Raw genomic sequence first — 82,190 nt, forward strand, 5'->3', positions numbered from 1 at the left:
GGGCCGTGTGTCCCTTGCCGGGACCGTGCCGCTGGCGGCGAAGTTCGACACGGTTGGCCCGCTTTGCCGTTCGGTCGAAGATGCGGCGCTGCTGCTTGCCGCCTTGGAGGGGGGCAAGCCTGCCGATCTGCAAGAGAGCGAATTGGAGGGCTGCCGTTTCGCGGTGCTGACCAATGTTGTCATGGATGAGCTTTCCGATGAGCCCAAAGCCGCTTTTGACGCGGCGGTGGCGCGGTTGCGAGAGGCCGGTGCCACGGTTGACGAGATCACCGTGCCCGAAGTCGAAGAGGCGATGCCGCTGAGTTCCTGTCTCTACACCACCGAAGCCTATGGGCTATGGCGCGATGTGATCGAAGCCGACCCGGAAGCCATGTTCAGCGAAATTCTTGAGCGTTTCCGGCTGGGTAAGGGGTTCTCCGGCCCCGATTACGTCGCCGCTTGGGCCAAGCTCGATCTGGCGCGGGCAGGCTATGACCGGGCCGTGGCAGGCTATGACGCCGTGTTGGTGCCCACAGCGCCCATGCTGCCGCCGAACATCGAACGGCTGAACAGCGATCACGACTACTACCTCGCGCAGAATCTCCTGTCCCTGCGCAACACGCGAGTCGCGAATCTCATGGGGCTTTGCGCGCTTACCTTGCCGACCGATACGCCCTCTTGCGGCATTTCTCTGATGTGCGCTCCGAACGCCGAGGAACAGCTTTTGCGCCTTGGTGCAGCGGCTGAAGCGGCCCTGCGCGAGGCCTAAGACCGCACGACCGAAAAGCCACAAGGGCGGCAAAACTCCCCGGTTTTTCTGGACGGGAGAGGCGCCCTTGGGTACCTTGGGGCAAACGGGGCGCGAATGATCCCGATCCGAGGCAGTTTTGATGATGTATACCGAGCGGTTTTCGAACCTTCCGGCCCACGTGTGGCCGCGCCTGCGCGCATTGCTTGACGGGCATGAGGGCGGCGGCACGCCGATCCATATGACCATCGGCGAGCCGAAACATGCGTTTCCGGCATGGGTGACCGATGAGATCACGAAACACGCCGCAGGGTTCAACAAATACCCGCCGAACGACGGTTCACCCGAATTGCGCGCGGCCATCGCTTCATGGATCGCCCGCCGCTACGGGGTCGAGATGGACCCCGACAGCGAGGTGATGGCCCTGAACGGCACGCGCGAGGGGCTCTATAACGCCGTCATCGCGCTTTGCCCGCCCACCAAGAATGGGGAGAAATCGGCCATCCTGATGCCGAACCCCTTCTACCAAGTCTATATGATCGGCGCGATTTCCGGTGAGGCGGACCCGATCATGGTGCCCGCGACCGCAGAGACCGGGCATCTGCCAGATTTCGCGAGCCTGCCTGAAGAGGTGCTGCGCCGCACCACGGCGGCCTATCTTTGCTCCCCCGCCAATCCGCAGGGCGTTGTCGCCTCGCGCGATTACTGGGCCGAGCTGATCGCGCTGGCCGAGAAGTATGATTTCCTGATCTTCGCCGATGAATGCTATTCCGAGATCTACCGCGACACGCCACCCACCGGGGCGCTGGAGGTGGTCAAAGAATTGGGCACCGACCGCAACCGTGTGGTGATCTTTCATTCGTTGTCGAAACGCTCGAACCTGCCGGGGCTGCGGTCGGGCTTTGCCGCCAGCGGGACCGAGACGATGCGTCAGATCAAACAGTTGCGCAACTACGCGGGCGCGCCATTGCCGCTGCCCTTGCAGCAGGCCGCCGCCGCCGTTTGGGCGGATGAGGCGCATGTGGAAGAGAATCGCGCGCTCTATCAAGAGAAATACGCCATCGCCGACCGCATCTTTGGCAATGTGCCGGGCTATGTGAGCCCCGAGGCGGGGTTCTTCCTCTGGCTTCCGGTCGAGGATGACGAGGCCGCGGTGCTGAAGCTCTGGCGCGAGACCGGCGTGCGGGTGCTGCCCGGCAGCTATCTGGCGCAGAACGTCGCCGGGGGGAACCCCGGGCAGAATTACATTCGGGTCGCCTTGGTGGCCCCAAAAGACGAAACGACGCGCGGATTGGAAGCGATCCGCGACTGTCTGTATTCGGCATAAGCGAGGGACGACATGGCATATCAGACACGGGGACGCGATCCATTGCTAGACAGCAACATGGCCGAGGCAATCGAAAAGCGCGGTCGTGAACTGCTGGGGCTGGCGCTGATCATGCTGGGCATCATGGCCGCCATGATGATCGGCAGCTACACGCCCGACGATCCCAACTGGATGGTCTCGACCGATGCGCCGGTGCAGAACTGGATGGGCCGGATCGGTGCCTCCATCGCCGCGCCGCTGTTCATGATCGTCGGTTGGGGCGCTTGGGGCATCGCCATCGTCCTGCTGTTCTGGGGCGGACGTTTCGCGCTGCATCAGGGCGATGACCGCGCGCTTGGGCGGCTGATCTTTGCGCCTATCGCCGTCGCACTTGGCGCGATCTACGCCGCGACGCTGGCCCCCGGTCAGGAATGGCTGCTGACCCATAGCTTCGGTCTGGGCGGGCTTTTTGGCGATACCGTCATGGGCGCGCTGCTGACGATCCTGCCCATCGGTTCGACCCTGACGGTCAAGCTGATGTCGCTTTTGATGGGTGTCGCTATCCTTGCGTTGGGCGCCTTCGTCTTGGGCTTTACCAAGGCCGAGCTGTTCCGCATTGCGCGGTTCCTGCTGGTCGGTCTGATCATGGCCTATGCCGGGCTGATGACCCTTCTGGGCCGTGGCGCCAATGGGGCCGTCGTCGCCGCGCAGAACCTCTCGGCCCGTCAGGCCGAACGTCGTGAGCGCCGCCGTCAGGAAGCCGAAGATGCCGAAGCCTGGGCCGCGCAGGAAGCCGAGCAGAGCTATGCCGCTGAGCACGCTTCGGTGGCCGAGCCGGAAGCCGAACCGCGCAGCCTGTTCGGTCGGATGCCCGGGCTGATCAAACGGCCCGAACCCGAAGACGACATGCCCGAGCCGGAACTGATCGAGACCTACAGCGACGCCATCGTGGATGAGACACCGGGCGAAGAGCGCATCAAAAGCAAGATCGCCGACGTGATCAAGAACCGCGTGCGCCATGCCAATGCGATCCACACGCCGACGACCGCGCCTTTGACCAAGGGCCGGGGCCGTGGGCCGGACCCGCTGGTGCTGAACACCAGCCAGCCTGCCGCCCAGCCCGCCGGGCTGCGTGCCGAACCGCCCCTGACCGCCGAACCGGCCACCCTGCGCCCCGAGCCGCTGCTGCGCAGGCCGCAGGCCCAGCCCGCGCCCGCTCCGACGCCTGAGCCGATGGTTCAGGAACCGGCAGCGCAGGCGCCGATGGCCGCGCCCTACGAAGACACCGTGGCGTCTGAGACCCTGCCGTTGCAGCAGGCGCCCGCGCCTGAGGCGATGAAAATCCCCGTGGCGGAACCGCGCAAAGTGGTGCAGCAGCCCGCCCGCAAACCCGTCCAGCCCTCGAAACAGGCGCAGGTCGAAGCGCAGCCCACCCTGACCTTCGACGACACGCACCCCGGGTTTGAACTGCCGCCGCTGAGCCTTCTGGAAAGCCCCGAAAGCGTGCAGCGCCTGCACCTCAGCGACGAGGCGTTGGAGGAAAACGCGCGGATGCTGGAAACCGTGCTCGACGACTACGGCGTGAAAGGTGAGATCGTCGCCGTGCGCCCCGGCCCCGTCGTCACAATGTACGAACTCGAGCCCGCGCCCGGTCTCAAAGCCAGCCGCGTGATCGGTCTTGCGGATGACATCGCCCGCTCCATGGCCGCCCTTTCGGCGCGTGTCTCCACCGTGCCGGGCCGCTCGGTGATCGGCATCGAACTGCCCAACGAGAACCGCGAGAAGGTGATCCTGCGCGAGATCCTCTCAAGCCGCGACTTCGGCGACGGCAACCATCGCCTGCCGCTGGCGCTCGGCAAGGACATCGGCGGCGACCCGGTTGTGGCCAACCTCGCCAAGATGCCGCACCTGCTGATCGCGGGGACCACCGGCTCGGGTAAATCCGTGGCGATCAACACAATGATCCTGTCGCTGCTCTACAAGCTGACGCCGGAAGAATGCCGGATGATCATGATCGACCCCAAGATGCTGGAACTGTCGGTCTATGACGGCATCCCGCATCTGCTGAGCCCGGTCGTCACCGACCCCAAGAAGGCCGTCGTGGCGCTGAAATGGGTCGTGGGCGAGATGGAAGAGCGCTATCGAAAGATGTCCAAAATGGGCGTGCGCAACATCGAAGGCTACAACGGCCGCGTCCGCGAGGCGCTGGCCAAGGGCGAGATGTTCTCCCGCACCGTGCAGACCGGTTTCGACGAAGACACCGGCGAGCCGATCTTTGAGACTGAGGAAAACACACCCGAGGCGCTGCCCTATATCGTCGTCATCGTCGACGAGATGGCCGACCTGATGATGGTCGCGGGCAAAGAGATCGAAGCCTGCATCCAGCGTCTGGCGCAGATGGCGCGGGCGAGTGGAATCCACCTCATCATGGCCACGCAGCGTCCGTCCGTCGACGTCATCACCGGCACGATCAAAGCGAACTTCCCGACGCGGATTTCCTTCCAAGTGACCTCGAAGATCGACAGCCGCACGATCTTGGGCGAAATGGGTGCGGAACAGCTCTTGGGCATGGGCGACATGCTTTATATGGCGGGCGGGGCGAAGATCACCCGTTGCCACGGCCCCTTTGTCAGCGACGAAGAGGTCGAAGAGATCGTCAACCACCTCAAGCAATTCGGCGAGCCGGATTATGTCTCGGGCGTTGTCGAAGGGCCGTCCGAGGATAAGGAAAGCAATATCGACGCGGTGCTGGGCCTTGGCGGCAATACCGATAGCGAAGACGCGCTTTATGACACCGCCGTGCAGGTTGTGATCAAAGACCGCAAATGCTCCACCTCCTACATCCAGCGCAAACTGGCGATCGGCTATAACAAAGCCGCGCGTCTGGTCGAGCAGATGGAGGAAGAGGGGCTGGTCTCTCCGGCGAACCATGTCGGCAAGCGTGAGATTCTGGTGCCGGAACAGGCATAGGTCTGCCACTTCCCCCTCCTCTTGGGGGCGACAATCAGAAACACCGCCGGGCCACCCTCCCGGCGGTGTTTTTTTATGGGGCAGGGCGGGCGATAGCGAAAAACCGCGCCCTGATATCGAATATCACGCCCGCCCGCCCTATGTCAGAACGTGAGGCAACACAGGACGAACAACATGCGTAAACTTACTTCTGCGATTCTGGCGGTTGGACTGGCCGTATCGGCCCCCCTCGCGGCGGCGGCGCAGCAACTGTCGCTGAATGAGATTTCGGGCTATCTGAACCAGCTTCGCACCGCCAAGGGCGACTTTACCCAGATCAACGATGACGGGTCGATCAGCACGGGCACGATCTATATCAAACGCCCCGGCAAGGTACGTTTCGAATATAACGCGCCGGATTCCGGGCTGGTCGTCGCGGGGGCGAATACGGTCGTGATCTACGACAAGAAGTCGAACCAACCGGCTGAGACCTATCCGCTGGCGCGAACACCGCTGTCGATCATCTTGGCCGACAACGTCAATCTGGGCCGCGCCAAGATGGTGACAGGCCACAGCTATGACGGCACCGCCACCACGGTCACGGCCCAAGATCCCGCCAACCCGCAATATGGCAACATTCAGATGAAGTTCACCGGCAACCCGGTGCAGCTGCGTCAGTGGATCATCAACGATGGCAACGGCAGCGCCACGACGGTCGTGCTGGGTGACATGCAGGTGGGGGGCAATATCTCTAACAGCCTGTTCGACACCGCGGGCGCACGGGCAGGCGGCAGACGCTAAGCGGCCCTGTTGAAACAAAAAAAAACCCGGCTGATCAGGCCGGGGCGTTTTGCATTGGAGTGGGCGGGTTTACCAGCGGCCCAGACGGCAACCGGCGATCTGCCGTTGATAGAGTTTGGCGCGGGAATCGACCTTGCCCGCGACCCCGACCAGCCACGCCTTGCTGTTATAGCTCTTGCGGGCAAAACCGGTGTGGCCCTCGTGATAGGCGAGGTATTGGTTGCGGGCGTCGTGAAGGGAGACGCCGTTCCGCTCCCGCGTCAGGTTCATGTACCAGCCCATGAAATCGCTCGCGTCGCGAATCCGGTCGCGTTTGGCGCGCCAACGGCCCTCGGATTCCAGATACTCATCCCATGTCGCGTCCAAAGCCTGCGAATAGCCAAATGCGCTGGATTGGCGGCCCATTGGGATCACACCCAGCACATACTTGAACGGCGTCCGGGCATCCGCCACGAATTTGCTCTCTTGGTGGATAGTGGCCATTTGGACGTGGATGGGGACACCCCATTTCCGCTCGGTCGCGCGGAATGCGCGCAGGTAGTCGGGGTGATCTTTCAGGATCGTACAGGCGTTATCCAGATCACGCGGGGCCGTTTGAGGCCCGCCGCCGCAGGATGCCACCAGCAGTACGATCATCATTGCGCAAAAATGCTTGCTCATCTGCCTCTCGCCTCTCGTTTTTGTTAGGGGACGTTTTTTCGGAGGAGTTTAACCGATTCACCCTCACCATCACATCACTAAATTGGGAAAATGCGCGGCAGTCTGGGCGGTATTGCGCTGACTGCGCAGCCCTGCGCAGGCGGTATTTCGCGGGGGGCCGGCAAAGCAGTTGCACCCCCGGGCGGTGGGCTGCCGCAAACCCACTGTCGGCGCGGCGTTCACAGTCTGTTTCCCCGCGCAGAGCCGCTGTGATTGGACAAAAGCCCCTTGAAAGGGCTACCGTCGAGGGGTAGGGGCAGCATGTTATGATACGAACACGCGCAAAATATCACCTCGGGCAGATTGTCCGTCACAAGAAGCATCCCTTTCGGGGCGTGATTTTTGACGTCGACCCGGAATTCGCCAACACCGAAGAATGGTATGAGGCGATTCCCGAAGAGAACCGGCCGGTGAAAGACCAGCCGTTCTATCATCTCTTGGCCGAGAACGATCAGAGCTACTATGTGGCCTATGTGTCCGAGCAGAACCTCGTGGCTGATTATTCGGGGGAGCCTGTGGACCACCCCGATATCCCCGATCTGTTCGGCCCCTTCACCGACGGTGCCTATCCGCTGCATTTCCAGATGAACTAAGCCCGGCGGGCCGTTTGCCGCCCGCCCAAGCGTTTCATCAATAGCCCAAGGCGCAGCCGTCCTTACGCGGATCGCTCGCGCCTTCCAGTACGCCATCTTCTCGGATGCGGATCGCCTGTGCCCCGCCGATCGCCGTTTCGGGCACTTCGACCCTATGACCCAGATCGCTCAAGCTTTGGCGCACGTCATCGCCAAAGCCGCGCTCGACCTTCATCACCTGCCCATCGGCAAAGGCGCGGGGTGCGTCGATGGCGCTTTGAACGTCCATGCCGAAATCGGTGAGGTTCGAGGCAAAGCGCGCATGGCCGCAGGGCTGATAGGCCCCGCCCATCACGCCAAAGGGCATGGCCAGCCGGCCATTCTCGCGGATCATGCCGGGGATGATCGTATGCATCGGGCGTTTGCCGCCTTTCAGCTCATTGGGGTGGCCTTCCTCCAAAGTGAAACCCGCGCCACGGTTTTGCAGCAGGATGCCGAACTTGTCCGAGGCGATGCCAGAACCGAAGCCGTGGAAGATCGAATAGATGAGCGAGACCGACATGCCGTCGCCGTCGACCACGGTGATATAGATCGTATCTTTATGCACCGCCTCGCTGATCGGGGCGGCGGCGGCCATGGCGCGTTTGGGGTCGATCAGCGCCGCAAGGGCGCGGGCGGTCTCAGGCGCCAGCATGTGCTCAAGCCGCGTGGTGTGGTCCGGGTCGGCCAGAAAGCGGTTGCGGGCGTCATAGGCCAGTTTGGTGGCTTCGGCTTCGATATGCAGGCGCTCGGCCCCCAATGGGTCCATCCCGGCGATGTCGAAGTGATCGAGGATATTCATCAGCAACAGGGCGGTCGCCCCTTGGCCATTGGGCGGATGTTCGACCACTTCGAGGTCTTTGTACTGGCCTGACACGGGCGTCGTGACCTCGGCGTGGGCCTTGGCGAAATCCGCGGCGCTGTGGCTGCCGCCTGCGGATTGCAGGGTGGCGATCATGTCCTCGGCGATCTCTCCGGTGTAGAAGGCATCGCGGCCCTGCGCGGCCACGCGGCGCAGCACTTCGGCCTGTCCCGGCGCGCGGAAGATGTCGCCGGTGCGGGGCGTTTTACCGTTGATGAGGAAGTGATCCCGCGCGCGCCCCTGAAGGGTGCCGCCATCGGTGGCCCAGTCAAAGGCCACGCGCGGGGCGACGGGCACCCCCGCCTCGGCATAGTGGATCGCGGGGGCGAGCAGGGCGTCCAACCCCAGTTTGCCGACGCTTTCCGAGAGGTGGCAGAAGGCGTCGATGGCCGTGGGGATGGTCACGGCATCCGCCGAGCGGAGCGGCACCGTCTGCTCACCTCGGTCCCGCAGTTTCGCGGCATCCAACGCCGCTGGCGCGCAGCCGGACCCGTTGAGGGCATGGACCTCCTCGCTCCCCGCCGGGGAGTAGAGCATGAAACAGTCGCCGCCGATCCCGGTCATCTGCGGCTCGCAAATGCCGAGCAACACCGCCCCGGCGATGGCCGCGTCCATCGCGTTGCCGCCCCGCGCAAGGATATCGACCGCCGCCCGCGCCGCCAGCGGATGCGATGTGGCGCAGATGCCGTTGGTGGCCAAGACCGGTGACCGGCCGGGAAGGTGAAAATCGCGCATGTGCTGCCCCTCGCTGAATTACGTCAGCGTGACCCTAAACGGAGATCTCGGTTCTGCCAATGCGGGGGGAAGTTCCTCGGCACCGCGTACTGGGTGGGGGCTATTAAACACGGCACCGAGGGAAGCCATATGCAGCTACAGCCCCGTTTATGACCGGCAACCAAGGCGCAATTGTGATCCCAGCGGGGCCGTTTTGGGAAATATGCGGGACGCGCTGCCGCAGATGTTAACGCGGCGGTAACCCAACCGGGAGCCGCAGGTCGATCCGGTTCTCTTGGGCCAAGCGGCGATAGGCCAGGTCTTTCGCCAGATCGCGGATCAGGAACCAGCCAAAGCCGCCTTCGGGCAGGTCGCAAACGGGGCGGTCGATCTCTTGCGGCAGGCCCAAGGGCGCTTGCAGGTCGGGCATCGGCAGCCCTTCGTCCGACACGGCAATGTGCAGGCCGTCGGGCGCGTGATGGCAGGCGATATGGATGGGGCCGGGGTGGTGCGGGTCGGGGTAGGCGTGTTCGACGATATTGTTGAGCATTTCGGCGACCACCAAGCGCACCACGCAGACCTCCTCGGCCCCGAGCGAAAGGCAGGAAAGCGCGTCCAGCAAAAGCGTGAGCGCCTGCCGCGCGGCCTGCGGGCCGTTGTGAACGGTGATCTCGAACGGGCAGAGCGCGGACCGCGCGGCGGAGAGCCGCATGGCGCTATTCTCGATGCGCGGTGAGGGCGGCGTCAAGCGTGTGGAAGATGCCAAAGACCCTGTCCATCCGGGTGAGGGTAAAGACCTTTTCCACCGCCGGGGTCAGCCCGGCCAGCACCAGCGCGCGCTGTGGTGCCAGATGTTTCATCGCCGCCACGATCGCGCCCAAGCCGCTGGAATCAATGAAATTGACCCGGTGCAGATCAAGGATCACCACCGGCGGCGCATGGGCCGCGGCGCGACGTAGCGCATCCTTGAACTCCAGCGCCGCGGCGGCGTCGATCCGGTCATGCAGCACGCTGACCACGCAAAAGCGGTCTTCTGTTTTGGCGGAAACTTCCATAGACATGCCCCGAGACTTTGAAGTTCGAGACGTGATTAACCGTAAAACCTTACCAACTGGTATGCGGTGCAACTCTAGGAGAACGTGATGCGCAATGTCGTGATAACCGGTGCAGCCAGAACCCCGATGGGCGGTTTTCAGGGAGCCTTTGAGGGGCTGACCGCCGCGGAATTGGGCGGCAGCGCGATCAAGGCGGCTTTGGGCAAGACGGAACCTGCCGAGGTGCAAGAGGTGCTTATGGGCTGCGTGCTGCCCGCAGGCCAGGGCCAAGCCCCCGCGCGTCAGGCCGGGTTCAAGGCCGGTCTGAGCGAAGAGGTGCCCGCCACGACGCTGAACAAGATGTGCGGCTCGGGCATGAAGGCGGCGATGATGGCCTTTGACCAGATCGCGCTTGGCCAGACCGATGTGATGGTCGCGGGCGGCATGGAAAGCATGACCAACGCGCCCTACGTCTTGCCCAAGATGCGCGGCGGCGCGCGGCTCGGCCACGGTCAGGTGATCGACCACATGTTCCTCGACGGGTTGGAAGACGCCTATGACAAGGGCCGCCTGATGGGCACCTTTGCCGAAGATTGCGCCGAACGCTTCCAATTCACCCGCGAGACGCAGGACGACTATGCGCTGGCCTCTCTGTCGCGCGCTATCGAGGCGCAGGAGGGCGGCGCCTTTGAAGATGAGATCGCCTCGGTCGAGGTGAGGTCGCGCCGCGGCAGCACCACGGTCAGCGCCGACGAACAGCCTGCCAGCGCCCGGCCCGAGAAGATCCCCCAGCTAAAACCGGCCTTCCGCGAGGGCGGCACGGTGACGGCGGCGAATTCTTCGTCGATTTCCGATGGGGCGGCGGCGCTGGTGCTGGCGGATGAGGACAGCGCGAAGCGCAAAGGGCTCGAAATCCGCGCCCGCATCGTCGGCCACGCCAGCCACGCCCAAGCGCCGGGTCTGTTCACCACGGCACCCGTCCCCGCAGCGCAGAAACTGCTGGAGCGGATCGGCTGGAAGAAAGAGGATGTCGATCTGTGGGAGGTCAACGAAGCCTTTGCCGTGGTGCCGCTGGCTTTCATGCATGAGATGGACCTCTCCCATGACATCGTGAACGTCAACGGCGGCGCCTGCGCGCTTGGCCATCCCATCGGCGCCTCGGGCGCGCGGATCATGGTGACCCTGCTGAACGCGCTGGAAAAACGCGGGCTGAAACGCGGTGTTGCGGCGATCTGCATTGGCGGCGGCGAGGGCACGGCCATCGCGATCGAACGCCCCTGAGCCCTTGGGCCATTTAAACTATCGAAGGGGGGCGGCATGCCTCCCTTTTTCCGTCTGCAATAAGAGTATCGCCATGACCGTCGACTACCAAACCCTTGCCAAAACCATCGCCGCCCTGACCGAGGGCGAAGACGATGCCGTGGCCCTGATGGCCACCATCGCCTGCGAGGTGCATCACGCGGATGACCGTTTTGACTGGACCGGCTTCTACCGGGTGACCGCGCCCGAATTGCTGAAGATCGGCCCCTATCAAGGCGGGCATGGCTGTCTGGTGATCCCCTTTTCGCGCGGGGTCTGCGGGGCTGCCGCGCGCACGGGCGAGGTGCAATTGGTCGAGGATGTCGACGCCTTTCCGGGCCATATCGCCTGCGCCTCCTCGACACGTTCGGAATTGGTGCTGCCGGTCTGGAACGGCGCGGGGGAGTTGCTGGGGGTTTTCGACATCGACAGCGACCAGCCAAACGCTTTCACCCAAGCCGATGCCGATGCGCTGAGCGCGATCCTCAAGGATAGTTTCGCCGCCGTCGCCTGACGGCCACGCCTCCGCTTGATCCGCGGGGCTGCATCTGCGAGGGGGAGCCATGGATAGCGAATACAACCCGCCGCAGGACCCGTTGGTCATTCTGCATGAAGACGCCGAAGTTCTGCTGGTCGACAAACCTTCGGGACTGCTCAGCGTGCCGGGGAAGGGCGAACATCTGGCCGATTGCCTGATCACGCGGGTGCAGGCGGTCTTCCCTCAAGCGCTGCTGGTGCACCGGCTGGATCGTGACACTTCGGGCGTGATGATCTTTGCCCTGACGCCCCATGCGCAGCGTCACCTTGGGTTGCAGTTCGAAAAGCGCATGACCCGCAAGACCTATGTCGCGCGGGTCTGGGGGGTCCCGGCGGAGAAATCCGGCAGTGTCGATCTGCCGCTGATCGTCGATTGGCCCAACCGCCCCCGGCAGATGGTCTGCCATGAGACTGGCAAACCCGCGCAGACCGATTGGAAGATGGTCAAGAACGATGGGGAGACTGCGCGCCTCCGGCTGTTCCCCAGGACCGGGCGCAGCCATCAGCTGCGCGTGCATATGCTGGCGCTTGGGCATCCGATTTTGGGCGACCCTTTCTATGCCACAGGACCTGCACGAGATTTTCCGCGGTTGATGCTGCATAGCGAGGAATTGCGGTTCAACCATCCGCAGGGTGGCGCATCGACGAAGGTGCGGGCCAAGGCCCCTTTCTGAGCTGCGCTCCCTGCCCGTCCTTGCGCCGTGAGGTGGGGGCGGGATTGGTATTTGAGAAAGGATGAAGGGGAAGGGGCCGTGGCGCTGCGGTGAAGTTGGGCTTTGTGGCGATCGGGGGGTGAAACCGGCGGGGTTTGCGATTACCTCTGACCTATCTGTTCACAGATTGACCCGGAGGATATCATGGGCTTGCGTATCAACGACACTATTCCCGATCTTACAGTCGAAACCGATCAGGGCAGTTTTTCCCTGCATGACTTCGTCGGTGACAATTGGGCGATCCTGTTCTCCCACCCCAAGGATTTCACCCCCGTTTGCACCACCGAGTTCGGCGCCGTGGCGCGGCTTTCCGAGGAATGGGAAAAGCGCGGCACCAAAGTGATTGGCGTCAGTGTCGACGGTGTTGAAGAGCATAAGAAGTGGAAGGGTGATATCGAGAAGGTTGCAGGGGCCGAGGCCGGTTTCCCGATCATCGCGGATGCGGGGCTGGAGGTGTCAAAAGCCTTTGATATGCTGCCTGCGGAGGCCTATCTGCCCGATGGCCGTACGCCCAATGACAGCGCGACGGTGCGGTCGGTTTTCATCATCGGGCCGGATAAGCAGTTGAAGCTGAGCATGACCTATCCGATGAACGTGGGCCGGAACTTTGCCGAGGTTCTGCGGGCTTTGGACGGGTTGCAGACGGCGGCGAAGAACGCAGTGGCCACGCCTGCGGATTGGCAGGTGGGTGAGGATGTGATCATCCCCGCGACGGTGTCGGATGAGGACGCCAAGGCGAAGTTCGGGGCGTTTGAGACGGTGTTGCCTTATTTGCGCAAAGCGCAGCTGCCGGGCTGACCTGCCCTTAGCGATGGCCGAGCTTATGGGCTAAGGCCATCGCTTTTTCATGTAGTAACCTACGCTGTTTGCGCAGGCCATAGAGGGCGGAGCGCCGGTATTGCCCTCTGTTTCCTCCAGAACGAGCGGAAATGTCGCTGTCGAACCGGCCTGCTGTGACGAGGCTTTGGGCCGTGGCCAGCCCCATGTCAGAACGCGTGAGGACCTGTCTGAGCATGTTATCGGCGGGGCAGAAGATAGGTTCGGAGGCGGCAAGGAACGCCTCGGCCCCGGCACGGTTCCAGATCAGCGCGTGGGCGAGCATCGGAAAGTAATGGGCGCGGAGTACCGGAATGCCTGCGACTTCGGCCATGGGGCTGGTGATTTTCAAACGGGTCGCGCCCAGATTTACGCAGTGCCAATCGGTGCGGGGGCGCAGCCATTCTATCAGCTCTGGCACGAAGGTTCGGAATCCGGGTTCAAGGGCGATGTCATCTTCGAAGACGAAACCAAGTTCATCCCCGCTCTCTAGGAAGGCGGCGGCGGCGCGTTGGTGCGAGACGTAGCAGCCGACCTCGCCTTGGGTCATCGACCGGCCCATGAAACGTCGGGCTTTGCGATCGTCATAGGGGGCGAATTGGGCCAGATCGATCTCACGCCCGTCGAAGGCATCCACGCGGACCGCCTCGATCTGTGCGGTGTCCAGTTCGGCCTTCGTACTGTCCAGTCGCTGGGGGGAGGCGGCCAGATTGATGACGAATCCCTTTGGGCGCTGTGACATCGATGTGACCTCATTCCTGCGGCGCGCGGGGCGATGACAGGCTTATACGGGTTAAACTTTGGGGGTGGGCCGTCCGCGCAGCCAGTTCTTGAACCGTTTGAAGGCGGAGGGCGGTTTGTGGGCGACGCTGACAAACCCGATGTGCTGGCAAGCGCCGGGTTTCAGGAAAGCGGTAAATTTACCTTGTTTGCGCAATTGGCGCGAGATGTGGCTTTCGCGTTTGAAACCGCTGAAGCCGCCGACCTCTTTCCAAAGGGAAAGCGGGGCCAAATGCGGATTGAAGGTATAGCCGTACCATTTGGGGCTGAGCGCATCCATCCGCGCATAGGGGATGCCGGCGCATTCTTCGGTGACGATCTGGGCGCGAGCCGCATCTTCGATGAAGAAGTTATCGGTGTCGCGGAAACAGACCGAAGAGACATTGGGATGGGCCTCTAGCAAGCGCAGGGCGTCATCTAAAAAATCGTGGCGGGTGAATTCCCAATCGTCTTCCATGTGAAAGACATAAGGCGTGCGCACCTTGGCATACATGGCGTCGACGGCGGGGTGGTGGCCGACCTGTTTGCCCAGATCGATGCGTTGCCCATGAGGGCAGAGCTGGTCGAAGACCGCGCTGGTTTCGGCATCGCCGAAGTCGTTGATGCCAATGATCGGTAGCTTGCGCAGCTCGGGGCCGAGGCTTTCGAGCGTTTGTTGCAAGACATCGGGGCGCAGCCCCATGGTGATGCAAATCGTGACCAGATTTTCTGCGCGCATGTCTCGTACTGCCCTGAGGGGAAACTGCGGACCCCGGTGAGGGTCCGCAGCAGGTTTTGATTAACCTTCTGCCGCTTCTTTCTTCTCGGCAGTGATCTCTTCGCCGGTCTCCTGATCGACGACTTTCATCGACAGGCGCACCTTGCCGCGATCATCGAAGCCCAGAAGCTTGACTTTCACTTCCTGACCTTCCTTCAGAACGTCCGAAGGGTGGTTCAGGCGGCGGTTTTCGATCTGGGAGACATGCACCAGACCGTCGCGCTTGCCGAAGAAGTTCACGAAGGCGCCGAAATCGACGATTTTCACGACGGTGCCGGTGTAGATGGCACCCTCTTCGGGCTCGGCCACGATCGAATAGATCATGTCATAGGCTTTCTTGATCGCTTCGCCGTTGGGGCTGGCGATCTTGATGGTGCCTTCGTCGTTGATGTCGACCTTGGCGCCGGAAACCTCGACGATCTCGCGGATCACCTTGCCGCCCGAGCCGATCACTTCGCGGATCTTGTCGGTCGGGATTTGCATGGTCTCGATGCGCGGGGCGTGGACGGAGAAGTCCGCGGCGCCGGAGATCGCCTTGTTCATCTCGCCGAGGATGTGGATGCGGCCTTCTTTGGCTTGTGCCAGGGCTTTCTCCATGATCTCGGGCGTGATGCCTGCGACCTTGATGTCCATCTGCAGCGAGGTGATGCCCGCTTCGGTGCCCGCGACCTTGAAGTCCATGTCGCCGAGGTGGTCTTCGTCACCCAGGATGTCCGATAGGATCGCGTAGGAGCCGTCATCTTCGAGGATCAGACCCATGGCCACACCGGCCACGGCCGATTTCAGCGGCACGCCCGCGTCCATCATAGACAGGGAGCCACCGCAGACCGATGCCATCGACGAGGAGCCGTTGGATTCGGTGATCTCGGAGACCAGACGGATGGTGTAGGGGAAGTCTGTTGCCGCGGGCAGAACCGCCTGCAGGGCGCGCCATGCGAGCTTGCCGTGGCCGACTTCGCGGCGTCCGGGAGGGCCCACGCGACCCACTTCGCCGACCGAGTAGGGCGGGAAGTTATAGTGCAGCAGGAAGTTGGATTTGAAGTTGCCGTGCAGCGCGTCGATGAACTGCTCATCGTCGCCGGTGCCGAGCGTGGTCACCACGAGGCCTTGGGTTTCACCACGGGTGAAGAGTGCCGAGCCGTGGGTCCGCGGCAGGATGCCGGTTTCGGCCACGATGTCGCGGATCTCGTCGGTGCGACGACCGTCGATGCGCTTGCCGGTTTTCACCACGTCGCCGCGCAGGATGCTGGCCTCAAGGCCCTTCATCGCGGAGCTGAGGTTCTTGTCCTCAAGCTGCTCTTCGGTGAGCTTGCTCTTGATCGTCTCACGGGCAGCAGCAACGGCGGCGGTGCGCTCTTGCTTGTCCACGATCGCGAAAGCGGCACGCATTTCGTCTTCGCCAGCGGCTTTCACGGCAGCCGACAGATCGGAATAGTCTTCGGGCTGGAAGTCGAAAGGCTCTTTCGCGGCTTCCTCGGCCAGATCGATGATCAGGTCGATGACCGGCTGGATCTGCTCATGCGCGAATTTCACGGCGCCCAGCATTTCCTCTTCCGACAGCTCATAGGCTTCGGATTCGACCATCATCACCGCGTCCTTGGTGCCCGCGACCACGAGGTCGAGGCGCTGGTCGGGGTTGGTGCGCAGGTCTTGCATGTCGTCGATGGTGGGGTTCAGCACATAGTCGCCACCCTCATAGCCCACACGGCAGCCCGCGATCGGACCCATGAAGGGCGCGCCCGAGATGGTCAGCGCGGCGGAGGCGGCGATCATGGCGACCATGTCGGGGTCGTTGACCAGATCGTGGCTCAGCACGGTGCACATCACCAGAACTTCGTTCTTGAAGCCGGGGACGAAGAGCGGGCGGATCGGACGGTCGATCAGACGCGCGGTCAGGGTTTCCTTCTCGGTGGGGCGGGCCTCACGCTTGAAGAAGCCACCCGGTACTTTACCGGCGGCATAGTATTTCTCTTGGTAGTGCACGGTCAGGGGGAAGAAATCCTGGCCCGGCTTTTGCTGACGTGCATACGTCACGTTGGCCATGACACTGGTCTCACCCAGCGTGGCAATCACCGACCCGTCCGCCTGACGGGCAACCTTACCGGTTTCCAGTGTCAGCGTCTCTTCGCCCCACTGGATCGATTTTTTCGTTACATTAAACATCTACGTTTCCTTTTTGGCCCATTGGCCATTGCATAGGGGCCGTATTGCCCCTGACTCCGGTATCTTCTTTTTCAGGCGCTGGAGTCCGGGCGCCGGATTTCAGATTGCGCGGGCATACATGTTTTCATGGCAAATGGGAAGTGTTCTGTCGCCTCGGGGCCATAAGCGGCGGGTTCTTTCCGCCGCAGCGCGCCCCGGTCTGCGCGCAACAAAAAACCTCCCGGCGGGGCCGGGAGGTTTTGGTCGTCCTGTCACCGGAACTTCCGGCGGCTTGCGCGCGATTAGCGGCGCAGGCCGAGGCGTTTGATCAGGTCCTGATAGCGGGACTCGTCTTTGGCCTTAACGTAATCCAGCAGCTTGCGGCGCGTCGCGACCATTTTCAAAAGACCACGGCGGCCGTGGTTGTCTTTTTTGTGGGTCTTGAAGTGCTCGGTCAGCGTGGTGATGCGCGAGGTCAGAATGGCAACCTGAACTTCGGGCGAACCGGTGTCGCCTTCTTTGGTGCCGAATTCTTTCATGACTTTTGCTTTTTCTTCAGCAGTGATCGACATCGGGGTCTCCTTTCGAAAAGAGTTAAAATGGATGGCGCAGGCCGGGATGTCGTCCAGCGCAGGCCCATGGAGATATCACCCGCTGACGGAATCAGCAGGCGATGGGGGCGTATAGGAGGAATTTTCGCCTTTGGCAAAGGGTGATTTGCGCATGGGCTCCGCCCCGCCTTAGGCCGCGAGGCCGAGGTCGAAGGCCGCAGAGAGTGGGATCAGCGCGATATCGTCCAGCGTGACGCTGTCCCCCGCCACCCGCGCGACGATGATATCGTCCAGCAGGACGAGGGTTTGGCGTGCATCCTCCGGGTCGGGCAGGATGGAGAGCGGCGGCTCCGCCCCGCCCGCGCTGCTGTCGTCCCAGACAAAGAGCAGCGAATCGTCCGCTGCGTGGTAGTCCGTGATCTGCGCGGCCCCGCCTTGGCCGATCCAGTCTCCCAAGGCGATCTGATCGGTGCCGTCGCCCGAGGTCACCACATCCCCGGCGCCCGCGATGATCAGGTCGTCGCCGCCGCCGCCGTTCAGGAAGTCGGGGCTTTGTTGGTCATCCGCCCCGGTAAGCGTGTCGTCACCCCAACCGCCAAAGAGCGTATCCACGCCCGCGCCGCCGCGCAGGGCATCGTCGCCAAGCCCGCCTTGCAGGGCATCGTTTCCGGCATCGCCCTCCAGCAGGTCGTCGCCCGCCGCGCCTTGCAGCGCATCATCGCCCGCCCCGCCATAGAGAAAGTCATCGTCGTTGTGGCCAAAGAGGCTGTCGTTGCCCGCGCCGCCAAAAAGGTCGTCATCCCCGTCGTTGCCATGCAGAATGTCGCCGCCCGCGCCACCTTGGAGCGTGTCATTGCCGCCGTGGCCGTGCAGGTCATCATCCCCGCCGCCGCCACGAAGCAGGTCATCCCCGCCGTAGCCGCCAAGCTGGTCGTCGCCGGGGCCGCCCTCCACCGTCTCACCGTCATCGCTGCCCGACAGGATATCTCCGACCGTGGTGGTGCCGCCACCGCCCGGGCTGTCCCCATCCGGCAGCTCGTCCTCCGACGGCGTTTCGATTTCCACGAAAGTGACGGCGCCGACCGCCATCAGACCCATTACCCCAGCCAGCCACAACATCCGCAGTTCCACCCGTTGATTGCTTGATGCCCCACACATCGTCCCAGCTTCAAAAGGGCATGTCGTGGCTGTAAAATCAAAGGAATAGCGGGGAAATGGTTAACGAATGCCTGCCCGCGCCGGGGGCTCGGGCTGCCACAGAACCGGCTCTTGGGTGTAGGGCAGGTAAAGCGGATGGCGCGGATGCCCGGCTTTGGAGAGGCCGAGGTGGTAGAGCGGTTTCGCCCCCTCAGCCAGCCGAGCCGCGACGGCCAGACCGCGGTCGAGATGGGCGCCATGCACGCCCCAAGCGGCGATGATCTGGTTGGCCCAATCGGCCCCCTCGGCCAGCGTGGCATCGTTGTCAGGACCGATGGGATCAGCCGCAGCGCGCATGTCGCGCGGGTCGGTGGCGCGGAAGGCGAAGATATTGGTGACCCGGAAGCCGCCGAAGCCCAGCACCCGCGCCCGACGCTCGCAACGTTCGACCGTGGGGTCGTTTTGCACCTCGGTCGCGGTCGAGGGGTTCAGCATCACGAACATCACCCGCGGCGCGCCTGCGTCCCAGATCCGCGTGAGGCTGTAGCGGTATTGCTCGCAGGGCGAGTAGACCGCGGTCGAAGGCGCGTCGCCCTTGGTGTGGCTGCGGGTGATCAGGGCCATTCAGCCCTCATTCGCGTCCGGTGATAGGTTGAACACCCGGCTCGGGTGCAATTCCCCCGCCTTGAAGCGGCCCACGGCGACAGGCTGCCCATCGAGCGAGGCCCAGCATTCATCGCCATATTCCACGTCATGGGCGATGACCATGCCGGGGTTGCCGTTGCGCAGGCGGGTGGCGCCTTCGGGGGTGGCTTTGACCTCGGGCAGGTCGGCAAGCCCTTCTGCCAGCGGCAACAGATAGGTGTCGAGTTCCGGTGTCCGGGCCAGTTCGTCCACCTGCGCCAGCGTCAGGGCGTTGGCCGCTTCGAAGGGGCCGGACCATGTGCGGCGCAATTCGCGGACGTGGCCGAGACAGCCAAGCTTCTGCCCCAGATCGCGCGCGATGGAGCGGACATAGCCGCCCTTGCCGCAGACCATTTCAAGCGTGACATGATCGGCATCGGGGCGGTCGACCAGCAGCAGGCTTTCCACCCATAGGGGGCGGGCGGCGATCTCCATCTCTTCGCCGTCGCGGGCGCGTTTATAGGCGCGTTGGCCGTCGATCTTTACGGCGGAGAACTGCGGCGGCACCTGCTGAATGTCACCGATGAAGCCGTTCAGCGCATCCTTGATCGCGGCATCATCGGGGCGCAGGTCAGAGGTGCCGATGGCTTCGCCTTCGGCGTCGTCGGTATTGGTGGCGATGCCGAGCCGCACGGTGAACTCATAGGCTTTGAGCGCGTCGGTGATATAGGGCACGGTCTTGGTCGCTTCGCCCAAGGCGATGGCCAGAACGCCGGTCGCTTCGGGGTCGAGCGTGCCTGCGTGGCCCGCCTTCTTGGCCTCCAGCGCCCAGCGGACCTTGTTGACCACGGCGGTCGAGGTGGGGCCAGCGGGTTTGTCCACCACCAGCCAACCAGAAATATCGCGACCCTTGCGTTTGCGTGCCATGTCTTGCCCCTTCGCTTTGTGGTGCTGCCCTCTATCGGAGCCGCGCCGCGCTGCCCAGCCCCCAAGCGGGGAAAAGCTTACTTTGCGGGCGTCACGATGCCCACGATCGGCCCCAAGGTGGTGAACCCCGCCCCGCTGCGGCGCAGGCCGGGTGCACGCAGGCGCGAGATATTGCCGTCAAAATACAGCGCGTTAGGCAGGTCCAACTCATCCCGGTAGAGCCGGGCGAATTCGTGAAAGGTGACCACATCGTTGGAAATCGCGAAAACCGCGCGCTTGCCATCTGCCGTGGTGCCAACCCCATTTCGGATGTAGCGCGAGGTGCTGTCGGGCAGGAATCGCGGGTGCAGCGCCCCGTCGATCACCAACATCGGCCCCGATTGCGTGGCGAAACGGCAGTTCGGCTTGGCCTTGAGATAGCGCTTGGTCTCGATCACATCGGCGCGGCCCTCACGCAGGCAGAAAACACCATTGGGCAGCAGGCCGAAATTGCCGGGGCCAGCACTGTCGATCACGCCGCGCGTCTCGACCCCTTCTTCGATGTAATGCCCAACCGGAGAGCGGTCTTCGTGGTACATGCCCGCGTTCATGGCAAAACCAAGCCGCAGCCCCTGCGCTTTCAGGGCCTCGTCAAGCGAGCCGAAGAACCCATAGGGCGCGCCCGCCTCGTCGTTGAGGAAAAGCCGCAGGTCATCCCGCTCCAGATCGACTTCGCAGATCGTGTAGGAGCTGCCGTCGAACGTGATGTTGCGACATTCAGCAGCATCCGCAGGCGTGCCTTTCAGCGCGATCAGCGCGAATGCGATCAGGCCGGCGCGGATCACTGATCCGGCGCGCCATCGGCACTGTCACCGGCGCCGTCGTCATCGGGGGCATCCGCATCGCGGCGCACCACCTCTTGGTTCAGCATGCGGCGGGTGTCGTCCATCCGGTCAAAGGTCTGGTCCAACTGAAAGCGCAGATCGGGCGAGAACTTGAGCGTCAGTTTCTTGGCGACCTGACGGCGCAATTCGCTTTTGTTGCGCGCCAGCAGTTTGAGAACCTCATCCTGACCTTCCCCGCCCAAGGGCAGCACATAGGCCGTGGCGATCTTGAGGTCGGGAGAGATGCGCACCTCGCCCACGGTGATCGACATCCGATTGAGATCGGTGTCGTGCACATCCCCGCGTGCGAGAACATCGGACAAGGCGCGGCGGACGGTTTCGCCCACGCGGAGTTGTCGTTGCGACGGGCCGGGGCCCTCATGAAACTTGTTCTTTGCCATGTCCCCCATCTAAGGCTTCGGTTGCACTTTGCCAAGCGCTCCGCGACGGGCTAAACCGGCCCTGCCAGTCACGGCCAGAACCGCAGGAGACCGAGTATGACACAGACCCCCGGCATTGCCGTCACCGGCGCCTCTGGCCGCATGGGCCAAATGTTGATCCGTGAGATTAACGCCAGCGAGAAAATGCATCTGGCCGCGGCGCTGGAGCGTCCGGGCCATGACTGGATTGGCCGCGATCTGGGCGAGGCGATGGGCGGCACGGCCTCGGGCGTGACTGTGACAGACAATGCGGCAGAGGCTTTTGGCAAGGTGCAGGCCGTCATCGACTTCACCGCGCCGCAGGCCACCATCGCTTTCGCCGGTGAGGCCGCCAAGGCCGGGATCGTCCATGTCATCGGCACCACCGGCATGACCGAAGACGAGATCGCGCAGCTTGCCCCCGCTGCCGAACAGGGGGCCGTCATCGTCCGCGCTGGGAACATGAGCCTCGGCGTGAACCTGCTGACGCAGCTCACCCGGCAGGTCGCCGCCGCGCTGGACGTGGATTACGATATCGAGATCATCGAATCGCACCACAATCAGAAAGTCGATGCCCCCTCAGGCACCGCATTGATGCTGGGCGAAGCCGCCGCCGAAGGGCGCGGGGTCAAACTGGCGGATGTTTCGGACCGGGGCCGCGATGGGATCACCGGTGCACGGCAAAAGGGCGATATCGGGTTCACCGCGATCCGGGGCGGCGATATCGTGGGCGAGCATGACGTGATGTTCGCCGCCGCCGGAGAGCGGATCATCCTGCGCCACGTCGCCTCGGACCGTGCGCTTTTCGCCCGCGGGGCGCTCAAGGCCGCGCTTTGGGGGCAGGGCAAAGCGCCGGGGGAATATGACATGTTGGACGTGCTTGGCCTGAAGGGCTGAGGCGCAGGTAAATTATCTGAAACTTTACCTTCCTTGGCTACGTGAGTGCCTCAGGCAACTCACCCCAAGGGAGGTTTCGATGAAGATTACCTTTGCACTGGCCGTGACAGCGATGCTCGCGGCTGTTGGTCTGCCCGCTGCGGCGGAATACGCCCGTATTCAGAACAAGTCAGACTTCGTTGCGGCGGTGAATGGCAAAAGGCTGACCCGCCCGCTGGTCGATCTGCGAGTCACCTCAGGCGGGGCCATTTCCGGCAAGGGCGCGGTTTGGGAGGTGACCGGCAAGTGGTCGTGGCAAGACGGTTATTTCTGTCGCACGCTGGTATGGGGCGGCAAGGATCTGGGCTATAACTGCCAATTGGTCACCCGCGATGGCGCGAAGCTCCGCTTTACCTCTGACAGGGGCGCGGGGGAGTCGGCAGTGCTGACCCTGCGCTGAGGCGCTTAAAAATCGACGGCGATGCCCTTCTTTTCCCAATCGCCATAGCGCACAGGCTCTGGCCCATCGCGCCCGCCAAGTTCGGTGGGCATGTCGAGCGCGGCTGCCGCCTCACGCCGGGCGGCAGCCTCGGCCAAGGCGCGCTGGGCGGCGGCGGGCAGATCGGGGCCGGGGGCTGGCGTCGGGTCTTGCGGCGTGTCGGGGATCGGTTTCGGCCCCGGTTTGGGCTGCGGGGGCAGGTCCGGTGCGGGGCTGGGCGTGGGATCAGGGCCGGGTTTGCTGTCGGGAATGGGGCGTTGATCGGGCATCATGGTCCTCTTGAGCCAAGTTCTCCCTTGATATACGTCGCCCGCTGGCCCAGACAACCCGGCAACCCCTCAAGCCAGACCCAGATAGGATATGACCATGGCAGACACAGGCGTTCAGGCCCGCAGAAGCGCGGTTTATCTGCTGGATCAGATTTTGGGCGATGAGCCGCGGCTGATGTCCGAGCTTCTTGCCGCGGGCGCGCTGGACAAGCTGCCCCCCGATGATCGGGCGCGGGCGCAGCGTCTGGCGCAGGACACGCTGCGCGGGTTGGAACGGGCGGACCGCTTGCTGCAAAAGCACCTTCAAAAGGCACCGCCGCTGACCGTGCGCAATGTGCTGCGGGTCGGCACGGTTGAGCTTTGTCAGGGCGGGGCTGCGCATGGGGTGGTGAACGCGATGGTGAACCTCGTCTCGCAACACCGCACGCTGAGCCATCTCAAGGGGCTGACCAATGCCGTGCTGCGCAAGATCGCCGCTCAGGGGCCCGAGGCTTGGGATGCCCTGCGCGCGCCGCGTCTGCCCAAATGGCTGCGCGGACCGCTGGCCGAAGCTTGGGGCACCGATGCCATGGCCGCGATGGAACAGGCGCATTTCGCCGGCGCACCGCTTGATCTGACCGCCAAGGGCGACGCTGCCACTTTGGCAAAGGCCGTGGGTGGCACGCTGCTGCCGACAGGCTCGGTTCGGGTAACGGATGCCGGGCAGGTCTCAACCATGCCGGGCTTTGCCGAGGGCGACTGGTGGGTGCAAGATGCCGCCGCCGCGATCCCGGTGCGGGTGCTGGCGCCCAAGGAGGGCGAGACGGTGCTGGACCTCTGCGCCGCGCCGGGCGGCAAGACGATGCAACTGGCCGCCGCGGGGGCGGTCGTCACCGCTGTTGACCAGTCGCACCCCCGGATGCAGCGGGTGAAGGAAAACCTCGCCCGCGTCGGGCTGAAGGCCAAGACGCTGACCAAGGATGCGCGCGCCGTGCAGGGCACATTCGACGCCATTCTGCTGGACGCGCCATGCTCCGCCACCGGCACCATCCGCCGCCACCCGGACCTGCCCTATGCCAAGGACGGATCTGAATTCGGGGATCTGATCGAGTTGCAATCCGAGTTGATCGACCATGCCTGGAGCCTGCTCAAGCCCGGCGGGCGGTTGGTGTTCTGCACCTGTAGCCTGCTGCCCGACGAGGGCGAAGTGCAGGTCGACGAAGCCTTGGAGCGGCATGGCGACATGACCGTCGACACCGCCGCGCTGGAACTGCCGGGGGTCGAGGCCGATTGGCACACCGAAGAGGGCGGGCTGCGCCTGCGCCCCGATTTTTGGGCCGATCAAGGCGGGATGGACGGGTTCTATATCGCCTGTCTGCGCAAGGACTGACCCTCACGCCCCGTCGGGTGGGGAGGGCACGGCGAGATAGGCCGCTTTCGGGATGTCTATGAGGCCGCGGAGCCCTAGCGTGGCGGCATCTGCTGCCGTGAGTCCGCCAATGGCCGCGCGCACCGCCGCGGCTGTTGCCACCGCATCGGCACCCACTGCCGCAATATAGGGTAGGCCGGGGGTGGGGGGCGTGCGTTCCAGCACCCGCAGGTCACCCGCGAAAGTGTCATGGCTTTCGATCAGCCGCCAAGAGACTGCATCCAGCGCCGCGATATCCGCGCGCCCCTCGGCCACGGCCTTGGCCGAGGCGCGGTGACCGTGGCTTTGGCTGCGATCTGCAAACCAAAACCCCCGCGCCCGGCAATGCGCGTAGGGGGCGGCATAGCCTGATTGCGAGAACGTCTGGTTGTAGGTGAAGCGCGCTGCGTGGAAATCGGAAATTGTTTCACGGGGATCATTGGCGCGGACCACGAAAACGCTGTTGTAATACCCCGACGGGCAGTCTTCGACGCCAAAGTCCGGCGTGCCGATCAGCGTGACACGGTCGTGCAGCCACAGGCGGTAAGGCATCCCGCAGGTCTGGGAGAGGGTGAGGTCGGGCGCGGTCCAGACGGCGAATTCCTCGGCATCATTGCTCAGCCTTTCCGGGGCCGGGATGCCCTGCGCGCGCAGGGCGTCACGGATCATGGCCCAGAAGCGCCCTGTCGCCTCGGCGGTCTCGGGGCGCAGGTACATCATCAGGCTGGCGATCATCGGCGGCTCCGCTTGGGGTGTTCCTGTTTAGGCCGCGCCGCCGCGCGGTGGCAAGCGTCGGTTCCCCGCCGATCCTCCGCCGCGCGGGGAAAATCCGGTGACTCATTGTGGGGCCGCGGTTATGCTGCCGCCAAACGCCAGCAGAGCGTCAGGGGCAGCTTGATATGATTAATCTTTCCAGCGTCATGGCCCGCAGGGCGCGGTTTCTGAACCGCTGGCACGCGTGGCGTGCGACCCGGGGCCGGGGGCGGGTCGTCGCGTTCACCTCTTCGCCCGAGCCGCGCACCATCGGCTCTTTCGCGCGGGGGCGGCAGTTGATGGCGGGCAATTACCTCTTTGCCGGCAGCCTGCTGACCGCGCCGCAAACTGCCATGTGGGACCTGACCCCGCCTGACCCCGCCTTTGCCGCGGAGCTGCACGGTTTTGCGTGGCTCGATGACCTCGCTGCGGTGGGTGATGCGCGGGCGCGGGGGGCGGGGCAGGCGTGGCTTTGGGGCTGGATCGACCGTTTCGGGCGCGGGCAGGGGCCGGGCTGGACCCCGGCGCTGACCGGGCGGCGGCTGATCCGTTGGATCAACCACGCGCTTTTCCTGCTGCGCGGGACCGAGACCGAGCAGAGCGATGCCTTCTACCGATCCCTCGAACGGCAGACCCGATTCCTGTCGAAACGCTGGCGTGGCGCGGCCCCTGGCCTGCCGCGTTTCGAGGCGCTGGCCGGGCTGATCTATGCCAGCCTGTCGTTGGAGGGACTGGCCGAACTGGCCGATCCGGCGGTCAAGGCCCTCGCCCGGGAATGCGCCAGCCAGATCGATGCCGAGGGGGGGCTGCCCACGCGCAATCCCGAGGAACTGCTGGCCGTCTTCACCCTGCTGACATGGGCCGCCGCCGCGCTGAGCGATGCGGGCCGCAGCACGCCCAAGGAGCATCTGACCGCGATCGAGCGTATTGCGCCGACCCTGCGCAGTCTGCGCCATGCGGATGGGGCGTTGGCGCGGTTTCACGGCGGCGGGCGCGGCATGGAGGGCTGGCTGGACCACGCGCTGGCGGCGGCCAAGGTCAGGACGCGGCAGCCCGACGGGCTGGCCATGGGCTTTGCAAGACTGTCCGCAGGCCGCACCAGCGTGATCGTCGATGCGGCAGCCCCGCCAAGCGGTGCGGCATCGACCAATGCCCATGCCTCGACATTGGCATTCGAGCTGACCTCGGGGCGGCGGCCCTTGGTGGTGAATTGCGGCTCCGGCGCGTCCTTCGGGCTAGAGTGGCGGCGGGCGGGGCGGGCCACGCCGTCGCATTCGGCCCTGTCCCTCGTCGGCCATTCCAGCGCGCGACTGGCGGAGCCTGACCCCCATAGCGGGGCGGAGGCGCTGATCGCGGGCCCGCGCCATGTGCCCGTCGAGATTGGAGAGGCGGCGGATGGGCTGCGTTTCGAAGGCGCGCATGACGCCTATCTGCGCAGCCACGGTCTGACCCATGCGCGGCGGCTGGAGCTGACCGCAGACGGGCGCGGCCTTTCGGGGGAGGATATGCTGCTGGCGATCGAGGGGGCGGAGAAGCGGCGCTTTGACAAAGTGCTGAACGCCGCCCAGTCAAAGGGGGTCGCCTTCGACATCCGGTTTCACCTGCACCCGGATGTAGATGCCAACTTGGACCTTGGCGGGGCTGCGATCTCAATGGCGCTGAAAAGCGGGGAGATTTGGGTGTTTCGCCATGACGGCACGCATAATCTGTCTTTGGAACCGGGGGTTTACCTTGAGACAACCCGCTTGAAACCGCGCGCCGCGCAGCAGATCGTGCTCTCGGGCTATGCCATGAACTATGCCACGCGGGTGCGCTGGTCGTTGTCAAAAGCGCAGGAAACTGCGATTGGCGTGCGAGATTTGTCGATCGACGATCCCTATGCTGATGAAGACTGACCAAGGAACCAGCCCCATGCCCGACCTCTATCCCATCAAACGCGCCCTGCTTTCCGTATCCGACAAGACCGGTCTTTTGGACCTAGGCAAGGCTTTGGCGGCGCGGGGCGTCGAATTGCTCAGCACCGGCGGCACCGCGAAAGCGCTGCGCGACGCGGGGCTGGAGGTTCTGGATGTAGCCGATGTGACCGGCTTTCCCGAAATGATGGACGGGCGCGTGAAAACGCTGCATCCGGTCGTGCATGGCGGTCTGCTGGCCCTGCGCGACAATGACGAACACGTCGGCGCGATGAACGAACACAATATCGGCGCGATCGATCTGGTGGTGGTGAACCTCTACCCCTTCGAGGAAACCGTCGCCAAGGGCGCGGAATACGCCGAGGTGATCGAGAACATCGACATCGGCGGCCCGGCGATGATCCGCTCGGCGGCCAAGAACCACGGTTTTGTCAACGTGGTGGTCGATGTCGAGGATTACGCCGAGGTCATCGCCGAGATGGAGGCCAACGACGGCCAGACCTCCTATGCCCTGCGCCAACGTCTGGCCCAGACCGCCTATGCCCGCACCGCCGCCTATGACACCGCCGTCAGCACTTGGATGGCCGCGCAGGTCGATGCCACGCCGCGCCGTCGCACCTTCGGCGGCACGCTGGCCCAGACCCTGCGCTATGGCGAGAACCCGCATCAGCAGGCGGCCTTCTACACCGATGGCTCGAACGCTCCCGGATTGGCCAACGCCGTGCAGCATCAGGGCAAGGAACTGTCCTACAACAACATCAACGACACCGACGCGGCCTTTGCGCTGGTAAGCGAGTTCGACCCCAAGGACGGCCCCGCCTGCGCCATCATCAAACATGCCAACCCCTGTGGCGTGGCCCGTGGCGAGACGCTGCTCGAAGCCTACACCCGCGCCTTCGACTGTGACCGCACCTCGGCCTTCGGCGGCATCATCGCGCTGAACCAGCCGCTGGACGGGCCAACGGCAGAGGCCATCGCCGCGATCTTCACCGAAGTCGTCATCGCCCCCGGCGCGGACGAGGATGCCAAGCGCATCTTCGCCGCCAAGAAGAACCTGCGCCTGCTGACCACCGAAGGCCTCGCCGATCCGACCGCCGCCGAACTGGCGGTGCGGCAGGTCTCAGGCGGCTTTCTCGTGCAGGACAAGGACGTGGGCCGGATCACGCGCGATGACCTGAAAGTGGTGACCAAGCGCAAGCCGTCGGATCAGGAACTGGACGACATGCTCTTTGCCTGGACCGTGGCCAAACACGTCAAGTCCAACGCCATCATCTACGTCAAGGACGGCGCGACCGTGGGCGTGGGCGCGGGCCAGATGAGCCGCGTGGACAGCACCCGCATCGCCGCGCGCAAGGCCCAAGACATGGCCGAGGTGATGGAGATCGACGCCCCCCTGACGCAAGGCTCGGTCGTGGCCTCCGATGCCTTCTTCCCCTTCGCGGACGGCCTCATCACCGCCGCCGAGGCCGGTGCCACGGCGCTGATCCAGCCCGGCGGCTCCATGCGGGACGACGAGGTGATCGCGGCGGCGGATGAGGCGGGGCTTGCCATGGTCTTCACCGGCATGCGCCACTTCCGGCACTAAACGAAGGGGAGCCCCATGCGGACATTCGGCATCGCGGCCTTCGTGGCCTTTCTGATCGACCAGATCAGCAAATATGTGGTCATTCACATGATGGAACTGGCGCGTGTCCGCTCCATCGACGTGCTGCCGCCGGTGCTGAATTTCCGCTACGGGGAGAACCGGGGCATCAACTTTGGCCTTGGCGGCGACATGAGCCAATGGGTGCTGATCGTGGTGGCGCTGGCGATCTGCGCGGGCGTCACCCTGTGGCTCTGGCGCAGCCCGCATGGGCGCTGGGCGCAGCTGAGCGGCGGCTTGCTGGTCGGCGGGGCGCTGGCGAATGTGGCGGATCGGCTGATCTACGGCTATGTGCTCGATTTCCTGAACAACTCCTGCTGCGGCATCAATAACCCTTTCGTCTACAACTTGGCGGATGTCTTTATCTTTGCCGGGGCCTTGGGGCTGATCCTCTTTACCGGAGAGCCGAAAAGCGCGCCCAAGCGCCGGGGCAAAAAAGGTCAGTGACATTGCCCGCTTGCCTGCGATATTGAACAAGCAGACCCCGAAAGGAGACACCATGCGCCGCATTGCCCTCATCAGCTTGATCCCGCTGGCCCTCGCCGCCTGCAGCAATCAGGGCCTTCGCGATTTGCAGCCGACTTCAGAAGGGCCTGATGAGTTCCTGATCCAACCGGTCAAGCCGCTGGAGCGTCCCGACAACCTGAACACCCTGCCCACGCCTGCGCCGGGGCAGGCGAACCTGACCGACCGCTCGGCGGTGGCCGAAGGGGTGGCGGCATTCGGCGGGCGTTTGGATACCTCTGCTGGCATCCCGGCGGGAGATGCGGCGCTGGTCCAACATGCGGGCCGGATGGGCGTGCAGCCCGGCATCCGTGAGAGCTTGGCCGAGGCCGACGCGAAATTCCGCAAGCGCAAGGGCCGCTTTACCCAATTCCGCATTGTCCCGGTTGATCGCTACGGCCAAGCCTACAAGCGCATGATCCTCGACGCCCATAGCGAGGCGGAGCGCTGGCGCAGGGCAGGCGGGCGCACGCCGTCCTACCCGCCGCAGGACACACGTTTTCGCTAGGCTTCTTGAAAGTAGCGCCAGACCGCGTAGGTAATGCGAGAGGCGATATATTTCGAGGTAAGCAATGATCCGACTGCCGATGATGGCGGCCCTGGTGGCAACGCTTTTCACAGCCCCCGCCGCGCAGGCGGGGCAGACCGAGAACGAAGCGGTCACCCATTTCACCCTTGATAACGGCATGGAGGTCGTGGTCGTCGAAGACCACCGCGCCCCGGTCGTGCAGCAGATGGTCTGGTACCGCGCAGGCTCGGCTGATGAACCCAAAGGGTCATCCGGCGTGGCGCATTTCCTTGAACACCTGCTGTTCAAAGCCACCGACAAATTGGAAGCGGGCGAGTTTTCAGCCACCGTGGCCGCCAACGGCGGACGCGATAACGCCTTTACCAGCTACGATTACACCGCCTACTACCAGCGCGTCGCAGCGGATCGCCTTGGCTTGATGATGGAGATGGAAGCCGACCGGATGAAGAACATCCGTCTGACCCCCGAAAACATCGAGACCGAACGTGACGTGATCCTTGAAGAGCGCAACCAGCGGACCGAGAACAACCCCGCCGCGCTGTTCAGCGAACAGATTAACGCCGTGCAATATCTCAACCACCGCTACGGCGTGCCGATCATCGGCTGGAAACATGAGATGGAGGAGCTGGACCTCGAAGATGCGCTGTCGTTCTATGAGCTCTACTACTCACCCAACAACGCGATCCTCGTGGTCTCGGGCGATGTAACGCCGGAAGAGGTGCGCGAACTGGCCGAGGCCACCTATGGCCAAATCCCCGCCAACCCCGCCTTGCCGGAGCGTCTGCGCACCGAAGAGCCGCCCCAGATCGCCGAGCGCCGGTTGATCTACAAAGACGCCCGCGTGGCCCAGCCCTATGTCCGCCGCTCCTACCTTGCGCAGGAACGCGACAGCGGCGAACAGGAGGAAGCGGCGGCGCTCTTGCTGCTCAGCGAATTGCTGGGCGGCGGCACCACGTCCTACCTTGCTGAGAAACTGCAATTCGACGCGCAGATCGCCAATTACACCGGCGCCTTCTACAAGGCCGACACGCTGGACGACACAACCTTTGACCTTGTCGTGCTGCCCGTGCCCGGCGTCAGTCTGCAACAGGCCGAAGAGGCGCTGGACGAGGCGCTCGCGCAGTTTATGGAGGCCGGTGTCGACCCGGAACACCTCGAACGTCTCAAGGCGCAGTTGCGCGCCGATCAAATCTACGCCCGCGACGACGCGGACCGCGTGGCGCACCGCTACGGTTCGGCCCTCGCCATCGGCCTCACGGTCGAAGACGTGCAGGCATGGCCCGATGTGCTTCAGGCCGTCACCGCCGAAGACATCATGCAGGCCGCCCGCGACCTGTTCGACAAACGCGCATCGGTCACCGGCTGGCTGATGAAGGAGGACGCGCAATGAGACTGATCTACGCCCTGATCCTGACGGTAATTGCCGCACTCCCCGCCCGCGCCGAGGTCGATATTCAGGAGGTGACCAGCCCCGGCGGCATCACCGCTTGGCTGGTCGAGGAACATTCGATCCCCTTCGTGGCATTGGAAATCCGTTTCCGTGGCGGCGCGTCTCTCGATGCCCCCGGCAAACGCGGCGCGATCAACCTGATGACCGGCCTCTTGGAAGAAGGGGCAGGCGAAATGGACGCCCGCGCCTTTAGCCGCGCGACCGAAGCGCTGGCCTCGAACCTCAGCTTTGATGTCTCTGACGATGCGCTTTCCGTGTCCGCACGTTTCCTGACCGAGAACCGCGCGCCCTCGATCGACCTTCTGCGCGCGGCCCTTCAGGAGCCGCGTTTCGACGAAGACGCCATTGAGCGGGTGCGCGGCCAAGTGATTTCGAACATCCAATCGAACCAGAAAGACCCCAACAAAATCGCCCAACAGACCTTTGACCGGATCGCCTTTGGGGATCACCCCTATGGCAGTTCGCTCAATGGTACGCTGGAAAGCGTCGCGGGCCTGACGCGTGATGATCTGCTCGCGGCGCATCGCGCGGTGCTGGCGCGGGACCGCATCATCGTTGGCGCGGTGGGCGACATCACACCCGAGGAGTTGGGCCAGATGCTCGACAAGCTGTTGGGGGGGCTGCCCGCCGAGGGTGCGCCGATGCCGCCCCGGGCCGAGGTCGATATCCCCAGTGGCACCACCGTGGTCGATTTCGCCACCCCGCAGTCCGTCGCGCTCTTTGGTCAGCCCGGCCTCGCGCAGGACGATCCCGATTGGTTCACCGCGACGGTGCTGAACCACGTCCTCGGCGGTGGCGGTTTCGAATCCCGGCTGATGACCGAGGTGCGCGAGAAACGTGGCCTGACCTACGGCGTCTATTCCTACCTCGCCCCACGCGATCTGGCCGAGACCTATCTCGGCTCCGTCAGTTCGGCCAATGACCGCATCGCCGAAGCGATCGAGGTGATCCGCGCCGAATGGGCCAAGGCCGCCGCCGAAGGCATCACGCAAGAGGAATTGGACGCCGCCAAAACCTATATCACCGGCGCCTATCCGCTGCGCTTCGATGGGAACACGCCCATTGCCAATATCCTCGTCGGCATGCAGATGCTGGGCCTGCCGACCGACTATATCGCCACCCGCAACGACAGGGTCGAGGCGGTCACGCTCGAAGACGTCAAACGCGTCGCCGCTGAGTTGTTGGAGCCTGAAAATCTGCATTTCGTTGTCGTCGGCCAGCCCGAAGGGCTAGAGGCCGCAGACACAGCGCAGGAATGAAAAAAAGCGCCGCTCCCGACAGGGGGCGGCGCTTCTGCTTAGGCCGGGCGGTGGGCGTTATTCGCCGTAAGGCACCCAGATATTCTTGACCTCTGTCGCGGCTTGCAGGAATTCGCGCCCCGCGTCCTCGGCCCCGAACCAATCGCGCGCCATGCCGTGGTTGACCCAGCTGCGTTTGATGTTGCTCGCGGCCCCTTTCTCGACAATGCCGGAAAGCGCCGCGGCGCCGAAGGACCAGACCGCATCCACATCCATATGACGCGCCATCGCCTCGGCCAAATCCGCCTGCGGCCCGGTCAGGATATTCACCACGCCCGCGGGCACATCCGATGTCTCAAGCACCTGAACGAAGTCCGTCGCCGCCAGCGGGAAGGGTTCGGAGGCCGAAAGGATCACCCGGTTGCCCATGGCGATGGCGGGGGCCATGCAGGAAATCAGCCCCAGCAAAGGCGCCTCGGCAGGACAAAGCGCGCCGATCACACCCACAGGTTCCTTCATCGCCAGCGCCACGCCGCGGATCGGCACCCCATGCACCTGACCGTCATATTTGTCGGCCCAAGCGGCATAGGTGAAGAGCCGGTCGATGGCCGCATCGACCTCTTTGCGGCCTGCCTTCGCCCCCTGCATCGCATCCAGACGTGCTGCGAATTCATCCCCGCGCGCCGAGAGATTTTCGGCAATGTAGTAAAGGATCTGCGCCCGCAGATGGCCGGTGGTTTTCGACCAGCCCTTCGCCGCATGTGCCGCCTCGACCGCATTGCGCAGGTCCTTGCGATTGGCGAGGCTCACATGCCCCAAAAGCCCGCCGGACTTGCCCCAGACCGGCGCGGAATAGCCGCCGTCGGGCCGCGCCTGTTTGCCACCGATATAAAGCTTCGCGGTGCGGTCGATCCCCTCCTCCGGCGCGCCCTCACCTGAGAAAGCTTCGATCTCTTTCAAGGGCTTCGCGGAGGTCTTCGGCTTGGTATAGCCCGCCAGACCTTCCCAACCACCCTCGCGGCCAAAGCCGCTTTCACGCTTGCCGCCGAACCCGGCTGCGGCATCCATCATATTGGTGCCATTGACCCAAACGATCCCGGTCTCCAACTTCGGCGCGATGTCGAGGGCAAGGTTCACATTCTCGGTCCAGACCGTCGCCGCCAGACCGTAGCGCGTGTTATTGGCCAGCTGCACCGCCTCGCCGGGCGTGCGGAAGGTGGTGGAGACCAGCACAGGCCCAAAAATCTCTTCCTGCATCAGCCGATCCGCCGGGTTCAGCCCGGTAATCAGGGTGGGCGGATAGAAACAGCCATTCTCAGGCATCGCCCCCGGTGCCACGAAACGCTCACCGGCGGTATTGGCCTCGACCATCTCGCTCACGCGCTTGTATTGCACCGGGTCGACCAGCGCGCCCACGTCGATGCTCTTGTCGAGCGGATCGCCGATGCGCAGCTTCTCCATCCGCGCGCGCAGCTTGGCATAGAAGCGATCCGCCACCGGCTCATGCACCAGCAAGCGCGACCCGGCACAGCAGACCTGCCCCTGATTGAACCAGATCGCATCGACCAGCCCTTCGACGGCGCTATCCAGATCGGCATCGTCGAAAACGATGTAAGGCGATTTGCCACCCAGCTCCAAGGTCAGCGCCTTGCCAGACCCCGCCGTCGCCTCGCGAATGCGGCGGCCTACGGCGGTGGAGCCGGTAAAGGCGATCTTGTCGATATCCTCATGGCCGACCATCATCTCACCCACGGTGCCATCGCCCGTCACGATATTGACCACACCCTTGGGCAGCCCGGCCTGACGGCAGATATCGGCAAACAAAAGCGCGGTCAGCGAAGTGTATTCCGCAGGTTTCAACACCACGGTATTACCCATCGCCAGTGCGGGCGCGATCTTCCACGCCAGCATCAGCAGGGGGAAGTTCCACGGGATGATCTGCCCGCAAACCCCAAGCGCCTGCGCATCGGGCAGTTCGCTCTCCATCAACTGCGCCATGCCCGCGTGATAATAGAAATGCCGCTGCGCCAAGGGCACGTCAATATCGCGCGCCTCACGAATGGGCTTGCCGTTGTCCAAGACCTCCAAAACTGCAAACAACCGCGCGTGTTTCTGCAACAGCCGCGCTAGCGCATAGATATGCCGCGCCCGGCCATGGCCGCCCAGCTTCTCCCACTTGGGCTGCGCCTTGCGCGCCGCCTTCACGGCGGCATCCACATCGCCCTGCGACGCCTGCGTTAGACTGGCCAAGACCTCACCCGTCGCCGGGTTCGTGCTGTCAAATCCCGCCCCCGGTGCGGTGAAGGCGCCATCGATGAAATGGCCAAACCGCCCGCCCTGATCGACGATCCACGCCAGCGCATCTGCCGCCGATTCCGGGGCTGGCCCGTATTCCATGCTTTCGAATATGTCGGACACGCTCATGCCTTCATCCTTTTCCAAATACCTTCCCGCAGCCTGCAACGGGCTCAGGCGGTCGCGTGGCGGTATGCCGCCGAATAATTGCCGGTCACATGATGCTCCAACTGCCGCTCGATATCGCCCAAGAGCGAGGACGCCCCAAAGCGGAACAGGTCAGGCTGCAACCAACGGTCGCCCAGCTCTTCCTTCATCAGCGCCAGATAGGTGATCGCATCCTTGGCCTTCGAGATGCCGCCCGCGGGCTTGTAGCCCACGCGCACGCCGGTGCGCGCGTAATACTCGCGGATCGCGCGGATCATGACGAGGCTCACGGGCAGGGTGGCGTTCACGCTTTCTTTGCCGGTCGAGGTCTTGATGAAATCGGCCCCGGCCATCATGCAAACCAGCGACGCGCGGGCCACATTGCGCAGCGAGCCCAATTCGCCGGTGGCGAGGATCGCCTTCACATGGGCCTCGCCGCAGGCCTCGCGGAAGGCGCGCATTTCATCGTAAAGCGCCTGCCAGTCGCCCGAGAGCACATGACGGCGCGAGATCACGATGTCGATCTCGCTCGCACCGGCCTCGACGCTCATCTCGATCTCGCGAATGCGCAGTTCCAAGGGCGACAGCCCTGCCGGGAACCCGGTTGAGACGGCGGCGATGGGGATGTTCGTGCCCTCCAGCGCGCGCCGCGCGGCGGGGATCATCTCGTGATAGACGCAGACCGCGCCGGTGGTGATCGGCGCCATGCCAAGCGCCTCGAGCAGATCGGGCGCAATTGGTTGGCGCGCCTTAGCGCAAAGCCGCTCGACCCGGCGCGCGGTATCGTCGCCCGAGAGGGTCGTCAGGTCGATACAGGTCACGGCGCGCAGCAGCCATGCGGCCTGATGATCCTTTTTCAGCGAACGCCGCGCGGGCAGGGCGGCGGCACGGCGCTCGATCGCCGAGGTATTCGCCTGCACCGAGCGCAGCCAGTCCATGTCAAGCGGCATCGGTTCGACGCGGGGTTCGGTGACCTGGGGCAGATGGCCCGGCGCGTCGGTCTCTGTCTCATTGTGCTGCGGGGTCGTCTGGTTGGCCATCGGGGTCTCTCCGGTTTGGTCAGGCGGGCAAAATGGCATGGGGTAGGGGCCAAAGCAAGCGACGCTAACCTCGCGTCACCGGTGGAATGCCCGAAAAACGGGCAAGATGCCGCAAATGTTAATGAGAGCCATTCTCAACTGTTGACTTAATTGAGAATCGTTCTCATTAATACCCCCATGACACATGCATCTGATCCTTTTCGTCCGTCCCGCCGCACCGCTTTGATCGCTGGTATGAGTGCTTTTGCCCTTCTGGGAACAGCGCCTGCCGCTTTCGCGGCGCAAAAGCTTAACGTCGTCGCGACGACAGGTATGATCGCCGATGCCGCCCGGCGAGTGGGGGGCGATCTGGTCGAGGTCCGCTCGCTCATGGGGTCGGGGGTCGATCCGCACAGCTACCGCCAGACCCGCAGCGACATCGTGGCGCTGACGCGGGCCGATCTGGTGCTCTGGCACGGCCTTTACCTTGAGGCGCAGATGGAGCGGTTCTTTGAGGATCTGGGCCGCAAACGCGCCGTGATCGCCGTGGCCGAAGCCCTGCCCAAGGAGGGGCTGCTTAGCCACCCGGATTACGAGGGCCGCTATGACCCGCATGTCTGGATGGACCCCAACACATGGACCGCCGTAGTGGATGAGGTGACCCGCGCGCTGAGTGAAGCACATCCGGCGGGGGCCGAGACTTTTGCCGCGAATGCCAAGACCTACCGCGCGGAACTGGACCAACTCGCCGCCTATGCCGCCGAGACCGTGGCGCAGGTGCCCGAAGGCCAGCGTGTCTTGGTCACGGCGCATGATGCCTTTAGCTACTTCGGGCACGCCTTTGGCTTCGAAGTGATCGGCATTCAAGGCATCTCGACCAACAGCGAGGCGGGGCTCAACCGCATCTCTTCGCTGGTCGATGAGCTTGTCGAACGCGAGATTGGCGCGGTTTTCGTCGAAACCTCGGTGTCCGACCGCAACATGCGCGCGCTGGTCGAGGGGGCTGCGGCGCGCGGTCATGAGGTCGTGATCGGCGGGTCGCTCTATAGTGACGCCATGGGGGAACCGGGCAGCTATGAGGGCACTTATATCGGTATGATCGATCACAACGTCACCACCATCGCCCGCGCGCTTGGCGCGCCGGTGGATGCGGGCGGGATGACCGGCAAGCTGGCACAGGGAAGCTGATTCATGACACTCGAACTCGCCAGCAATCGTGAGACCGCGCCGACCGCCCGCGCCGACAGCCCGCTTGCCGTGCGTGGGATGACCGTTTCTTACGGGCAGAAGCCTGCGGTCTTTTCGGTGGATATGACCGTCGAGCCGGGCAAGATGACCGCGATCATCGGGCCGAACGGGGCGGGGAAATCGACGCTGCTCAAGGCCGCTTTGGGCATCCTTACCCCGCTGGCGGGCACCGCCACCGTCTATGGCAAGCCGGTGGCCGAGCAGCGCCACCGCATCGCCTATGTCCCGCAGCGTGCCAGTGTGGATTGGGACTTCCCAACCCGCGTGATCGACGTGGTGCTGATGGGGCTTTACCCGCAACTGGGCCTTTTGGGCCGCATCCGCCCCGTGCACCGCGCCCGCGCCGCCGATTGTCTGGCCCGCGTCGGGATGGAGGATTTCGCCACCCGCCAGATCGGCCAACTCTCGGGCGGCCAGCAGCAGCGGGTGTTCCTTGCGCGGGCCTTGGCGCAGGATGCAGACCTTTACCTGCTCGACGAACCCTTTGCCGGGGTCGATGCGGCGACGGAAAAGGCGATCATCGCGGTGCTGAAATCCCTCCGGGATGCGGGCAAGACGGTCGTCGCCGTGCATCATGATCTGTCCACGGTGCCTGAGTATTTCGACAATGTCTTCCTGATCAACACCCACCGTGTGGCAGAGGGCAGCGTCGCTGAGGTCTTCAAGTCCAACCACCTGCAAGACGCCTATGGCGGGCGTTTGGCGGGCGCGCAGATGGATGCTTTGCAACTGTCATGATCTGGGACGCGCTGACACTGCAACTGGGCTATAACGCCACGCTGGTGACGCTGGGTGCCACGCTTTTGGGCATGGCGGCAGGCGTCGGCGGCACCTTCTTGTTTTTGCGCAAACGGGCGTTGGTGAGCGATGCAATTTCGCATGCGACACTGCCCGGCGTGGCGTTGGCCTTCATGGTGATGGTCGCTTTGGGCGGCGATGGGCGCAACCTGATCGGCCTGCTGCTGGGGGCCGCGCTGTCGGCGGGGGTGGGGCTGCTCTTGGTCTCATGGCTCAGCAACCGCACGCGACTGGCCGAAGATGCGGCGATCGGTTCGGTCCTTTCGGTTTTCTTTGGCCTTGGCATCGTGCTGCTCACGGTGATCCAGACCATGAGCGCGGGGCGTCAGGCGGGGCTGGAGGATTTCCTTTTGGGTTCCACCGCCGGGATGCTGCGCAGCGATGCGCTGATCATCGCCGTGGCGGCGGCGCTGACGCTGGCGCTGGTGTTGCTCTTGCGCCGCCCGCTAACGCTGGCCTCTTTCGATCCTGAATATGGCACCGCCATCGGGCAGAACGTGCCGCGCACGGATCTGGCGATGATGGGGCTGGTGCTGGCCGTGACGGTGGTCGGGCTCAAGATCGTGGGGCTGATCCTGATCGTGGCGCTGCTGATCATCCCGCCCGTGACAGCCCGGTTCTGGAGCGAGCGGACCGACCATGTGGTGCTGATCTCGGGCGCGCTCGGCGGCATCGCGGCCTATATCGGCGCGGCGCTGTCAGCGGCGCAGCCGAACCTGCCGACGGGGCCGATCATCGTTCTGGTGGGCTTCGCGCTCTTTGCGCTGTCGCTGCTGCTGGCACCGGGGCGGGGTGCGCTGTCGGCGCTACTGCGGCACCGGCGCTATCAGCGTCGGGTCCATTTGCGGCAGGGGCTCTTGGCCTTGGCCCATGGGCAGCCGATCTACGAACAACTTACCCTCCGCCTGCTGCGGGCCGAGGGCTACGCCCTGCCCGATGGGGTCGCCACCAAGGCGGGCCGGGGCCGCGCGGCCAAGGCGCTGCGCGATGAAACCCGCTGGCAACTGATCCGCCGCGATCCGGCTTACGAGGCGGCGGCACAGCAATATGACGGTCTGACCCCCATCGAGACGGTGCTAACCGCCGACCAAATCCGCGAAATCGACAGCCGCATCGACATGCGCGGCGGGGTGATGGCATGAACGGTTCCGAATTCGTCCCCCTGTCCTTGGTGCCGATGCTGACGGGCATCTTCGTGGCGGTGGCCTGCGCCTTGCCGGGGAACTTCCTTGTCCTGCGCCGCCAAGCGTTGATCGGCGATGCGATCAGCCATGTGGTGCTGCCGGGGATCGTCGTGGCGTTCCTGCTGACCGGTGTGGTCAGCACTTGGCCGATGCTGCTGGGCGCGGCGGGCGCGGCGCTGGTCGCCGTGCTGGCCATCGAAGGCGTGCGGCGTTTGGGCAAGATCGAATCCGGCGCGGCCATGGGCGTGGTCTTTACCGCGATGTTCGCGGGCGGCGTGCTGCTGCTGGAACAATCCGACACCAGCAATGTGCATCTCGACGTGGAACATGCGCTTTATGGCAACCTCGAAAGCCTGATCTGGCTGGATGCCACCGGCTGGGGGTCGCTGCTCGACCCCGAGGCGCTGGCGACCATCCCGGTGGAGCTGCCGCGCATGGCGATCACGTTTCTTTTCGTTGCGCTTTTCACCGCGGTGTTCTGGCGTCCGCTCAAGATCAGCACATTCGACGAAGGCTTTGCCCGCACCATCGGGATGAAGACCGGCCCCTTGGGCCTCGGGCTGGTGATCGTTGCCGCCATTGCCGCCGTGGCCGCCTTTGACGCGGTGGGCAGCATCATCGTGATCGCCATGTTCATCTGCCCGCCCGCTGCGGCGCGGATGATGACCAACCGGCTGGAGCTTCAGATCGCATGGTCGGTGGGTTTTGCCACCGTGGCCGCGATTTTGGGCTATGTCTTGGCAGGTTACGGGCCGCTGTGGATCGGGCTGCGGGATTCGGTCTCGGCGGCGGGGATGATCGCGACCGTCTCAGGGCTGATCCTTGGCGCCGCGGCAGTGATGGGGCCGCATCGGCATAGAGGCGCCGCCGCGCCCACTGCTTAACCGAATCGCAACGATTCGTTTTATCGGCGACCGATTCGCTTTTGCTTTGACCTGTGATTCGTCCTGCGTCTATACAGGTGACAAGCTCCGCCGGAGACGACTTGTACCCGGGTCGCCCGCCGCTCTGATAAGACCGGAATAACAAAAGCACCAGTGCGCCGAGTAGCCGACCCAGCAGCGGATCGCCCCACCTTTGGCGGCGGTCCGCTGACTTTGCCCAGAACCTCTGATACCCGGCTCTCATAGACGCATTCACATCTGGCAGAATCAAAAGCCGCCATGCTAGGTCTTGCGGTATGCCCAGCCCGACCCCCAATATAAGCGAAGTTCGCCCCGTCATCCGTCAATTGGACGATTCCGCGATCAACCGCATCGCCGCGGGCGAGGTGGTCGAACGGCCCGCCTCGGCGGTCAAGGAATTGGTCGAGAACGCCATCGACGCGGGCGCGCGGCGCATCACCGTGGAATATGCCGATGGCGGCAAGACGATGATCCGCGTGACCGACGATGGCTGCGGCATCGCGCCCGAGGATTTGCCGCTGGCCCTGTCACGCCATGCGACCTCCAAGATCGACGGCTCCGACCTGCTGGATATTCACACTTTCGGCTTTCGCGGCGAGGCGCTGCCGTCGCTCGGAGCTGTCGGGCGTTTGACCATCACCAGCCGTGCGGCCGGGTTTGAGGGGGCCGAGATCACCGTCGACGGGGGCCGCATGGGCGAGGTGCGCCCGGCGGCGTTGAACGGCGGCACCATCGTCACCCTGCGCGATCTGTTCTTCGCCACGCCTGCGCGGCTCAAATTCCTGCGCACCGACCGGGCCGAGGCGCAGGCGATTGGCGACGTCATCAAACGGCTGGCCATGGCCGAGCCTTTCGTGCGTTTCGTGCTGCGCGATGTCTCGGGTGACGGTAAGGGCCGCGATGTGTTCCGCGCCGAGGCCGAACAGGGCGATCTTTTCGATGCGCTGCATGGCCGTCTGGCGCAGGTGCTGGGCCGGGAGTTTGCCGAGAATGCCCTGCCCATCGACGCCATGCGCGAGGGGCTGCATCTGACCGGTTTCGCAGCGCTGCCGACCTATTCGCGCGGCTCTGCTGTGGCGCAATATCTCTTCGTGAATGGCCGCCCGGTGCGGGACAAGCTGCTGACGGGCGCTCTGCGCGGCGCCTATTTCGATTTCCTCAGCCGCGACCGTCACCCGGCGGCGGCGCTTTTCGTGGAATGCCCGCCGACGCTGGTCGATGTGAACGTACATCCCGCGAAATCCGAAGTGCGCTTTCGCGATCCGGGGTTGGCGCGCGGGCTGATCGTTTCGGCCCTGCGCCACGCGCTGGCTGAAGCGGGCCACCGCGCCTCGACCACCGTGGCGCAGGCGACCTTGGGCGCGATGCAGCCCGAGTCGCGGGGCGCGCGGGTCTACCAGATGGACCGCGCCGGCATGGACCGCCCTAGCCCCGCCGCACGGGAGGCCGCCTATCAGGCGCAGGCCCCCGGCTTTGCCGAGACCGCAGGCGTTTGGGGCCGGGTGGAGGGCACGCCGCTGCCCGAGACCCCCGCGCCGAGCCACGCCGCCGCCCCCGAAGCCGAAGAGGCCGCGCCCACCCCTGATTACCCGCTTGGCACCGCGCGGGGGCAGGTGCACGAAAATTACATCATCGCCCAGACCGCCAATGGCATGGTCATCGTCGATCAGCACGCGGCGCATGAGCGGCTGGTCTATGAGAAACTCAAGCGGCAGATGAACGAGAACGGCGTCGCGGCCCAAGCGCTGCTGATCCCCGAGATCGTCGAACTGTCCGCCAATGACTGCGCGCGCCTGCTGGAGCTGGCGGAGGAACTGGCGAAACTCGGCCTTGGCATCGAAGCCTTCGGCGGCAGCGCCATCGCGGTGCGCGAGACGCCTGCGATCCTCGGCACCGTCAACGCGCGTGCGCTCATCCTCGATGTGCTCGATGAATTGGCCGAGGGCGAGAGCAGCAACATCGTTCAGGCCAAGATCGAAGCAATCCTGAGCCGGGTGGCTTGTCATGGCTCGATCCGCTCGGGCCGCTGGATGCGCGCCGAAGAGATGAACGCGCTTTTGCGCGAGATGGAGGCGACGCCGCATTCGGGCCAGTGCAACCACGGGCGGCCCACCTATGTTGAACTCAAACTCGCCGATATCGAACGGCTCTTCGGGCGCACTTGATGGAGCTTGGCAGCACGACCCTGACCCTCTCCGACCCTGTAACGCTCTTGGCCCTTGCGGGCGCGGGGCTGCTCTTGCTCATCGTCATCCTGCTGATCATGGCGGTCCGCGCCGCGGGCCGTTCGGCCCGTGTGGCCGCCCCCTTGGCGCAGCAGATGCGGGTGCTTGGCGGCCATGTGCAGCAATTGGGGCAGGGGCAGGAGCAGTTGCGCGGTGGCTTGCAAATGGTCTCAGACACGCAAAGCAATACCCAAGCGCAGATGATGCAGACGATGGAAGCGCGGCTGGCCTATGTGCAGCAGCAGATGCAGGATCGTCTGGCCGACAACGCCGCCCGCTCGGCGCGCTCGCTGGCCGAGATGCAGCAGCGCATGACCGAAACGCTGCACGGCTCGTCCAAACGCACCACCTCCAGCCTTGCGCAGTTGCAGGAACGGCTCGCCTCCATCGACAAGGCGCAGGACAATATCACCAAGCTGTCGGGCGACGTGCTGTCGCTGCAAGACATCCTGAGCAACAAGCAGACGCGCGGTTCCTTCGGTGAGATTCAGTTGCGGGATATCGTTTCGAAAGCCCTGCCCTCGGACAGCTATTCGCTGCAAGCCACGCTCAGCAACGGCAAGCGGCCCGATTGCCTGATCCATCTGCCCAACCCGCCGGGCCCGATCGTGATCGACAGTAAATTCCCGCTGGAGGCCTATGAGGCCCTGCGCCGCGCCAAGACCGAAGCCGAGACCCGCGCCGCCGCGCAGCAGATGAAGACTGCCGTGCGGGTGCACCTCAATGCCATCGCCGACAAATACATTCTGGAGGGGGAGACGGCGGAAGGCGCCTTGATGTTCCTGCCCTCCGAGGCGGTTTATGCCGAGTTGCACGCGAATTTTTCCGAACTCGTGCGCGAAGGCTTTGAGAAACGCGTCTGGATCGTCAGCCCGACCACCTGCATGGCCACGCTCAACACCATGCGCGCCATCCTGAAGGACGCGCGGATGCGCGAACAGGCAGGGGCGATCCGCAAGGAGCTGGGCAATCTGAACAAGGATGTAGAACGTCTGGCGACCCGGGTGGGCAACCTCGACCGGCATTTCAGCCAAGCGCGGCGCGATGTGGAAGAGATCAAAGTCAGCAGCGAAAAAGCCGCCAAACGCGCGGGGCGCTTGCATAATTTCGACTTCGAAGAACTGGCAGAAGCCAAAACCGAGGCTATTGTTCCCCTAAGGACACCCGAAGGGAACGGCTGAATGAACGACGTGGACATTACCGGGATGACGCTGGAGGCGATGCAGACGCGGGCCGCCGCGTTGCGCAGCGATATCTTGCAAACACCGGTGGTGACGCTGTCTTCTCCCATGATCGACGAGGTGCTGGGCGGCGCGCGGGTCGCGCTCAAGCTGGAGTGTTTTCAGCATACCGGCACCTTCAAGGCCCGCGGCGCGCTGTCGGTGGCGCGACAGCTTGACGATGACACCCGCGGGCGCGGGATCACCGCGGCCAGCGCGGGCAACCACGCAATTGCCGCAGGCTGGGCCGCGGCCAAGCTTGGCATCAGCGCCAAGGTGGTGATGCAGGACAATGCCAACCCCTTTCGCGTCGCCCTCGCCCGTGCCACCGGGGCCGAGGTCATCCTGAAACCCGCCGGGCAAGAGACCTTTGCCGAGGCCGAGCGGCTGGTGCGCGAAGAGGGGCGGTTTTTCATCCACCCTTTTGAAGGGTTGCACACCTCGCTTGGCACCGCCGGGGTGGGGCTGGAACTGATGGCGCAGGTGGCGGATTTGGACGCGGTCGTCGTCTCGGTCGGCGGTGGCGGGTTGATCAGCGGTGTCGCCGCCGCGGTCAAGGCGATCAACCCCGCTTGTCGGGTCTATGGCGTGGAGCCCGAGGGCGCCGACAGCATGTCGCAAAGCCTCGCCTCCGGCGCGCCGGTGACCATCCCTCAGGTCAACACAATCGCCGACAGCCTTGGGCCGCCGATGGCGCTGCCTTTCGGCCATGCGCTCTGCGCAGTCTATGTCGATGACGTGGTGACGGTCAGCGACGATGCGATCTGCGCCGGGATGGTGGTGCTGCAACAGGCGGCGAAACTGGCGGTGGAACCTGCCGCCGGGGCCGCGATGGCGGGGGCGCTCGGCCCCCTGCGCGGGCAACTGTCAGGGCGGCGGGTCGGCGTGATCGTCTGCGGGGCCAATATCGACACCGACAGCTATTTGGGCCAACTCAGCCGCGGGCAAGCGGCGCTCGACAGCCTGCTGTCCTAGTGCCCTCCAAGGGGCTTTGCACGTGGTCGCGGTGCTGCGTGCATTCTTCCAAGAAAATCTATCGGGCGCTGCAACTTTAACTCCCCTTTACCCGTGGGTGCCCCATATCCAAAGTTCCGGACCAAAGCAGGACGCTTATGCCTTTCGAAGCTCTGAACGACAGTACCCTCCCTCCACAGCCGCTTGGGCGGCGTGTCGCCGTGATTGGCGGCGGGATTTCCGGCATGGGGGCGGCGCATATGCTGGCACCTGCGGACCGCGTCACCCTCTATGAGGCGGGGGCCAAGATCGGCGGCCATGCGCGGACGGTGATCGCGGGCAAGAATGGGGATCAGCCGGTCGATACCGGGTTCATCGTGTTCAACTATGCCAACTACCCGCATCTTGCGGCGCTCTTTGCGGAATTGGACGTGCCGGTCGTGCCCTCGAACATGAGCTTTGGCGCGTCGATTGATGGCGGGCGGCTGGAATATGCGCTGACCAATTTCAACGCGGTCTTCGCCCAGAAACGCAATATGTTCAGCCCGCCTTTCCTGCGGATGCTGCGGGACATCCTGCATTTCAACAAGAACGCGCTGGCCGTGTCGCGCGACCCGTCGATGACCATCGCAGAGTTTCTCGACCAGTTGGGCACCGGGCCATATTTCCGCGACTTCTACCTGTCGCCCCTGTCGGGCGCGATCTGGTCTACGCCGACGGAAAAGATCATGGATTTCCCCGCCCATGCCATGGTCAATTTCTTCGAAAACCACGCGCTGCTGAACTATTCCGGCCAGCACCAGTGGTACACGGTCAAGGGCGGTTCGCGCCAATATGTCGACCGGTTGGAGAGCGCGCTGCGCGCCAAAGGTGTCGACCTGCGCACCGACAGCCCTGTGCAGGCGGTGCGCCGCACGGCGCAGGGGGCCGAGGTCCGCGCCTATGGCGGGGAGTGGGAGACTTTCGACGAGGTGATCTTTGCCACCCATTCCGACGACACGCTGGCGATGCTTTCCGATCCGACGGAGGCTGAACAACGCGCCCTCGGCGCCATCCGCTACCAGCCCAATGACATCGTGCTGCATGCCGATACCAATATCATGCCCAAGCGGCGCTCCACTTGGGCGTCATGGGTCTATACCGAGGATCGCGAGCAGAAGTCCGACCGGATCGACCTGACCTATTGGATGAACTCGCTGCAACCGATCCCGCAGGACGATCCGCATTTTGTCACGCTCAACACCAAACGCACCATCCGCGAGGAGTTGATCTATGACCAAGTGACCCTGCGCCATCCGGTCTATGACCTTGCCGCCTTGGGCGCGCAGGACGAGGTACGCGCCTTCAACGGCAGCCATAACACATGGTTCTGCGGGGCATGGCTGCGCAATGGTTTCCACGAAGACGGGCTGGCCAGCGCGGTGGATGTGGTCGAACGGATGCAAGCCGCGCGGGCGGCGCCCTTGGCGGCGGAGTGACGGCTCAGGTCGATCATATCCGCGGCCAGACCTTCCATGGCCGCAAGGGCGCGGTCGAGAACCGTTTCCGCTATTCGGTCGACTATGTGATCTGCGACGCCGAGGCGGAGGCGCTGGCGACGCCTGCGCTTTTCGCCCGCAATGGTGGAAATGTGACCAGCCTGCACGACAGCGACCACGGCGGCGCGCCGGGGCAGGGGCGCGGTGCCCTTTGGGCGCGCGCGGTTTTGGCGGCGCATGACATCACCGGGGTCGCGCGGATCGAGCTTTTGGCGCAGCCGCGGGTGTTGGGCCATGTCTTCAACCCGGTCAGCTTTTGGCTCTGCCGTCGGGCCGATGAGGCGCTGATCGCCGTGATTGCCGAGGTCACGAATACCTATGGCGACCGGCATTCCTATCTCTGCCATCACCCCGACCTGCGCCCCATCGTGCCCGAGGATCGCTTGCGGGCCGCAAAGCTCATGCATGTCTCGCCCTTTCAGGACATCTCGGGCGGCTATGTCTTTCGCTTTGACATCAGTGCTGAGCGGATCGGCATCTGGATCGATTTCTCGGATGGGGAGAACGGGTTGATCGCCACCTTGACCGGGCCGCGTGCGCCGCTGACGAATGGCCGTATCCTCTGGTCGCTGTTGCGCCGCCCCTTTGGGGCGCGGCGGGTGCTGGCGTTGATCCATTGGCAGGCGCTGAAACTCTGGCTCAAGGGGGCGGGGTTCCGCAACCGCCCCGAGGCACCTGAGGTCGAGGTTTCCCGCGATGCGGCCCATGGCGCGGGCGGGCGATGAGGGCGCGCGCGGCCCGGCTGCCCGCCTATGCGCTTTTCGCCGCATTGCTCGCCGCGGCGGGGCTGCCAATCTACATTCACGCGCCGAAGTTCTATGTCGATGAATATGGGGTTTCGCTGACGGCGCTTGGCTCTGTGCTTTTTGGATTGCGGCTGTTGGACGTGGTGCAAGACCCCGCGCTCGGATGGCTGGCCCAAGCGCTGCGCCACAAACGCGGGCTGGCGGTGACGGTGGCGGGGGCGGTGATGGCGCTGGCGATGCTGGGGCTTTTCGCGGTGCCCGCGCCAATGGCGCCCGTGCTGTGGTTCGCCCTGATGCTGACGCTGGTCTTCTCGGCCTTCAGCTTTCTGACCATCTGTTTCTATGCCCAAGGGGTGGCCAAGGCCGACAGCCTGCCGGGGGCCGGGCATCTGACCCTCGCCCGCTGGCGCGAGACCGGGGCGCTTTTGGGCGTCTGTCTGGCCTCGGTTGCGCCCCTGCTGCTGGGCTTGGCGCTGGACCGGCCTTTTGCCGGATTTGCGGTGGGCTTCGCGGTTCTGGCGCTCTGGGCCTTGGTGGCGATGCGCAGGGAGTGGCGGGCGACAGGGCTGCCGGGCGCGAGCGGTTTCGGCACCGTCTTGCGCGACGGGCAGGCGCGACGGCTGTTGCTAATCGCGCTGGTCAATGCCGCCCCGGTGGCCGTGACCTCGACCCTGTTTCTCTTCTACGTCGAACTGGCGCTTGAGGCTCCGGGATGGGAGGGGCCGCTCTTGCTGCTATTTTTCATCGCAGCGGCGGCGGCAGCCCCGCTTTGGGGGGTGCTGGCCGAACGCCACGGCCCGCGCCGGGTGCTCTTGGCGGCGATGGCCTTGGGCATCGCCGCTTTCGGCGGAGCGCTGTTTCTGGGTCCGGGGGATGTGGTGCTGTTCGCCTTGGTCTGTCTGGCTTCCGGCGCGGTCTTGGGGGCCGACCTCACCCTACTGCCTGCCATGTTCGCCAGCCGCATGGCGCAGATCTCTCCCTCGGCGGCCGAAGGCTTTGGCCTTTGGTCTTTCGTGTCCAAACTGACCTTGGCTTTCGCGGCGGCGGCCCTACTTCCCGCCCTAGAAGGTGCAGGGTTGCAGACCGCAACGGGAACCAGTTCCGACACATCCATCTCCCTGTTGATCTGGTTCTATGCCGGTGTACCTTGCGCCCTGAAATTGCTGGCGATCGCTCTTCTCGCCGGTGCAAAAGACGTGGAGACATCGTGACAGAGCCGCTGATTTTTATCGCTGTCGGGCTGGGCCTTGGTCTATTGCTCACCTTCCTGCGCCGCCGGTTGGGGGAGTTTCACGGGCAATCGCCCAGCGACTATGTGGATTCCTTCCCCGTCTTCGACCTGCGTTTGCATCTGCGCGATGAGATGATCTGCGAAGGCGTGATTTTCGGCCCCCTTGGCCGGGTCACCAGCAGTTTTACGGCTAAGTTCGACGTGTCTTGGGAGGGCGATGTCGCCACGGTGGCCGAGAGTTTTCGCTATAACGATGGTTCGCGTCAGCAGCGCGAATGGACTGTGACACTGGGCGAGAATGGACGTTTCACCAGCACTGCGCCGGATGTGATCGGGGTGGGGCAGGGCGTTCAGGCTGGTCCGACATTGCAGTTGCGCTATCGTATCCAACTGCCCGAGGAACTGGGCAGCCATGTGCTGAAAACCGTCGATTGGATGTATCTCACTCCCGATGGCACCATCGTCAATCGCAGCCAGTTTCGGAAGTTCGGGATCAAAGTAGCAGAATTGGTCGCCACCCTGCGACCGACGGAGGAAAGATGAAAGACTGGCAAGGCAAGACCTATTGGCTGGTGGGCGCGAGCGACGGGCTTGGCGCGGCACTGGCGCATCAACTCAGCCGCACCGGGGCCGAGGTGATCCTTTCTGCCCGGTCCGAAGATAAGCTGACCGAACTCGCGCAGGCGCTGCCGGGCCGGGCGCGGGTGCGGGTCTTGGATGTGACCGATGACGAAGACGTGGCGCAGGCGGCCAAGGATGTGGGGCCGATCGACGGGCTGGTCTATCTGGCGGGGGCCTATTGGCCCTTTGGCGCGCGGGATTGGGACGCGAAACATGGGGTGACCATGGCCGATGTGAACTTCACCGGCTTGATGCGCGTCTTGGGGCAGGTGGTGCCGCAGATGGTCGCCCGCGATCACGGGCATATCGTCATCACCTCCAGCCTGACCGCCTATCGCGGGCTGCCCGGCTCCATCGGCTATACGGCCTCCAAGGCGGCGACGCTGTCTTTGGCGGAGTGTATGCATGCCGATCTGCGCAAGACCGGCGTGCAGGTGCAGGCGATCAACCCGGGCTTTATCAAGACCCAGTTGACCGACAAGAACGATTTCAAAATGCCCTTTTTGATGGAGCCCGATGACGCCGCGCGCCGCGTCTTCGAGCATATGAACAGGGACAGTTTTAAACTGGACTTCCCTTACGGCTTCTCACTGCTGTTCCGTCTGGGGCGCTTCCTGCCGGATTGGCTGTACTACCGGTTCTTTTCCTGAGGGTCAGACCTCGGCGACATGCTGAGTGAACAGATCTCGCGCGCGTTGCCAGACGGCATGATCCGTCTTTGGCAGCGACCGCAGGGTCGGCAGCAACTGGCCCGCGAAATCCTCTGAGCTTTCGCGCGGGAGCATGGATGGCAGGTTGTCTATGGCCATGACATCCAGCGGCGGGGCGTCATGTACGCGCAGCGCCGGCTCCGCCCAAGTGGTCGCGCGGTCATAGACCTGCACCGGGTTGAAGGCACTGTCGGGGTCGCAGGCGATGTCGCCGATCACGCGCAGGGCGCGCTCGGCCTGAGGGGCATCGGGGCGGACGAAGGCGGGGGTGTCTGGCCCCGCGAGGATGCAGTTGAAGAAATAGGCGTGGTCGAGGATTTCGGGGAAGGGCCCGCCGTGAGCCGTCTCGGCCATGTCCCAGCCGGTGACGGGGATGCCAAGTGCCGCGCAAAGATCGCTCGCCCCGCGTCCCACCCGGCCCAAGGCCCCGATGACCAGCGCGCGGTCGCCGCTCGCATCGACTTGGGCGAGTTCTTTGGTCAATGCGGCTTTCAGCGCTTCGGCGTTAGCGTAGGGCGCAACCGGCCCGCAAGTCTCCCCGCGCAGCTGCGCGATGCGGCATTTGACCGAGACGGCCGCTCCCGCGAAACCGGCCCAATAGCCAAAGGCGGCAACGCGGCGGCCAGTGTCATCGGTCAGGTACTCCAAATCCAGCAGCGTGCCGCCGCCCGCCTTGAACCGCTGCAACAGTTTGCGGCCCGAAGATTGGCCCTTGTAGGCATGGCCGAACATGATGTGGACATGAGGCAGGGGCGTGCCGTCTTCGGGCAGTTCCTTCAGGCCAAAGATCACCGCGTCGCGCGGGGCCTCGGGCCAGCTATGGGCCGGAACGATCTCACAGCCCGCCTGTGCATAGGCGGCGGAGGGGATCACGCGGCTGTCACTGTCTTCGATGCTCACCTTCATGCCGGACGCGATCAGCGCGGCGGCCCCTTCGGGCGTCAGCCCGGTGCGGGTCTCATTGTCACGCTGCTCGGCGCGGAGCCATAGATGGGTCATGCCAAGAATCCTTTCGCGCGCATGGCCTTGACGCTGTCGCGGTCTTCCATCCGGGCGGCGAAGGCGTCGAGCCGTGGGTAGGCCGCACGGTCGACCCCGTCACCGGCCAGCCACCCCGAGACGACAAAGAGATAGGGATCGGCCAGCGAAAGCGTATCGCCCGCTACGAAGTCTCCCCGGAATGCGTGGTTTTCGACATAGGCGGCGCAGTCGGCCATGGTTTGCGGCACCTTGGCTTTCATATCATCAAAACTCGATTGCTGATCGGCCCAACGATGGCCGCGCATTTTATGCGCGTGGGCCACATGCATGGTCGAGGCGAGGTAGTACATCACCCCGCGCATATGCGCCGCGCGTTCAGGGTCGGCAGGGACCAGCCCCGCCTCGGGCGCGCGGGCGGCGACATAGTCCAACAGCGCGCCGGTCTCGGTCAGGGCGCTGCCCGCTTCGGTCACGAGGGTCGGCACCCGGCCCTTGGGGTTCAGCGCCAGATAGGGTGCGGCGGTCTGTTCGGCGCTGGCGAAATCGACCTTCACCGGCTCATAGTCAAGCCCCGCTTCTTCGAGGGCGATGGCAACGGCGACCGAGATCGTGCCGGGGGCGTAGTGAAGTTTCAGCATGGGTCAGCCTTTCGCGGGCGAGGGGTTACATATGCGTTTGTGCAAGGCGGCGGTCGGGCCGGTCAAGATGCGGCACCGCGTTGAATAGCACCGGCGACCAATGCCCGCCAATCGGGAAAAGCCGGTGCATCGAGGTATGCATGATCGCCAGCGCCAGCCGTGCCATCGCCGGGATCCCCACACCCATCGCCTGCGCCATCGCCAGTGAGATCAACCCGCCCGAGGTCACCACCAGCGCCGGGCCTTCGCCCTCGGCGATCTCGGCGAGGACGGATTGCACCCGCGTCTCGAAACTCTCATAGGTTTCAGGCGTATCGGCAAGTTTGCCCGCTTTCCAATAGTCAAAGACCTGCGGCAGGTGGTGCACGAACTCGCCCTCGCGGGGGAAGGGCACCTTGTGCTGCTGCTCCATCAGATTGGCGAGGGTGAAATACTCCAACTCGTTCAACCGCGCGTCGCGGATCGGCTCAAGCCCGGTGTTCATCCCCTCGGCAGTCTCGATATGGCGGGTCAACGTGCCGGTATAGAGCCTTGTGTGGTAGGTCTCGCTCTGGCGCAGATGGTCGCCCAGCCACCCGGCTTGCTCATGGCCAAGCGGGCTGAGTTGGTCATAGCTCAGCTCGTCCTTGGCGGTGGAATTGGCTTGGCCGTGGCGGATCAGGGTAATGTGGGACATCAAATGGCTTTCACTGTTCGCCCAAGTGATAGGGCAGCTTGTCGGGCCATACAATGCAATGCGCCGCAATGCACTGGCGCGGCGTTTATCCGTGACGGGGTGTCGGGATTGGCCCCTGACAAGCGTCGGATTTTGCCTATAGTTTGGGCAATATCCAAGGGGAGGGGGCAGCCATGGCCGAGAGGATCACATTCACGCTTGATGGGCAGACCGTCGAGGCCGAGGCCGGCATGACCATTTGGGAAGTGGCCAACGGTCGGGGTTTGAAAATCCCGCATCTGTGCCACAAACCCGCCCCCGACTACCGCCCCGACGGCAACTGCCGCGCCTGTATGGTTGAGATCGAGGGCGAGCGTGTGCTGGCGGCGTCGTGCATCCGCGAACCTGCCGAGGGGATGGTCGTCACCACCAACAACGCCCGGGCCGAGAATGCGCGCAAGATGGTGATGGAATTGCTGCTGGCGGACCAGCCTGCGCAGGACGTGGCGCATGACAAGTCGAGCCACATGCGCGAGATGGCGGCGCTGAATGGCGTAGAGGAAAGCCGTTTTCCCAAGTTGGAGCGCGACCGCGTGCCGCTTTTGGACGACAGCCATGTCGCCATGCGCGTGAACCTCGACGCCTGTATCCAGTGCAACCTTTGCGTTCGCGCTTGCCGTGAGGTGCAGGTCAACGACGTGATCGGCATGGCGGGACGCGGCCATGACGCCTATCCGGTCTTCGACATCGGCGATCCCATGGGTGCCTCGACCTGCGTGGCCTGCGGCGAATGCGTGCAGGCCTGTCCCACCGGCGCGCTGATGCCCGCCAGCGTGGTCGACGAGGCGCAGGTCGGTGACTCTGCCGACTTTGACAAGGAGGTCGCCAGCGTCTGCCCCTTCTGCGGCGTCGGCTGCCAGATCTCGCTGAAGGTGAAGGACAACAAGGTCAAATATGTCGAGGGGATCAATGGCCCGGCCAACGAGGGGCGGCTCTGCGTCAAGGGGCGCTTTGGCTTCGACTACATCCACCACGAGCACCGCCTGACCAAGCCGCTGATCCGCCGCGACGACGCGCCCGCCAAGGGGCTGAACGTCGACCCTGGCAACTGGGACGAGGTGTTCCGCGAGGCGACTTGGGACGAGGCGCTCGATTTTGCCGCCAAGGGCCTGAAAGGGCGCGGGCGCGAGGTGGCGGGTTTCGGCAGTGCCAAATGCACCAATGAGGAAGCCTATCTGTTCCAAAAGATGATCCGGCAGGGGTTCGGGCACAACAACGTCGATCACTGCACGCGGCTGTGTCATGCGTCCTCGGTCGCGGCGCTGATGGAGAATGTCGGGAGCGGTGCCGTCACCGCCACCTTCAACGAGATTGAGAACGCCGATGTGGCCATCGTGATCGGTGCCAACCCGGTGGAGAACCACCCCGTCGCTGCGACCTATTTCAAGCAGTTCACCAAGCGCGGCGGCAAGCTCATCGTCATGGACCCGCGCGGGCAGGGGCTGCGGCGCTTCGCCTCGCACATGCTGCAGTTCCGCCCCGGCACCGACGTGGCAATGCTCAACGCGATCATGCATGTGATCGTGGAGGAAGGTCTCTACGACGAGCAATATATTAAGGCCTATACCGAGAATTGGGAGGCCGAGAAGGCGCACCTGAAGGATTTCCCGCCCGAAGCCATGGCCGCCGTCTGCGGCATCGAGGCCGAGGTGCTGCGCGACGTGGCGCGGACCTTCGCCGGGGCCAAGGCGGGGATGATCTTCTGGGGCATGGGGGTGAGCCAGCACATCCACGGCACCGACAATTCGCGCTGCCTGATCAGCCTCGCGCTGATGACCGGCCATGTCGGCCGCCCCGGCACCGGGCTGCACCCCCTGCGCGGGCAGAACAACGTGCAGGGCGCCTCGGACGCGGGCCTCATCCCGATGTTCCTGCCCGACTACCAGCCCGTCGGCGACGACGGCGTGCGCTCGGCTTTCACCGAGGTTTGGGGCTCGGATGATTTCAGCGCCGAGAAGGGGCTGACCGTGACCGAGATCATGGACGCGGTGCACGAGGGCGAGATCAAGGCGATGTATGTGCTGGGCGAGAACCCGGCCATGTCGGACCCGGACGTGGAGCATGCCCGCGCAGCACTTGCCAAGCTCGACCACCTCGTGGTGCAGGACATCTTCCTGACCGAAACGGCGAATTACGCCGACGTGATCCTCCCCGCCTCGGCCTTCGCCGAGAAGTCCGGCACGGTGACCAACACCAACCGGCAGGTGCAGATGGGCCGCCCGGCGGTGACGCCGCCCGGAGACGCGCGCGAGGATTGGTGGATCGAGGTGGAACTGGCCAAGCGGTTGGGGCTGGGTTGGGACTACGAAAGCCCGGCGGAGGTCTTTGCCGAGATGAAGCGCAACATGGCCTCGCTCGACAACATCACATGGGACCGGCTGGCTCAGGAGAATGCAGTGACCTACCCGTCGCTCAGCGAAAACGATCCCGGGCAGGCCATTGTCTTTAGCGAGGGGTTCCCCCGGCCCGAAGACCGCGCCAAATTCACCCCCGCCGCGATCGTGGCCCCTGATGATGCGCCAGACGACGACTATCCGATGATCCTGACCACAGGGCGGCAGTTGGAGCATTGGCATACCGGCTCGATGACCCGCCGGTCCAAGGTGCTGGACGGGCTGGAGCCGGAGGCGAATTGCTCGCTCCACCCGTCAACCCTGCGCCGTCTTGGCGTGGCCCCGGGGGAACATGTGCGCCTGTCGACCAAGCGCGGCAGTATCGAGATTATGGCCCGCGAGGATCGGGCGGTATCACCCGACATGGTCTTCCTGCCCTTCGCCTATGTCGAAGCGGCGGCGAATATCCTGACAAATCCAGCGGTTGACCCATATGGCAAGATCCCGGAGTTTAAGTTCTCTGCCGTCAGGGTGGAGCCGGCGAAAGGGGCCGTCGCCGCCGAGTAAGGAAAGTTTGGAAGAATGAAGATTGATGCCGCCCGATTTTTGAAAGACCTGCACGATCTGCGCGCCATCGGCGCTGCGGGTGTGGGCAAGGGCGTGGTGCGCCCGGCCTATTCCGCCGCCGATGTGGAGGCGCGGGAGTGGCTTGCCGGGCGGATGCGCGATGCGGGGCTGAAGGTCGAGGTTGATGCCATGGGCAACCTTTTTGGGCTTGCTGAGGGGCCGTCGATCCTGTTGGGGTCGCATTCCGACAGCCAGCCCGAAGGCGGCTGGCTTGATGGGGCCTTGGGCGTGATCGCCGCGCTTGAAGTCGCCCGCGCAGCGGGTGAGGCCGGAGGGCCTGCGGTCTCGGTTGTGTCCTTTCAGGATGAAGAGGGGCGCTTTGGCGTGACCACCGGTTCGACCGTCTGGTCCGGCGCTTTGGATCAGGCCAAAGCCGATGGCTTTACCGACGACGCTGGGGTCAGCTTGGCCGAGGCGCGCCGCGCGATGGCGGATATGGTCACCGGCCCCGTCGATCCCGCGCAGTTCACCGGCTATATCGAGTTGCACATCGAACAAGGGCCGACGCTGGATGACAGCGGTGAGCAGATCGGCGTGGTCAGCGACATCGTCGGCATCCGCGATATGAAGGTGACCTTCGAGGGCCAGCAGAACCACGCGGGCACCACCCCGATGGCGGTGCGGCGCGATGCTTTTCAGGCGGTGTCGGAGTTTAACAGTCTGTTGAACGACCGGCTGCGCAATGTGGTGACGCCGAGCACCGTCTGGACCATCGGCCATGTCAGCCTGCACCCCAATGCTTCGTCCATCGTGCCGGGCAAGGCCGTGTTCTCCATGCAGTGGCGCGACGGGGATAGCGACCGTCTGGGGCGGATGGAGAGGATCATTCGCGAAACCGCCGAAGAGGTGGCCAAGGGCCGAGGGATGGATCTGTCCTTTGGCCCGATGCTGGGACTGGAGCCGGTTGCCATGGACGCGCGGCTGCGCGATGCGCTGGCGGAGGCGGCTGAAGCTGTGGCCCCCGGCAAATGGCGCAAGATGCCCTCGGGTGCCTTGCACGACGCGACCAATGTGGCGCGGCTGATGCCGGTGGCGATGTTGTTCGCGCCGTCGATCAACGGGATCAGCCATGCCTTCGAAGAAGACACGGACGAAGCCGATTTGGTCGCGGCAGTCGAGGTGTTGGGGCGGGCGGTGGCGGCGCTCTAAACGCGCTCAGTCCCAGTCCACATCGCCGAGGAAGATATAGCCCGCGCCGTAGATCGTCTTGATTAACTGCGGGTTCTTCGGGTCTTCGCCAAGCTTCGTGCGCAGGCGCGAGATGCGCACGTCCATCGCCCGGTCGAAGCTTTCAGAGGCGACGCCGCCGAGGCTTTCTTGCATTTGCGCGCGGCTGATCAGGCGTTTCGGGGCGTCGAGGAAGAGCCGTAGCACCTCGCCCTCGGCATGGGAAAAAGTCACTTCGGCGCCCGAGGCGTCCTGCAAGACATAGCGGTCGAAATGCGCGGTCCAGCCGTTGAACCGCGCCGTAGTCCCGGCCTGCGGCGTCGGCTTGGCGCTGCGCAGGCGGGCGCGGATGCGGGCCACGACCTCAGCCGGGTCGAAGGGTTTGATGATGTAGTCGTCGGCGCCAAGCTCCAGCCCTGTGACCCGGTCCTGCACCTGCGCGCGGCCCGAGATGATGATCACGATGGCACCTTGCTCCAGCGCCAAACGGTGCACCAGCGTCAGCCCGTCGGTGTCGGGCAGCGACAGATCGACAAGGCAGACATCGGGCGTATGGCTGGCCAATGCGGCCTCAAAGGCCCGCGCGCGGCCAAAGCTGAGCGTGTCGAAGCCCGCTTCCTGCAACGTGTCCGACAGCATCTGCCGGATCTCGGGTTCGTCGTCGAGGATGGTGACCAGCGGGCGGGGGGCGGTATCACGGCTCATGGGGCGGTGGCTTTCAATGGGGCGATCAAGGCTTGCAGATCGTCTTTTTCAAAGGGTTTGCGCAGCACCGGCGCGAGGGTCTGGGCCTCAACGAAAAGCGGGTGATCGGGGGGCAGGGAGGTCATCAACAAAAGCGGCAGGCTGCTGCCGACGCGGCGGGCAAGGTCAATCCCGGTGCCCTCGCCCGAAAGCTGGATGTCCGACAGCACCAGCGCGATGTCGGGCAGGTCGGCGATGAGGGCGGTGGCCTCATCCGCGCTGGTCGCCTCGATCACCGAATGGCCCTGATCCATCAGCATGTCGCGCACGACGGCGCGGATATCGGTGGTATCTTCGACCAGCAGCACCAGCCCGGTGGTGGCGGGCACGGCGGCGCGGTAGGGCAGGCGCAGGCTGATCTGCGCGCCGCCCTCGGGCGCATTGCTCAGCCGCAGATCGCCACCTGAGGATTTGGTCATGTCATAGACCATCGACAGGCCCAGCCCAGAGCCCTCGCTGCCCTTGGTGGTAAAGAACGGCTCGACCCCACGCTCCAGCGCCGAGGGCGCAAAGCCCGGCCCGGTGTCGTGGATCACCCATTCGATCCATGTGTCATGCACCAGCCGTTGGGTCAGCGTGATGGTGCCCCGCGCGCCGCAGGCGTCGCGGGCGTTGAGGATGAGGTTCAACAGCGCATCCTGCACCCGGCCTTTGTCGAGTAGCACCGCGCCCTCGGGCCCGTCATTGCGCACCACCAGCGCGCATTTTGGCGGCAGGGTGGGGGCGGCGAGGGTCGAAAGCTCACTCAGCAACGCGGCGGGGTCGGTGGCCACGGGGCGCAGGGCGCGGGGTTCGGTCACATCGGCGATGGAGCTCAGCAGCGTGCCGCCCCGCCGCGCGGCGGCCAAGGTGCCTTCGACCAATTCACCCGCTTGTGGCGGCATGTCGGGCAGCCGGGCCAGTTTCGATTGCATCCCGAGGATGATCGTCAAAAGGTTCGAGAAGTCATGCGCCAGCCCAGAGATCATCCGCGAGGCCAACTCGCGTTTCAGCGTCTGTTGCAGGGCGACGCGGGTCTGGGTCTCTTCGGTGATATCCATCGACAGGATATAGACCCCGCCGCGCCCGTCGGGGGTAAACGCACCGCGAATGCGGCGGGCGGATTCGTCATGGGTGAATTCGATCACCGCCGGGCTGCCCGCATAGGCTTGGGTCAGCGCGGGCTTGATCCGCGCATAGGCCGCCGCCCCAAGCGCGTCACTGATATGCAGCCCGTAGATGTTGCTGGGCCGCCCCGGCATCACGCTGGAGAGGCGGCGGTTGGAGTAGATGTAATGCCCGCTCGCGTCGACATGGGCGATATGGGCGGGCATCATCTCGGTCGTCAGCCGGGTGCGGGCCTCGCTTTCGGTGACCTGTCGCTTGGCTTCCTCCAGCGCGGTGATCGTCGCCTCCAACTGGCGGTTCGTGGCGGCGAGTTGTTCGGCATGGGACAGCAGTTGATCGCTCAGCGCGTCCGACCGTGCGCGCAACAGCGCCTCTTGCCGCTTGGTGTTGGTGATATCGGTATAGACGGTGACCCAGCCGCCTTGGGGCAGGGGCGAGCCTTCGACGCTGATGGTGCGCCCGTTCGAGCGGGTCCGCTCCATGTAATGCGGCACGAAGGCGCGGGCCTGTTCCACCCGTTCGGCGACGAAGGCGTCGACATCCCCCACCTCGCCATATTCGCCGGTGCCAGCCAGATGACGGATCGTATCCTCAAAGGGCGCGCCGGGGGTCACCAGCCGGTCGGGCAGGTCGAACATGGATTGAAACGGGGCGTTGCAGACCGCGAGCCGAAGGTCGCTGTCATAGATGGTCAGCGCCTGAGCGATCAGGTTCAGACCGGCATTGGTCAGCGCTTTGGTTTGGTCGTCGGTGATCTGCATCGGCATCCTTTCGCATAGGGCTAGCACCGCGCGGGCGAAAGGCAAAGAGCCGCGCGTAAATCGCGCTTGACCTTCTTGCGCTGGAGGCCCCGAGAAGCGCGCCGAATGGAAATCTGAAAGGCAGAGCATGAACAAGAAAATCGGAGCAGGCGCAGTGGCGGCACTGGTCTTGGCAGGCGGATATATCTGGTGGCAGAGCGAAGAGGCCCCGACCCCCGCTGCCAGCGGCGCGGCCATGGTGAAGGTCACCGTTCCGGAGAGCCTGAGCGGACCCGCGCAGATCGGCGCGCGGGCGTTCGAGGCAAAATGCGCCGCCTGCCATGGGGGCAACGCCGCCGGGCGCGAGGGTGTTGGTCCGCCGCTGATCCATAAGATCTATGAGCCCAGCCACCACGGCGATGCATCCTTCATGGTCGCGGCCACCAATGGCGTGCGCCAGCATCATTGGTCTTTCGGTAATATGCCCCCGGTCGAAGGGATTACCCCGGCAGAGGTGAAATCCATCGTGACCTATGTGCGCGAAGTGCAGCGCGCCAACGGGATCGACTAGCGGAAAATGCGGCGCGGGGGTGCTGTAACAATTCGTTAGAATTCGGAAAAGATCAGGAAAAAGTTGACCTCCACAAAAAAGAGAACGTCACTTGTGGGATCATAGAATCGCACAAGCGATCGAACCCGCCGGGGAGGGCGGGCATGGGAGGAAGACAATTTGGCCAAGCCGCTGACGCGTGCCGACGGACCCCAGTCCGTGCCGGCGCTGTTGCACCGCAACGCAAGTGAATTCGCAAACGCCCCCGCTTACCGGGAGAAGGAATACGGGATCTGGCAAAGCTGGACCTGGTCGCAGACCCGCGACGAGGTCGAGGCGCTGGCCCTCGGGTTTCTGGAACTGGGGCTGAACGAGGGCGATTTCGTCGCCATCATCGGGCGCAACCGTCCCTATCTCTACTGGGCGATGATGGCAGCCCAAATGGCCGGGGCCGTGCCGGTGCCGCTCTATCAGGACGCCAATGCCGAAGAGATGGCCTATGTCATGGGCCACTGCGGCGCGCGCCTTGCCGTGGTGGGCGATCAGGAACAGGTCGACAAGATCATCGAGGTGCAGGATCAACTTCCCGACTTCGAGCGGATGATCTACCTCGACCCGCGCGGCCTGCGCAAATACGACCATTCCAAGCTCGACCAATATACCGCCGTGCAGGAGATGGGCCGCGCCAACCGCGAAAAGCATATCGCCGAGTTGGAGGCGCGCCAGGCCAAGCTGGATTACGATTCAACCGGCGTGATGCTCTATACTTCGGGCACCACCGGCAAGCCCAAGGGCGTCGTGCTGAGCAACCGCAACGTGATCGAGACGGCGAAGTCGTCGTCGGAGTTCGACGACCTCAAGCGCAATGACGAGATTCTTGCCTATCTGCCAATGGCATGGGTGGGGGACTTCATATTCTCTGTGGGTCAGGCGCTTTGGACCGGCTTCTGCACCAACTGCCCCGAAAGCGCCGACACGATGCATGTCGACCTGCGCGAGATCGGGCCGACCTATTATTTCGCCCCGCCGCGCGTGTTCGAGACGCAGCTGACCTCCGTCATGATCCGCATGGAGGACGCGAGCCGGTTCAAGAAATGGCTCTTTGACACCTTCATGGCCCATGCCCGCAAGGTCGGCCCCGCCATTCTAGACGGCAAGAAGGTGTCCTTCATGGACCGTGCGAAATACGCACTGGGCGAGCTGATGATCTATGGCCCGCTGAAGAACACCCTCGGCTTTAGCCGCGTGCGCGTGGGCTATACCGCCGGTGAGGCGATCGGCCCGGAAATCTTTGACTTCTACCGCTCGCTCGGCATCAACCTGAAGCAGCTCTACGGCCAGACCGAGGCGACGGTCTTCATCACCGCGCAGCCCGATGGCGAAGTGCGCAGCGATACCGTGGGCGTGACCTGCCCCGGGGTGGAGTTGAAGATCGCCGACAATGGCGAAGTCTTCTACCGTTCGCCGGGGGTTTTCGTGGAATACTACAAGAATCCCGAAAGCACCGCCGACACCAAGGACCCGGAAGGCTGGGTCGCCACCGGCGACGCGGGCTTCATCGAGGAAAGCTCGGGCCATCTGCGCATCATCGACCGCGCCAAGGACGTGGGCCAGATGGCCGACGGCAGCCTGTTCGCGCCGAAATACGTGGAAAACAAGCTCAAGTTCTTCCCCAACATCCTTGAGGCCGTGGTCTTTGGCAACCAGCGCACCGAATGCACCGCCTTCATCAACATCGACCTGACGGCGGTGGGCAACTGGGCCGAGCGCAACAACATCGGCTACGCCTCCTATCAGGAACTGGCACGGCATCCGCAGGTGATGGACACGATCCAGTCCCATGTGGAGGAGGTGAACCGTTCGGTCGCCGAGGACGAGATGCTTTCGGGCTGTCAGGTGCACCGTTTTGTCGTGCTGCACAAGGAACTCGACGCCGACGATGGCGAGCTGACCCGTACCCGCAAGGTGCGCCGCAAGATCATCGAAGAGAAATACGCCGACATCATCGCCGCACTCTACGACGGCTCCGACAAGGTCAGCACCGAGACGGAAGTGACCTACGAGGACGGCCGCAAGGGCTCGATCAAGGCGACGCTCGAAATTCGCGACGCCGCGGTGCAGCCGGTCAGCCGCCGGATGGCAGCGGAATGAGCGCGGCCAGCGCCGGACAGGCGGGAACTATGGAAAGGGACAGCGTGAAAGATCAGGCTGACAGCTATGTCACCGACGACGGCCGCACCATCGGCCCGACGGTGATGGAGATGAAGAACATCACCCTGCGCTTCGGCGGTGTGGAGGCGATCAAGGATATTTCCTTCGACATCCGCGAGGGCGAGATCCGCGCGATCATCGGGCCGAACGGGGCGGGCAAGTCCTCGATGCTCAACGTGATCAGCGGCTTCTATGTCCCGCAGGAGGGCGAGGTCTGGTACAAGGGCGCCAAGCGGCCCCCGATGAAACCCTATCAGGTGGCCCAGCAGGGCATCGCCCGGACCTTCCAGAACATCGCGCTTTTCGAGGGCATGTCGGTGCTCGACAACGTGATGACGGGGCGTCTGACGCAGATGAAGACCGGGATGCTGGCGCAATCCTTCTGGAAAGGCGCAGCCGAGCGTGAAGAGATCGAGAACCGCGAGATCGCCGAGAAGGTCATCGACTTTCTGGAAATTCAGGCGATCCGCAAGACACCCGTGGCGCGTCTGCCTTACGGCCTGAAGAAACGGGTCGAACTTGCCCGGGCGCTGGCCGCCGAGCCTACGATCCTGCTGCTGGACGAGCCGATGGCGGGCATGAACGTCGAAGAGAAGGAGGACATGAGCCGCTTCATCCTCGACGTGAACGACGAGTTCGGCACCACCATCGCGCTGATCGAGCATGACATGGGCGTGGTCATGGACCTGTCCGACCGCGTGGTCGTGATGGATTACGGTCGCAAGATCGGCGACGGCTCGCCCGACGAGGTGCGCAACAACCAAGAGGTGATCGACGCCTATCTGGGGGTGGCCCATGACTGAGGCCCGTTTGATCACCCGCAACGACACAGCCGTTCTGACTTTGGGGAGGGCCACTGATGCCTGAGCAACTGGCGTTTACAATTGAGGTCTTTCTCAACGGGCTGATGGCCGGGGTGCTTTATGCGCTCGTCGCGCTTGGCTTCGTGCTGATCTACAAGGCTTCGGGCATCTTCAACTATGCCCAAGGTGTCATGGCGCTTTTCGCCGCGCTGACGCTGGTGGGGATCATGGAAGGGCAGGTGCCTTTCGGCCATCTGATCAACGCGATCCTTGGCACCGAGGTGCATCACTTCGGCTGGCATATTCCGGCGTTCCTTGCCATCGTGCTGACGATGGTCGTGATGATCGTGCTGGCCTATTGCGTGCAGCGCTTCGTCTTCCGCTACCTCGTGGGGCAAGAGCCGATCATCCTCTTCATGGCAACCATCGGTCTGGCCTATTTCCTCGAAGGGGTGGGCGACCTGATGTGGGGGTCTGAAATCAAGACGCTCGATGTCGGTCTGCCGCAGGGCATCAACGTTTGGATCGACGAATTCACCTATAACGCCACCGGCTATGGCTTTTTCATCGACAACCTCGATATCGTGGCCTCCATCGTCGCAGCGGTGCTCGTGATCGGGCTGGTGATGTTCGCGCAATACACCAAACAAGGCCGCGCCATGCGCGCCGTGGCGGATGACCATCAGGCCGCGCTTTCGGTCGGTGTCTCGCTGAACTTCATCTGGATCCTCGTCTGGTCGCTCGCGGGTTTCGTGGCGCTGGTTGCAGGCATCATGTGGGGTGCCAAGTCGGGCGTGCAGTTCTCGCTCTCGCTCATCGCGCTGAAGGCGCTGCCGGTGTTGATGCTGGGCGGCTTCACCTCGATCCCCGGCGCCATCGTCGGCGGTCTGATCATCGGCGTGGGCGAGAAGTTGTTTGAGTTCCTGATCGGCGCCCCCTTCCTTGGCGGCGCGACCGAGAACTGGTTCGCTTACATGCTGGCGCTGGTCTTTCTTGTCTTCCGCCCGCAGGGCCTGTTCGGGGAGAAGATCATTGAACGGGTTTGATACAGGCTACCCGGAAACTGTCCGGGGGACAGTTTCGCCTGTTCAAAGGGCGAAGCCCCGGATTGATCACGGCTTGGTGCGCGGCGCGCGCGCACCCTATGGCACGGCATTGCAGGCAAGTGCAGTGCAAATGACTACCGCAGAAGGGAAAGCAGTCTAATGTTCTATCGTGAAGCGGGCGATTTCAACACATCCTACGCCCAGGACCAGCAGACCTTCCCGATCCGGTTCGACCGGTACCGCTACTATCTGGTGCTGTTCATCGCGGTCTTCGTCGTGCCCTTTGTGGTCAACGACTACTGGGTGAACTCGCTGTTCCTGCCCTTCCTGATCTACGCCATCGCGGCGATCGGGCTGAACATCCTCGTGGGTTATTGCGGGCAGGTGAGCCTTGGCACCGGGGGTTTCATGGCGGTGGGGGCTTATGCCTGCTACAAGCTGATGACGGCCATGCCCGAGGTCAGCATGTTCATCCACATCCTGCTGGCGGGCGGCATCACCGCCGCGGTGGGCGCGCTCTTCGGTCTGCCGTCCTTGCGGATCAAGGGGTTCTACCTTGCCGTGGCCACGCTGGCGGCGCAGTTCTTCCTTGTGTGGCTGTTCAACCGGGTGCCGTGGTTCTACAACTACTCCGCCTCCGGCCAGATCAGCGCGCCCGAGCGGGACACCTTCGGTATCCTGATCACCGGCCCCAATACCGAGGCTTGGGCGACCTATATGTTCTGCCTGATCTTCACCGTGGGCTCGGCACTGGTGGCGCGCAACCTGACGCGCGGCTCGGTGGGCCGCAAGTGGATGGCCATCCGCGACATGGACATCGCCGCCGAGATCATCGGGGTGAACCCGCTGCGCGCCAAGCTCACGGCCTTCGCGGTCAGCTCCTTCTTCATCGGCATCTCCGGCGCGCTCTTCTTCTCGATCTATCTGGGCGCGGTCGAAGTGGGCGAAGCCTTTGGTATCAACAAATCGTTCCTCGTGCTCTTCATGATCATCATCGGGGGCTTGGGCAGCATCTTCGGCAGCTTCGCCGGGGCGGCGTTCCTTGTACTGTTGCCTGTCTTGCTCAAGATCGTCGGCGTCGACTGGCTGGGCTGGCCCACGGATATCGTGGCGCATTTGCAGCTGGTGATCGTGGGCGGGCTGATCGTGGTCTTCCTGATCGCAGAGCCGCACGGGCTGGCGCAACTGTGGCGCGTGGCCAAGGAAAAACTGAGATTGTGGCCCTTCCCGCACTAAGCGGGAGCCATGAAAAGCGAGGCCGGAGGGAGGAAACCCGGCCCAAACACCCAAGTCGGACAATCCAAGGGAGGAAACACCGATGAAATACAAACTGGGAACACTGGCCGTAGTTGGCCTGATGGCCGCAAGCCCCGTGATGGCGGACCTTGTCTTTCCGTCGCTGAGCTATCGCACCGGGCCCTATGCCGCGGGCGGCATCCCCTTCGCCGACGGCTATGCCGATTACTTCACCCTGCTCAACGAGCGTGACGGCGGCATCGGTGGCGAGCCCATCCGCGTCCCGGAATGCGAGACCGCCTATAACACCGAGAAGGGCGTGGAATGCTACGAATCCACCAAGGGTGAAGGCGCGTTGGTGTACCAGCCGCTTTCGACCGGCATCACCTACCAGTTGATCCCCAAGGTCACCGCTGATGACATCTCGATGCTGACCTCCGGCCTGGGCCGTACCTCGGCCAAGAACGGTGATGTCTTCAGCCATGTGTTCAACTTTCCAGCGAACTATTGGGATGGCGCCTCGGTCGCGGTGAAACACATCATGGAGCAGGAGGGCGGCAGCCTTGAGGGCAAGAAGATCGCGCTGGTCTATCACAACTCCGCCTATGGCAAGGAGCCGATCCGGACCCTGCAGGAACTGAGCAAGAAACATGGTTTCGAGCTGAAGGAAGTGCCCGTTGACCACCCCGGTCAGGAGCAGAAGTCCCAGTGGCTGCAAATCCGCCGTGACAAGCCCGACTATGTGATCATGTACGGCTGGGGCGTGATGAACCAGGTTGCCGTTCAGGAAGCCGCCAACATCCGCTTTCCGATGGACAAGTTCATCGGCATCTGGTGGTCCGGCTCCGAGAACGACGTGCTGGCCGCGGGCGCCAAGGCCGATGGCTACAAGGCGCTGACCTTCCACAACGTCGGTTCCGATTACCCGCTCTATGACGACCTTCAGGAATACGTTGTCGACGCGGGCAAAGCCGCGGGCGCAGGCGATCAGGTCGGCTCCGTTCTGTACAACCGTGGCATCTACGCCGCGATGCTGGTGGCCGAGGCCGCGCGCACCGCGCAGGAAATCCACGGCGTGACCGACATCACCAGCGGCCAGATGCGCGACGGGATGGAGCAGCTTGAGATCACCGAAGAGAAGATGGCGGCGCTTGGCCTGCCGGACTTCGGGCCTGAGTTCAGCGTCTCTTGTGAGAACCACGGCGGCGAAGGCTTCGTGGCCGTGACGCAATGGGATGCCGAGGCCAAGGAGTGGAACCTCGTGTCGGACTTCATGCAGTCGGATCAGGACGTGATCCAGCCGCTGATCGATGCCGATAGCGCGGCCTATGCCGAGGAAAACGCCATCGAGGGCAACTGCTAAGAACCCTGCTCCCGGCCACCTTGCGGGTGGCCGGGGACACCTTCGAACCCCAAGAAAGGTCATGCCCATGCTGGATGCCGCCAACACCAATGACGTCGCAGTCGACAACCTGCTCGAGGTCAACAATATCGAGGTGATCTACAACCACGTCATCCTCGTGCTGAAGGGCGTCAGCCTGAACGTGCCCAAGGGCGGCATCACCGCGCTTCTGGGCGGCAATGGCGCGGGCAAGACGACGACGCTCAAGGCGATCTCGGGTCTGCTGGCCTCGGAACGTGGCGAGGTCACCAAGGGCTCGATCAAGTACCGCGGCGGCGCGATCCAGCATCAAGACCCCGCCGAGATCGTGAAACAGGGGGTCGTGCAGGTCATGGAAGGCCGGCACTGTTTTGAGCACCTCACCATCGAGGAAAACCTGCTCACCGGCGCCTATACGCGCAGCGACGGCAATGCCGCGATCCAGCAGGACCTTGAGATGGTCTATAATTATTTCCCCCGCCTGAAGGAGCGCCGCCGTTCGCAGGCTGGCTATACCTCGGGCGGCGAGCAGCAGATGTGCGCCATCGGCCGCGCGCTGATGTCGCGGCCGGAGACGATCCTTTTGGACGAGCCGTCGATGGGTCTGGCACCGCAGTTGGTGGAGCAGATCTTTGAGATCGTGAAATCGGTGAACGAACAGGAGGGCGTGACCTTCCTGCTGGCCGAGCAGAACACCAACGTGGCTCTGCGTTTCGCCCACTACGGCTACATCCTCGAATCCGGGCGCGTGGTGATGGACGGCCCCGCCAAGGACCTGCGCGAGAACCAGGACGTGAAGGAATTCTACCTCGGCATGTCCGACGAAGGCCGCAAGAGCTTCCGCGACGTGCGCAGCTACCGCCGCCGCAAGCGCTGGCTGAGTTAACCGGCCCGCCCGGACCCGAAGGAAAGACATAAGACGAGACCTGAGCGGGCCTATGCCCTCTCCAGTGATGCCATAGCAGGAAAGTGACAGGGATGCTGACCAAGCCCCATTTCGACGATCTGGAAACCCGCAGCGCCGACCAACGGGCGGCCGATCTGGCGCAGGCCTTGCCGCAGCAGATCGCCCGCGCGCAGGGCTTGCCGGGCTATGGCGACACGCTCAAGGGGGTGGATGCGGCGCAGATCACCTCCGCCGAGGCGCTGGCCGATCTGCCGGTGTTGCGCAAATCCGAACTTGGCAAGGCGCAGGCCGGCCATCCGCCCTTCGGTGGCTTCACCACCAAGCCGGTGCATGACTTCTCCCATGTCTTCCAGTCGCCCGGCCCGATTTATGAACCGTCGAGCAACGATCCAGACTGGTGGCGCATGGGGCGCTTCCTGCATGCCGCCGGGATCGGCGCAGGCGACGTGGTGCACAATTGCTTTGGCTACCACCTGACCCCCGCGGGCATGATTTTTGAGAGCGGCGCACGCGCCGTTGGCGCCACGGTGTTGCCCGCCGGGACCGGCCAGACCGAGCTACAGGTCACCGCCGCACGCGACGTGGGCTCCACCGCCTATGCCGGCACACCGGATTACTTGAAGGTGATCTTGGAGAAAGCCGATGCCATGGGGGTAAAGCTGAACATCACCAAGGCGGCGGTCGGCGGCGGGGCGCTCTTCCCCAGCCTGCGCGCCTTCTATCAGGAGCGCGGCATCACCTGCCTGCAATCCTACGCCACCGCTGACTTGGGCAATATCGCCTATGAAAGCCCGGCGATGGAGGGGCTTATCGTCGATGAACAGGTCATCGTCGAGATCGTCACCCCCGGCACCGGCATTCCCGTGGCTCCCGGCGAGGTCGGCGAGGTCGTGGTCACCACGCTGAACCCCGACTACCCACTAATCCGCTTCGCCACTGGCGACCTCAGCGCCGTGCTGGAGGGTGAAAGCCCCTGCGGGCGCACGAATATGCGCATCAAGGGCTGGATGGGCCGCGCCGACCAGACCACCAAGATCAAGGGCATGTTCGTCCGGCCCGAACAGGTCGCGGCGCTGGTCGCCCAGCACGACGAGATCGAGAAGGCCCGCGTCATCGCCAGCCGGGAAGGCGAGGCCGATGTCATGACGGTGCAGATCGAGACCGCCGGAGAGGATAAGGACGCCTATGCCCAATCCGTGGCCGATCTGCTCAAGCTCAAGGGCCGGGTCGAACTGGTCGCCCCCGGCAGCCTGCCGCGCGACGGGCTGGTGATCGAGGATACCCGCAGCTACGACTGAGGCGCGGCGTCGCGCCCTCTGGCATTTCTGAGTGAAATCGTCGAAATAGGGCGCATGACGCTGAACCCCGCCTCCACCGAGACGCCCCACCTGCGCCGCGCCCGCGACGGGCTGCGCGCGCTATCGGGCGTTGCCCTGACCGTGGCCCTCTTCTGCACGCTGCCGATGCTGGCAGTGCTGATCGCCGCGCTGAGCGGCGGGACGGAGACAGTGCAGCACCTGATCGACACGGTGCTGGGCCGCTACACGGTGACGACGCTGCTTTTGGTGCTGCTGGTCTCTCTAGGCACCTTCGCCATCGGTGTGGGGGCCGCGTGGCTGGTCACGATGACGCGTTTTCCGGGGGCGAAGTTTCTGGAGATTGCGCTGGTGCTGCCGCTGGCCTTTCCGGCCTATGTGCTGGCCTACGCCTATACCCATGTGCTGGACCACCCCGGCATCGTGCAGACTGTGCTGCGCGACGTCACCGGCTGGGGGCCGCGCGATTACTGGTTCCCCGAAATCCGCTCGCTCGGCGGGGCGGCGGCGATGCTGGTGCTGGTGCTCTATCCCTATGTTTATCTGCTGGCGCGCGCCGCCTTTCTGCAGCAGAGCGGCACGACCTTTCTGGCCGCCCGCGCGCTCGGCTCCAGCGCATGGGCCGCGTTCTTCAAGGTCAGCCTGCCGCTGGCCCGACCCGCGATTGCCGGGGGCGTGCTGCTGGCGGTGATGGAGACCATCGCCGATTTCGGCACCGTCGCCTATTTCGGCGTGCAGACCTTCGCCACCGGCATCTACACCAGCTGGTTTTCGATGTTCGACCGCGCGGCGGCGGCGCAATTGGCGCTCTGCCTGCTGAGTTTCGCCCTGCTGCTGGCGATGCTGGAGCGCGCACAGCGGGGCAAGGCCAAGTATCACGACCCCGCCCGCCGGACCCAGTCCGCGCCGCCGGCCGAGCTGAAGGGCTGGCAGGCCGCGGCGGCGATCGTGCTTTGCGGGGTGCCGGTGCTGTTTGGGGCGGTGTTGCCGGTGGTGATCCTCGTGACCATGGGGCTCGACAGCGAGCAGAGCCTGTTTAGCCCGCGCTACCTCGGTTTCATGCGCAATTCGGTGACGCTTGCGGGGGTCGCGGCGGTGCTGACGGTGCTGGCGGCGATCAGCGTGGGGTTCTACCGGCGGCTGCGCCCGGGACGGGTCTCGCAGGGTGCGGCCTATGTGGCGCGGCTTGGCTACGCGGTGCCGGGCGGGGTGATCGCGGTGGGTCTGCTGGTGCCTTTCGCGGCCTTCGACAACGCGCTCGACGCCTGGATGCGCGAGACCTTCGACATCTCTACCGGGCTTCTGATCACCGGGTCGATCTGGCTGTTGGTGCTGGCCTATCTGGTGCGTTTTCTGGCCGCGGCGCTTGGCGCCTACGAGGGCGGGCAGTCCATGGTGCATGCCAACATGGATGCCGCCGCGCGCTCGCTGGGGCAGACGCCTTTGGGCACGCTGCGCCGGGTGCATCTGCCGATCCTCGCGCCGAGCCTGTTGACCGCGCTGTTGATCGTCTTCGTCGACGTGATGAAGGAACTGCCCGCGACGCTGATCATGCGGCCGTTCAACTATGACACGCTTGCGGTGCAGGCGTATCGGCTGGCGAGTGACGAGCGGTTGAACGGGGCCGCGGTGCCGAGCTTGGTGATCGTGGCGATGGGGTTGCTGCCGGTGATCCTGATCTGCCGACAGGTGGGGCGTCAGCGGTAGATACCGAGGGCCAGCGCCTGCCCGTGGGGGGGCGATCCTAACGTGCCTTCGTGCCACTTTATGGTGCCGCCTTTGCGTGACTTCGATGACTTCCACCCAGCCTCACCAAATCGCCTCCCCGTCGCACCAGAGGTGCGCCGTTATTGATCGGCACGCCTTTGGCGTGACGGGACGGGCAGGCGATGGCCCGGCGCCTGCGGCTTGATTCCGGGCCGGGAACGAAGAGGGCAGCGCCCTCCCTGGGGGGCGATGATCGGCCTGCTTTCTGCAATGTCACTGCCAAGGGCGCAGGCGCTGCGTCAGGACCCAGCGTTGCAAAATCGCCCTCCGGGGGGAGGGAGGGCGATGCCCGTGGTTCCCACGGGCGGGGCGCTAGATGCGGGCAGCACAGCACATAAAAAAGGCGGGCCCGAAAGCCCGCCTCCTGCGCGATTGTCGTGCTTATTATTCCCAGCCGACCGAGTTGAAGATCTTCTGCGCGGTGCCGATGTTCTCGGCCACGTCCGACAGGTTCACGTCGTCGGCTTTGAATTCACCCAACTGTTTCACGCTGTCGGCCAGTTCCACGCCTTCCACGGTGGGGAATTCGTCGTTGCCCGCCGAGAAGTAGACCTGCGCCTGATCCGAGGCGAGATACTCAAGGAACTTCACCGCGTTCTCACGGTTCGGCGCGTTCTTGGCCACACCGCCGCCCGAGAGGTTCATATGCGCGCCGTTGCCTTCCTGATCCGGCCAGATCACGCCGATCTTGCCGATATCGGCGCTGACGCCATCGACATCGGTGCGGATCGCACGGGCGAAGTAGTAGCTGTTGGAGACTGCAATGTCGCACTCACCGGAAACGATGCCGCGCAGCTGGTCGGTGTCGCCGCCCTGCGGTGCACGCGCCATGTTGTCGACCACGCCCTGCGCCCATTCGGTCGCGGCTTCCTCGCCCTCATGGGTCACGATGGAGGCCAGCAGGGTCTGGTTATAGGTATTGGTCGAGGAGCGGATGCAGACCTGACCTTTGTACGCGGGATCGGCGAGGTCCATGTAGGTCTCGGGCGGGTTGTCCATCGTCTCTTTGTTGTAGAAGATGATCCGCGCGCGCTGCGACAGGCCGAACCACTGGTTGTCGTCGTCTTGCAGGTTGGAGGGGATGCGCTCTTCCAGCGTCTCGCTCTCAACAGCTTGCAGCAGGCCCAAGTCCTTGGCGCGCTTGAGGCGGCTTGTGTCCACGGTCAGCAGGACGTCGGCGGGGGAGTTCGCGCCTTCGGCTTCCATACGCGCCAGCAGTTCGTCGGCCTTGCCTTCGATGCGGTTGATGGTGATGCCGGTCGCTTCGGTAAAGTCGGAGTAGAGCCGCTCATCGGTGTCGTAGTGACGCGAAGAGTAGAGGTTCAGCTCGCCATCGGCCAGCGCAGGAAGGGCCAGCGCCATCAGCGCGGCGGCGGCAGTCGATGTTTTGCAGAAGGTCATATCAGGGTCCTGTTCCATTGGGATAACTTGACTGAAATAGTAAGAAACAGATTTCACCCTTTCCTGCAACCAATTCCGCCAGAATTGGTTGGAAAGCCCCCGGCCAAGCCGGGCCGGGGGCTGCGCGGTCAGTCTTTGCTGCCGATCTTGTCTTGGGTCTTGGTGTCGAAATCGCTGGCGTCGTGACGCTCGTGCAATTGCATCGACAGGTCATCGCCGAAGGCACGGTTGACCATCCGGCCCCGCGTCACGGCAGGGCGCGCGTCAATCGCCTCGGCCCAACGCATGACGTTCTTGTAAGAGGTCACATCGAGGAATTCCGCCGCGGAATAGAGCCGTCCGAGGACCAGTTGGCCATACCAGCTCCAGATCGCCATATCGGCGATGGAGTATTCATCGGCGAAATATTCACGCTCGGCCAGATGCTTGTCCATCACGTCAAGCTGGCGCTTGGTCTCCATCGCGAAACGGTTGATGGGGTATTCGAACTTCTCGGGCGCATAGGCATAGAAATGGCCAAAGCCGCCGCCGAGGTAGGGCGCGCTGCCCATCTGCCAGAAGAGCCACGAGAGCGCCTCGGTCCGACGGGCGGGGTCTTGAGGCAGGAAGGCGCCGAATTTCTCGGCGAGATAGAGCAGGATCGCCCCCGATTCGAAGACCCGCTGCGGCGTGTCGCCGGAACGGTCCATCAGCGCGGGGATTTTCGAATTGGGATTCACTTCAACAAAGCCGGAGCCGAACTGATCACCCTCGGAAATATCGATCAACCACGCGTCATATTCCGCCGCTTTGTGGCCCGCCGCCAGCAGCTCTTCGAACATCACCGTGACTTTGACCCCGTTGGGCGTGGCGAGGGAGTAAAGCTGGAAGGGGTGTTCGCCGACCGGCAGCTCCTTGTCATGGGTCGCACCGGCGATGGGCCGGTTGGTGCTGGCGAATTTGCCGCCGCTTTCTGATTCCCATTTCCAAACCTTTGGGGGCGTATATTCGGGCGTGTCCGACATGATGGTCTTCCTTGTTATTCAAGCCTGCCTTGAAGGTGGGGTTTTGAGCCGGGGTTGCAAGCAGTTATCCGCAACGAAAAAGGCCGCCCCCGGAAGGAGCGGCCTTTAATTCTACAAAGCTGCGAAGCTCAGCCCTGACGGGCTTTGAACCGGCGCTGCGTCTTGTTGATGACGTAAACGCGGCCTTTGCGACGCACAACACGGCAATCGCGATGCCGATTCTTGAGCGAGCGGAGCGAATTGCGAACCTTCATGGTCGTCTCCTCATGTCGTGGCGCGGGCCAGCGCCTGGGTTGCGGGCAACCCGCCAAGGGCGGGTCGATGAATAAATGGTGGGCGATACTGGGATCGAACCAGTGACCCCTTCGATGTCAACGAAGTGCTCTACCGCTGAGCTAATCACCCACTTTTCAGCGTTTCCGTATCGGCCCCAAAACTAAATGGGGCGCGAAATTTCGCGCCGTTGGGGTCCTATAAAAGGAGTCGGCGGCGGGATCAAGGGCTTTTGGCGCGGAATAAACACGCTATGTTCGACTTAGAGGAATTTATTATGCCGATGACCGCTTACGAAGTACTGCATCCGGACCGAAACCGCTCTTGCGTGGTCTTCGCATCGCCCCATTCGGGGCGGGATTATGCGGCGTCATTCCTGCGGCGGTCGGTTCTGGACGAACATGCGATCCGTTCGTCCGAAGATGCGTTTGTTGATCTCTTGTTCGATTGCGCACCGCTGCATGGCGCTTCTTTTATCAAAGCCGGGGCCCCGCGGGCCTATATCGACCTCAATCGCGCGCCGGAGGAGTTGGATCCGTCGGTCATCGAAGGCATTCCGCGGCAGGGGCATAACCCGCGCGTGGCCTCGGGGCTGGGGGTGATTCCCCGCGTGGTGGCCAATGGCCGGGCGATTTATCGCGGCAAACTGACCCAAGAAGAGGCGCAGTTGCGAATCGACAGCTACTGGCGGCCCTATCACGCGAAATTGCAGGAGTTGCTGAGCGGGGCGCATCGCCGCCATGGCCAAGCGGTGCTGGTCGATTGCCATTCCATGCCGCATGAGGCGATGGACGGCGTGGCCCGCGGCGGGATGCGGCGGCCCGATGTCGTGCTGGGGGACCGTTTCGGCGCAGCGGCGGGGGGCGAGGTGGTCGACCGGATCGAAGCGGCTTTCGTCGATGCGGGCTTCGTCGTGACGCGCAATTCGCCCTTCGCGGGGGCCTATATCACCCAAGCCTATGGCCGCCCGTCCCGGGGACAGCATGCGGTGCAGGTGGAAATCGACCGCGCGCTTTACATGAACGAGCGGTTGATTCGCCCCAATGGCGCTTTCGAGGCGGTACAGGCGGCGTTGCAACGCGTCGTGGCCGAGGTGGCGCAGATCGGGCAGGAGCGGCTTCCGCTCGCCGCGGAGTAGGCTCAGCGCAGCGCGCGGCCTTTGACGATGGCCTTTTCACCAAAACGGCTGCGGATGCTATCGGCGGCGCGTTCCGCGCGGCTGCGTTGTGCCGCACCGGGGTCGAGCAGATCGCCCGCCATATCCGCTCCCTCGGCGCCCGACAACTCGGAGAGGCCCACGCCGATCAGCCGATAGGCGCTTTGGTGATCGACTTGGTCGAAGAGGGCGCGGGCGGTGCGGTAAATCCGGTCGGCCAATTGGGTCGGGTCATGCAGCGACAGGCGGCGCGACAGTACGGTATGATCGGCGCGTTTGAGCTTGAGCGTCACCACCCGGCCCGCCATCTCTTTCGCCTTGGCGCGGTCCGCCACCTTTTCCGCCAAGCGCCAGATATGGCCGTCCAGTATCTCCGCGTCGCCCGTATCGTCGGAGAATGTCGTCTCGTTGCTGATCGACTTCACCGGGCGATGGCGCGAGACGCGGCGGGTGTCTTGGCCCCGTGCCAGATGCCACAGCCGGTCCCCCATGCTGCCAAAGCGCACGATGAGGTCGGTCTGTTCCCACCGCAGAAGATCGGAAAAGCTGCGAATGCCCGCCTTTTCCAGCGCGGTTTGCGTGGCGGCACCGACGCCCCAGATCATGCCCACCGGTTTGTCGCGCAAAAAGTCCGCCGTTTCCCCCGCGCCGATCACAGAAAACCCATGCGGCTTGTCGAGGTCCGAGGCGACTTTGGCCAGAAACTTGTTGTGGCTCAGCCCGATCGAGCCGGTTAGCCCCAGTTCTACCTTCATCCGACGCACCAGCCGTGCCAGCATCATCGCCGGGGGCTGGCCATGCAGCCGCGAGGTGCCGGTCATATCGAGAAAGGCTTCGTCCAGCGACAGCGGCTCGATTGCCGGGGTCATCTCTTCCATCATCTGGCGGATCGCGCGGGAGGCTTCGACATAGACCTCCATCCGCGGCTTGATGATCACCGCTTCGGGGCAGAGCTTGAGCGCCTGAAACATCGGCATGGCCGAGCGCACGCCGCGAATGCGCGCGACATAGCAAGCGGTCGACACGACCCCGCGCCGCCCGCCGCCGATGATGACGGGTTTGCCCGAGAGTTCGGGATTGTCGCGTTTTTCGACCGAGGCATAGAAGGCGTCGCAATCCATATGGGCGATGGAGAGGTCAAAGAGTTCCGGGTGGGACAGCACGCGCGGGCTGCCGCAGCGCGGACAGCGCCGCGACGGCGGGATTTCAGTCAGACAATCGCGACAGAGGGTAGCCATGGGTACACCGGGAGGGCAGGGTTCGGGCGACGATTCTAACCAGATCGCGAGGGATTGAACATGGTCTTTGATGGCGCCAAGCTTGCGCTCTACCTTGGGGACAAGCTGGCCGTGATCCTGCGCGACGATCTGCCGGGGCTGCTCTTTGCCGATCACTGGGATTTGCCCGGCGGGGGCCGCGAGGGGGATGAGACCCCGCTGGCCTGCGCGTTGCGTGAATGCCGCGAAGGTTTGGGGATCGTGGTGCCTGAAGGTGCCGTGATCTGGGAAGGCAGCTTTGACGAGGGCGGGCGGATCAAATGGTTCTTCGTCGCGCGCTTGCCTGCCGAGGCAGAGGCCCAGATCGTTTTTGGCGACGAGGGGCAGCGCTGGCGCTTGATGACCGAGGCGGAGTTTCTCAACCACCCCCGCGCCGTGCCCGCCTTTCAGGACCGCTTGCGGGTCTATCTTGCAGAGCACGCGAATGGGAGGATGTAGGGCAAATAAAGGCCCCCCGCCTGCGTGAGCGGGGGGAGGTGACGAACATCAGGAAGAACCAGTTCGTCGGGGAGTATCACCTGAGTTCAACATAACATGTAGGGCGGTTTTCGCCTAACGTTGATGGAACCCCCCGCGGTGCATGTCGGCGCGCTGTGGTCGATTTGCTACAGGCGGGGGCGAGCCCGTTGTTAACCTTCGGAAATTTCCTGAAGCACGGCGCGGGCGGCGGCGGCGGGGTCTTCGACTTGCCAGATCGGGCGGCCCACCACGATATGATCGGCTCCGTCCGCGATGGCCTGACCGGGGGTGGCGACCCGCTTCTGATCACCCAATGCGGCACCTTGGGGGCGTACGCCGGGGGTGACGATCAGCTTGCCGCGCGCTTCGGGCAGGGCGCGGATCGCGGCGGCTTCTTGGGGGGAGGCGATGACCCCATCCGCGCCCGCGTCCAGCGCCCGGCCTGCGCGGGTCAGCACCAGATCGCCCAGATCGCCCGGCTGGATCAGCGCAGCGTCAAGATCGGCGCGGTCCAGCGAGGTGAGGATGGTGACGGCGAGGATTTTCATATCGGTGCCCGCGGCCCCCTGTTTCGCCGCAGCCACCACATGCGGGTCGCCGTGGACGGTCAGGAAATCCAGATCGAACTGCGCAAGGCCCCGCACCGCCGCCTCGACGGTGGCGCCGATGTCGAAGAGTTTCATATCAAGGAAGATGCGCTTGCCATGCTCTTGCTTCAGCTCATTGGCCAAGGCCAAGCCGCCGCCGGTCAGCATGCCCAGACCGATTTTGTAAAAGCCCACGGCATCGCCGAGCTTTTCGGCCAGTTCCAGCCCCGCGACCGCATGGGGAACATCAAGGGCGACAATCAGACGGTCATCAGACATGCGAGGGCTCCTGCCAAATTTCAAACGGCTTTGACCTACGCCGCGGCGCGGGCCAAGTCCATCATTCATGCGGGGAGGGCGCAAAAAAGAGGCCCGAACGCCGCTGAGCGGGTCCGGGCCAAGTGATCAGAGACTTAGCAGGCAGGCACTGGTCTCTGGTTTGCGGAACGCCACATCGGGACAGATGAGGTGGCGGCAGGTCCGCGGGCAGCCGCGCGGCAGGCAGGCGCCGCGCGGAAGGGGGTTAAGCCGCGTCGCGACCGGGGAGGTGCATGACCTCTTCCAGCCAACGCAGCGGGTCGAAGCTGCGGCGTCCGGCCCGCTGTGCGGGGACGTGGCGCAGAACTTCGGAACTCAGGCCACGCTTTTGTGCGTGGCGGCGAAGCGCCTGACGGGACAGCCCGTCGGCGGCATCGTGGTATGACATGGTGATCGGGGCATCGATGGCGCAGGCGTAACGGCGCAGCTGCTCCCCGTCTTGGACGGTCACCAGCGCTTCGAAACACTGAGTGGCCGCATTATAGGTGACATCTGTCAACTGGATCGGGCGCGTCTGCATCGTTTCACCTCTTGCGTTCTTCTGAACCTTGGCAGGCTGCTTCGTCCTGCTCTCCTCTGCTGGGTAAACGCGAGAGGTGGCAAAATGGTTTCATTATGGTTACAGCTTCTGTGGATAAAGGTTAACAATGTATTTATATCAGTAACATAGAGATGTATTTTATGTCTCAAAATTGCCGTATTTTTGCCTTATTGGCTGATTTTTTCCTATTGGCGGCGCCGCTCTCGGCGGTATTTTGCATCTGGATGGTCTTGAACCGGCAACACCGCTTCCCAAATTGATACCGAGGCTCAGACCGCCGCGTGCCACATATCGGGCGCGGCATTTTAGAGCGCTTGTAGAAAAGGAGAGACCCATGGACTTGAGCAAGTTCACGGAAAGATCGCGCGGCTTCATTCAGGCGGCGCAAACCATTGCAACACGGGAAAGCCACCAGCGGCTGGCCCCGGAACATGTCCTCAAAGCATTGTTGGACGACGACCAAGGACTTGCGCGAAATCTGATTGCCGCGTCGGGCGGCGACGGTGCGCGCGTGGTGCAGGCGCTTGATTTGGCGCTTGGCAAGATCCCGAAAGTCACCGGCGATGCGGGGCAGGTCTATCTGGACGGCACCACCGCCAAGGTGCTGGCCGAGGCCGAAGCGATTGCCAAGAAAGCAGGCGATAGTTTCGTCACTGTCGAGCGCATTCTGACCGCGCTATGCATGGTAAAATCGGGCGCAAAGACGGCGCTGGAAGCGGGGCAGGTGACCGCCCAAAGGCTGAACGCCGCCATCAATGATGTGCGCAAGGGCCGCAAGGCCGACAGCGCCACCGCCGAAGACAACTATGAGGCGTTGGAGAAATACAGCCTCGACCTGACCGCGCGGGCCGAAGAGGGCAAGATCGACCCGATCATTGGCCGGGACGAAGAGATCCGCCGTGCCATGCAGGTATTGAGCCGCCGCACCAAGAACAACCCTGTGCTGATCGGTGAGCCGGGCGTCGGTAAGACCGCCATCGCCGAAGGCTTGGCGCTGCGCATCGTGCATGGTGACGTGCCTGAGAGCTTGCGCAACAAGCGTCTGCTCGCGCTCGACATGGGGGCGCTGATCGCTGGCGCGAAATACCGTGGTGAGTTCGAAGAGCGTTTGAAGGCCGTGCTAACCGAGGTGACCGAAGCCGCGGGCGAGGTGATCCTCTTCATCGACGAGATGCACACGCTGGTCGGTGCCGGTAAGGCCGATGGCGCGATGGATGCGTCGAACCTGCTGAAGCCTGCGCTGGCGCGGGGGGAATTGCACTGTGTCGGTGCCACCACCCTCGAAGAGTACCGCAAATATGTTGAGAAAGACGCGGCACTTGCGCGGCGGTTCCAGCCGGTGATCGTGCAGGAGCCGACGGTGGAAGACACTGTCTCGATCCTGCGCGGTATTAAAGAGAAGTACGAGCTGCACCACGGCGTGCGCATCAGCGACACCGCGCTGGTCGCGGCGGCGACGCTGAGCCATCGCTATATCACCGACCGTTTCCTGCCCGACAAGGCGATTGACCTGATGGACGAGGCGGCAAGCCGCCTGCGGATGGAGGTCGACAGCAAGCCTGAAGAACTGGATGCGCTGGACCGTCAGATCCTTCAGCTTCAGATCGAGGCGGAGGCGCTGAAGAAGGAAGACGATGCCGCGTCCAAGGATCGGCTGGAGGCTTTGCAAAAAGACCTCAGTGATCTGCAAGACCGCAGCGCCGAGATGACGGCGCAGTGGCAGGCCGAGCGTGACAAGCTCGCCGGGGCGCGTGACATCAAGGAGAAGCTCGACCAAGCGCGGGCCGAACTCGACATCGCGAAACGCGAAGGCAACCTCGCGCGCGCGGGCGAGCTATCTTATGGCGTGATCCCGCAGTTGGAACGCGACCTCGAAGCCGCCGAGGGGCGTGAGGATGACATGATGGTCGAAGAGGCCGTGCGCCCGGACCAGATCGCCTCCGTCGTCGAGCGTTGGACAGGCATCCCGGCGGGCAAAATGCTTGAGGGTGAGCGCGACAAGCTGCTGCGGATGGAAGAGCAGTTGCATGATCGGGTGATCGGGCAGAACGCCGCCGTGAAGGCCGTGGCCAATGCCGTGCGCCGCGCGCGTGCGGGGCTCAACGACGAGAATCGCCCCTTGGGCAGCTTCCTCTTCCTCGGGCCGACCGGTGTGGGCAAGACCGAGCTGACCAAGGCCGTGGCCGAGTTCCTCTTTGACGATGACAATGCGATGGTGCGCATCGACATGTCGGAGTTCATGGAGAAACACGCCGTGGCCCGTCTGATCGGTGCCCCTCCGGGCTATGTCGGCTATGACGAGGGCGGTGTGCTGACCGAAGCGGTGCGGCGTCGGCCCTATCAGGTCGTGCTCTTCGATGAGGTCGAAAAGGCGCATCCCGATGTCTTCAACGTGCTCTTGCAGGTGCTCGACGATGGTGTGCTGACCGATGGTCAGGGCCGCACCGTAGACTTTAAACAGACGCTGATCGTGCTGACTTCCAACCTTGGGGCGCAGGCGCTGAGCCAACTGCCCGAGGGCGGCGATATGGCGGCGGCCAAGCGTGACGTGATGGATGCGGTCCGGGCGCATTTCCGGCCGGAGTTCCTGAACCGTCTGGACGAGACGATCATCTTTGACCGTCTGGGCCGTGCGGATATGGACGGGATCGTCGATATTCAGATGTCACGGCTGCTCAAACGGCTGGCCGGGCGGAAGATCACGCTCGATCTCGACGACGCCGCGCGAAAATGGCTGGCGGATGAGGGCTATGACCCGGTCTTCGGGGCGCGTCCTTTGAAGCGGGTGATCCAGCGTACCGTGCAGGACCCGCTGGCCGAGATGCTCTTGGCCGGGGATGTGAAGGATGGGGATACTGTCACCGTTCGTGCCGGGGCCGATGGCTTGATCATCGGCGATCAGGTGGCCGCGTCGAACCGGCCCAAGCCGGATGACGCTACGGTGCACTAAACCTTAATAGATGAAGAGAAGGGCCGGGTTTTCCGGCCCTTCTTGCGATCGGAGACAGAAACTTTTCGCCCGGAGGCGCGCCGGGCATCGCTCTCTCTTCCCCCGGAGGGCGATTTTGTGAGATTGCTTCATGTCGGGCAGCCTGCGGGCCATGCGGAGCCTGCGCTCAAATTCAAGGACCAGACGCCCCTAGGGAGGGCGATGCCCTTTTCACTCTTCCCCAATCGCCTCTTTCACGATCTGGTCGAGCAGGCTCTGCACCTCTTGCATCGCGCCATCGGGAAAGGCGCGGTAGCCGATGGTCACTTCTTCACTCTCGGGCAGTTGCATGACGAATATGTCGTAGGGGCAAAAGCCGATGTTCATCACATCCGCCTCCATCACCTTGCGCGACAGCGCGGCCGAGCAAAAGCTGAACACCTCCGCCGCCTCGAACAGCACCACGTCAGAGCCGACATCGGCGCGGGTGCGGTCGAGCATCTCACCGACATGGCTGACGTTCTCGGGGATGAGCCCTTGGTTCAGGATCGCGTTCTCCACCCCAAAGGTCACATCGCCAAAGCTCTGCTCGGTGGTATAGGTGACCATCTCATCCGCTTGGGCGGCGCTGGCCCAAATCAGACCGGCGGCGAAAAGAAAACGGATCATGGCGGCACTCCTTTGAATAACGGCGCCTGACATTCCGGTGTGCTGGCTGAAATCCGGGCGAAAGGATTTGGTATGGCTTCCGGCGGGCGCTAACTTTGCATGAGTATAGTAGGGAGCGCTGAAATGGCCAATCGCTGGATCAATCGACTGACGGACCGTGACGTGACCGATGAGGCGCAATACCTCAACCGGCGGCAGATCATGGGCGGCGCGATGGCGGGGCTGGGTCTTGCCGGGCTGGGGCAGGGGGCCGCGGCCCAAGAGGGGCTGACCCCGAATGACTACGAAGACATCACCCAATACAACAATTACTACGAGTTCGGCACCGGCAAGGACGATCCCGCGAAATACGCAGGCGCGCTGACGACCGCCCCCTGGACCGTGACCATCGCGGGCATGGTCGACAAGCCCGGCGACTACGCTTTCGAGGATATCATGAAGGCGATGACCATCGAAGAGCGCATTTACCGGTTGCGCTGTGTCGAGGCGTGGTCGATGGTGGTGCCGTGGAACGGATTCGAACTGGCCGATCTGCTCAATATGGCCGGGGTGCAATCCGGCGCGAAATATGTGGCTTTTGAAACCGCCTACCGCCCCGAAGAGATGCCGGGCCTGCGTTTCCCCGTGCTTGACTGGCCCTATGTTGAAGGGCTGCGGCTGGATGAGGCGATGCACCCGCTGACGATCATGGCCACCGGCATCTATGGCAAAGTCATCCCGAACCAGAACGGCGCGCCGCTGCGGTTGGTCGTGCCGTGGAAATACGGGTATAAATCCATCAAATCCGTGGTGCGCATCACGCTTACTGACACGCAGCCGCCCACCAGTTGGAACAAGGCCGCGCCGCGGGAATATGGTTTTTACAGCAATGTGAACCCCAAGGTCAGCCATCCGCGCTGGTCGCAGGCCGATGAGCGCCCCATCGGCGGCGGGCTCTTCGCACGGCGCCAGCCGACGCTGATGTTCAACGGCTACGAAGAAGAGGTGGCGTCGCTTTACGAGGGCATGGACCTGACGGCGAACTTCTGATGCCTGCCGCGATATATATGCCCCGTCCTTTCGTCCAAGCGCCTCAGTCTGGCGTGGCCGCAACATGGCGCGCCTGACCGATGCCCTGAACAGGGCCGCCCGCCGCACCCCGGTCTGGGCAGTTTATCTCCTGCTGGCCCTGCCCATCCCGTGGTTCTTTTACCAAGGACTCACCGGCGGGCTGGGGCGCGATCCGGTAAAGGGGCTCGAACACCTCTATGGTCTCTGGGCGCTGCGCCTGCTGATCGCCGGTCTGGCGATCACCCCGCTGCGCCGGGTATTTGGGGTGAACCTGCTGCGCTTTCGCCGGGCGATCGGTGTGATGACCTTCGTCTATGCGCTGGCGCATCTGACTGTCTGGGCGCTGCTCGACGTGCAAGGGCTGTCGCGTATCTGGGCGGATATTCTCAAACGGCCCTATATCACCATCGGTATGGCCGGGTTCCTCTGCCTTGTGCCGCTGGCGGCCACATCCAACAATTGGTCGCTGCGGAAGCTGGGGGCGCGTTGGCGCAAGCTCCACCGGCTGACCTATGTAGCAGCGCTCTTGGCAGCACTACATTTCCTATGGCTGGCGAAAGGGTTTCAGCTGGAGCCGTTGGTCTATGCCGGCCTTGTCGCGGGGCTTTTGATCTATCGGCTGCCGTTTGGGGGCCTTTGGCAGAAAGGCCCGCGGGGATGGGCGACTCGGAAGGGGCAACAAGGGTCGTGATTCACGCGTCTGAAACGCGCGATTCCGGGCTGTGGCATGTGGATAACTGATGGCGTTAACATAACGGCGGCATATTAGGGGGGGTTACGTTAACCTCTGCAGTGTCTCGCATGCCATAAATCACTGTTTTGAAGGGCTTTTATAAGGCTTTCACAAAAACTGCACAAAACTTCAAAAAACGGCTTGCGGCTTTGCGTCACTAACCTTAGAACCCCCTCTACCGGCGGCGCTGAGACGCACCGCTGGGGCGCCAGACGGGGCGGGCGGCAGCGGCGACGCGGTGGTTCGGATCACGAGGCGGATAAGAATTCGAGGTATTAGAGGCGGGGCGCGCCAAGAAGTTAGGGCGCATCTCAGTTTCTTTTGTCTCAACGCTGTTTGAAAATTTGATATCTGA

Annotated in this window: 75 protein-coding genes and 1 tRNA gene (1 of these 76 cut by a window edge); 46 read left to right on the forward strand and 30 right to left on the reverse strand. The window is 63.8% G+C overall.

From position 1 onward, the window contains the following. The 4 genes from ACGYLI_RS13480 to ACGYLI_RS13495 form a co-directional block, all read left to right on the forward strand. Nucleotides 1-748, forward strand: partial view of an amidase gene (locus ACGYLI_RS13480; RefSeq protein WP_394419578.1) — the 3' portion only. Its footprint begins 587 nt before the window's first position; the window shows 748 of its 1,335 coding nt (coding positions 588-1,335); the start codon falls outside the window, past its left edge; it ends in the stop codon at nt 746-748. A 124-nt stretch (nt 749-872) separates the two neighbouring features. Beyond that, nucleotides 873-2,054, forward strand: a complete 1,182-nt coding sequence (locus ACGYLI_RS13485) for an aminotransferase class I/II-fold pyridoxal phosphate-dependent enzyme (protein WP_394419629.1) — start codon at nt 873-875, stop codon at nt 2,052-2,054. Nucleotides 2,055-2,066: 12 nt separating this feature from the next. Then, nucleotides 2,067-5,003, forward strand: a complete 2,937-nt coding sequence (locus ACGYLI_RS13490; RefSeq protein WP_394419579.1) for a DNA translocase FtsK 4TM domain-containing protein — start codon at nt 2,067-2,069, stop codon at nt 5,001-5,003. Nucleotides 5,004-5,177: 174 nt separating this feature from the next. Next, a complete protein-coding gene (locus ACGYLI_RS13495; RefSeq protein ID WP_271692900.1) occupies nt 5,178-5,783 on the forward strand; it encodes an outer membrane lipoprotein carrier protein LolA in 606 nt (201 codons plus the stop codon). 69 nt (nt 5,784-5,852) lie between these two features. Here the strand turns inward: ACGYLI_RS13495 and ACGYLI_RS13500 are convergent, their stop codons facing one another. Further along, nucleotides 5,853-6,443 (reverse strand): lytic transglycosylase, encoded by a 591-nt coding sequence (locus tag ACGYLI_RS13500; RefSeq protein WP_322328450.1) that lies wholly within the window; start codon nt 6,441-6,443, stop codon nt 5,853-5,855. 305 nt (nt 6,444-6,748) lie between these two features. On the opposite strand from ACGYLI_RS13500, the gene hspQ reads away from it, so the two are divergent. After that, entirely contained in the window at nt 6,749-7,075 is a 327-nt protein-coding gene (gene hspQ / locus ACGYLI_RS13505; protein WP_067261750.1) for a heat shock protein HspQ, read from the forward strand. Nucleotides 7,076-7,112: 37 nt separating this feature from the next. On the opposite strand, the gene ACGYLI_RS13510 is transcribed toward hspQ, so the two are convergent. The 3 genes from ACGYLI_RS13510 to ACGYLI_RS13520 all read right to left on the reverse strand — a co-directional run bounded on the left by ACGYLI_RS13510 (nt 7,113) and on the right by ACGYLI_RS13520 (nt 9,724). Next, nucleotides 7,113-8,690 carry a gamma-glutamyltransferase family protein gene (locus ACGYLI_RS13510; protein WP_394419580.1) on the reverse strand — a complete coding sequence of 526 codons (1,578 nt, stop codon included), beginning with the start codon at nt 8,688-8,690 and terminating at the stop codon, nt 7,113-7,115. Nucleotides 8,691-8,916: 226 nt separating this feature from the next. Continuing rightward, nucleotides 8,917-9,381, reverse strand: coding sequence for an ATP-binding protein (locus ACGYLI_RS13515; RefSeq protein ID WP_394419581.1), 465 nt, complete (start codon nt 9,379-9,381; stop codon nt 8,917-8,919). A gap of 4 nt (nt 9,382-9,385) precedes the next feature. Continuing rightward, on the reverse strand, nt 9,386-9,724 hold the full coding sequence (locus ACGYLI_RS13520) for an STAS domain-containing protein (RefSeq protein WP_067266757.1): 339 nt from the start codon (nt 9,722-9,724) through the stop codon (nt 9,386-9,388). 87 nt (nt 9,725-9,811) lie between these two features. On the opposite strand from ACGYLI_RS13520, the gene ACGYLI_RS13525 reads away from it, so the two are divergent. The 4 genes from ACGYLI_RS13525 (at nt 9,812) to ACGYLI_RS13540 (ending at nt 13,050) form a co-directional block, all read left to right on the forward strand. Next, entirely contained in the window at nt 9,812-10,984 is a 1,173-nt protein-coding gene (locus ACGYLI_RS13525) for a thiolase family protein (RefSeq protein ID WP_394419582.1), read from the forward strand. Nucleotides 10,985-11,057: 73 nt separating this feature from the next. Further along, on the forward strand, nt 11,058-11,516 hold the full coding sequence (locus ACGYLI_RS13530) for a GAF domain-containing protein (RefSeq protein ID WP_209218454.1): 459 nt from the start codon (nt 11,058-11,060) through the stop codon (nt 11,514-11,516). A gap of 49 nt (nt 11,517-11,565) precedes the next feature. Beyond that, complete coding sequence (locus ACGYLI_RS13535) at nt 11,566-12,213, forward strand: pseudouridine synthase (RefSeq protein ID WP_394419583.1); 648 nt, start codon at nt 11,566-11,568, stop codon at nt 12,211-12,213. A 183-nt stretch (nt 12,214-12,396) separates the two neighbouring features. Continuing rightward, a complete protein-coding gene (locus ACGYLI_RS13540; protein ID WP_394409833.1) occupies nt 12,397-13,050 on the forward strand; it encodes a peroxiredoxin in 654 nt (217 codons plus the stop codon). 7 nt (nt 13,051-13,057) lie between these two features. Here ACGYLI_RS13540 and ACGYLI_RS13545 read toward each other — a convergent pair whose 3' ends face one another. The 9 genes from ACGYLI_RS13545 to rbfA all read right to left on the reverse strand — a co-directional run bounded on the left by ACGYLI_RS13545 (nt 13,058) and on the right by rbfA (nt 21,250). Then, a complete protein-coding gene (locus tag ACGYLI_RS13545; protein WP_394419584.1) occupies nt 13,058-13,810 on the reverse strand; it encodes a glycosyltransferase family 25 protein in 753 nt (250 codons plus the stop codon). Nucleotides 13,811-13,861: 51 nt separating this feature from the next. Continuing rightward, a complete protein-coding gene (locus ACGYLI_RS13550; protein WP_394419585.1) occupies nt 13,862-14,566 on the reverse strand; it encodes a glycosyltransferase in 705 nt (234 codons plus the stop codon). Nucleotides 14,567-14,626: 60 nt separating this feature from the next. Beyond that, nucleotides 14,627-16,768 carry a polyribonucleotide nucleotidyltransferase gene (gene pnp, locus ACGYLI_RS13555; RefSeq protein WP_394419586.1) on the reverse strand — a complete coding sequence of 714 codons (2,142 nt, stop codon included), beginning with the start codon at nt 16,766-16,768 and terminating at the stop codon, nt 14,627-14,629. 281 nt (nt 16,769-17,049) lie between these two features. Then, complete coding sequence (rpsO, locus tag ACGYLI_RS13560) at nt 17,050-17,319, reverse strand: 30S ribosomal protein S15 (protein ID WP_067266742.1); 270 nt, start codon at nt 17,317-17,319, stop codon at nt 17,050-17,052. A gap of 168 nt (nt 17,320-17,487) precedes the next feature. Further along, a complete protein-coding gene (locus tag ACGYLI_RS13565; protein WP_394419587.1) occupies nt 17,488-18,456 on the reverse strand; it encodes a calcium-binding protein in 969 nt (322 codons plus the stop codon). 60 nt (nt 18,457-18,516) lie between these two features. Continuing rightward, the gene (locus ACGYLI_RS13570; RefSeq protein ID WP_394419630.1) at nt 18,517-19,053 is read right to left on the reverse strand and encodes a DUF1643 domain-containing protein; all 537 of its coding nucleotides are present in this window, start codon (nt 19,051-19,053) and stop codon (nt 18,517-18,519) included. Nucleotides 19,054-19,059: 6 nt separating this feature from the next. After that, on the reverse strand, nt 19,060-19,986 hold the full coding sequence (truB, locus tag ACGYLI_RS13575) for a tRNA pseudouridine(55) synthase TruB (protein ID WP_394409848.1): 927 nt from the start codon (nt 19,984-19,986) through the stop codon (nt 19,060-19,062). 77 nt (nt 19,987-20,063) lie between these two features. Then, nucleotides 20,064-20,810 (reverse strand): phosphodiester glycosidase family protein, encoded by a 747-nt coding sequence (locus ACGYLI_RS13580; protein WP_394419588.1) that lies wholly within the window; start codon nt 20,808-20,810, stop codon nt 20,064-20,066. Beyond that, nucleotides 20,807-21,250 carry a 30S ribosome-binding factor RbfA gene (gene rbfA / locus ACGYLI_RS13585; RefSeq protein ID WP_067266736.1) on the reverse strand — a complete coding sequence of 148 codons (444 nt, stop codon included), beginning with the start codon at nt 21,248-21,250 and terminating at the stop codon, nt 20,807-20,809. The genes ACGYLI_RS13580 and rbfA overlap by 4 nt, the downstream gene beginning before the upstream one ends. 96 nt (nt 21,251-21,346) lie before the next feature. Between rbfA and dapB the strand changes: the two genes are divergently transcribed. Both dapB and ACGYLI_RS13595 read left to right on the forward strand, forming a co-directional pair. Then, nucleotides 21,347-22,165 (forward strand): 4-hydroxy-tetrahydrodipicolinate reductase, encoded by an 819-nt coding sequence (gene dapB, locus ACGYLI_RS13590; protein WP_394419589.1) that lies wholly within the window; start codon nt 21,347-21,349, stop codon nt 22,163-22,165. 79 nt (nt 22,166-22,244) lie between these two features. Beyond that, entirely contained in the window at nt 22,245-22,604 is a 360-nt protein-coding gene (locus ACGYLI_RS13595; protein ID WP_394419590.1) for a dihydrodipicolinate reductase, read from the forward strand. 5 nt (nt 22,605-22,609) lie between these two features. Here the strand turns inward: ACGYLI_RS13595 and ACGYLI_RS13600 are convergent, their stop codons facing one another. Further along, nucleotides 22,610-22,810 (reverse strand): DUF1674 domain-containing protein, encoded by a 201-nt coding sequence (locus ACGYLI_RS13600; RefSeq protein WP_271689916.1) that lies wholly within the window; start codon nt 22,808-22,810, stop codon nt 22,610-22,612. 199 nt (nt 22,811-23,009) lie between these two features. On the opposite strand from ACGYLI_RS13600, the gene ACGYLI_RS13605 reads away from it, so the two are divergent. Continuing rightward, entirely contained in the window at nt 23,010-24,281 is a 1,272-nt protein-coding gene (locus ACGYLI_RS13605; protein WP_394419591.1) for an RsmB/NOP family class I SAM-dependent RNA methyltransferase, read from the forward strand. A 3-nt stretch (nt 24,282-24,284) separates the two neighbouring features. On the opposite strand, the gene ACGYLI_RS13610 is transcribed toward ACGYLI_RS13605, so the two are convergent. Continuing rightward, on the reverse strand, nt 24,285-25,034 hold the full coding sequence (locus ACGYLI_RS13610; protein ID WP_394419592.1) for a phosphate/phosphite/phosphonate ABC transporter substrate-binding protein: 750 nt from the start codon (nt 25,032-25,034) through the stop codon (nt 24,285-24,287). Nucleotides 25,035-25,198: 164 nt separating this feature from the next. On the opposite strand from ACGYLI_RS13610, the gene ACGYLI_RS13615 reads away from it, so the two are divergent. The 6 genes from ACGYLI_RS13615 (at nt 25,199) to ACGYLI_RS13640 (ending at nt 32,349) form a co-directional block, all read left to right on the forward strand. Further along, entirely contained in the window at nt 25,199-26,947 is a 1,749-nt protein-coding gene (locus ACGYLI_RS13615) for a heparinase II/III family protein (protein ID WP_394419593.1), read from the forward strand. 16 nt (nt 26,948-26,963) lie between these two features. Then, nucleotides 26,964-28,550, forward strand: coding sequence for a bifunctional phosphoribosylaminoimidazolecarboxamide formyltransferase/IMP cyclohydrolase (gene purH, locus ACGYLI_RS13620; protein WP_394419594.1), 1,587 nt, complete (start codon nt 26,964-26,966; stop codon nt 28,548-28,550). A gap of 15 nt (nt 28,551-28,565) precedes the next feature. Next, nucleotides 28,566-29,054 carry a signal peptidase II gene (gene lspA, locus ACGYLI_RS13625; RefSeq protein ID WP_394419595.1) on the forward strand — a complete coding sequence of 163 codons (489 nt, stop codon included), beginning with the start codon at nt 28,566-28,568 and terminating at the stop codon, nt 29,052-29,054. Nucleotides 29,055-29,106: 52 nt separating this feature from the next. Beyond that, nucleotides 29,107-29,619, forward strand: a complete 513-nt coding sequence (locus ACGYLI_RS13630) for a DUF3035 domain-containing protein (RefSeq protein ID WP_271688871.1) — start codon at nt 29,107-29,109, stop codon at nt 29,617-29,619. A gap of 64 nt (nt 29,620-29,683) precedes the next feature. Next, nucleotides 29,684-31,030 carry a M16 family metallopeptidase gene (locus tag ACGYLI_RS13635; RefSeq protein ID WP_394419596.1) on the forward strand — a complete coding sequence of 449 codons (1,347 nt, stop codon included), beginning with the start codon at nt 29,684-29,686 and terminating at the stop codon, nt 31,028-31,030. Then, entirely contained in the window at nt 31,027-32,349 is a 1,323-nt protein-coding gene (locus ACGYLI_RS13640) for a M16 family metallopeptidase (RefSeq protein WP_394419597.1), read from the forward strand. The genes ACGYLI_RS13635 and ACGYLI_RS13640 overlap by 4 nt, the downstream gene beginning before the upstream one ends. Before the next feature lie 57 nt (nt 32,350-32,406). Here the strand turns inward: ACGYLI_RS13640 and ACGYLI_RS13645 are convergent, their stop codons facing one another. Together ACGYLI_RS13645 and deoC are read right to left on the reverse strand one after the other, a co-directional pair. Next, nucleotides 32,407-34,752: an aldehyde dehydrogenase family protein gene (locus ACGYLI_RS13645; RefSeq protein ID WP_394419598.1), complete on the reverse strand. Its 2,346-nt coding sequence runs from the start codon at nt 34,750-34,752 to the stop codon at nt 32,407-32,409. Between the two features lie 44 nt (nt 34,753-34,796). Further along, nucleotides 34,797-35,810, reverse strand: a complete 1,014-nt coding sequence (deoC, locus tag ACGYLI_RS13650; protein WP_394419599.1) for a deoxyribose-phosphate aldolase — start codon at nt 35,808-35,810, stop codon at nt 34,797-34,799. A gap of 177 nt (nt 35,811-35,987) precedes the next feature. Between deoC and ACGYLI_RS13655 the strand changes: the two genes are divergently transcribed. The 12 genes from ACGYLI_RS13655 (at nt 35,988) to ACGYLI_RS13710 (ending at nt 49,109) form a co-directional block, all read left to right on the forward strand. Next, entirely contained in the window at nt 35,988-36,977 is a 990-nt protein-coding gene (locus ACGYLI_RS13655) for a metal ABC transporter solute-binding protein, Zn/Mn family (RefSeq protein WP_394419600.1), read from the forward strand. Between the two features lie 3 nt (nt 36,978-36,980). Further along, nucleotides 36,981-37,775, forward strand: coding sequence for a metal ABC transporter ATP-binding protein (locus tag ACGYLI_RS13660; protein WP_394419601.1), 795 nt, complete (start codon nt 36,981-36,983; stop codon nt 37,773-37,775). Next, nucleotides 37,772-38,977 carry a metal ABC transporter permease gene (locus ACGYLI_RS13665; RefSeq protein WP_067266713.1) on the forward strand — a complete coding sequence of 402 codons (1,206 nt, stop codon included), beginning with the start codon at nt 37,772-37,774 and terminating at the stop codon, nt 38,975-38,977. The genes ACGYLI_RS13660 and ACGYLI_RS13665 overlap by 4 nt, the downstream gene beginning before the upstream one ends. Then, entirely contained in the window at nt 38,974-39,903 is a 930-nt protein-coding gene (locus ACGYLI_RS13670) for a metal ABC transporter permease (protein WP_394419602.1), read from the forward strand. The genes ACGYLI_RS13665 and ACGYLI_RS13670 overlap by 4 nt, the downstream gene beginning before the upstream one ends. Before the next feature lie 296 nt (nt 39,904-40,199). Beyond that, complete coding sequence (gene mutL, locus ACGYLI_RS13675) at nt 40,200-42,089, forward strand: DNA mismatch repair endonuclease MutL (RefSeq protein ID WP_394419603.1); 1,890 nt, start codon at nt 40,200-40,202, stop codon at nt 42,087-42,089. Then, nucleotides 42,086-43,330, forward strand: coding sequence for a DNA recombination protein RmuC (locus ACGYLI_RS13680; RefSeq protein ID WP_394419604.1), 1,245 nt, complete (start codon nt 42,086-42,088; stop codon nt 43,328-43,330). Before mutL ends, ACGYLI_RS13680 begins: the two co-directional genes overlap by 4 nt. Next, nucleotides 43,331-44,344 carry a pyridoxal-phosphate dependent enzyme gene (locus ACGYLI_RS13685; RefSeq protein ID WP_394419605.1) on the forward strand — a complete coding sequence of 338 codons (1,014 nt, stop codon included), beginning with the start codon at nt 43,331-43,333 and terminating at the stop codon, nt 44,342-44,344. Between the two features lie 137 nt (nt 44,345-44,481). Further along, complete coding sequence (locus ACGYLI_RS13690) at nt 44,482-45,801, forward strand: NAD(P)/FAD-dependent oxidoreductase (protein WP_394419606.1); 1,320 nt, start codon at nt 44,482-44,484, stop codon at nt 45,799-45,801. Then, complete coding sequence (locus tag ACGYLI_RS13695) at nt 45,798-46,586, forward strand: DUF1365 domain-containing protein (RefSeq protein WP_394419607.1); 789 nt, start codon at nt 45,798-45,800, stop codon at nt 46,584-46,586. Before ACGYLI_RS13690 ends, ACGYLI_RS13695 begins: the two co-directional genes overlap by 4 nt. Further along, nucleotides 46,583-47,818 carry an MFS transporter gene (locus ACGYLI_RS13700; RefSeq protein ID WP_394419608.1) on the forward strand — a complete coding sequence of 412 codons (1,236 nt, stop codon included), beginning with the start codon at nt 46,583-46,585 and terminating at the stop codon, nt 47,816-47,818. Before ACGYLI_RS13695 ends, ACGYLI_RS13700 begins: the two co-directional genes overlap by 4 nt. After that, a complete protein-coding gene (locus ACGYLI_RS13705; protein ID WP_067267771.1) occupies nt 47,815-48,381 on the forward strand; it encodes a DUF3833 family protein in 567 nt (188 codons plus the stop codon). The genes ACGYLI_RS13700 and ACGYLI_RS13705 overlap by 4 nt, the downstream gene beginning before the upstream one ends. Beyond that, nucleotides 48,378-49,109, forward strand: a complete 732-nt coding sequence (locus ACGYLI_RS13710; protein ID WP_394419609.1) for an SDR family NAD(P)-dependent oxidoreductase — start codon at nt 48,378-48,380, stop codon at nt 49,107-49,109. Before ACGYLI_RS13705 ends, ACGYLI_RS13710 begins: the two co-directional genes overlap by 4 nt. A 3-nt stretch (nt 49,110-49,112) precedes the next feature. On the opposite strand, the gene ACGYLI_RS13715 is transcribed toward ACGYLI_RS13710, so the two are convergent. Genes ACGYLI_RS13715 through ACGYLI_RS13725 form a run of 3 tightly spaced genes read right to left on the reverse strand, consistent with a single transcriptional unit; the run spans nt 49,113 to nt 51,464 of the window. Further along, complete coding sequence (locus ACGYLI_RS13715) at nt 49,113-50,168, reverse strand: saccharopine dehydrogenase (RefSeq protein WP_394419610.1); 1,056 nt, start codon at nt 50,166-50,168, stop codon at nt 49,113-49,115. Further along, nucleotides 50,165-50,788, reverse strand: coding sequence for a glutathione S-transferase family protein (locus ACGYLI_RS13720; protein WP_394419611.1), 624 nt, complete (start codon nt 50,786-50,788; stop codon nt 50,165-50,167). Before ACGYLI_RS13720 ends, ACGYLI_RS13715 begins: the two co-directional genes overlap by 4 nt. 25 nt (nt 50,789-50,813) lie before the next feature. Next, entirely contained in the window at nt 50,814-51,464 is a 651-nt protein-coding gene (locus ACGYLI_RS13725; RefSeq protein ID WP_394419612.1) for a histidine phosphatase family protein, read from the reverse strand. A 173-nt stretch (nt 51,465-51,637) separates the two neighbouring features. Between ACGYLI_RS13725 and fdhF the strand changes: the two genes are divergently transcribed. Next, on the forward strand, nt 51,638-54,403 hold the full coding sequence (gene fdhF / locus ACGYLI_RS13730) for a formate dehydrogenase subunit alpha (RefSeq protein WP_394419613.1): 2,766 nt from the start codon (nt 51,638-51,640) through the stop codon (nt 54,401-54,403). Between the two features lie 15 nt (nt 54,404-54,418). Beyond that, a complete protein-coding gene (locus tag ACGYLI_RS13735) occupies nt 54,419-55,612 on the forward strand; it encodes a Zn-dependent hydrolase (RefSeq protein ID WP_394419614.1) in 1,194 nt (397 codons plus the stop codon). 6 nt (nt 55,613-55,618) lie between these two features. On the opposite strand, the gene ACGYLI_RS13740 is transcribed toward ACGYLI_RS13735, so the two are convergent. Beyond that, on the reverse strand, nt 55,619-56,335 hold the full coding sequence (locus ACGYLI_RS13740) for a response regulator transcription factor (RefSeq protein WP_271688890.1): 717 nt from the start codon (nt 56,333-56,335) through the stop codon (nt 55,619-55,621). Beyond that, nucleotides 56,332-58,242, reverse strand: a complete 1,911-nt coding sequence (locus ACGYLI_RS13745; protein ID WP_394419615.1) for a PAS-domain containing protein — start codon at nt 58,240-58,242, stop codon at nt 56,332-56,334. Before ACGYLI_RS13745 ends, ACGYLI_RS13740 begins: the two co-directional genes overlap by 4 nt. A 127-nt stretch (nt 58,243-58,369) precedes the next feature. Here ACGYLI_RS13745 and ACGYLI_RS13750 point away from each other — a divergent pair, with 127 nt between their 5' ends. From ACGYLI_RS13750 to ACGYLI_RS13790, 9 genes are all read left to right on the forward strand, one after another. After that, a complete protein-coding gene (locus ACGYLI_RS13750; RefSeq protein WP_394419616.1) occupies nt 58,370-58,792 on the forward strand; it encodes a c-type cytochrome in 423 nt (140 codons plus the stop codon). A gap of 159 nt (nt 58,793-58,951) precedes the next feature. Then, the gene (locus ACGYLI_RS13755; RefSeq protein ID WP_209218416.1) at nt 58,952-60,922 is read left to right on the forward strand and encodes an AMP-binding protein; all 1,971 of its coding nucleotides are present in this window, start codon (nt 58,952-58,954) and stop codon (nt 60,920-60,922) included. A 44-nt stretch (nt 60,923-60,966) separates the two neighbouring features. Next, entirely contained in the window at nt 60,967-61,785 is an 819-nt protein-coding gene (locus tag ACGYLI_RS13760) for an ABC transporter ATP-binding protein (RefSeq protein ID WP_209218595.1), read from the forward strand. 56 nt (nt 61,786-61,841) lie between these two features. Then, on the forward strand, nt 61,842-62,831 hold the full coding sequence (locus tag ACGYLI_RS13765) for a branched-chain amino acid ABC transporter permease (protein WP_271688894.1): 990 nt from the start codon (nt 61,842-61,844) through the stop codon (nt 62,829-62,831). Nucleotides 62,832-62,990: 159 nt separating this feature from the next. Beyond that, nucleotides 62,991-64,067, forward strand: a complete 1,077-nt coding sequence (locus ACGYLI_RS13770; protein WP_067267750.1) for a branched-chain amino acid ABC transporter permease — start codon at nt 62,991-62,993, stop codon at nt 64,065-64,067. 82 nt (nt 64,068-64,149) lie between these two features. Continuing rightward, nucleotides 64,150-65,430, forward strand: a complete 1,281-nt coding sequence (locus tag ACGYLI_RS13775) for an ABC transporter substrate-binding protein (protein WP_394419617.1) — start codon at nt 64,150-64,152, stop codon at nt 65,428-65,430. Nucleotides 65,431-65,497: 67 nt separating this feature from the next. Continuing rightward, nucleotides 65,498-66,334 (forward strand): ABC transporter ATP-binding protein, encoded by an 837-nt coding sequence (locus ACGYLI_RS13780; RefSeq protein WP_067267747.1) that lies wholly within the window; start codon nt 65,498-65,500, stop codon nt 66,332-66,334. Between the two features lie 92 nt (nt 66,335-66,426). Continuing rightward, entirely contained in the window at nt 66,427-67,653 is a 1,227-nt protein-coding gene (locus ACGYLI_RS13785; RefSeq protein ID WP_394419618.1) for a phenylacetate--CoA ligase family protein, read from the forward strand. Between the two features lie 54 nt (nt 67,654-67,707). Then, nucleotides 67,708-69,378, forward strand: a complete 1,671-nt coding sequence (locus ACGYLI_RS13790) for an ABC transporter permease (RefSeq protein ID WP_394419619.1) — start codon at nt 67,708-67,710, stop codon at nt 69,376-69,378. A 444-nt stretch (nt 69,379-69,822) separates the two neighbouring features. Here ACGYLI_RS13790 and ACGYLI_RS13795 read toward each other — a convergent pair whose 3' ends face one another. From ACGYLI_RS13795 to ACGYLI_RS13810, 4 genes are all read right to left on the reverse strand, one after another. After that, nucleotides 69,823-70,839, reverse strand: a complete 1,017-nt coding sequence (locus ACGYLI_RS13795; protein WP_394409949.1) for a Fe(3+) ABC transporter substrate-binding protein — start codon at nt 70,837-70,839, stop codon at nt 69,823-69,825. A gap of 128 nt (nt 70,840-70,967) precedes the next feature. Then, nucleotides 70,968-71,843, reverse strand: a complete 876-nt coding sequence (yghU, locus tag ACGYLI_RS13800; protein WP_394419620.1) for a glutathione-dependent disulfide-bond oxidoreductase — start codon at nt 71,841-71,843, stop codon at nt 70,968-70,970. 128 nt (nt 71,844-71,971) lie between these two features. Continuing rightward, the gene (gene ykgO, locus ACGYLI_RS13805; RefSeq protein ID WP_005850168.1) at nt 71,972-72,097 is read right to left on the reverse strand and encodes a type B 50S ribosomal protein L36; all 126 of its coding nucleotides are present in this window, start codon (nt 72,095-72,097) and stop codon (nt 71,972-71,974) included. Nucleotides 72,098-72,173: 76 nt separating this feature from the next. Continuing rightward, nucleotides 72,174-72,248: transfer RNA gene (locus ACGYLI_RS13810), tRNA-Val, on the reverse strand. 145 nt (nt 72,249-72,393) lie between these two features. Between ACGYLI_RS13810 and ACGYLI_RS13815 the strand changes: the two genes are divergently transcribed. Further along, the gene (locus ACGYLI_RS13815) at nt 72,394-73,254 is read left to right on the forward strand and encodes an N-formylglutamate amidohydrolase (RefSeq protein WP_209218410.1); all 861 of its coding nucleotides are present in this window, start codon (nt 72,394-72,396) and stop codon (nt 73,252-73,254) included. Between the two features lie 2 nt (nt 73,255-73,256). On the opposite strand, the gene ACGYLI_RS13820 is transcribed toward ACGYLI_RS13815, so the two are convergent. Further along, nucleotides 73,257-74,510, reverse strand: coding sequence for a DNA polymerase IV (locus ACGYLI_RS13820; RefSeq protein ID WP_394419621.1), 1,254 nt, complete (start codon nt 74,508-74,510; stop codon nt 73,257-73,259). Nucleotides 74,511-74,570: 60 nt separating this feature from the next. Here ACGYLI_RS13820 and ACGYLI_RS13825 point away from each other — a divergent pair, with 60 nt between their 5' ends. Then, nucleotides 74,571-74,987 (forward strand): NUDIX hydrolase, encoded by a 417-nt coding sequence (locus ACGYLI_RS13825; protein ID WP_394419622.1) that lies wholly within the window; start codon nt 74,571-74,573, stop codon nt 74,985-74,987. 191 nt (nt 74,988-75,178) lie between these two features. Here ACGYLI_RS13825 and pyrF read toward each other — a convergent pair whose 3' ends face one another. Together pyrF and ACGYLI_RS13835 are read right to left on the reverse strand one after the other, a co-directional pair. Then, the gene (gene pyrF / locus ACGYLI_RS13830; protein WP_394419623.1) at nt 75,179-75,874 is read right to left on the reverse strand and encodes an orotidine-5'-phosphate decarboxylase; all 696 of its coding nucleotides are present in this window, start codon (nt 75,872-75,874) and stop codon (nt 75,179-75,181) included. Nucleotides 75,875-76,118: 244 nt separating this feature from the next. Next, nucleotides 76,119-76,433, reverse strand: a complete 315-nt coding sequence (locus ACGYLI_RS13835) for an orotidine 5-phosphate decarboxylase (protein WP_067265831.1) — start codon at nt 76,431-76,433, stop codon at nt 76,119-76,121. 355 nt (nt 76,434-76,788) lie between these two features. On the opposite strand from ACGYLI_RS13835, the gene clpB reads away from it, so the two are divergent. Then, on the forward strand, nt 76,789-79,404 hold the full coding sequence (clpB, locus tag ACGYLI_RS13840) for an ATP-dependent chaperone ClpB (protein WP_394419624.1): 2,616 nt from the start codon (nt 76,789-76,791) through the stop codon (nt 79,402-79,404). Nucleotides 79,405-79,614: 210 nt separating this feature from the next. Here the strand turns inward: clpB and ACGYLI_RS13845 are convergent, their stop codons facing one another. Then, on the reverse strand, nt 79,615-80,052 hold the full coding sequence (locus ACGYLI_RS13845; RefSeq protein ID WP_394419625.1) for a DUF302 domain-containing protein: 438 nt from the start codon (nt 80,050-80,052) through the stop codon (nt 79,615-79,617). Between the two features lie 123 nt (nt 80,053-80,175). On the opposite strand from ACGYLI_RS13845, the gene msrP reads away from it, so the two are divergent. Then, nucleotides 80,176-81,081 carry a protein-methionine-sulfoxide reductase catalytic subunit MsrP gene (gene msrP / locus ACGYLI_RS13850; protein ID WP_394419626.1) on the forward strand — a complete coding sequence of 302 codons (906 nt, stop codon included), beginning with the start codon at nt 80,176-80,178 and terminating at the stop codon, nt 81,079-81,081. 64 nt (nt 81,082-81,145) lie between these two features. Next, entirely contained in the window at nt 81,146-81,793 is a 648-nt protein-coding gene (gene msrQ / locus ACGYLI_RS13855) for a protein-methionine-sulfoxide reductase heme-binding subunit MsrQ (RefSeq protein ID WP_394419627.1), read from the forward strand. The last annotated feature ends 397 nt before the right edge of the window (nt 81,794-82,190 follow it).

It is taken from the genome of Sulfitobacter sp. 1A13421 (genome assembly GCF_043557285.1).
GTDB classification, from domain to species: Bacteria; Pseudomonadota; Alphaproteobacteria; order Rhodobacterales; family Rhodobacteraceae; genus Sulfitobacter; species Sulfitobacter faviae.

Bases quoted from the DNA above. Each gene is read 5' to 3' on its own strand.
- ACGYLI_RS13640 (WP_394419597.1), top strand. From the start codon at position 31,027: ATGAGACTGATCTACGCCCTGATCCTGACGGTAATTGCCGCACTCCCC.
- ACGYLI_RS13745 (WP_394419615.1), bottom strand. From the start codon at position 58,242: ATGCAGATCACCGACGACCAAACCAAAGCGCTGACCAATGCCGGTCTG.
- ACGYLI_RS13615 (WP_394419593.1), top strand. From the start codon at position 25,199: ATGATTAATCTTTCCAGCGTCATGGCCCGCAGGGCGCGGTTTCTGAAC.
- ACGYLI_RS13485 (WP_394419629.1), top strand. From the start codon at position 873: ATGTATACCGAGCGGTTTTCGAACCTTCCGGCCCACGTGTGGCCGCGC.
- ACGYLI_RS13495 (WP_271692900.1), top strand. From the start codon at position 5,178: ATGCGTAAACTTACTTCTGCGATTCTGGCGGTTGGACTGGCCGTATCG.
- yghU (WP_394419620.1), bottom strand. From the start codon at position 71,843: ATGTCGGACACGCCCGAATATACGCCCCCAAAGGTTTGGAAATGGGAA.
- ACGYLI_RS13660 (WP_394419601.1), top strand. From the start codon at position 36,981: ATGACACTCGAACTCGCCAGCAATCGTGAGACCGCGCCGACCGCCCGC.
- ACGYLI_RS13655 (WP_394419600.1), top strand. From the start codon at position 35,988: ATGACACATGCATCTGATCCTTTTCGTCCGTCCCGCCGCACCGCTTTG.
- ACGYLI_RS13815 (WP_209218410.1), top strand. From the start codon at position 72,394: ATGCCGATGACCGCTTACGAAGTACTGCATCCGGACCGAAACCGCTCT.
- ACGYLI_RS13775 (WP_394419617.1), top strand. From the start codon at position 64,150: ATGAAATACAAACTGGGAACACTGGCCGTAGTTGGCCTGATGGCCGCA.
- ACGYLI_RS13700 (WP_394419608.1), top strand. From the start codon at position 46,583: ATGAGGGCGCGCGCGGCCCGGCTGCCCGCCTATGCGCTTTTCGCCGCA.
- ACGYLI_RS13645 (WP_394419598.1), bottom strand. From the start codon at position 34,752: ATGAGCGTGTCCGACATATTCGAAAGCATGGAATACGGGCCAGCCCCG.
- ACGYLI_RS13690 (WP_394419606.1), top strand. From the start codon at position 44,482: ATGCCTTTCGAAGCTCTGAACGACAGTACCCTCCCTCCACAGCCGCTT.
- ACGYLI_RS13545 (WP_394419584.1), bottom strand. From the start codon at position 13,810: ATGTCACAGCGCCCAAAGGGATTCGTCATCAATCTGGCCGCCTCCCCC.
- ACGYLI_RS13735 (WP_394419614.1), top strand. From the start codon at position 54,419: ATGAAGATTGATGCCGCCCGATTTTTGAAAGACCTGCACGATCTGCGC.
- ACGYLI_RS13610 (WP_394419592.1), bottom strand. From the start codon at position 25,034: ATGATCGCCAGCCTGATGATGTACCTGCGCCCCGAGACCGCCGAGGCG.
- ACGYLI_RS13765 (WP_271688894.1), top strand. From the start codon at position 61,842: ATGCCTGAGCAACTGGCGTTTACAATTGAGGTCTTTCTCAACGGGCTG.
- ACGYLI_RS13510 (WP_394419580.1), bottom strand. From the start codon at position 8,690: ATGCGCGATTTTCACCTTCCCGGCCGGTCACCGGTCTTGGCCACCAAC.
- ACGYLI_RS13780 (WP_067267747.1), top strand. From the start codon at position 65,498: ATGCTGGATGCCGCCAACACCAATGACGTCGCAGTCGACAACCTGCTC.
- purH (WP_394419594.1), top strand. From the start codon at position 26,964: ATGCCCGACCTCTATCCCATCAAACGCGCCCTGCTTTCCGTATCCGAC.
- rbfA (WP_067266736.1), bottom strand. From the start codon at position 21,250: ATGGCAAAGAACAAGTTTCATGAGGGCCCCGGCCCGTCGCAACGACAA.
- ACGYLI_RS13550 (WP_394419585.1), bottom strand. From the start codon at position 14,566: ATGCGCGCAGAAAATCTGGTCACGATTTGCATCACCATGGGGCTGCGC.
- fdhF (WP_394419613.1), top strand. From the start codon at position 51,638: ATGGCCGAGAGGATCACATTCACGCTTGATGGGCAGACCGTCGAGGCC.
- ACGYLI_RS13750 (WP_394419616.1), top strand. From the start codon at position 58,370: ATGAACAAGAAAATCGGAGCAGGCGCAGTGGCGGCACTGGTCTTGGCA.
- ACGYLI_RS13720 (WP_394419611.1), bottom strand. From the start codon at position 50,788: ATGCTGAAACTTCACTACGCCCCCGGCACGATCTCGGTCGCCGTTGCC.
- ACGYLI_RS13790 (WP_394419619.1), top strand. From the start codon at position 67,708: ATGACGCTGAACCCCGCCTCCACCGAGACGCCCCACCTGCGCCGCGCC.
- ACGYLI_RS13825 (WP_394419622.1), top strand. From the start codon at position 74,571: ATGGTCTTTGATGGCGCCAAGCTTGCGCTCTACCTTGGGGACAAGCTG.
- mutL (WP_394419603.1), top strand. From the start codon at position 40,200: ATGCCCAGCCCGACCCCCAATATAAGCGAAGTTCGCCCCGTCATCCGT.
- ACGYLI_RS13785 (WP_394419618.1), top strand. From the start codon at position 66,427: ATGCTGACCAAGCCCCATTTCGACGATCTGGAAACCCGCAGCGCCGAC.
- ACGYLI_RS13845 (WP_394419625.1), bottom strand. From the start codon at position 80,052: ATGATCCGTTTTCTTTTCGCCGCCGGTCTGATTTGGGCCAGCGCCGCC.
- pyrF (WP_394419623.1), bottom strand. From the start codon at position 75,874: ATGTCTGATGACCGTCTGATTGTCGCCCTTGATGTTCCCCATGCGGTC.
- ykgO (WP_005850168.1), bottom strand. From the start codon at position 72,097: ATGAAGGTTCGCAATTCGCTCCGCTCGCTCAAGAATCGGCATCGCGAT.
- ACGYLI_RS13665 (WP_067266713.1), top strand. From the start codon at position 37,772: ATGATCTGGGACGCGCTGACACTGCAACTGGGCTATAACGCCACGCTG.
- ACGYLI_RS13725 (WP_394419612.1), bottom strand. From the start codon at position 51,464: ATGTCCCACATTACCCTGATCCGCCACGGCCAAGCCAATTCCACCGCC.
- ACGYLI_RS13630 (WP_271688871.1), top strand. From the start codon at position 29,107: ATGCGCCGCATTGCCCTCATCAGCTTGATCCCGCTGGCCCTCGCCGCC.
- ACGYLI_RS13605 (WP_394419591.1), top strand. From the start codon at position 23,010: ATGGCAGACACAGGCGTTCAGGCCCGCAGAAGCGCGGTTTATCTGCTG.
- ACGYLI_RS13515 (WP_394419581.1), bottom strand. From the start codon at position 9,381: ATGCGGCTCTCCGCCGCGCGGTCCGCGCTCTGCCCGTTCGAGATCACC.
- pnp (WP_394419586.1), bottom strand. From the start codon at position 16,768: ATGTTTAATGTAACGAAAAAATCGATCCAGTGGGGCGAAGAGACGCTG.
- ACGYLI_RS13535 (WP_394419583.1), top strand. From the start codon at position 11,566: ATGGATAGCGAATACAACCCGCCGCAGGACCCGTTGGTCATTCTGCAT.
- ACGYLI_RS13500 (WP_322328450.1), bottom strand. From the start codon at position 6,443: ATGAGCAAGCATTTTTGCGCAATGATGATCGTACTGCTGGTGGCATCC.
- dapB (WP_394419589.1), top strand. From the start codon at position 21,347: ATGACACAGACCCCCGGCATTGCCGTCACCGGCGCCTCTGGCCGCATG.
- rpsO (WP_067266742.1), bottom strand. From the start codon at position 17,319: ATGTCGATCACTGCTGAAGAAAAAGCAAAAGTCATGAAAGAATTCGGC.
- ACGYLI_RS13795 (WP_394409949.1), bottom strand. From the start codon at position 70,839: ATGACCTTCTGCAAAACATCGACTGCCGCCGCCGCGCTGATGGCGCTG.
- clpB (WP_394419624.1), top strand. From the start codon at position 76,789: ATGGACTTGAGCAAGTTCACGGAAAGATCGCGCGGCTTCATTCAGGCG.
- truB (WP_394409848.1), bottom strand. From the start codon at position 19,986: ATGGCACGCAAACGCAAGGGTCGCGATATTTCTGGTTGGCTGGTGGTG.
- ACGYLI_RS13685 (WP_394419605.1), top strand. From the start codon at position 43,331: ATGAACGACGTGGACATTACCGGGATGACGCTGGAGGCGATGCAGACG.
- ACGYLI_RS13635 (WP_394419596.1), top strand. From the start codon at position 29,684: ATGATCCGACTGCCGATGATGGCGGCCCTGGTGGCAACGCTTTTCACA.
- msrP (WP_394419626.1), top strand. From the start codon at position 80,176: ATGGCCAATCGCTGGATCAATCGACTGACGGACCGTGACGTGACCGAT.
- ACGYLI_RS13715 (WP_394419610.1), bottom strand. From the start codon at position 50,168: ATGACCCATCTATGGCTCCGCGCCGAGCAGCGTGACAATGAGACCCGC.
- ACGYLI_RS13670 (WP_394419602.1), top strand. From the start codon at position 38,974: ATGAACGGTTCCGAATTCGTCCCCCTGTCCTTGGTGCCGATGCTGACG.
- ACGYLI_RS13835 (WP_067265831.1), bottom strand. From the start codon at position 76,433: ATGCAGACGCGCCCGATCCAGTTGACAGATGTCACCTATAATGCGGCC.
- ACGYLI_RS13520 (WP_067266757.1), bottom strand. From the start codon at position 9,724: ATGGAAGTTTCCGCCAAAACAGAAGACCGCTTTTGCGTGGTCAGCGTG.
- ACGYLI_RS13525 (WP_394419582.1), top strand. From the start codon at position 9,812: ATGCGCAATGTCGTGATAACCGGTGCAGCCAGAACCCCGATGGGCGGT.
- ACGYLI_RS13530 (WP_209218454.1), top strand. From the start codon at position 11,058: ATGACCGTCGACTACCAAACCCTTGCCAAAACCATCGCCGCCCTGACC.
- ACGYLI_RS13490 (WP_394419579.1), top strand. From the start codon at position 2,067: ATGGCATATCAGACACGGGGACGCGATCCATTGCTAGACAGCAACATG.
- lspA (WP_394419595.1), top strand. From the start codon at position 28,566: ATGCGGACATTCGGCATCGCGGCCTTCGTGGCCTTTCTGATCGACCAG.
- ACGYLI_RS13770 (WP_067267750.1), top strand. From the start codon at position 62,991: ATGTTCTATCGTGAAGCGGGCGATTTCAACACATCCTACGCCCAGGAC.
- hspQ (WP_067261750.1), top strand. From the start codon at position 6,749: ATGATACGAACACGCGCAAAATATCACCTCGGGCAGATTGTCCGTCAC.
- ACGYLI_RS13740 (WP_271688890.1), bottom strand. From the start codon at position 56,335: ATGAGCCGTGATACCGCCCCCCGCCCGCTGGTCACCATCCTCGACGAC.
- ACGYLI_RS13565 (WP_394419587.1), bottom strand. From the start codon at position 18,456: ATGTGTGGGGCATCAAGCAATCAACGGGTGGAACTGCGGATGTTGTGG.
- ACGYLI_RS13710 (WP_394419609.1), top strand. From the start codon at position 48,378: ATGAAAGACTGGCAAGGCAAGACCTATTGGCTGGTGGGCGCGAGCGAC.
- ACGYLI_RS13820 (WP_394419621.1), bottom strand. From the start codon at position 74,510: ATGGCTACCCTCTGTCGCGATTGTCTGACTGAAATCCCGCCGTCGCGG.
- ACGYLI_RS13595 (WP_394419590.1), top strand. From the start codon at position 22,245: ATGAAGATTACCTTTGCACTGGCCGTGACAGCGATGCTCGCGGCTGTT.
- ACGYLI_RS13540 (WP_394409833.1), top strand. From the start codon at position 12,397: ATGGGCTTGCGTATCAACGACACTATTCCCGATCTTACAGTCGAAACC.
- deoC (WP_394419599.1), bottom strand. From the start codon at position 35,810: ATGGCCAACCAGACGACCCCGCAGCACAATGAGACAGAGACCGACGCG.
- msrQ (WP_394419627.1), top strand. From the start codon at position 81,146: ATGGCGCGCCTGACCGATGCCCTGAACAGGGCCGCCCGCCGCACCCCG.